The sequence below is a fragment of the Sulfitobacter mediterraneus genome (assembly GCF_016801775.1).
In the GTDB taxonomy this organism is placed as follows: Bacteria; Pseudomonadota; Alphaproteobacteria; order Rhodobacterales; family Rhodobacteraceae; genus Sulfitobacter; species Sulfitobacter mediterraneus_A.
The window spans coordinates 909796-1021714 of sequence record NZ_CP069004.1 but is presented as its reverse complement, the minus strand read 5'-3'; the positions used below and the strand labels follow the sequence as shown (position 1 = coordinate 1021714).

The window sequence follows — 111919 nt, the reverse complement described above, 5'->3', positions numbered from 1 at the left end:
CATCACGAAAATCAGGGACGGGTGTGACGTGAGCGAGGTCAAAAGAGTTATCACACAGGGGCAAAGACTGGTTTCTGATGACCCGAACCTGGCCATTTCCACTTTGCTCGGCTCCTGTGTTGCCTGTTGTTTGTGGGATCCTGTGGTGCGGGCTGGCGGTATGAACCACATGTTGATTGCGGGCCGGGTCACGGGCGAAACTCAGGCGGCTTTGGCGGGTGTGAACGAATTGGAGCTTTTGATCAATGATCTGCTGAAACTGGGGGCCATGCGCAACCGGCTAAAGGCCAAGGTGTTTGGCGGTGCACAGATGGTCAGCGGGCTGTCGGACATCGGCGCGTCAAACGCCGCCTTCACGCTGGAGTTTCTTGAGCGCGAAAATATCGAGTGTCAGGCGCAATCGCTGGGCGGTGACAGTGCCCGCAATCTGGTCTTCTGGCCCTGCACCGGCGCAGTGCGGCAGCGGATGCAACGGATGGACACCCAGCCAGAACCGATCGTCGCTCCCGCGGCTGAGGTGACCGGCAACGGATTGGAGCTTCTTTAGTAAGGGCTATTGGTGGTCTGCGCGGACTGTTTGAAAAATACAGTTGCTGGTGTTCGCTGCTGCTTTGAAAATCAAGAACGACAATCAGGCCGGTGGTGCCAGCCATCAAAGTTCAAAACAGATCGACCTCACCCTCTTCACGCGGCAAACTGCCACGCCGTGTTGGGCAGTATTGGGGGGTCAACAACGCCTTGGTCGTATCAAGGCTCAACCGATTTGCGAGTTGGTTGATTTCATTGACCGACTGCCCGCACAGATCATCGCTTTGACTGACGAAAAGAACCAGGAGCGACAGATCTTCTAATGATTGCCTCAATAGATCAAGGGTTTGCAGGCGCTGTATGGTTGCCGTTGCTTGCGGTCCGCTGGTGGAAAACTCGTCACCGATCGCATGTTCTACATGATACACTCGTGCGGCCAAATCATCGAGATGGGAGGACATGCGATGCAGGATCCCAACAAGGGGCTGCGTCGCGGGAAGAATGGGCGGCGAGAAGGGCATCACAGGCGGCCAACCACCGCCTCAATACAATTTCGCAGATCATCCGGTTGAAACGGCTTTTTCAGGTAATTGTTCATGCCCAGTTTTTTGCCGTGATCGATGATCTGTTGTTCGGCCCGCCCGGTGATCAGTACAAACCCAACCCCCTTGGTTTGCGGTGTCGCACGCAAATATTGCAGCAGCTGCAGCCCGTCCATTTCTGGCATGTTGTAATCTGAAATCACCAGATGCGCGGGTTTGCTGGCCAAGGCATGCAAGGCTTGCTTGCCATTCTCGGCCGTCGCAACATTGCGCACACCAAAGCCGTCAAGCGCCTGAGTGATGAGGCCTCTGCTGGTTGACATGTCGTCGACCACCATGATGCGGATTTGATCGCGCAGCGCCATAAGTCTTTCCTTGTCTTTTCAAAACCCAAAGGGGCGGTGTTTCACTGCGGCAATGGCCGATAGGTCGTCGGGCCAATGCATTCAAATCCAAACTTCTCCGGCTCTGCGATCCGCTCAGAGTGGCCCAGAAACAAAAGTCCGTCAGGGTGCAAAACCTGGTGAAACCTTGGCCAAAGCCGTTCCTGGGTCTGGGCATCAAAGTAGATCACCACATTCCTGCAAAAGATCACTTCGAATTTGGTGCGGATCGGCCATGGGCCCAAGAGGTTCAGCGCGTTGAACTGGATCATCTGTCTGATGGTCTGGGAAACCGGATAATGCTTCTCACCGTTTTCTTCGGCCGGTGGGCCAAAATATGTCTCGCGCATCTCGGCCGTTACACCGCGCATCAACCTTTGCGGATATCGTGCCGTACGGGCAAATCGGATGACATTCTGGTCTATGTCCGTGGCCAGAATCTTCAGGTTCAGATTGGAGATTTCAGGCGTGCGTTCCGCAAGAGTTATTGCCGCAGATACCGCTTCCTGCCCGTTGGAGCAGCCCGCCGACCATATCCGCATTTGCCCGCCCGCCCGCAATTTGGAAAGGCGGCTGTCAAACAGTGCCGCAAGTTTCTCATAGTGATGCGCCTCTCGGAAAAAATGGGAGACATTGGTGGTCAGGGCTGAAATCAGATGGCGGCGCTCTGACTGACCGGCGTCGGAATTGAGAACCGTACAATAGGCCGCAAAATCATCCAGCTTCAGAGCCCTGAGCCGATGGCGCAATCGAGACTGGATCATCGAAGTTTTCTCTTCGACAAGGGTCAGGCCGCTTTCCCGGTAAGCCAATTCGGCGATCGACCGAAAACTGTCCGGATCAAGCGTGACCTCGTTCTGTGCGGCAGTGATCATGCCGCGACGCTTTCGGTATCGTTGATGGTCGCCGCGAGATCCAGCACCCGGATCATCCGGTCATCTATCAAGGTCAGGGCGTTCACCACGCCATTTGCTGTTCCAGATGACAATTCCGGCGGCGGTTGCAGATCATCGGAGGTCAGCGCGATGATGTCAGAGACAGCATCAACCAGGAGGCCAGTCATCGTCTCTTCGTGTTTGACCACGATGATGACATTTCGATCGTTTTGTTCACGCGCCGCAAGACCCAGGCGTTGCGCCAGATCCATCACCGGCAACACCGTCCCTCGCAAATTGATGACGCCTTTCATGAATTTCGGCGCATGTGGCAGGGGAGTTGCACGGGTCCAGCCGCGGATCTCTCTGACCGACATGATGTCGAGGGAGTATTCCTGATCGGCCAATTGAAAGGTCAAAAGTTCAATGGATTGCGGGCTTTGAATGTCGGTCATGCTGGAACTCCTGCATCTGTGCCGGTTTGCGGCAAACCAGGCTTGGGAATGGCGGTGCTTATGATGTCGGAGGGATCGAGGATGAGTGCAATTTGCCCGTCCCCAAGGATGGTCGCCGCTGCGATGCCCGGTGCGCGGTAAAAGCTTTCGTCGAGGCCTTTGATCACCACCTGCCGCTGGTCGAGGATATTGTCGATCAGGAGCGCTGCATTGGTTTCGTCTTCATTGGCGATCAACAGCACGACAGACCCTTCGAAATCGTCGAGGGGCGGGCGGTAGCCAAGCGCGGCGCCCAGATCGAACAGGGGCACAAAGCCGCTGCGCACGCGCACAACATTACGGCCGGGGCGCACCATTTCCACGTCTCCGCTCTGTAGCGTCAGTGTTTCAATCACCAGATTGAGAGGGAGCACCAAGGTTTCTTCGGCAACCTCAATGACCATGCCATCCAAGACCGCGAGTGTCAGGGGCAGGGAGATGGAGAATGTCGTGCCTTGGCCGGGCTGGGAGGTCGTCGTTATGCGCCCGCCCAGAGCTTGAATAGAGGTGCGCACCACATCCATGCCGACGCCGCGCCCGGACAGGTTTGAAACCTTGTCCGCCGTGGAGAAACCGGGCAGGAACAGAAGGTTGTCAATTTCACTGTCGGAAAGCGAGCTATCAGGCGGAATCAGGCCCTTATCAATTGCCAGTTGCAGCACCTTGGGCCGGTCAATGCCTGCGCCATCATCGGCGATTTCGATCACCACACGGCCGGAGCGATGGGCGGCGCTGAGGTTGACTTTGCCTTGCGCGGGTTTGCCGGCGGCGAGGCGGGCCTCTTTGGATTCCAACCCGTGATCAACGGCATTGCGGATCATATGGGTCAAGGGATCAGCCAGCCGTTCGATCACTGTTTTATCGACCTCCGTTGCCTCACCGGTGGTGACCAGTCGCACGTCCTTTTCAACGGCGGCGGAGGCCTCTCTGACAATGCGGGACATGCGTTGAAACAGGGATTTGACAGGTTGGGCACGGATCATCATGACGCTGTCTTGGATGTCTCGTGTAAGGCGCTGGAATTCCTCCAGGCCGCTCATTGCGTCCGAATGGGGAGACAGGCCGGAATGTTCGAGGCTTTGGCTGAGCATTGCCTGGTTGATTACGAGTTCGCCAACAAGGTTCACCAGCCGCTCGATACGGTCAAGATCGACACGCACAACGGATTTTGCGGCGGTCGGCGCGCCTTGTGGGGGGGGCGCGGGGGCGGCTGCGGTCGGGCCGGGCTCTGTTTGCGTCGGCAGCGGGGCCGGGGCCGCTTCGGTGGGGGCCTTGGGCGCGGTTTCTTCGACCTTTGCGGAAGCCGGGTCAAGCGGGGGCAGATCCGGCAACGGTGGCAGCTCCGCGCTGTCCCAATCACCTTGTCGTTTTATGTCGAGTTGGCACAGCCCTTCGACAAACTCGAATATGGATGCGATTTCACTTTCTTCAACGTCGGTCTCAAGGGTGACGGTCCAGCTGAGGTGTGGCACATCCGGGCGCAATTGGTCTATGGGCGGCAACCGGCTGCTGTCGCAGACCACCTTGGCCTTGCCGAGTTGTTGCAAATTGCGCAGCAGGGTGGCCGGTTCATTACCTGTATCGAACAGATCTGCCTGGGGCGTGAAGGTTATTTCATAGACCCTTGGGGCGGCGCCAAAATCCAGCGGCGGCAATGCGTTAAGGTCGGGCAGTCCGCCATCCCCCTCTGCAGCAAGCCCCAGATCAAGGGAGACACCCATAGGCTGAAAATCAATAACCTCTTCAACGGCACTCGCGGCGGGGCTGGCGTCGCCGAGAAAGGCATCCAGGGCGGTCAGCAAAACCTCGGTTTCTTCATCGGGGAGCGGTTCGTTGTCACGGCTGATGCGCACAAGGTCCGACAGGTGATCCGCAGCCTGAAAAAACACCTTGAGCGCTTCGGTTTCAACCTGCAAACGTCCCGCGCGGACCTCATCCAGAACGGTCTCATAGCGGTGGGCAAAATGTACCAGACCTTCAAGCCCGAAGGCGCCGGCACCGCCCTTGATCGAATGCACCGCGCGGAACACCACGTTTATGGTTTCGTTGTCCGCCGCGCCATCTTCCATCAGTTGCAGGCCATCCTGCAGCGCCTCAAGCAGTTCTTCACTTTCGATAAAGAACGAGGCGCGAATTTCGGCCATTGGGTCATTGTCTACGGTCATCCCGGCCTCCTATCCCGCAACCATTTGCAGCGCTTTGACCAGTTTGGTCGGGTCAAACGGTTTGACAATCCAGCCGGTCGCACCGGCCACGCGGGCCCGTTGTTTCAGCTCCGGTGCGGCTTCTGTGGTAAGCACCAAAATAGGGGTGGATCGGTGCTTTTCCTGTCCGCGCACGGCATCGATAAAGCCGAAACCATCCATGCGTGGCATGTTGATGTCAGTGATGATCGCGTCGGGTGTGATCCCGTCCAACACTTCGATGCCGTGCACCCCGTCATCGGCCGTATGAACGGTAAAACCCGAGGGCAGCAGCGCCAGCCGGATCATATCCCGCATCGTACGGCTGTCATCCACAGCGAGAATCTCAAGGGTCATACGCATCCCTCCGCAATCTGTTCGGGCGTCATGCCCATGGCGGCCATTTGCGCCAGTACAAGATCGCTGGTGTTTGAAATCTGAAAATCATGGTGACCCTCATGGGCGCTGCGGGCCGCCGCGATCAGCGTTTGCAGACAAAGTGCGCCGATCAATGTGACGTCTGTCATGTCAATCTGCACGTCCTGATCCTTACGGTCCAAAAGCGCCGCATGCAGGCCGGGTGCCGCCGTGACGTCGAGTTTTCCATCGAGGCAAAGCGGTTCAGTCACAGCGCACCACGTCGCGAATTGACACTGCAAAAAACATAAAGGAACGCTCCACTTTGGGGTCGGGTCAAAACCTTCTAGAGGGCGGTGCGTTAATACGGGGTTACTTGACTTGCGGTTTCGCACATTTCGTTTGCTGCGCCCGGCGTGGCGGCGATCAATGCGCATCATTCGGATCGGCGACGGGGGCGGGGCCGCCTAATGTCGTTTGGCAGACGAAAGAAGGCCGATCTATGAAAACCGCTGTCACAACCCTTGCCCGTACTGCCGCTGCCATGCATTTTGCCGATCAAATGGCCCTCGTGGCAGTGCCGATACTGGCTGCCTTGGTGTTTGATGCTTCGGCGCAGACCATTGGCCTGCTGGTGGCGTGTCAATCACTTGCGCATTTGCTGGGCTCTTTGCCTTTTGGTCTTTTGGTAGACCGGCACGACCTGCGCCATCTGGCGGTTGTTTCTGTCGCGATCTCTGCGGTGGGGGCGACCGGGGCCGCTTTGGGCATCGCGTTTCAGGCGTTGGCGCTGTTTGGCATCTCGATCACCTTGGCCGGATTTGGCGTGGTTCTGTTTGGGCTGTCAGCCTTGTCCATCTTGCCACGCTCGGAGCCGGTGTCGGCACTGTCCGCTGCGAATGCGCGGATCGAATTGCCACGCGCGTTCAACGCCTTTTTGGTGCCGCTTGCGGTGGGGTTGATTGCAACAGCTGATACCGCGACATGGCTCTTCCCGGTGGTGTTCTTAGTCCTTTTGTGGGGCCTGCAACAGGTGCGAGGGTTGCCCCATTATCCGGTGCAGAAAGTTGCAAAACAGTACAATGTTATCAAGAGGTTGCGTGATGGTGTTCAGTTCGTTCTGGGGCACTCCCTGTTGCTGTCCGTTGCCCTTTGCGCAATCTTTTGGAACTTTGCCTTCGCCGCGCTTCTGGTGGCGATGGTGCCTGCGGTTCAAATCCTGTTCGCGGCGCCCGCGGCGACCTTCGGTTTTGCCATGGCGTTCTTTGGCTTGGGTGGATTTCTGGGCACATGGACATCTCGGCGCATCGGCGCTTGGGTTGCTCCGAAATATGTTCTGGTGTTCGGGCCGGGCAGTTCGGCGCTTGCCATGGGGGTGGTCTATTTCGCGGCGCAGGCGCAAGTGACGTTGCCGCTTTATGTTGCGTTCTTCTTTGTCGGCTTTGGCCCTGCGATGTGGCTGATTGCGCAAAACTCACTGCGTCAGGTGGTGGCACCAACGCCGATGCTGGGCCGGATCAACGCGGTGATCCAGACGGCGATCTATGGCGTGCGGCCGATTGGGGCTTTGGTTGCTGGCGGCGTTGTCGGCACAATGGGGCCGCAGGCCGGATTGGCGCTGGCATGGGCCGCGTTTGGTCTGTCCTTTGCCACATGTCTGTTCAGCGGCCTGCGCCGGATCAACAGCTTTACGTCATTGGCCGGTGACGCGGCATAGCTCAAACAAAAAGGCCCCCTGAGTGAACAGGGAGCCTTTTGCTATCTTCCATCAAGCCAATCAGGCGCGGCGGCGACGGCCACCTGTACGGCCTGCGCGGCCCCGGCCTTCTTGGCCGGCTTTGGGCGCCACTTTGTTGAACTCGATCCAAGCCCCGCCGTGAGGGTCACGATCGAACAAGAAGTTGGCGGCGCGGATCGCTTCCATTTCCTTGCCTGCGCGCGGCAGGGTGGACCCCATGCCAAACAGTTGCACAAAGGTCTCGTCGTCCATGCCCTCAGGCAGCACCACACCCAGAGCGGCCAGCTCGGCCTTTTTCTCTTCGATCTTCTTGGCATTCACCGGCAGCCCAACTGGATTCATGATCGCGGAGGTCATGCCCGCGCCCATCGCCATCGGCAGGAACGCGTTGTTGATGCCGTGACGGTTGGGCAGGCCAAAGCTGATGTTGGAGGCACCGCAAGTGGTGTTCACGCCCAGCTCTTCGCGCAGGCGGCGCACCAGGGTAAAGACCTGGTGTCCGGCCGTTGCCATCGCGCCGATGGGCATAACCAGTGGATCGACAACGATGTCATGGGCCGGAATGCCAAAGTCCGCGGCCCGCTGTACGATCTTCTTGGCCACGTCAAAACGCACGTCGGGGTCTTCGGAAATACCCGTGTCATCGTTTGAAATCGCAACAACCGGAACGTTGTATTTCTTGACCAGCGGCAGAACCACCTCAAGGCGCTCTTCCTCGCCGGTGACGGAGTTCAGCAAGGGACGGCCTTCACAGGCCTGCAGGCCGGCCTCAAGCGCACCGGGGACCGAGCTGTCGATGCAAATCGGCGTGTCGGTGACGGCCTGCACACGTTTGATCATTTCGGGCATCAACATCGGCTCGACAAAGTTGTTGTCGGCGTAGCGTGGATCTTCGGCCATTTTGTTGGAAAACACTGCGCCAGAGTTGACATCGAGCACCGTGGCACCGGCATTGGCCTGCGCAATCGCGTCAAATTCGACGCGGCTGAAATCACCGCGCTCCAACTCTTCTGCCAGAATTTTGCGGCCGGTCGGATTGATCCGTTCCCCGATGACGCAGAATGGCTCTTCAAAGCCGATGACGGCTGTTTTGGTTTTGGATTCGACAATCGTGCGAGTCATTGGGTTGGTCCTTTAGTCGGCGTTGGCAGGAACGGCAGAAGCGCCGCCATTGTCCTGGGCCCATGTGGCGTTGGTTTTGATCCCGCCCAGCGGGAAGAAATGCACATGAGTGATGTTGAAATCGGGGTTGGCAGCCTTGTGCGCGGCCAATGCGTTGATCACATCGGTCGGCTCATAAGGCAGCAACAGTTTGGTCACGTCCATCGCCCGCTTTTGCAGAACCTTCAGGGATGGGCCAACGCCGCAGGCAATGGCGAATTTGATCAGGGTTTGCAGCTTGGCCGGGCCAGCGATACCGATGTGAACGGGCAGGGTGATCCCTGCGTCGCGCAGGTCGTCCGCCCATTTGATGATCGGACCTGCGTCAAAGGCAAACTGGGTGGCCAGTGCCATCTCGGCATCTGTGCGGGTCTGGAAATCGTTTTTCCATTTCAGCGCGGCGTCCACATTTGTGGTGCTGCCGTCGCTGTCGATGTCGCGGTTGCCTTCGGGGTGACCCGCGACGTGCAGACGTTCAAAGCCTGCCTGATCAAACAGGCCGGTTTCCAAAAGCTGCATGGAATCGGAGAAATCACCATGGGGCTGGGCCACGCCGCCCGCCAGCAACAGTGCCTGTTTCACATCCGCTTCGCCCTGGTAGCGGGAAATCCAGTCCGCCAGTGTCGCCTTGTCCTTGATGATCCGCGCGGGGAAGTGCGGCATCACCTTGAACCCGCCTGCGTTCAGGCGTTTCGCGGTGGCGACCATATCTTCGATAGGGGTTCCCTCGATATGGGCGATATAGACGCGGGTCTCGGCAGGCAGTAGGTCGCGAAAATCCTCAACCTTTTCGGCGGTGCGCGGCATCACCTCGATCGAGTAATTCTTGAGCAGGGCCTCAACCTCAGGGGAGGCCGTGGTTGGGGCAGATGCGTCTTTGCGGCGGAAATTGAGCAGAGCCATGAGTTTATCCTTGAACATGGGAAGCCGGACCTTAGGCCCAGCCGTCGTTGTCAATCAGCGCCTTGATGCGGGCGCGGTCATATTCGCTGTCCAGCCGTGCGGCTTCGGAATCTGCAACTTCGGCATCCGTGCCTTCGACGGTAAATGGTGCAGCCTTGCGCCATTCAGCCAGATAGGCATCGGTGTCTTCGGCGCCCACTTTCATGGCGGCGCGGTCGATTGCTTGCTCAAACCGTTCTGGTAAAGCACGCTTTTCCCCGCGGCGGCCTTTTCCGACAATCACCTGCGCCGGAATATCCCGCCAATATACGATTGTGACCTCTGGCATGTGCCCGTCCCTTGTTGCGTTTCATGGCCTGTCTAACGGCAGACGTTGCTCAAACGCGGCAGAATATCGACCGAAAGCATTCCATCCGCGACGCAGTGAGGTTTATCCCGCAGCGACCTGCACCGCGAGGGGGGCGGAGCATCATAATATTCACCTTTGTTGTGAGGCGCACCACATGGACAGGCGTTCCGGGGATTGTTAGCTCTGTGCTCCATGGACCAACCCACTGCATATATCCTGTGCAGCACCCCGCGCAGCGGCACGACGCTATTGTGCGATTTGCTGGCCCAAACCGGGGTTGCGGGGTGTCCAAACTCGTTCTTTCGGCAAAAAAGCCTGCAATATTGGGCTGATGAATGGGCGCTGGGACAGGGCGCGGACTGGCAGGATGAGGATTTTACCGCGCAGTATTTTGCGGCGATGCGCCGGGCCGGGCGAGGGGGCACGGGAGTTTTTGGCTTGCGCCTGATGGGGGCGGATCTGCAGTTTGCCAGTGATTGGCTGGCGCAGCGACATCCACAGGTTTTGACAGATGCCGACAGATTCGCAGCGGCCTTTGGTCCGCTCCGCTATATATACCTGTCGCGCAGCGACAAATTGGCCGAGGCTGTGTCCTATATCCGTGCAGAGCAAACAGGGCTTTGGCATGGACGTCCTGACGGCAGCACGCTTGAGGAAATGCCGCCAACATTGCCGATGGGTTATGATGCAACCGTCATCACGGCGCGAATGGCTGAGCTGACGGCCTTTGATGACGCATGGCCGCGCTGGTTTGAGGCGCAGGGCATTGCGCCGCTGACACTCACCTACGAGGATCTCGCTGCCGATCCGAAATTCACTCTGGCCATGGTTCTGCGACATATCGGGCAGGATCCGGCGCTTGCCGCCAATACGGCACCGGGGCTGCGCAAACTTGCCGATCAGACCAGTGCCGATTGGATCAGCCGCTACAGGAACGCGCATCCAACTGCATAAGATTTGCGCAATTGCCCCACCTTCGCGCTTGCGCGTGACCGCCTGCACGACTACCTTGAGGGCAACTCGATATGAAAGGCGCAAACCATGGCGCCACAGCGTCCCAAAGGTGCGGGCGCGCTCGAAAAGGACAAAAAACCGGCTCTGAGCCCCGCGCCAGTTCCGCCCAGATCGTCTGACCTCTATGCGGCCCTTGATCTGGGTACAAATAGCTGCCGCATGTTGATCGCCCAGCCCAAGGGCAGCGGTTTTCATGTGGTTGATAGCTTTTCCAAATCTGTGCAATTGGGCGCAGGATTGGAGCGCACCGGGCGTTTGTCGCGCGGATCGATGGCGCGTACCCTCCAGGCACTCCGCATCTGCCAACAGAAACTGCGCCGTAACAAAGTGCGCCGGATGCGTCTGGTCGCGACCGAGGCGTGCCGCCGTGCGCAAAACGGCGCAGAATTCATGCGCCGCATTCAGCGTGAGACCGGACTGCGCCTTGATATCATCAAACCGGAGGAAGAGGCGCAGCTGGCGGTTATCTCTTGTGCGCCGCTGGTCAATCACAAGACCGAAAACCTGCTGGTGGTGGATATTGGCGGCGGATCGACCGAATTGGTCTGGATCGACATCTCCAAAGTGCCCAAGAAAGACCGTGCGCAATCCATCATGCGCCTGCATTCGGGGTTCATTCAGGCCAAAACCGATATTCCGGCTGCCAAGGTTGTGGATTGGATCTCGGTCCCGCTTGGCGTGGCGACCCTGCGCGACCAGTTCAGCGATGTCGATGACGATGCGGCGCGGTTTGCCTTGATGAGCTGGTTCTTTGAGGAAAATTTGCAGGACTTTACGCCCTACCACTCGGCCCAGCCGCAGGAACGGTTTCAGATTGTCGGCACTTCAGGCACCGTCACAACGGTCGCCGCCAGCCATTTGGGCCTGCGCCGTTATGACCGGACCAAGGTTGATGGGCTGCGGATGACCACCGAACAGATCGACAAGGTGATCCATTCCTATCTGGCGATGGGCCCGAACGGCCGCCGCGCCGACCCGCGTATCGGTCAGGACCGGTCGGCGCTGATCATGTCGGGGGCGGCGATTTTGCAGGCCTTGATGCGCTGTTGGCCCACGGACCGGCTTTCGGTTGCGGATCGCGGTCTGCGCGAGGGTCTGTTATATGCACAAATGAGCGCCGATGGCGTATTGGAAGAAGGGGCCTATTGAGATGGGCAAGACACCAACTGGCAAAAACACCTCCGGGCGCGGCCAACGTGACCTCAAGGTCAAGGTCAAATCCGCACGCGGGCGGACCACCAGTTCCACCCGCTGGTTGCAGCGACAGTTGAACGATCCTTATGTCAAACGGGCGCAATCCGAAGGGTATCGCGGGCGTGCGGCCTATAAGATCATGGAACTGGACGACAAATTCCGCTTTCTCGTGCCCGGTGCGCGGATCGTTGATCTGGGCGCGGCACCGGGCGGCTGGTGTCAGGTGGCCGTCAAACGCAGCAACGTGCTGGCCGAACGCGGCGGCAAGGCCGTGGGCACCATTCTGGGCATTGATCTGCAAGAGATGGAGCCGATTGCAGGCTGCGAATTGCACCAGCTGGATTTCATGGAAGATGACGCCGATCTGCAGGTCAAGGAATGGCTGGGCGGCAAGGCTGACGTGGTCATGTCGGATATGGCGGCCTCTTCATCGGGTCACAAACAGACCGACCATCTGCGCATCATCGCCCTGTGCGAGGCCGCAGCCTATTTCGCCTTTGACGTGCTGGATGAGGGTGGCACCTTTGTTGCCAAGGTTCTGGCCGGCGGCGCAGAAGGCGATTTGCAAAAGCTGCTGAAACAGCGTTTCACCAAGGTCCACAACTACAAACCCCCCGCCAGCCGGTCAGACAGTTCTGAGAAATTTGTCGTGGCACTGGGTTTCCGTGGCGAAATACCGGACCAGGGTTAACTCCACGATAACCAATTTCTCAGACACTGCAGAGCGATTCATCCCGCTTTAACATCCGTTTCCTAGGCTCAGCCGTGGTTTCTGCGTCACTTGGCGCATTGGAGTTGGGGAAATGTGATGACACGCTATGTGATGGCGGCGCTTTTGTGGATGTTGGCCGCGCCTGGATGGGCGCAGGATCGGCCGATGGCAATGCTGCACTTTATCGACCGTGATGTGATGACTTGGGCCAATGATGCGCGGCTGCTTGGCGCTTTGTCCGATCCGCCCCTGACGGTGCAATCGGGCCATCCGGCACAGCAACTCCTGCAACATCATTTGCAGGGCGCAAAGGGCCGCATTCGGGCGCTTTCGCTACGTGATCTCAATGGGATGACAATTGCCGAATATCGTGCGGGTGATGCCGTGGCAGAGTTGGTTCGAGATTGCCTGCGCCAACACTACGAAGCCGCGCCATGGCAGTTCGAAATATTCGATGCCGCGGCAAGGTCTGCTCAAAGCGGCCATGTTCAGGCGGTCTTCACCCTGACCAACCCCAGCGATGGCCGGGTTATGGGTGCTTTGATTGTAGAACTGGACGGGGCCGGGTTTTTCTAGGTTGAAAGTGCGCAAGCCGGTGAAAAACCGAAGTCCAGATGAGCGTGCCTTTTGGCGCTGCACCTGATGCGGGCCTGACACCCAGGGACGCCAAAGCCCGTGATTTCAGGCGATCCGCGTCTTTGGCCGCAAGCGCGCATTGCGGCTTGGCCCCAGCCCGCTGTGACAGCGCCGAGTGGCGCATCAATTCAAACATTTTTTCCTGAGCGGTCTGCCGCGCGGTTGGAACATTTTGCATGGGCACCCCCTTTGCGTTTCGGGGGAAAGGATGCCCATGCAATTCTGGCCGCCGTAAGACGGGGGTGCGGCCATTGCAGGGTGATCGCGTGCCGGATCAGCCGGCAGCAGGGGCGGCACCGCCGCTGGACTGTAGCTTCAGATGGCTGCCAACCCACAGCCCCAAAAGCATCATCGGCAAGAAAACCAGAACGCCCGGCGCCATCATTGGCAGCGCGGTCCAGGCCGGACCGGGGCAAAGCCCGCCGATGCCCCAGCCAATACCAAACAGCGCCGAGCCAGCCAGCAAGGGCCGGTCAATCTGCGCCGCAGTGGGCATCTGGAACACATCCGCCAATGCGGGGGCAGGGCGTTTGAGGATCAACCGGTACCCAATAAAGGTCGTTACTGATGCGCCGCCCATTACAAAGGCAAGGCTGGGATCCCAAGTGCCAGCGACATCAAGGAAATTCAACACCTTGGCGGGGTTCGACATGCCAGAGATGACAAGGCCAATACCAAAGACCAGACCGGAAAGCAGACCAAAAAGAATATGCATCTGTACGCTCCTTAAACCATGTGCCGCAGGACAAAAACGGTGACGCCCGCAGTTGCCATGAACGTGCAAACCGCGATCAGTGACCGGGGCGACAGCCGCGCCAATCCGCAGACCCCATGCCCCGACGTGCAGCCCGACCCAAGGCTGGTGCCGACACCCACGACGATCCCTGCGATGGCCATGCCAATCAGAGATGTTGGAACGGTTTGCGCCGGCATTTGCCCGGCAAAAACGCTATATAGCAGCGGCGCTGCGATCAAACCGGCGACAAAGGCCAAGCGCCAGGCCAGATCTGTCGGCGCACCGCGCATCGGCAGAAATGCGGCCATCATGCCGCTGGTGATGCCGGATATGCCCGCGATCCGTCCAAAAAGGCCCATGACCATCAAGGCGCTGATCCCGATCAGGATACCCCCCACAAGGGACAGCAGCGGTGTAAATTCTGTTGCAGTGGACAATTCCATAAGCGCAAACTCCGTTATGTTGTGGCGCTCTTGCAGCGCCTGCCTGATGTGATATAAATAAGTAATTACTAAATTAGCAATATCTAAAGTATAGAAATGTCAGAAACACTTACCTCCGGCCTTGAAGAAAAAGCCGATCTTGTCGCGGGGCAATTGACCCTTCTGGCCAACCCGCGCCGGTTGCTGATCCTGTGCAAATTGGCAGAAGGTGAATGCAGTGTCGGCACCTTGCAAGACACCCTTGATCTGGGGCAATCCGCGCTGAGCCAGCATTTGGCCAAGCTGCGGGCAGGCGGTGTGGTGGACACGCGCAGGCAGGGTCAGACGATCTTTTACCGGATTGCGGACCCCAAGATGCAGGTGCTGATGGGCACCCTTTACGACGTTTACTGCCGCGAGGATTGAACGCAGTTTCGCCAAATCCGACAATCCCCCTTGAAGCCCCTGATCTTGCCACGCATTGATGGCACAACAGGAATTCGGGGGGGCGGCGGCATGTCGGACGATTGGACACAGATACTCAAGACCCATTGGGGCATCACAGCAGAGCTTGAGCCGCTAGATGGTGAGTATGATCTTAATTTTCGCGCGGTTCATGACGACGGAAAGACCAGCATCCTCAAGGTGATGCGGGCAGGGTGCGAGACCGGCCTGATCGATATGCAGATCAAGGCGCTGGATCATGTTGCGACGCATGCCCCCGAGGTGCCGATGCCGCGGGTCATTCCCGCCAGAGATGGCAAGGCGATGGTCACGGCCCAGGACAACGCTGGGCAGGCGCGGCTGGTCTGGCTGCAATCGGCGCTTCCGGGGATCTGTTACGCCAATTTCAGCCCGCACAGCGCAGGTTTGATTGCCGATCTGGGGGCCCGAAATGGCAGGCTGACCGACGCGTTGGCAGATTTTGATCACCCTGCCTTGACGCGTGATTTCAAGTGGAACCTGATGCAAGCGGGCTGGATCAAGGGCGCGTTGACCTGCGTTACCGACCAAGACCGCCATGCGATCCTGGCCGGGATCTGCGAAGACTTCGATACGTTGCAAGACCGGCTTGCTGCGATGCCGCGGCAGGCCATCCACAATGATCTGAATGATTACAATGCCTTGGTCGATCACCGCGCGGGCAGTCCGCATATTTCTGGCGTGATAGATCTGGGCGACATGTGCCGTGCGCCGCGCATCTGCGATCTGGCAATCACGGCTGCATACGTGGTCTTGGATCACGCAGAGCCGGATCTTGCGCTGACAGCCTTGGTCAAAGGGTATCACGAGGTGCACCCGCTCACGGGGGATGAGATTGATATGCTCCTGCCACTTCTGCGGATGCGGCTGGCCAAGAGCATTGTGAATTCCACGCTCATGGCGCAGGAAAATCCGGCCGATCCCTATATAACAATATCGCAAGCACCCGCATGGAGGTTTCTGGAGGGGCCGGAGCTGAACACCGAGATGCTGAGGATGCGCCTGCGCAGTGCTTGCGGCTTGCCGATCAACGATGCGGCTGCGCGCGTGGCGCTTTGGCTGGATCAATCGCGCGGTGATTTTGCCCCGATCATCGGCCAATCTCTGGCAGCGGCCCCGATGGAGGCCTTGTCGGTTGAGGCTGCGACCTGTCCGCGCAACCCGTTCGACATCACCGATCAGGAGGCCGCGACGTTGGGCGCAGATCGTTTCGGGCCGGACGATATCTGGATGGGTTATTACAGTGAGCCGCGTCTGGTCTATACCGCGCCTGCGTTCCGCAAGGGGAAATGGAAGGCCTCAAACCGGCGTACGGTACACCTTGGCGTGGATGTGTTTGCACCCGCGGGCCAGACGCTGGCCGCGCCTTTGGCCGCCACGGTGGCCTTTGTCGAGGACCGGCGCGGACGGCTGGACTATGGCGGTATGGTGATCCTGCGCCATGAAACCCCCGAAGGGGACGCGTTTCACAGCCTTTATGGCCATCTTGATCCGGCGAGCATTGCACATCTCAAACTGGGCCAGAGCATCGAGAAAGGTGAGGTGTTCTGTCGCCTTGGCGCGGCGGATTGCAACGGTGGATGGGCGCCGCATCTGCATTTCCAACTGGCGCTGTCTCTGGCGGGCATGGGAACCGATTGGCCCGGTGTGGCCGATCCCGATGAGCTTGATCTTTGGGGCGCAATCTGCCCCAATCCGGCCGCGCTGTTGAACCTAGAGGATGCTTACGTTGCCTATCAACCTACTGATAAAGCGGCCATACTGGAAAAGCGTCAAACGCATTTTGGCGGTAATCTCAAGCTGAGTTACAGCGATCCTGTCATGTTGATGCGGGGCTGGAAGCACCATTTGTTTGATGAATGGGGACGGCCCTATCTTGATGCCTACAACAATGTGCCGCATGTGGGCCATGCGCATCCGCGCATTCAGGCGGTGGTTGCCGATCAGCTCAAGCGGATGAATTCCAACACCCGCTATCTGCATCCGGCGCAAACCGCCTTTGCCGATAAGTTGATGTCGAAACTGCCGCCGGAACTGTCAGTCTGTTTTTTCCTCAATTCCGGCACCGAGGCCAATGAACTGGCGCTGCGGCTCGCCCGCGCGGCCAGCGGGGCAAAGGGGATGATCACGCCCAATCACGGATATCATGGCAACACCACTGGCGCGATCGACATCTCGGCCTACAAGTTCAACGCCAAGGGCGGTGTCGGCCAGCCTGATTGGGTGGAACTGGTGGATATCCCAGATGACTACCGTGGTGCCTTTGGCCGTGATGACCCAGAGCGGGGGGCGAAATATGCCGCGCAAGTGGATCGGGCGGTTGCGGCATTGGCAGATCGCGGTCACAGGCCGGCGGGCTTCATCGCGGAGACCTTCCCGTCTGTTGGCGGACAGATCATTCCGCCTGATGGCTACCTCAAGGGTGTTTATGAGCGTATTCGCGCGGCGGGCGGGATATGCATTGCCGACGAAGTGCAGACCGGTTTGGGCCGGCTTGGCACGCATTACTTTGCTTTCGAGGCGCAGGGCGTTGTGCCGGACATTGTTGTGTTGGGCAAGCCCATTGGCAATGGCCATCCCTTGGGCGTGTTGATCACCACACCGGAGATTGCCGCTGCTTTTGCCAAAGGGCCGGAGTTCTTCTCGACTTTCGGCGGATCAACGCTTTCGTGCCGTGTGGGCAAAACCGTGTTGGACATTGTCGATGATGAAGGGCTGATGCAGAACGCCGCGAAGGTGGGCGAACAGTTAATCTCAGGTCTTAAGAAGCTCCAGCAACGATATGATATTATTGGAGATGTGCGCGGTATGGGTTTGTTTGTCGGGGTTGAGCTTGTGACGGATCGCGCCACAAAGTCACCCGCGACCGCACAATGCAGTTACGTCCTCAACCGGATGCGCGAAGAACGGATCTTGATGGGCCGCGAAGGGCCGGAGGACAATATCCTGAAAATCCGACCGCCGCTGAGTGTGGATGCAGAAGGCGTTGAGATGCTGTTGGACCGTCTTGATGCTGTTCTGGGCGAGACCGGTAGCAGGCCATAAGATCAGGCCGCGCCGGGGATCTGGACCCGGCGTCCGCCCTCTTGAAAGGCGTCCATGTGCATTGGCCAGACCGTGCCGGGCCAGCGGACCTCCATCTGCTGCAACCGTGGGCGGTAGACCGCAGTATAAAGCGTGCCAAAGCCAGCATCAAAAGCCGTCGAATACAGCGGCGGCCGCAGGAAGGCATTGATAAATTTGTCTTCGGGATCGCGGTGCAGGGTCAGACGCTGCAACAGGAACCTTTCGCGTTCGACCGTTGCGGTGAATCTTGCATGGCTGACCCATTCGACGCTTTCCTGATGGTTCGTCGCCACGGCGGCGTGGGTGATCACAGTCGGGCGGTCCGGTGCCATCATCGCGGTCAGGTAGTGACGTTTGGCATCCAGAACGGTGACATTATAGCTCATATGCGTGGGCACGCGGGCCAGAACCGCGCCTGCCTCTTCGGCGGTTGCACAGGTTTGCAGCACATAGCGCAGGATCAGCGGGACACCAAAGCCGGTGCCAACCACCCGCCGCCCGCCAAAGGTCAGCGAGATCGCAAGCCCGGCATCGTTCATACCATCCACCATGCCCCAAAGCCCGTCGGAGGTGCCCATGACGCGGCGACCCTGCCATCCGGTGTGCAGGATCAGGCTGTCAAAGGCATTGGGGTTATAGTCGTAGTTGCGCACCAGAACCGGCTCTTCGCCAGTCCAGATCGCTTGGGAACAGCCTGACAGATAGGGGGGCGGGCAATAAAAGCTGAGGAAGCGCGCCGCCTGATCGCCGCCGCCTGCCAGATCACACAGATTGTCATAAAGCGGGACAATCTCGGGCATGTGTTCTTTGAGAGCGCGTTTGCTTTCCAGATAGCTGGGGCGGGCGCTGTCGCCCTCCTTGAGCCACCAGCGCCGGTAATCGGGCCAGTATTCCGCAAAAAGCCCGGCCCACTTGGGGCCGGGCATGTCTTCGCTGAGTGCGCGCCAGTGCATAGGCAGTCCTTACAGGATTTTGAACGCCGGGTCTGCGAGGGCCGGACCAGCGTTGGCAACGGGCAACGGCTTGCCATCGACCGTTTTCTTGATGCCGTGTATCCATTTCTTGGCGCGTTCATTCAACTGGAAATTCTTGGTCATAGAACGACCTCGCGTCACGAGGATACCAATATCGGCCCCTTCATAGCGGTAATCACCCGGTTGCAGGATACGCAAGAAAAAGGCTTCGTTCTCGCTTTCGACGGCGCGGCGGTGATAATCAAAGCGGTCATATACCACACTTCCGTCCTCTAACATCTTGTAAATGCCGGTTTCTGGCGATGCGGTGCAGATGTCGACACTGTCATCGGTGTGTTTGATCACCATCTGTGACCAGCTGTCGATATTGGCGGAATCGGCCCAGCGGGCGTTCAGCTCATCCACGTCGAGTTGGAATTTCTTTTTGGAGAATTCAAGCAGGTGGAACAGGAACAGTGGCGCATCGGCATGGGCAAAGGCCGCATGGTTGGTCATCGAAGAGGCGCCCGTGATACGCGGGTTCAATTCACCCAGCCAGATATCACCGGTTTTCTTGTCGATCAGGAAATCCAGCTCAAAGTAGCCGCGGTAGCCTTCCTTGCGCAATTGCTCACCAAATTTGAAGGTCAGCTCGCGCGCCTTCTGACGCACTTTGGGCGGGAAGGCCGTTGAGAGGATCTCATTGCCGCACCAACCGCCGCGATAGGGGGTCAATTCATTGAACCCAACCAGTTCGGTCATCAGCGGGCCAACGATTGTGCCTTCCTTGGTGGCACAGCCTTCGATGGCCGAGCCGCGGCAATCGATCCGCTTCATGATCTTGATCTCGCCTTCGCCGACGATCTCATGTTCATGGCGGCGGAAATCAGCCTCGGATTTGATAAAGAACGTGGTATGGCCGCTGTCACCAAAGGCCGATTGCAGCACCAGATCATGCCCGATCCCGGCCTTTTCACAGGTTTTTCTCAGATCTTCGTAATCCTTAACCTCTGCCAACACATTCGGCACCGATGGCACGCCGGCCTTGTTGCCGATCCGAACGGTTTCGATCTTGTTGTCCATATTGGTGCGCAGCTTGGCCTTGGGGAACCACACATCCGCGCCCAACTCCTTGGACAGACGTTCGGTTTCCTCATCAAACATCAAGAACACAAACTTGGGCTTGCCGCCCCGGCGTTTGATGAAATCAATGACCTCTTTGTGCTGCAGCAGGTAGTTGTTGATGTCTTCAATGGACTGAAACTCCGCATGGGGCTGTTCGGAGGGGCAGAACACATTCGGATGTTTGCCGCCATAACAGTCGATGTAGCAGATGTATTTGAAATTCTTGACCCATTCGTCGAGGCCAAGAAGGTTAAAGTTGGTCGCCGAAATGAAATAGATCGGATCTTCATTGCGATGAAAGAACCGGCGGATTTCGGAAATATTCTTGAGCACTGTTGGCATCTTGTGTCCTTTTCTTATTCGGCGGCTGTTGTGATTGATTTGGCCTTGGGCAAGGCGGCCAGAGCCTCTGGTGTGAATACGCGCAGGCCAAGATCGGCGCGGTATCCGTGAATTTCGTTAACGTCGAGCGCAAGCATGAATTCGAGAATCTCGCGGCTGACAACCTGCCCTGGCACCAGGATCGGAAATCCGGGCGGGTAGGGAATGATGAAACTGGCCGAGACGACTTCTTGATCGGCTTCCAAGGCCTCTTTGAGCGATCCGTCCAATTCCAGATAGTCGCAATTTTTCTCGTCATAACTGAGGTAATAGGCGGTGCGGATGTCGCCTTCGGGCGTCAGATCATCAGGGCGGAAGGCATCGTGGAAGCGGCTGAAATCTGGCAGAGGCGGATAGTTTTCCGTCAGGTTTTTCACCCGTCTGTCAAAGGACAACCGCTCCATCTTGGAGGCGTCATCCAACAGCTCGTCCAGTTCATTGGCGATCTCGACCAGCACCTCGATCAGATAGGCCACCGAGGATCGCGTTGTGCCGATGTTTGTCATAAACAGCACGGTGTTGCGCGAGGTCTTGTTGATCTGGATGCCGTATTTATCCATCAAAATCTGTGTCTTGAACGTGTCACCGTCCCAGCCCGTGCCGCCCACGGCCAGTGTCACACGGGTGGCGTCGAGGACAAAATCATCCTGTTCCCAACAATCCCACATGTCGGTCCAGCCTTGTTCGTTATCGAAATAACTGGTGACCCCGCTTTGGCGGTATCGCTCGGGGATCATGTCGCCGGCCGTCAAGACCTTGAAATACTTTTGCAAAAGCGGATGACTGCTGACGGCTTTGCGCATCGCCATAGCCGCCTCGATCTGGCGTTGGACAAACTCGAACCCTTCCAGCTCGACCTGCCTGCGCCCTACATCAAGCGAGGCGATGATCTGGTAATTGGGCGAGGTGGAGGTGTGGGTCATATAGGCTTCGTGGAAGCTTTGTTCGACTTCGCCTTTGAAATCCTGATCGTTCACATGGATCATCGACCCTTGCCGCAGCGAGGTCAGCGTCTTGTGGGTGGATTGCGTGGCATAGACCCTGATCCGCGCCTCCGGCGGGGCAATCAAACGGGTCTCGATCAGGGTCTCGTCACTGGCGTCGACCAAGGTCTCTTGCTGGGCCTCATAGGCGCGCTTGTGGTCCTCCGTGCGCAACCTTTTGCGCAGGTTGTTGGCGGTGCGCATGCCGGTCCGCTGGCGATAGGTCGGGCTGAAGCGGGCAAAGGCAAACCACGCCTCATCCCACAGGAAGACCAGGTCTGGTTTGATGGCAAGGCATTCTTCCATCACCCGTTCAACGTTATAAACCAAACCGTCAAAGGTGCAGTTGGTCAGCAAAAGCATCCGCACGCGGTCAAGCTTGCCTGCGGCCTTAAGCGCCAGCAATTGATGCTTGATTTCCTTGAGCGGCACCGCGCCATACATCGAATATTTGTTCAGCGGATAGCTGTCGAGATAGACCACCTCGGCCCCGGCCAGAACCATGCCGTAGTGGTGCGATTTATGGCAATCACGGTCCACCAGCACGATGTCACCTGGCCGCACCAGTGCCTGCACGACGATCTTGTTACAGGTCGAGGTGCCGTTGGTGGCAAAGAAGGTCTGTTTGGACCCGAAGGCGCGGCTGGCCAGTTCCTGCGCCTCTTTGATCGGGCCTTGCGGCTCCAGCAGGCTGTCGAGACCGCCGGAGGTGGCGGATGTTTCGGCCAAAAAGATGTTGGGCCCGTAGAAAGCGCCCATATCCTGTATCCAATGAGACCGGCTGATGGATTTGCCGCGGCTGATTGGCATCGCGTGAAAAACGCCGGTGGGCTGCTTGGAATATTCCACCAGCGCCGTGAAGAACGGGGTCTTGTTACGCGCCGCCACACCGCGCAGGATGTTCAGGTGCAGCTCCATAAAGTCTTCTTGGTTGTAGAACACCCGCCGACAGATCCCCAGATCCAGCCCCGCGATATCCTCCACTGACCGATCCGTGACCAGATAAGCGTCCAATTCCGGGCGGACACGGGCGATGAGGCGGCATAGTTCCGGCCCATAGTCTTCGGGCAGCATTGCTTCGATGGCATCTGAATCGCTGGCGTTGGTGACGTATTTTGACAATATTTCATTGTCGTTCTTGGATTTCAGCACCAATCCGGGGCGCACCACAATCGCTTGAATGTTGTGATTAAACAGCACCGCAATCAGCGCGTCCTCAAGGCTGGGCACCACAACGGCCTCGTAATGAAACGGATCTTCGGGGCGGCGCATGCGGGCGACGTTGCTTTTCAGCCAGCGTTCCTGTTGATCATTGACGTTGTCGACGATCAGCACCTCGAAATAAGGGCGGGCCATGGCGCGGGCCTCGGGCGACAGCATGGCCTCGTCGTTGTGTTCGTCATCATCGGTGGTGTCCCGGTCAAGCGGGATGCTGCGCCGCCGATAGGCGCCAGTGGTCAGGGCACGGGTGACGCGGCTGATGGTAAAGGATAAATCCTCAAAATTCCCATGCTCAAAATTGCGGCGCATGTGGTCAAATGCGGCCATGCCGGGAAACGCCCAATAGGGTTCGATCAAGGCCAGAGATTCGAACAGATCCCCGATGCGCACCTTGAGTGCAGCCGCCTTTTTCGCCGCGGTCTCTCGGGACAGCGACGCGGCGGCTTCGCGCAGGGCGCTCCACCTATCAGCACGCAATTGGGTTGCGGAATAATACTCGCTGACAGAATCCATCGTTCATCCTCCTCAAAAAGGCTGAAACACGATGGGTCCGCGGTTAAGTTGCCGCAATCGGTGTGTTTCAGCCGCCTGACGTTTTGCCCAAAGCGGGCGAAATCCCGAACCCCATGTGAGGTCCGCGTTCCAGTTTCTCTGCCTCTGCGTTCGCCGGGACGTCCACATGCAACCCTGCACGAGAGCCTTGCTGTGGCACCTCAAGTGGCCCCAGAGAGCTGAGATAGCTGTCCACGCCGCTGCTGCGGTCGTAGACGGAAAAATCGGTGGATCTGTCGCGGAAGCTTTTGAGCACTTGCCCCAGACCCTTCATGCCAGTTTCGCGCTGGCGTCGCACCATGGACAGATCCACCTCGATGGGGAACATATCCTCTTGGCCCGCTGATTGGTGCAGCACCAATGATGTGGGATCGACAACCAGTGATTTGCCCACACCACCTGCGCCCAAGCCATTGACGTCAATGACATAACACTGGAATTGCGCCGCCGTGGCGCGGGCGATTGCCAGTTCGGCGTCGCGGTCGGTTGTGCCTGTCAGCACCGGATGCAACAGCACCTCAACCCCTTGCGATGTCAGTTGCCGCGTGGTTTCGGGGAACCACATATCATAACAGATCGACAGGCCAAACCGGCCCACATCAGGCACATCAAACACGCAAAAATCCGTACCCGCCGCGATGCCTGCCTCATAGGGCAGGAACGGGAACATCTTGGCGTAGCGGCGGATCACTTCGCCATCCGGGTTGATCACCAGCGATGTGTTGTAAACGCGGCCATCCTCGGGATGGGTCAGGAACATCGAGCCGGGGATCAGCCAGACCTTGTGACGCCGCGCCGCCTCGCAGAATTTGTCGATCACTTCGTTCTGTTGCGGCAGCTTGAATTTCTCAAGCGGGCCAAAAGGTGCAAGTTCGCTGAACAGCACCATCTGTGTCCAGGGAAAGCGCATCATCAGAATGTCGAGGCGATGCAACATGCCATCGACGTTGGGTTGCAGGGCGTTGACGTACATCTGTACGCCAGCAATTGCGAAAGGGGTCATAGTCTTACTGCTCCGTAAAAGCGGAGGCGTCCCGTCTGGGCCATCCATGTCTCCGCGTTACGCATCCCCTACGCCCTTGCGCCGGGAACGAAAACAGAAGAATGGCGCATTGAACAATTGATAACACGTGCAGGCAATAGCCCGCGCATCTGCAGCGCCATTTTGACCGATGTTATGGCAGGAACGCGTGGTTCTGTGTTTGCCACGTTGATCTTTCCCCTTTCGCCGCTTGATACGGACGCTTTGTTTAACGAATTCATATTATGCGCCCCCCAAAACAAGTGCGCCAAAACCCAAAGTCAACCTTTTGCCGCGAGGAGTTGCGTGTTTCCCCGGATTTCCGCGCAGTCAATCAAAGGTCGAACCGGCAGTATTTTTTATCTGTTCGCGCCGAAATCTCATTCGGATCTGTTTCGTTTTTCAGCAGATCGTCCTCAAGCATTCTGCACGGCCCAAGGGCATAACTGACTGTTTCCATTTATTCTCTAGAATGCCGCAGCCCCTCCCCAAAGGCAGCACCATTTGTTTCTCGCGATATGTCAGAACGCTCTGGCATAGCATGATTTTCCCTGCGCGCCTCCGGCAGGACCGCCAAGGGAAGCGCTGTCGTTGAGACTGACGAAGGCTTAAGAGTATTGCAACCAAATTTCTGAGTGATTTGCAGTTTCGTTTAATATTTTTAACAAAATTCAGAGAAATCTAACAAATCCGCGGCGGTGTGTGCCGGATTGAACATTGCGGGAACCGTTGGATCAGGCAATGGCGGGTTTCCAAAGTGCATAAAAAAAGGGCAGGCGCGATGGCCTGCCCTTCAGAGTAGCTCTAGTTCAAGATCAGGTGTTCTGCTCTGCGATTGCTGCGGCCAATGCCTCTTCGAAGATGGCGATGCCTTCGTCGATGATTGCGTCAGAGGCCGTCAGCGGCACCATGATCCGCAGGGCGTTGCCGTGCATGCCGCAAGCCAACAGGATCAAGCCGCGCTTGAGTGCATGTGCCACGACGGATTTGGTCAGCTCCGCGTCCGGCGTCGCGGTCTCAAAATCGGTCACGAATTCAACCGCCAGCATGGCGCCCAAACCGCGAATGTCCCACATACGGAACGGGGCCACGCGGGCACCGATTTCGGCAAAGCGGGTGCGGAAATGCTCGCCAAGCGCGGTGGAGCGGGCCAGCAGGCCTTCTTCTTCAATTGCTTCGATGGCTGCCAATGCCGCAGCGCAAGCCACGGGGTTGCCGCCGTAAGTGCCGCCCAGACCGCCCGGAATGACAGCATCCATAATCTCGGCGCGGCCAATCACACCCGCGATCGGATAACCGCCTGCCATGGATTTGGCGACGGTGATCAGATCCGGAACCACGCCGGAGTGTTCAACAGCAAACCATGTACCTGTACGGCCGAAACCAGCCTGAATTTCGTCTGCAATCAACAAGATACCGTGAGTGTCGCAGATCTCGCGCAGGGCTTGCATCATCTCGAACGGCACAGGTGTGTAGCCGCCTTCGCCCAACACGGGCTCGATGATGATCGCGGCCACGCGCTCTGGCTGGGCGTCGGTCAGGAACAGGTTCTGCAAGCCTGTCAGCGCGTCATCGACAGTGATGCCGTCACGCAGGCTTGGGAATGGTGCGCGGAAAATGTCTGACGGGAAGGGACCGACGTCTTTTTTGTACGGCGATACTTTTCCGGTCATGCCCAACGTCAGCAGCGTGCGCCCATGATACCCGCCGGTAAAGGCGATTACACCCGGACGGCCTGTGGCGGCGCGTGCGATTTTAACCGCGTTTTCAACAGCTTCTGCGCCGGTTGTCACCAGTAGGGATTTCTTGGCGTGATCGCCCGGCGCCAGCGCGTTCAGCTTTTCGGCCAGAGCGACATAGGGCTCGTAAGGGACAACCTGAAAACTGGTGTGGGTGTAGTGATCTTCTTGCGCTTTTGCAGCGGCGATCACTTTGGGGTGGCGGTGGCCGGTGTTCAGCACGGCAATGCCGCCCGCGAAATCGACATAGCGGTTGCCTTCCACGTCCCACAGCTCCGAGTTTTCGGCGCGGCTGGCATAGATCGGTGCGGCAGAGGCCACGCCGCGGGCCACGGCGGCATCGCGGCGGGATACCAATTCTGCGTTGGTCACCTTGCCTTCTTCAACCGTTGGCACGATAGAGATGTTGGCCTTGCTTTTGGCAGGCGCTTTGCGGGTCTTTTTCTTTGTTGTGGTGGTCATATCTGAGTTTCCTGTCACAAGGGGAACACGACCGAGCACTTTCGGGGGTGTTTAAAATTCTCATACGCTGTTAATTTTATCTGTCAATACGGATTGAGACAGAGGGATTTCTTGCCGCCGCACCGGGCGCAAATGATCCAAAATAACCACTGGAAATGGCTTCCAGCGGGATGCGAGTTGCATTACCTTGATCTTGCACGAGAAAAGCGGCGACAGGCAAAGGATCACCGGGGTGGATATAGGCAAAAAGCTGCAGGCATTGCGCAAGTCACATGGGTTGTCTCAGCGGGAACTTGCCGCCCGCGCGGGGCTGACCAATGGCACGGTGTCCCTGATCGAGAAAAACAAGACCAGCCCTTCGGTGGCCTCACTCAAAAGTTTGCTGGATGCGATTCCGATGAGCATTGCGGAGTTTTTCGCGACCATCGAAGAGGCCGAGCAGCCCAAGTATTTCTATGCGCCCGAAGACTTCACCGAAATCGCGCCGCAATTTGGTTCATCGCCCGTATCGCTGCGCCAGCTCGGCAATGCCAGCAGCCATACGTTGCAATTGCTGGACGAAACCTATCCACCCGGCGCAGATACCGGGCCGGAGTTTCTGTCTCATGCGGGCGAAGAGGCCGGGATTATCATGGAAGGCGAGATCGAGATCACCGTCGAGGATCAGGTGCAGGTTCTGGGAGTTGGCGAGGGCTATCTCTTTGACAGCCGCAAGCCGCACAGGTTTCGCAACACGGGCAAAAGCGTTTGCCGGATTGTCAGCGCCTGCACTCCGCCGACGTTTTAGGGCAAAACGGTCTCTGGTATTTGCTTTCATTCGCGCCTAGGTTGTTTGAGGCAGGCATTTCCTCGCTTTAGCCAAATTTCTGCCTCTTAGTTGCTGCGTTTGTGCAGCAGCGTCCGTCCAAGCACGTTTGCAAATGAGAGACCACAGCCATGCCGACCATTAACATGCCAGACATCAACGGTGCCTTTTCTCTGTCCGTGACCGCCCGTTTTGACACCGTCATTGGTGGAACGGGACAGACGGTTTTTGATTTTGGCGACGGAACGCGGCAGAACGATATTCTGCTGGCGCAAGTCAGCAACTCTGCCACCTTGGAGTTTGTCATTTTCGTTGGCGGACAACGCTTTGCCGTAGCCGCCGATGATGCGATTGTGGCGGGGGAAACCACACAGTGGACCGTGGCTGTCGATGCGGCGGGTTTAATGAGCCTAAGCAAAGGTGCCAGTCTTTTGGTACAGGGGCAGGGTGCTGTTCCCGCAGATGTGGATCGCGACACAGCGCAGGTTGGTGCGGCCAATGCCGACGACAAAGGGCCATTGAACGGTGCGGTGTCCTCGCTCGAATTTGACGGACAGGAATTTATCGCCGGGATCAATGAAGCTGGCACCGATGAAGATGATGATCTGGTGGGCGGCGATGGCGCGGACACGCTGGAAGGGCTGGACGGCAACGATTCACTGACCGGCGGATCGGGCGACGATTCCCTTGTGGGCGGCGATGGCGACGATACGTTGCGCGGTGGTCACGGCGATGACACGCTTTTGGGCGGTGCGGGCAATGACGAGATTGAAGGGCTGTATGGCGCGGATGAGATCGATGGCGGATCTGGGGATGACCATGTATTCGCCCGTGATGGCGACGATCTGGTTTATGGACGCGCGGGGCTCGATACGCTGATTGGCGGTATCGGCGCGGATACCCTTTATGGCGGCGATGGAAATGATCTGTTGGCCGGCAGCCAAGGCGATGACGAAATCCATGGCGGCGGCGGCAATGACCTTGTTTTCATTGGCAACGATGAAGATTCAGATCGCATTTTCCTGGATGGCGGCAATGACCACCTTGATGGTGTCAGCGCCAGTTCGGCGTTCTATGCCGAGGGCGGCGATGGCAATGATCTGATGACCTCTGGCATTGGCGATGACACGTTGCTGGGCGATGCGGGCAATGACACGATCTCTGGTAACGGCGGCGACGATACACTGACCGGTGGCGCGGGGAATGACCGTCTTGATGGCGGCGAAGGCACGGACACAGCGACCTTCGGTGGCGCACAAGCCAGCTATACCCTGACCGTTGCGCCTGATGGCCTGACGATCGAAGATCGGCGTGCAGGCGAGGATGGCGTCGATCAGTTGATTGACATCGAGTTTCTTGATTTTGGGACCAACATCTATGAAGTGCCCTTTGATCTGGCGCGTTTCGCCGGGCCTGCGGGTCTGTCAGAGGTCGAGCTGGAAAGCTTTGTTGAGCTTTACATCGCATACTTCAACCGGGCGCCCGATGCCGTGGGCCTGCATTTCTGGGGGACTGCCTTTGCCAATGGCTCAACGCTAGAGCAGATGGCGACCCTGTTCATTGATCAAGATGAATTTGTTGCAACCTATCCCGGTGGCACAACCAATCTTGCCTTTGCCCAATCGGTTTACAGCAATGTACTGGGCCGCACACCGGATCAGGCGGGCATTGATTTCTGGGTTGGCCTGCTGGATGAGGGCGCGGTCGCGCGCGATCAGTTCATTCTCGAGGTGTTGCGCGGCGCGCGGGCAGATCCGAAGCCGGAGCTTGGCCAGGATTTTGTGGATCAACAGGCCGCCGATCAGGCCTATTTGACCACCAAGGTTGATATCGGAGCCTATTTTGCGGTGCACAAGGGCATGTCGGATGTGGACGATGCCGTGGCCGCGATGGCACTGTTTGATGGCTCTGACGCCAGCCGCGATCAGGCGGTCGCCGCGATTGACGGGTTCTTTGCCGATGCGGTGGATGCAACCGACGGGGCCTTTCTGATGCCGCTTGTCGGTGTTCTGGATGATCCGTTCTCGGTCGCTTGATCACCCCATTTTGCGGCGCATCAGCCATTCAAACAGGGCCGGCGAGGCGCGGTTGATCAGATAGGACAGCCGCGCAATGCGGCCAACGGGGATGAAGGGTTTGCCCCGCTCAAGCCCCCGCAAGATCACCGCTGCAGCATCATCAGGGCTCATGTAATCCACACCATCGGTGGCCGATCCGGGGCGGGCGATGCCATTGTCTTGCACCTGCGCATTGCCAAGATTTGTCGCAACAAAACTTGGCGCGGCGATCACCACGCGCACGTCATGGGGCGCTTCTTCTGCCCGCAGGGATTTGAAGAACCCCTCAAGCGCATGTTTGCTGGCCGCATAGGCGGTGCGGTGCAGCAGTGGCGAAAACCCGGCTACAGAGGAAATCGCCAGGTGTGTGCCCTTGGCCTTGCGCAGGTCGGATTGCAGCTCCTGCGCCATGCGGGTTGCGGCAAAGTAATTGATGTCAAAGACTTTTCTATGTGTGTCTTCGGTCAATTCCGCACAGGGGCCGATGTGGGTCACACCGGCGTTGTAGATCACCAGATCAACCGAAGGGCTGCACCTGCGGATTTGGGCGCATAGGGCTGAAAGTTCCGCGCTTTTGGTCAGATCACAGGGCAGGGCGCGGCGGCCCTTGATCACGTCCAAGCCGTCCAAAGCCGGGCCGGGCAGATCCACCAGGATCGTTTGCCACCCCCGGCCGCGCAACGCATTGTCCAAGGCAAGGCCCAGCCCGCCTGCGCCGCCTGTGATGATCGCGGTTTTCTGTGTCATAATCCGGCCGCCTTGCGCCAAAGGTCAAAGGTCTCCGCGCTGCTGAGTTCCGGCAAGTAGCCAAATTCCGATTTCAGGGCAGTGTTGTCCAGGACAGGCCGATATTGCAAAAACCGCACCTGCTCAGGCCCGTAGCGCGACAGTTTCAGCGGCTTGGCCACCGCCAGCGCCAGTTTGAGCAAGGCAGGCGGCAGGCGCAAAACCGGCTTGCCCATCCGTTCTGCCAGATCAGAAATGCCAAGGGCACCGTCGCCCGCCACGTTGAAAATACCCGCAGGCCCGTCTGTGGCGGCCCGGTGCAAGATACGCGCCAGATCTCGTGTCCAGATGAACACAAACGGGCTGTCACTGCCCATAAGAGCCAGCAGCCGGGGTTTGTGAAACAGCGCGGTGATCTGGTTCTCCAAACCCGCGCCAAGAACCGTGCCAACCCGCAGAACCACCTGCTCCAGCGCGGGATGATCCTTGCGGGTTTGGGCCAGCATCTCCTCGACCTGCCGTTTGTGATCGGCATAGGCGAATTCGACGTTGCCGCGCAGGGCATCTGTTTCCTTGAGCCATTCGGGGTTATCGGGATGATAACCATAGGCGGCCCCCGATGAGGTCACCACCAGCCGCCGCACTCCGTATTTGAGACAGGCATTGATTACGTTCTGCGATCCCGTGACATCCACGGAATAGGCAAACTCGCGGGTTGTATGCCCGACGATGGAGGCCAGATGAATAACCACCTCGGGTCTATGGGTTTTGATGACTGTGTCTGGATCCATGCCGCGCACATCCAAGGGGCAAAATTGGATATGATCAGGCAGATGGGCAGGCGCGGTAAGGTCTGTCGCGATCACCTCATGCCCGCGATTGCCAGCAAATTCCGCCAACAGGGCGCGGCCCACGGCCCCCGCGGCGCCTGTAATTAGAATGCGCGTCATCGCGCGGCTTCGCTGCGCGACATGACCTTGGCCAAGGCAAGGCCGGAGATCGCATGCCAGATGCCCCAGAAGGCCGCGACAACGGCCATACCGCCCAGCCCCCCGAAAAAGCCAAAGATCAAGACCAGACCAAGGCCGGAGTTCTGAATGCCGGTTTCAATCGTCACGGCGCGGCGGTCGAAGGGCGACAACCCCGCCAGCGTGGCGGTGCCGTATCCGCCTGCCAAGGCCAATGCGTTGTGCACGACAACGAGGAGGGCAACGTAATGGGCATAGCCCAGAAAGAACGCCCAATTTGCAGCGAGCGCCAGCACGATAAAGGCCACAAAGATCAACATCGACAGGTTCTGCAGGGGCCGGCGAATGCGGTCGGCCAGTGCTGGCTTGTTGCGGTTCAACAGGACACCCAAAATCAGCGGCAGGATCAACATCAACGTCACCGTCAGCGCGATCTGCCATGGATCAATGGCGGTGGCCTGCAAGATGGCGCGGCTTGGTTCATAGAGATTGCCCCAGAAGGCGATGTTCAGCGGGGTCAGCAGGATCGCCCCCACCGTGGCAAAGCCCGTCATCGAGACTGACAATGCTGCATTGCCGCCCGCACGGTGCGAGATGAAGTTTGAGATATTGCCCCCCGGACAGGCCGCCACAAGGATCAGACCAAGCGCAATGGAGGCGCGCGGCTGCATGGCAAGCACCAAAAGGAATGTCAGCACCGGCAGGACCACAAACTGTGAAATCAGCCCGGTCACGACAGGCTTGGGCGTGCGCATCAAGCGTTTGAAATCGTCGCCCTTGAGATCCAGTGCGACCGAGAACATCACAATCGCCAGAATGGCGTTCAGCAAGGTCAGGCTGGCGGGGCTGAAGTTCAGCATTATGTCGTCAAGATCCGTCATTTGCTGGTGCCTCCCAATGCGCCAATCCAGTTGGTCACGGCCTTGCGATAGGTCGCCTTGTCCACGTAATAGGCCATGCGCGGCAGTTTGAGATACCTGGTGCCGCCTGTCATCCGTTTGAAACCGCTTCTCTTTTCGGCCTGAAGTGTCTTGGCGGCGGCGCGCCCCTCGCGCAGGCCCTTGATGTAGCGGACGACCATTTCGGCTTGTTCATGCCGGCCTTGCCAACCCAGACCAGAGGCCTCGACCATGCCCAGAACAAACAGATCGTCACGGTCCGGATGCATGGCGTTCAAAAATAGATGCGGCGCATCGCCCTGCCAGTTGAGCAACGCGTTGTCGATAAAGGGATAGTGCAGGCGATAGCCTGTCGCGGTCAGGATCATGTCATAATCGGCTTGGGTGCCATCGGTGAAATACACCGTTTTGCCGTCCAGATGATCAATGTCAGGCCGCACTTTCAGATCGCCGTGACCGGCATGAAACAGGATCAGCGAGTTGACCACGGGATGGCTTTCGTAAAGCGCGTAATCGGGTTTGGGAAAGCCGTATTTCTGCGGATCACCGACAAACCATTTCAGGATCATCCCGTCGACCTTGCGTTTCAGCCACATCGGCAACTTGATCATCCCGCCCATGGTATCGGCAGGTTTGCCAAAGACGTATTTGGGCACAAAGTAATAGCCGCGCCGCATCGAAATATCGCAGCTTTTGCCGTGGTGAATGGCATCCACCGCGATGTCACAGCCGGAGTTGCCCGCCCCGACAATCAGAACCCGTTTTCCGGTGAATTGATGTGGATCACGGTAGTTGGCGGCGTGGATCAACTCGCCGTCGAACTGCCCCTTGAAGGTGGGGATGTTCGGCTCGGACAGGGTGCCATTGGCGATCATGACACCGGCAAAAACTTCCGATTGCTCATTGCCCTGCGCATCGCGCCAGGTGACGCGCCAACCTGCGCCGGCCTCCCCAAGGGGTTCGGTTGAAAGAACTTCGGCGTTAAAGTGATACTTTGCGTATAGGTCGTAATGCTTTGCAAAGTCTTGAAAATACCGTTTCATTTCCGAGTGAGAAGGATATTCCGCCACATCTTCACGCATTGGGAAATCGGCAAACTCCGTCATGGTCTTGGACGAGATCAAATGCGCTGTTTCATACATGGTGGACCGGGGCGCATCGATGTCCCACAGCCCGCCCACATCAGAGTGTAGCTCGAACCCCTGAAATGGAACGCCCTGTTCCGTCATGACTTTCGCTGCGGCAAGGCCCATTGGGCCCGCGCCAATCAGCGCAAATTTTTCCGTCCCCCCAAAGGGGGATGTTTCCTGCGGCATGTGGTGCGTCCTTGCCTTGAAATTTGAATTAGATTGAACAAGCGTTCAAAATAAGGCAAGATAATTTTGAAATGAATGCATTAAACCAGCAAAAACAACGGCAAAGAGCGCCCAGTCAACGTTCGCTTGAGACCCGCGCGCGCATTTTTGACGCCGCAGAGCAGGTTTTTGCAGCGCATGGGTTTGACGCAGCAACCATCCGGGACATTGCCGCATTGGCCGAAGTGCAGGGCGCGTTGGTACATCATCATGGCGGATCAAAGGAGGCCTTGTTTGCCGCAGTCGTCGCACGGCGTGCGAAGGCTCTGTCAGATGCCAGAACCGCCGCGTTGGAGGCGTTGCAGGCCACGGGCCCGATAACACTGCGCGGGGTGATCTGTTGCTTCACCCATCCGTTTCTGGACCGTGTTCTGGGTGGTGATCCCGGATGGCTGGCTTACGGGCGGTTGATTGCTTATGTGTCCGCGGATGACCGGTGGCGGGCCATTGCCAGCCAGCATTTTGACCCCACGGCCAAGGTTTTCCTGACCGCCTTTGCGCAGGTTTTGCCCGGTGCTTCGCAGGCGCGTCTGGCGGCAGCCTTGGTCTATATGGTGTCCGGTATGCTGTCGCTTTGTGCTTCGCGCTGGCGGATAGACGATCTGTCGGGGCAGGGCGAAGACATGGTTGATCTGGTCCAGGTCTTTACAGATTTCAGCGAAGCCGGATTTCGGCAGGCGGCGCAGGGGTAGTTATCTGCCTTCTGAGTTGATCCAGATCACTGACAATCTCTGTTGGGGGGTGAATATACCGCAACAGCGATCAAAGGCATGCGCATGACCGATACCACCTCTGATACCCGTTCTTCGATGGCGGTGTTCTTTTCCCTTGGCTTCCGTCCGTTTTTTCTGGGCGCGGCGCTTTGGGCTGTGCTTGTTATGGCGCTTTGGTTGGCGCAGATGTTTGATGTTCTGACGCTTCCCCTGCGATTTGATCCGGTGTCATGGCATGCGCATGCCTTTCTGTTCGGCTATCTCAGTGCCGTTATCGCAGGGTTTCTGCTGACTGCGGTGCCCAATTGGACAGGCCGCGCGGCGCTGTCCGGTTTGCCATTGTTCTTATTGGTTTTGTTGTGGGTTCTGGGACGGCTGGCGGTGTTGACCGCGCTGTGGTGGCCTGCCGCCTTGGTGGCGACGCTTGATCTGGCCTTTCTAACAGCGATGCTGTTCTGGCTGCTGCGCGAAATTATAGCGGGAAAGAACTGGCGCAATCTGATTGTGGTCGCGATGCTGCTGGCCTTTCTCGGCGGCAATGCCGTCTTTCATCTTGAGGCGGCAGGCGGCGGTTACGCGGCGCAGGGGATCGGGTTGCGGATCGGCATCAGCGCCGCGGTGATGATGGTGGCAGTGATCGGCGGGCGGATTGTGCCGGCCTTCACCCGCAACTGGTTGGTCAAGCAAGGCAGCGACATGTTGCCCGCGCCGGTGATGGCCGGGTTTGACAAGATTGCATTGCTGGTCCTGTTGGCGGCAATGATCAGTTGGCTGGCTGCGCCGCAACTGGTGTTGTCGGGTGGGCTTTTGGTGGCGGCGGGGGCGTTGCACCTGATCCGCCTTGGCCGATGGGCTGGGCGGCATGCAATGGCGGAACCCTTGGTCGCCATTTTGCATCTCGGCTACGCATTTGTGCCGTTTGGGGCATTGGCGATCGGGCTTGGTATCCTGGGCATCGGAGATGGCGCAGCGGCGCAGCATCTTTGGATGGCCGGGGCGCTTGGGGTGATGACCCTTGCGGTGATGACCCGTGCCTCATTGGGGCATTCGGGCCGTGCTTTGATCAGTGATCCGGTGACGGTGTTGATCTATGCGGCAATCGTGATGTCCGTCCTGCTGCGGTGGGTTGCGGGCAACTGGCCAGAGCAGCAGGGGCTTTTGCATGGGATCTCGGGCGGTGCCTGGAATATTGCCTTTGGCGGGTTTGCCCTGTCCTATGGTGCCATGATGATCCGGCCTCGGGCAGATCAAGCCTGAGGATTACACACAAAAAAGGCGCCCTAACAGGCGCCTCATGATCAACGGATGTCGCTGGGGCTTAGCCGCCCCATGTCCGTACAATACCGCAATCCATATGCACAAAGTTGGATCCGGAGTAACGGCCAACGCCGCCGCCCTGACAGGCGGTTGCCGCACGGGCCATCTGGTGTACGGAGCGGGTCGACAACCGCAGATCCGCCGCCTGGCCGCGCATGTGCAGCGAATTCTTGGCCACACCCCGTGACCGGGACCGCAACATCGCGTTGGTCTTGGGGCTGCGATAGCCGGACAGCAACATATAGGGTTCGTTCACGTCCAGCAAATTGTGCGAGGCGGCCATGATATCAACGGTGCGCAGATCGATGCTTTTGACACCATCGGTGCGCCAGTCCCGCATGAAGTAGTTCACTTCTTTCACGGCATCTTTGATGTACTGGCCTTCGATCCAATAGATCATGTCGATGCGTTCGCCGGTGCGGCCGGAATACATGCGGATGCGGCGGATATCGCCTGCGCCGCGCAGAAAGCCTGCTGCATTGGAGAAAGTGGGTGCCGCGGTCAGTGTGGTTGCGGCGAAAGCGCCCAAAACGGCGCGCCGGGTCATGCCCGAAGTGCTATTGCCTGCCATAAGTCTTCTGTCCCGTCGTCTGCCTGTGGCCATGATGTTACATAGGCCGTTCATCTGTCCCCCAGATGCCTCAAGTGTATGGCATAGCGGGAATCATGAACCAAGTGCTGAATCCTTTTGGTTCCATGCCACTGCTTTTTTAGGCGAATTTCTGCCAAAAACGATCGAACACCGCTGCAAGATCCGGGAAATCGGGTGTTTTTTGAGCATCAGGTTAAGGCTTGTTTAAGTCCTTGCGGTTTTGTGAATGGACAGACGTTGGCGCATTTCCGACAAGAACAGGATGTTTATTGGTTTTTCGGGGATAATGATGATGCGCGATTCCTTTCTGCGCCGGGGTTTACTGGCAGTCACGGTGACAATCGGCCTTGGTGTCACCATGACCGCGCCGCAACCGGCTTTTGCGCAGGTGACAGCATTCAAACAGGCGGTTGCAGAAACCGCCGCCCGTGATCAGGACATTGCCAGTTTTTACCGGACCAATGGATATACACCGATCTGGACCGGCGCGGGCGAGGCGGATCGCGCCCGCCGTGCCGCGCTTTTGCACGCCATTGAAAACGCCGATGATCACGGATTGCCGGTGGCGCGTTATGATCCACAAGGGCTGATGGATCTGTTGCGGTCGGCCAAGACCCCGCGGGACCGCGGTATCGTCGAGGTCGAGCTCAGCAAATTGTTCCTGAAATATGCCCGCGATGTGCAGACCGGTATGTTGATTCCCAATCGGGTTGACAGCCGCATTGTGCGCGACATTCCCTACCGCGACCGCAGCGCCTATCTGACAGGTCTGGCCGAAGCAAAACCGGCGGCATTCTTCCGGTCTTTGCCGCCGCGCAGCATGGAATACAACGCGCTGATCAAAGAAAAGGTCACGATGGAACGGCTGTTGCAGCAGGGCGGCTGGGGGCCGCGTGTGCCGGCCAATTCGCTCAAGCCCGGCGCTTCAGGTAATGCAGTCATTGCGCTGCGCAACCGTTTGATCGCGATGGATTATCTGACTCGTTCCAACACCGTCACATATGACGACGCACTGCAGGCGGCGGTGCAGCAGTTTCAGGTGGACCACGGGTTGAACGCGGACGGTGTGGCTGGTGCGGCCACCATGCAGCAGATCAACGTTGGTGTGGAAAAACGCCTGCAATCGGTTCTGGTGGCGATGGAGCGGGAACGCTGGTTCAACACGGATCGCGGCAAGCGTCATATTCTTGTGAATATCCCCGATTTTTCCGCCAAGATTATCGACGATGGCAAGGTGACCTTCCGCACCCGGTCTGTGGTCGGCGCAGTATCCCAGGACCGCCCCACGCCGGAGTTTTCCGATGTGATGGAACATATGATCGTCAATCCAAGCTGGTATGTGCCGCGTTCGATCGTCACCAAGGAATATCTGCCGCAGCTCAAGCGCAACCCAAACGCGGTGCGCCATATCGAGATCACCGACAGCCGGGGCCGGGTGGTCAATCGCAGCGCCGCGAACTTTAGCCAATATACGGAACGGACCTTCCCCTTTGCCATGCGTCAGCCGCCGAGCCGCAGCAATGCCTTGGGTCTGGTCAAGTTCATGTTCCCCAACAAGCACAACATCTATCTGCACGACACGCCGGCCAAGAGCCTCTTTGCCCGCGATATTCGTGCCTTCAGTCACGGATGTGTGCGTCTGGCCGATCCGTTCGATTTTGCCTATGCGCTGTTGGCCAAACAATCCGACGACCCTCAAGGCACATTCAAGGCGGCGCTGAATTCCGGCAAGGAGACCAAGATCGTGTTGCAAGAGCCGGTCCCTGTGCATCTGATCTACCGCACTGCCGTGACCAATGCGCGGGGCCACACCGAATACCGCGCCGATATCTACGGGCGTGATGCGCGGATCTGGGCCGCTCTGGCCAAGGCAGGGGTGGTCTTGGGCGGCGTTCAGGGGTAATTCTGCCTGCAACATTTGCAGGGGGTGCCGAATGGCCTTCACGGTTCAACAGATCGCAGCGGCCATTGGGGCCGAGGCGGTTGGAGATACATCACTGATCATCACAGGCGCATCCGAACCGGCACAGGCCGGGACGGAACATCTGGCACTGGCGATGAGCCCGAAATACGCCGAAGGATTGGCGCAAGGTGCGGCGCAGGCCGCGATGCTTTGGCCGGATGCCGATTGGCAAGCCCTTGGTTTGAAAGCCGCCATTCTGCCGGAACGTCCGCGTTTTGCCATGTCCGGCATGACCAGGGTGCTTGATCGGGGGCAGGGTTTTGGCAACGGCGTGCATCCGACGGCGGTGGTCGACCCAACCGCGCAGCTTGGCGAGAATGTCAGCATCGGTGCGCTGGCGATCATCTCTGCCGGGTCAAGGATTGGCGCCGGATCGGTGATCGGGCCGCATTGTTTTGTCGGCCTCGATGTCGAGATCGGCAAAGACGCCTTGCTGCGCGAACAGGTCAGCATCGGCGCACGGGTAAATATCGGTGACAGGTTCATTGCCCAGCCCGGCGCACGGATCGGGGGGGACGGTTTTTCCTTTGTCACCGCAGAACCCAGTGTCGTGGAGACCGCCCGCAAAACCCTTGGGGATCAAGGGGACAGCAAGGCACAGCCCTGGATCCGCATTCATTCGCTTGGGTCGGTGACAATCGGCGATGATGTCGAGATCGGCATGGGGTCCACCATCGATTGCGGCACGATCCGAAACACCATGATCGGCAACAACACCAAACTCGATAATCAGGTGCACATGGGGCATAATGTGGTGATCGGGGAAAATTCGCTGATCTGCGGTCAGGTCGGCATCGCCGGATCTGCGGTGATCGGTGACAACGTTGTCTTGGGCGGTCAATGCGGTGTCAGCGACAATATCTTTGTCGGGGATGGTGTGATCGCCGGGGGCGGCACCAAGTTGATGTCCAACGTGCCTGCGGGCCGGACGATGCTGGGTTATCCGGCCACCCAAATGGACAAACAGGTCGAAAGTTACAAAGCCCTGCGACGATTGCCGCGTGTTCTGCGTGACATCAAGGCGTTACAAAAGGCTGTTTTCAAGACCGGCGAGGATGATTAAATCATCCTTGAGCAAGTTTTCAGGGGTGAAACCGATGAGCATCAAAGATCAGGTCATAGCCATCATTGCCGAGCAGGCAGTGTTGGAGCCCGAAGATGTGACGCTGGACAGCACTTTGGAAAGCCTTGGCATCGATAGTCTGGGGCTGGTGGAAAGCATCTTTGCCATCGAAGAGGCGTTCGACATCTCGGTGCCGTTCAACGCCAACAACCCGTCCGAGTCTGATTTTGATATTTCCAACGTGGCCAGCATCATCGCCGGGATTGAACGGTTGAAGGCCGAGCAGGGTTAGGCGCATGAAACGGGTCGTCATCACTGGCGCAGGGACCGTGAATGCCTTGGGCCATTCGGTGCCCGAGACCTTGACCGCCATGCGCGAAGGGGTCTGCGGCATCGGTCCGCTGTCGTTTCGGGATGTTGAACGCCTGTCGATCCAGATCGGCGGTCAGGTGCACGGGTTTGAGGCCGAGGGCCGCTTTAACCGGCAGCAGATGTCTCTCTATGATCGCTTCACCCAGTTCACTCTGGCCGCCGCGAAAGAGGCGATTGCCCAATCGGGGCTCAGTTTTCATGGTGAATTGTCCGCCAAATCCGGTGTGGTGCTTGGTACGGCGGGGGGCGGGGTGTCGACTTGGGATGACAACTACCGCGCGGTTTATGAAGAGGGCAAAAACCGGGTGCATCCCTTTGTGGTGCCCAAGCTGATGAACAATGCCGCCGCCAGCCACGTCAGCATGGAGTTCAACCTCAAAGGTCCATCCTTTACAGTTTCAACCGCCTGTGCCTCTTCCAATCACGCGATGGCACAGGCCTTTGCCATGGTTCGCTCCGGTATGGCGCCTGCGATGATCACGGGCGGGTCGGAAAGCATGCTGTGCTTTGGCGGGGTCAAAGCCTGGGAAGGTTTGCGCGTGATGAGCCGCGATGCCTGCCGTCCGTTTTCGGCCAACCGCAATGGCATGGTGCAGGGGGAAGGGGCAGGGATCTTTGTCTTTGAGGATTATGACCATGCCCATGCACGCGGGGCAGATATCCTGTGTGAGGTGGCGGGCTTTGCCATGTCCTCGGACGCCTCTGACATTGTGATGCCATCCAAGGCAGGCGCGGCGCGGGCCATCTCGGGGGCTTTGCAGGATGCAAAAATCAATCCCGAAGAGGTGGGCTATATCAATGCCCATGGCACCGGCACAGCGGCCAATGACAAAACCGAATGCGCCGCCGTGGCGGATGTGTTTGGGCCTCATGCGGACAATCTGATGATGTCCTCGACCAAATCCATGCATGGTCATTTGATTGGCGGTACCGGCGCGGTGGAGCTGCTGGCCTGCATCATGGCGCTGCGCGATGGGGTGGTTGCGCCCACCATCGGCTATCAGGAACCGGACCCGGAATGCGCCTTGGACGTGGTGCCCAACACCGCCCGCGAGGCCAAGGTGGACGTGGCACTCAGCAATGCATTTGCCTTTGGCGGGATGAACGCGGTGCTGGCGCTGCGGCGGGTCTGATCCCGGGTTAAGTTTTAAGAAAATCAGCGATTTCCTCCAGAACCGGCCGCCGTGATTTCGCGGCGGGCAAGGTCAGGATCAGGGCGCGGCCGGTGGGAATTGTCCCAAGGCCAAGCGGCACCAGCGCCCCGCTGTGCAACGCGGTCTCGATCAGGCACAGATGCCCCATCAGGACACCTGCGCCAGATTTGGCCTCTTCGACCGCAAGACTATACAGCGAATAGCCCGGCCCCTTGGTTGGATCATCCATGGGGGTTTGGGTGGCCGCGCACCAGTTTGGCCAATCCTGTTCCCAAGTGCGATCCTGAAGCCGCGTTGCCTCTGCCAGATCTTCCGCTTGCCGGATTGAGGCGGCAAGCGTTGGCGCGGCGACCGGTGTGATCATATCGTCGGCAAGTGGGATCGTGGTATCGCCTTCCCCCGGCTGCCCAAAGAAGAGTGTCAAATCAAAAAGATCGCGCCGCAGGCTGGGCGGTCTTTCCATCGCGGTGACGGAGAATTTCAGCTCAGGAAACTGGTTTCGGATCCTGCCCAAACGCGGCGGCAACCAAAGCTGTGCAACGCTGGGCAGGGCGGCGATGTGGATTTCGACCTGTGCGCTGAGATTGCGCAGGGCATGGGTGGCATCGGCGAGCGCATCAAAAGCGGATCGAAAGCTTGGCTGCAAGCTGCGGCCCGCCTCCGTCAGGGCGACACCTTGGGCACTGCGGTGAAACAGGGCGACACCGGCCCAGCCTTCCAAGGCCTTTATGTGTTGTGACACCGCGCCAGCGGTGACGTTTAACTCTTCGGCAGCGGCGACAAATCCGCCCAAACGCGCGGCAGCCTCAAAAGCACGCATCGCGGTCAAGGGCGGCCCCTTTGGGCGCGGGGGTCTGACGGTCATGGGGTAGCCTTAGTTTTTCTAGGGCAAGAAATAGCAAAACTGGTTTGCGCTGTCCAATGGCCGGGCGCAGAATGTGGCAAATGAAGAGGGAAATGCAGATGACTTTGGTCAAACGAAACTGGGTGCCAGCCCAATGTGAAGCGCGTGTGCAAGAGATCGCGGGTCAGACCGCTCAGTCCAGCTCCGCGACCCTGCTGTCGCGCATTGACGGGTTGGTGCAGCGCAACCAACAGATCCACGAGGCAGAGTGTTTCAATCTCAACCCTGCTACCAATGTGATGAACCCCAAGGCCGAGGCGCTATTGGCCAGCGGTCTCGGCTCGCGGCCGTCTTTGGGCTATCCGGGGGACAAATACGAGATGGGGCTTGAGGCGATTGAAGAGATCGAGGTGATTTCTGCCGCCCTATGTGCCGAGGTCTTTGATGCAAAGTTTGCAGAAATCCGGGTGCCATCGGGCGCAATTGCAAATCTTTACGGCTTCATGGCGATTTGCAAACCCGGCGATACCATCATTGTGCCGCCCGCCACCATCGGCGGTCACGTGACCCACCACCAGGCAGGCTGCGCCGGATTATATGGCTTGCGGATCCTCGAGGCGCCCGTGCTGGTGGACGGCTATACTGTCGATCTGGACGGATTGCGTGCATTGGCGTTGAAGGAGCGACCCAAGCTGATCACCGTTGGCGGCAGTCTGAACCTTTTCGAACATCCCGTCGCCGGGGTGCGGGCGATTGCGGACGAGGTTGAGGCCAAGGTGCTGTTTGATGCGGCGCACCAATGCGGGATCATTGCGGGCAAGGCATGGTCAAACCCCCTGTCCGAAGGGGCGCACTTAATGACGATGAGCACCTACAAAAGCCTTGGCGGACCGGCTGGCGGTTTGATCGTGAGCAATGATGAAGAAGTTGCCAAAGCCTTGGGTGCAATCGCTTTTCCGGGAATGACGGCAAATTTTGATGCCTCAAAATCAGCGGCGCTGGCGGTGACCATGCTCGATTGGCGTGATTACGGTCAGGCTTATGCAGCACAGATGATTGCCATGGCCAAGGCGCTTGCAATCTCCCTTCAGGGTGAAGGCCTGCCGGTCTTTACCGGTGCTGGCGGGGCCACACAATCGCATCAATTTGCGGTTCTGGCAGAGGGGTTCGGCGGGGGGCAAGCCGCATCCAAGACATTGCGGGAGGCCGGGTTTTTGGCCTGCGGGATCGGGTTGCCGGTTGCACCGGTTACGGGCGACTTGAACGGGCTGCGTATCGGCACGCCGGAGCTTGTGCGCTGGGGCATGACGGAGGCAGACGCGCCACGATTGGCCGGCTTGATCGCTGCGGGACTGCGCGGAGAGGCAATCATGCCCGAGGTGTCGCAGTGGCGGCAGACCTTTGATCAGGTGCATTTCGTGCACTGATGAGCGGAACAAAAAAGGGGCGGCCAGAACGGCAGCCCCTTCATCAGGATCCCATCAAAGGCCGGACACCGACCTCGGGTTTTTATTGTTCGATAACAGACACTTTGTCGTAACTGGCCGTGAACCCGGCGAGGGACACTTTCAATTCGACTTTCTGATCCGGCGCAAGGGCAGGGACAATCGTTACGATGGCTTCCTTGCCCTTTTTGAACGCTGCGATATCAGCCGCGGTCAAGCCCATCCGCACATAGCAACCCACCGGATTGCAGAATGCATAAGGGTAGCGCCGTGCCTTGCCGCCATCCACTGACAAGGTCAACTGCTGCGGCAGTGCGGTTTCAAGCGGCACAACGATGGTTGCGCCTGCTTCTGCCTTGCCAGATCCGGGCAGGCGGAACAGGGACACTTCGGCCACGGGCGCGCCTTCGCCGTCATCCAGAAGCTGATACATCTGGCAGGGATCGACCTCTTCCTCGGTCTTGATGCAGCGCATTTCCCAGGCGCCGATCACTTCCTTGGTGTAGGGTTTGCCCAGTTCGGGATCGGCATCGGCATCTTCACCAAGGCTCAGCTGGCTTTCGACCTGAGATGTGGTCGCCTCTGCGGGTTTCGTCTCGGTTGTGGTCTGCGCAAATGCGCCGGCTGGGGCGATCAACGCCAATGCTGCACAGAGCGGCAGTGCTTTGAAGAAATTGCTCATGATCATTCCAAGTTTGTTAAGTTGCCGCCCAATACCACGCCCGTGCGGCAATGTCAGTGGCGATTGGCCGTTCGCGGGGCAATAATCCGGCAAGAACCCGCTGATCTCAAGGCTTTGCCCTAAAATGAAAAAGAGGACGCGAAGCATCCTCTTTTTGCATTTGGTTCTCCCCGTCGGACTGGGCCGACTTATTGCCGTGACGTTACGAAAGGGGCGTGCGCGGGTCAACAGGGAAAATTGAGAATTTTGCAATGCTCTCAAACCACTACCATAGCGGGAAAAATGCCGCACCCGAAGGTGCGGCCAGTCTGACAGGGAGGATGTTCCGCTACAAAAGGACTTCGCCAGCGGAACAATTAGACAGTGGCGCAAAAAGGTTAAGTAAGTATGCTCATTGCAAACGAATGCCCATCCGGGCCTGAGGAGACAACGACGTGGCGCAAGACATCTTTATCGGCGGCGGCGGCGAGAACTACGCCACCAAACAATTCCTGAACATCGGCTATGCCAACCGTCACGGGCTGATTGCCGGGGCCACCGGGACCGGGAAAACCGTCACTTTGCAAATTCTGGCGGAAGGGTTTGCAAATCAAGGCGTGCCGGTGTTCCTCTCCGACGTCAAAGGCGATCTGTCCGGTCTCGCAAAGTCAGGCAGCGCCGCGCATAAGCTGCATGGTGCTTTCACCAGCCGGGCCGAAAAAATCGGCTTTGATGAGTACCTCTATGAGGCATTTCCAGTCACATTCTGGGATCTCTATGGCAAGCAAGGCCACCCTGTGCGCACCACTGTGTCCGAGATGGGGCCTTTGCTGTTGGCGCAGCTTCTTGGCCTGACAGAGGCGCAAGAGGGCATCCTGAACATCGCGTTCCGGGTCGCGGATGAAGACGGTTTGGCGTTGCTGGATCTGAAAGACCTGCAAGCGCTGCTGGTCTGGATTGGTGAAAATGCCAAAGACCTTGCGTTGCGCTATGGCAATGTCTCTGCCGCGTCGGTTGGCGCGATCCAGCGGCGGTTGCTGGTGCTGGAAAACCAAGGCGCGGCGGATCTGTTTGGTGAGCCGGCGCTGGCGCTGAGTGATTTGATGCGCACCGATGCAGACGGGCGCGGGGCAATCAACATCCTTGCGGCGGATCAGTTGATGGCGGCGCCCAAACTTTATGCCACTTTCCTGCTTTGGCTGTTGTCGGAATTGTTCGAGGAACTGCCAGAGGTCGGCGATCCTGACAAACCCAAACTGGTGTTCTTTTTCGACGAGGCGCATCTTCTGTTCGACGATGCGCCCAAGGCGCTGGTGGACAAGGTGGAACAGGTGGCGCGATTGATCCGGTCCAAGGGGGTCGGCGTCTATTTCATCACCCAGAACCCTGCCGATGTGCCCGATGACATTCTGGGACAGCTGGGCAACCGGGTGCAACATGCCTTGCGGGCGTTCACCGCCAAGGACCGCAAAGAGCTGCGCATGGCGGCGGAAACCTACCGCGAGAACCCACGTTTTGACACCGAAGAGGCGATCCGTGAGGTCGGCGTGGGCGAAGCGGTGACGTCTTTTCTGCAAAAGAAAGGTGTGCCGGGCATCGTGGAACGGACATTGATCCGCCCTCCGTCTTCGCAGCTTGGCCCGATTACGCCGATGGAACGGTCCGAAGTGATGGCTGCGTCGCCGATGTCCGGCAAATACGACAAACGGCTGGATCGCGAATCCGCCTTTGAGATTTTGCGCAAGCGTGCAGATGAGGCCGCAAAGGCCGCGGCCGAGGCGGAAGAAAAGGCCGAAGAGGTTGAAACGCCAGCGCTGCGCGAATTCAACAATGCCCGCCGCTATGCAGGCAAGGGTGTGACCCGTTCCACCTCCCGGCAGCCGCGCCGCAAGTCTCAAGAGGGCTTTGGCGCCGCTGTGGCACAGGTGGTGATCAAGGAGTTAAAAGGCACAACGGGACGGCGCATCGTGCGCGGCATCCTGGGTGGTCTGTTCAAGGGGCGGTAAGAATTTCGATGGAAAACCAAACGGTTGAAGTGATCTTGCGCCCCGCGCGGGAGGATGACGCACAAGGCATTTCCAATGTTTTGGTAGCCTTGAAGGCGGCTGGCAAACGGCGCACGGCGGGGGATGCGGAAGATGTCTTGGGCCATTACATCACGCACCCGGATCGCATCCAATGCACAGTGGCCGAGGTCGACGGTCAGGTGATCGGATTTCAATCCTTGCGATTGGCGACAGAAGGCAACCCCTACGGCACGCCGGTGGGGTGGGGCATCATCGGCACGCACATCCACCCTTCGGCAGCCCGCCGCGGCGTTGGCAAAATGTTGGCCGGTCAAACGATCAAAGTGGCGCTGGTCGCGGGATTGCGTCATGTGGAGGCGCGGATCGGCACGCAGAATGCTGCGGGACTGGCGTATTACGGGTCTATCGGTTTTGTCGAAAGTGATGAAGCCGGGGTGAAGGTGCTGAATCTGCCTGAGGTCTAAGCGGGTGAGCATTGAGCGATTGGGGCAGGCCCGACAGCTGCCTTCTGTATTTAATTCAATGACTTGACGATCAAATATCGAACCAGTTGATGGTTGGTCCCAAGTTGTGAACCGGTGTCGACGCGACCTTGCCATGTGACCCCCAGGCGTGATGGATATGCCCGCACAGCAGCAACTGAGGCGCGAGGTTTTCCGCTGCATCCCGGATTGAAACGCTACCTTCGTGAATGCCATTGTTTTGCAGATCAGCAGCGCCAAATGGCGGCGTATGGGTGATCAAAACCGCGTTTGGCGGACAAGTGGTTAGCATCTTTGCGGCATTGACCTCTGTCTCTGAGGCGTTCCATGGAAATGAATTTCTGGACGGGATCTCGCCACCCAATCCAAAGAATGAAATGCCGCGCAAAGTCATTCCCGCCCCGTGAAGATAATGCAGGTTTTGCGCTTGGCCACAGATGTGTTCGATCTCGGATGGTGCGTCATGATTGCCATGGACCACGACAAGCGGCACGGGGCACTGGGCGAGAATGTCTAATGTGTCTTTTGCACCTGTTCCCTTGGTCGCAAAATCGCCCGCGCCGACAACGACATCGGCACCAGAACTGGCAGACAGGATCGCAGTTGCCGCTTCCGTGTCGCGATGCAGGTCGGAGAATGCGAGGATCTTCACGTTCTTGCGTACCGCAACAGGACCGCGCCAAGCAGGGCAGAGAAGGTTGAGAAAACCTTGACCAGGTTCAGAGGCTCTTTGAGAAAAAACACACCGATCAACAGGGCAAAGACGATGCTGGTTTCGCGCAGCGCCGTGACCAAGGCAATGGGTGCCTGGGTGAAGGCCCATGTCACCAGTGCATAGGCGATGAAAGATGCACCACCTCCCAGCACCAGAATGGGCAGGCCGCTCCGGGGGATCGCACGTAGGGTTTGTGGTGATTTGACCGCGAGGTAGGCAATCATCAAAATCCCGTTGCCCAGGGACAGCCAGCAATAAAACCCCAGAGAGGTGCCTGCGATCCGCGCACCGATGCCATCCACCAAAGAGTAGGAGGCGATAAACACGCCGGTGGTCAATGCTAAGACGGCAGCGTTCTTGTTCTGTTGGCCATCACTTTGCCGGACCAATGCCAGACTGATGATGCCCAGACCAATGATCGCGATCGCAAGGAGTTCGAGCCCATTGAGGTGAACCCCAAGAACAAGCACGGAGAAAACCGCAACGATCAACGGGGCAGACCCACGTGCAATCGGGTAGACTTGGGTCAAATCACCCATCTTATACGATTGAAGCAAAAACAGCTGATACCCGAAATGAAGCACGAGCCCGCCTGCGAGATATGGCAGGCTTTCGGCGGCTGGCAGCGGAACGAAAGGCAGGGCCGCAAGCGCGATGGGCAAATGCCCGATCACCACGGCGCCCATGCTAAGGGTTTTGTCAGCCCCTCCTTTGACGAGGGCGTTCCACGCCGCATGGAGGAGAGCGGCGCCAATAACCGCCACAAAAACCAAACCACTCATATGCAAACCTTTCGATAGGGCCGGGCCACTTTTCAGCGGAGCTTAGGTCTTGGGGAAAAATATGGAAAGACAGCCGTTGCGCTGCGTGTCTTTGAAGGAAAAGCGCATGTAGATCCGGGCATCACCCCGTATCCGACAGCCAAAAGAAAAAGCCCCGCGCATTGCGGGGCCTTTGAGGTCATTTCTCCGGGATCAGACCGCGGGGGCTGAACCTGAGAACCAGGATCAGCACCAGACCCATGGTCAGCAATCGCATATGTGCGGCGCTTTCCAGCAGGTGCTCCTTGAGTGCCGATCCTTCGGCCATGCCGGAGGTCATAAGGTTCATCAACCACAGGCCCATCGGTTCGACCTGCACCCAAAGGAACCAGATCAGGAACCCGCCCAGAACCGCGCCCAGGTTGTTTCCCGAACCGCCAACGATCACCATCACCCAGATCAGGAAGGTAAAGCGCAGCGGCTGATAGGTGCCGGGGGTCAGCTGGCTGTCCATCGTGGTCATCATCGCGCCGGCAATGCCGCAGATCGCGGAGCCGAGAATGAAGACCTGCAAATGCCGTGCGGTGACATCTTTGCCCATCGCTTCGGCGGCGACCTCATTGTCGCGGATCGCTCGCAGCATCCGGCCCCATGGAGAATGCAGCGCCCGTTGGCTCAGCCACATCAGGATGATCAGAACCGTTGCAAATAGCAGGATGTACAGCACCTTGACCCAAAGCGTGGACCCTTCGACCGGATCAAAGCCAAAGGAGGCAGCCCGTTCGACAAAGCTTGCGCTGTTTTGCAAATCAATCTCGTATGGCACCGGACGCGGCACGCCGATCACGTTTTTCACACCGCGCGTCAGCCAGTCTTCGTTCTTGAGAACCGCAATGATGATCTCGGCGATGCCGAGCGTCGCAATGGCCAGATAATCGGACCGCAGACCAAGAGCGGTCTTGCCGATGATCCAAGCCGCCGCAGCCGCAAAGAGGCCGCCCACAGGCCAGGCCAGCAGCACCGGAAGGCCAAGACCACCCAGATATCCGGTTTGTGCCGGGTTGATCTCTTCGACCAGTTCCACCGCCGGGTCGAGCAGGCCGCGGAAGACAAAGAAACCGATGACCAGCAGGGCAATCACGCTGAGATTGCGCAGCCAGCCTTTTGACATTGTCTTGGCCAGGATGATCGCGGCAAAGACGGTACCGGCACCCAGAAGCAAGGCCCCAACCACGTTCCACCCACCTGCGCGCATAGCGCCTTCGGTGGGGGGCATGCCAATCAGAACGGCCGCCAGCCCGCCAAGGGCAACAAAGCCCATGACACCAACGTTAAAGAGACCGGCAAACCCCCATTGCAGGTTCACGCCCAGCGCCATGATGGATGAGATCAGACCCATCGCCACAATCAGCAGCGCCGAGTTCCAGCTTTGCACAAAGCCGACATAGATAATCAACAGTGCGATGATGCCAAACAGCATCGTGTTTTTGAGCGTCTCGTTCATGTCGATTGCCCCTTGAACAGTCCGGTGGGTTTGATCAGCAACACAATCAGCAAGATCACAAAGCTGACCGCAAATTTGTAATCCGTGCTCATCAGCTGTACGAGCCCGCTGGGCTCAAGGCTGTCAGGCATCAGATAAACAAGGATCTTTTTCCACGCATAGGTGATTGTGACCTCCGAAAAGGCGATTACAAAGCCGCCTGCGATGGCGCCGATGGGATTGCCCAGACCGCCCACAATCGCTGCAGCAAAGATCGGCAGAAGCAGTTGGAAATAGGTGAAGGGTTTGAAGGATTTATCCAGCCCGTAAAGCACGCCTGCGATGGTTGCCAGTGTGGCCACGATCATCCATGTGATCATCACAACCCGCTCGGGGTTGATCCCCGACAGCAGCGCCAGATCCTCGTTGTCCGAATAGGCCCGCATGGATTTGCCCGCGCGGGTGCGGTTCAGGAACCAGAACAGCAGCGCCACAACGATAATCGCGGTGATGATGGTGATGCCTTGGGTGGTTTTGAACGACAGACCTTCGTCCAGCCCGGTGGCTTTCTTGAACTCCCGCGCCGAGATGATGAAGCGTTGCCCGTCAAAGAAGTTCTGGTCGTCCGCCCCGATGATAAAGCGGGTCACGCCGTTGTAGATAAAGGTGATGCCAAGGCTGACGATGACCAAAATCACCGGTTTCGCCTTTTTCTCCCGGTAGAACCGATAAACGGTGCGATCCGTGAAAAGCAAAAGCAGAATGGCAAAGGCAATGCCGAAGGGCAGGGCCAGCAGGGCGGTTGGCAGCGGCCCTAGCGAAATGCCCCAGGACTGGAACAGCCATGTGACCAGCACCGTGGCCATTGCGCCCAGCGCCATGGTGTCACCATGGGCAAAGTTCGAGAACCGCAGGATGCCGTACACCAGCGTGACGCCCAATGCACCAAGTGCGAGCTGCGAGCCGTAGGCGACGCCGGGAACAAAGACGTAGTTGAGGAAAGCGACGATTGCGTTGAGAAGATCCATGGCTCAGCCCCCCAAGAACGATTTGCGGACTTCCGGATCAGCCAGAAGTTCTTTGCCGGTGCCGGTATAGGCGTTCGCACCCTGCACCAGAACATAGCCTTTGTCAGCGATTTCAAGCGCTTGCCGGGCATTCTGTTCCACCATCAGGATCGGAATGCCGGTGCGGGCCACCTCGATGATCCGGTCGAACAATTCGTCCATCACGATCGGGGACACGCCCGCCGTGGGTTCATCCAGCATCAAGACCTTGGGCTGGGTCATCAAGGCGCGGCCGACGGCGACCTGTTGACGTTGCCCGCCGGACAATTCGCCTGCTGCTTGCTTGCGCTTTTCCTTGAGGATCGGAAACAGGTCATAGACCTGCGCCATTGTATCGCTGAAGTCATCGCGGCGGATGAAGGCGCCCATCTCAAGGTTTTCCTCGACCGTCATGGAGGTGAAGATGTTGGAGGTCTGCGGGACAAAGCCCATGCCTTTGGCAACGCGGTCTTGCGGGCTGAGGTTGGTGATGTCTTCGCCGTCCAGACGTACGCTGCCGGACCGGACGTCCAGCATGCCGAACACGGCTTTCATCGCGGTGGATTTGCCGGCGCCATTGGGGCCAACGATCACGGCGATCTCGCCCTGTTCCACGGCAATGGTGCAATCGTGAAGGATGTCGGGGCCTTTGCCGTAGCCACCGGTCATCGTGTCGCCAATCAGGAAGGGACCGCCCGGCGCGGAAAAACTGGTGCCGCTGGACTTGGGGATCTGGCTGCCCATGCCTTTGGGGTTTGTAATCGAGGCGTCTTTGTTGCCGCGATCGTCGTAAGGATCACTGCTCATGCGTTTTATCCTTTTGAAAATGCGCTGAAACAAGCGGCGGTGTGGCCAGCTTGGTGAGGGGGGCAGCCAATGCTGCCATCGGGGTGGGCCGCATCATGCGCCCACCTGCGCCTTGTTCTTGAGGCCGGTGCCAAGGTAGGCTTCGATGACCTGTTCGTTGGCTTTGATCTCGGCCAGTGTCCCTTCGGCCAGCACATGTCCTTCGGCCATACAGATCACCGGATCGCAAAGGCGGCCAATGAAATCCATGTCGTGTTCAATGACCACGAAGGTATAGCCGCGTTCCTTGTTCAGGCGGATGATTGCATCGCCAATGGTGTTGAGCAGCGTGCGGTTCACGCCTGCGCCGACCTCGTCAAGGAACACGATCTTGGCATCGACCATCATCGTGCGGCCCAGCTCCAGCAGCTTTTTCTGCCCGCCAGAGATTTGACCCGCCTTGTGGTCGGCCAGATGTTCGATTGTCAGGAATTCCAGAACCTCGTCGGCCTTGGCCTTGAGGGCACGTTCCTCATCCGCGATGCGTTTGCGGCCGAACCATGTGTTCCAAAGCGTTTCGCCCGATTGCCCGCCCGGCACCATCATCAGGTTCTCGCGGCAGGACATGGAGGCAAATTCATGGGCAATCTGGAAAGTGCGCAGCAGCCCCTTGTGAAAAAGCTCGTGCGGGGGCATCCCGGTGATGTCTTCCCCATCCATGTAAACGCGGCCAGAGGTTGGTTTGAGAACCCCGGCGATCACGTTGAAAAGAGTGGTTTTTCCGGCGCCATTTGGGCCGATCAGCCCGGTGATGGAACCCTGTTCGATGGACAGGCTGGCCCCGTCCACGGCATGAAAGCCGCCGAAGTGTTTGTGCAGGTCGTCAACGACGATCATATGTTTTCCCCGTGCCGGCCTTGTTGGCCGGTCCCCTTATGAAGATACAGCCCGGATAGTCCGGGCTGCATCTCGTGTTTTTTGTGGTCGAAGAGGGCTTACTTGAAACCGATGGTTTCGTTTTTGCCGTCTTTCACTTCGATCATGCGGTAGGTGCCCGCAGATTCGCCTGGTCCGATCAGCTCAACCGCGGATGCGCCAACGTAGTCGACATCTTTGCCCGCTTTGATCAGCTCAAGCGCTTTGCCAAGCTCACCAGGATAGATCTTTTCGCCGGGCGCGTTGGCCACGTCCATGATCTTGCTCTTGTAGTCTGCCGGATCCATGGACCCTGCCGCCTGCATCGCCATCAGGAACAGCGCGGCTGCGTCATAGGCTTCTGGTGCGTAGGGGGATGTGCCGTCAAAACCTTCGGCTTCGGCCATCTTGGTGAAGGTCTCGATGCCGTTGCCCTGAGAGCCGGCGATCTGACCGTAAGACCCGTCCAGATCCGGACCAATGGTTTTTGGCAGGTTTTCACCGATCATGCCGCCTGGCAGACCAAACTGGTCCCATGCGCCGGCGTCCAGCGCCGCTTTGATGATGCCTGCGCCGCCTTGGTCAAGGTAGCCCGCAACAACCAGCAGATCACCACCAGCAGAGGCCAGCGCACCAACTTCAGCAGAGTAATCCGCTTTGCCGTCTTCGTGCGCCGCTACGATGGTCACTTCGCCGCCAACCGCTTTGAACGAGGATTCGATGGCGTCTGCCAGACCCTTGCCATAGTCGTTGTTGGTATATGTCAGAGCGATGGATTTGACGCCGCGCTCTTGCAGGATCTCTGCCATAACCTGACCTTCACGTGCATCCGATGGGGATGTCCGGAAGAACAGACCGTTGTCTTCCATGGTGGTCAGGCCGGGGGATGTCGCGGAAGGCGAGATCATGACCATGCCGTTTGGAATGGCAACGTTCTGCAAAACCGCGCCGGTCACGCCGGAACAGTCAGCACCGATGATGCCGCTCACGCCTTCGGCGATCAGACGTTCGGCAGAGGCCACAGCCAGACCGTTGTCAATACAGCCACTGTCGGCGCGGATGGAGGTGACTTTTGCACCGTCCAGCAGCATGCCGCTTTCGGTGACTTCTTTCATTGCCAGTTCGGCGCCCGCTGACATTGGGCCGGTCAGCGATTCAATCGGGCCGGTAAAGCCAAATTCAACGCCCAGTTTCACTTCTTTTGCGTGGCCGTCGGCCATTGCCGTTGTCGCCACAAGAGCCGCGGCCGTTGTGGCCAAAAGCATCTTCTTCATGAGGTATCTCCCTTGTTGGAACGTAACGTTCGGCGCAAAGGTTAGGCAAAGGCCTTGAAAAAGAAAAGCGGTTTTTACGGATTGCACATGCGGCAATGTCCTTGTCTGCACCTCAATTCACGACATTTTTTTGCTTGAAATGGGCAAAACGCGGGACAGATGTTCAAGAACGGAGGTGCACCATGCATGTCATGAAAAGATTCTTCACCAAACTGCTCTGTGCGGGATGGCTCATGTTGTGCCAATCGCCGGCATACGGGCAGGTTTCCTATCAGATTGAACCGGTTCTGGATGGTCTCGATACCCCTTGGGCGGTGGCGCCGATGCCCGGTGGCGGCGTTTTGGTGACAGAGCGCGGCGGCACCCTGATTCATCAAAAGGGGGACAGGCGTATTTCCGTTGCGGGGGTGCCAAAGGTGGCCGCGCGCGGGCAGGGCGGTCTTTTGGACATTACCCTGGCCCGCGATTTTGCCACAAGTCGCAGATTGTATCTGACCTATGCCAAGCCGCAGGGGCTAAGCGGCAGCGGCACGGCGGTTGCTTCGGCGCAATTGTCGGCGGATGGCACAAGATTGGAGAAGGTGAAAGAATTGTTCGCGATGAAGAAAGGCAGCCGCGGTGGCCGCCATTTCGGATCGCGCGTGGTAGAGGCCCGTGATGGCAGCCTGTTCCTGACCATCGGCGATCGCGGCGACCGGCCATCGGCACAGGACCTGACCCGACACAACGGTAGCGTTATTCGGATAAGTGCCAATGGATCGGTGCCTGCGAACAATCCCTTTGTCGGGCGTGAGGGCGCATTGCCAGAGATCTGGTCTTACGGGCATCGCAACCCTCAGGGCGCGGCGCTGGATCTGAAGGGCAATCTCTGGGTGGCGGAACACGGCGCGCGTGGCGGCGATGAGTTGAACGCAGTGCGTGCGGGAGCCAACTATGGTTGGCCGGTCATTTCTTACGGGCGGCATTATTCCGGGGCCAAGATTGGCGAGGGCACGGCCAAAGCAGGGATGGAACAACCTGCGTATTATTGGGATCCATCCATCGCCCCTTCGGGGTTGATGATCTATTCAGGCGCGCAATTTCCGGCGTGGCGTGGTCATTTCTTTGTGGGATCGCTGAAATTCGATCATATCGCCGTGCTGGCCGGTGATCCGCTGAAAGAGGTCGCGCAGATTAAGGGGGCGGAGACGATCCGCGTGCGTGACATTGTGGAAGGGCCGGACGGTGCAATCTGGTTTATTTCGGTCGGGCGGGGTAGCGTTTATCGCATTCGACCCAAGGATTGAGGACCGCCATGCGTGTTATACTATATTCACTGATCCTGTTCTGCCTTGCCGCCATGCCCCTTCGGGCACAGGAAACAGACAGCGTTTTTAGTGATTACGCCGCCTATGCCCGCTTTGTCGACCAGCACATCTCGACACGTGACTTTACCGAAGTGATCCTGCGTCTGGGCGGGCGTGATGAATACACCAAGGAAGAGATCGCCAATTTGCAACGGCAGTTTGACGGCATCTGGTCCGCGGATTTCCAGAACGGAACGGTGTTCAACCGTCAGGATCTGGGCGGCGGCGTGTCGCAAGAGGCGCGGATGTATTGGACAGGCAAAAGCTATTGCTACTTCTACGCGCTGTTGCACCAGCGCGAAAATGATCTGGTGGTGATCAATTTCGCGCTGAATTCAAACAGTACGCCGATCATGAACAGGTTCTGAACCTAGAACGACAACCGCGCCGCGTGGCTGCCGCGTTCGCGGTAGGGCGTGGTGTCGTAATGGGACCGGTAGCATTTCGAGAAATGCGACGGTGAGGCAAAACCGCAGGCCAGTGCCACGTTGATCACGCTCATATTGGTCTGCATCAGCAGGTTCCGCGCCTTTTGCAGGCGCAGTTCCATGTAATAGCGTTTGGGCGAGCGGTTCAGATAGCGCCGGAACAGCCGTTCGAGCTGCCGGGTGGACATGCCGACCTCTTTGGCAAGGATCGACGGGCTGATCGGCTCTTCGATATTGCTTTCCATCATCTGGATGACATTGCTCAGTTTGGGATGACGTACACCAATCCGTGTGGGCACAGACAGGCGCTGTGTGTCCTGATCGGTGCGGATCGAGGAATAGATCAACTGGTCCGCAACCGCATTGGCCAGATCTTCGCCGTGATCATCGGCAATCAGCTTGAGCATCAGGTCAATCGAGGATGTGCCGCCTGCCGTGCTGATCCGGTTGCCGTCCACGACAAAGACCGATTTGGTCAATTCCACTTCCTGGAACTCTTCGGAAAAGCTGTCCTGATTCTCCCAATGGATCGTGGCGCGTTTGCCATCCATCAGCCCGGCCTTGGCCAGCGCATAGGCGCCGGTGCAAAGCCCCCCCATGATCAGCCCTTTGCGGGCCTCACGGCGCAACCAGCCCAGAATGCGTTTGCTGGTGTAATCCTGCACATCCAGACCGCAGCAGACCATCACCCGGTCATCGCGGTTCAATTCGATCAGATCGTCATCAAGATGAAAGATTGTGCCAGCCGAACAGACAGTCTGTTCGCCGCCTTCACCGAGCAACATCCAGGAATAGAGGTTTTTGCCTGACATCCGGTTGGCAATGCGCAGGCTTTCGATGGCTGTCGCGATGGACAACATGCTGAACTGCTCAACCAATACAAAGACAAAACGCCGGGGTTTGTCTTCATTGGGAGGGATGCGGGTGGCCGAGCGCGGGTCTGACATCGCGGCGTCCTTTGTTTGGGTATTCATGAGGCTATACCACGTAATTGCGACATAACCTGACGTAATCTTTGCTCACGCGTTGCGCGCTTCGTCAAGAGGTCGAATTTGAGTTCTGGCCTCTCTGGTCAAGCTTTTGTATAGAAAGATTTCTTGATCGCGCTAACAGTGGCGCAACAGACCGGAGAAAAGACGATGACCAATTGGAGCAAATCAAGCTGGCGCGCAAAACCGCGGATCCAGATGCCTGATTATCCTGATCAGGCCGCATTGAATGCGGTTGAGGCGCAATTGGCACGATATCCCGTTCTGGTTTTTGCCGGTGAGGCCCGCCGCCTGAAAAAGAACCTGGCCGCCGCAGGGCGCGGTGAAGCGTTCTTGTTGCAGGGCGGTGATTGCGCCGAGAGCTTTGAACAGTTCAGTTCCGATGCAATCCGCGACACCTTCAAGGTCATGTTGCAGATGGCCATCGTGTTGACCCATGGTGCAAAAGTGCCGGTGATCAAATTGGGCCGTATGGCCGGGCAATTTGCCAAGCCGCGCTCGGCTCCGACAGAAGTGGTCGATGGTGTCGAGCTGCCAAGCTACCGTGGTGATATCATCAATGACCTTGATTTCACTGCAGAATCTCGAATTCCGAACCCGGAAAAGATGTTGCGGGCCTATACGCAGGCGGCAGCGACGCTGAACCTGATCCGCGCGTTTTCAACGGGTGGTTATGCGGATGTGCATCAGGTGCATGGCTGGACGCTTGGCTTTACCGACAATGAAAAGACCGAAAAGTATCGCGAGATTGCCAACCGCATTTCCGACACGCTCGACTTTATGGCAGCCGCCGGTGTGACCGCCGAGACCGCCCATACGCTGCAATCGGTGGAATTCTATACCAGCCACGAGGCGCTGCTGCTTGAGTATGAAGAGGCGCTGTGCCGTCAGGACAGCCAGACCGGCAAATGGCTTGCGGGCTCTGGTCACATGATCTGGATTGGTGATCGTACACGCCAGCCGGACGGCGCGCATGTGGAGTTTGCCAAGGGTGTGCAAAACCCGATTGGCCTGAAGTGCGGCCCGACGATGACCAGCGAAGATCTCAAACAATTGATGGCAACGCTGAACCCCGACAACGAAGAAGGGCGTTTGACCCTGATCGCGCGATTCGGTGCCGGATCGGTGGGTGAACACCTGCCGCGTCTGATCAAAACCGTGCAGGAAGAGGGCGCCAACGTGGTTTGGACCTGTGATGCGATGCATGGCAATACGATCAAGTCCTCCACGGGCTATAAAACCCGTCCGTTTGATTCCGTCCTGCGTGAAGTGCGCGAATTCTTTACCGTGCATGGGGCCGAAGGCACCGTGCCGGGCGGCGTGCATTTTGAAATGACGGGTCAGGACGTAACCGAATGCACCGGCGGCGTGCGGGCTGTGTCCGATGAAGATCTGTCGGATCGTTATCACACCGCTTGCGATCCGCGCCTGAACGCCAGCCAGTCGCTGGAACTGGCCTTCCTCGTGGCAGAAGAACTGTCGGCGCGGCGCGAAAGGCAGTCGGAGAAAGCCTCGGCCTGAGGTCTGGTTCCATGACTTAGAAAAAGGCCCGTTTGCATCGCTGCAAGCGGGCTTTTTTTGGTCAAATGGGCAGGGCCAGTGTCGCCTTTTCCGTTGAGACAACGATGGAGGTGCGGAACTTGCGCACGTTCTTGTCGGAAAAGAAAAACCTGTGGGTGAAAGCCTCGTAGTCGCGCATGTCCTTGGCCACGACCACCATCACAAAATCCGCATCCCCCGCGATGCAATAGAAATTCAGAACCTGCGCATCTAACCGCGCCTTGCGTTTGAAAGCATCAATCTGGTCCAGCCGGTCGCGCTCCAGCTCAACCGAGACAATGGCGGTCACGTCAAAGCCCAGCTTCTGTGCGTCCAGCACGGCGACTTCTTTCTTGATCACACCGCCTTCGCGCAGCATTCTGAGGCGACGCTGAACAGATGCGGTGGAGGCACCGATGCGATCCGCCATAGCTTGCACTGTTGTGCGGGCGTTGTCTTGCAGCAAGGCCAGCAGCTTGAGGTCGGATTTGTCCATGACTGACTCCTTTCACCTAATGGCAGATATTGATCGTCACGCATCACATAACCACAAAAACACAACTATCATAGATCACCGGAGCCACATAACTTGGGGCGTATGAAACACGGTGCTTTTGCAATATTGCCCTTGGCGGCGGGTGCGGCGGTCTATGGTTTTGCCTTTGGATTGCTGGCCGCGCAGGTCGGATTTCCATGGTGGGGCGTGGCGTTGATGAGCGGCTTTGTCCACGCTGGATCGTCGCAGATCGTGGCGGTTGAACAATTCGCCACCGGCGGCGCTGTGTTGGGGGCAGCTTTCGCGGGGGCGGCGCTGAACCTGCGCTATATCGGGATCATAGCGTCCTTGTCCGAGGTGCTCAGAGGCTTGCCCTTGCGGATACGTCTTATGGCGATCCACATCACTGGCGACGAGAACTGGGCGTTAACCATGGCCAAACGGGCGCAGGATCCGGGCGTTGGATTTCGGTTTCTGGTCGGGTCGGGCCTCGTGATGATCACGGTCTGGACGGTATCGACCTCACTTGGCGCTGTGATCGGCGCGGCGCTGCCGGATCTTGAGAAATTCGGCCTCGGCTTTGCCTTCACCGCTGCCTTTATCGCAATGGCACGCGGCCTGTGGCGCAGTCATGCGCAATTGCTGCCTTGGGTCACCAGCTTTGCCGTCACAGGCGCAGTGGTCCTGCTGGAGGCGCCCAAGGCCTATGCGATTGTGGCCGGGGCCATCGCCGGGCTGATCGTCTCCTACGTGATCAGGCAAGGAGGGGCGGGGCAAAGATGACCACTTCTCACTGGATATTGATCGCGGTGCTGGCCTTGGCAGCCTTTGCAATCCGGGTGATTGGCCTGTTTGCGGGCGATGCGATCCGGGCCTCGCGATACGCGTGGATTCTGGATGATCTGCCGGGGTTGATTGTGGTGTCTTTGGTGGCCTCATCACTGGCCGGTCAGCCATTGATCACTTGGCTGGCGGCCGGTGCCGCGTTGATTGCCGCGCTGCTGACCAATCATGTGATCGCAACCATGTGCATCGGCTTTGCTGCTTACGTGGCGCTGGGATGGATCGGCTTTTGAAATCAGTCGTTTGATGTGACCAGCCGCAAATGCCCGCGTGACCGGCCGGTTTGTGGCGGCGTCCCTCGCGGTTGCATCTTGGGCCGTGGCGCGGGGGCCAGTGGCGGCAACAAGGGCTTCAGCGGCGTGCCCGTCAACAGCGGTTGCATCTGATGGGTGATCACCTCAAACCGGCGCGGGGCAAGCCCGATCTCGCCTTGTGTGACCCAGCAGCCCAGAACGCGGCTGATATCTCCCAGATCGCTTTTGAGCGGCAGCAGCAGCATTCGTGCCTCAAGTGCGGGCCGGCCTGCGCTGTCTTCGGCAGCCAGACGCAGGGTGCAGACCGCCGGCATCTGGCAGACCTCTTCGATCTTTTCCGACAGGACCGACCGCGTGTCCGGGGTCAGCAGCGCCGTCAGGGGCATGCCGCGCACCTCCATGCCCATCAGGGCCCCCAGATGGCTGCCTGCGATGCGGAGGCGTGCGATGCCCGGCGCGATGCGTTCAAGAATAAAGGCGTTCTCAAGACTGGTTTCAAGCCCGCGCGGGTCCACCTCGGAGCGTTTGGGCAAAAGCCGCCCGGCGCGCAGGGCTTCCCAATAGGCTTCGACCTGGGAAATGGGCGCAAACCCCATCTCGGGCTGGTAGTCCAGAATGGACACGATTTTCGAATTCTCTTCTGGCAGATCGGTCATGGACCTACATCCCTCAACAACGAAAATACCACAGGCCACCTGTATCTGTGACAGGTGTTGCCATGGCCATTGCACCGCCCCCACGCCGCAAAACTTACCAAACTATAAATACCTCATTTTTAGTCCATTTGGTGAAATTTTCTAAACACTGGTTAACGCGGCCGGGCGGGCGGGGCTTGCCCCGCGCGGCGGTTTCGCCATATTGCAGGCGCAGCGATGGGGCAGCGAAGGGAACAATGATGATCCGATCCATGACAGGTTTTGCCTCGGCCACCGGTGCGCATCCGCCCTTCAGCTGGAGCTGGGAGCTGCGTGCGGTAAACGGCAAGGGGTTGGATCTGCGCCTGCGCGTGCCCGATTGGGTGGATGGGCTTGAGGCAGGGCTGCGCAAGACACTTGGCGCAGCGGCGGCGCGGGGCAATGTCACCTGCAATCTGCGCCTGACCCGCGAAGAGGGCGGCGGCACGCTTGTGATCAACGAAGATCAGCTGCATGTCGTTCTGAACGCCCTGCACCAGATCGAGGCGCGTGCGATGGATGCGAATGTCTCGCTTGCGCCGTCCAAGGCGACGGACATCGTGACCATGCGCGGCGTGCTGGAACAGGCCAGCCATGAAGATGACGGCGCGGCGCTTTGCAAGGTGCTGCTGGCAGATTTCTCGGCGGTTCTGAATGATTTCAACGAAATGCGATCTGCCGAAGGGGCCGCTTTGGCCGAGGTTCTGGCCGGCCAGCTGGCGGAGGTCGAGACCCTGACCAGGGACGCTGCGGAAGCCGCCGCCATCCGCGCCGTTGAGATGCAAGACACCCTGCGGCGCAATCTGGCCAAAGTGATGGACAACACCGATGGCGCTGATGCAGACCGTGTGGCGCAGGAACTGGCCCTGATCGCCGTCAAATCCGACATCACCGAAGAGATCGACCGCCTGGGCGCCCATGTGAGCGCCGCGCGGGATCTGCTGGCCGAGGGCGGACCGGTCGGACGCAAGCTGGATTTCCTGATGCAGGAATTCAACCGCGAGGCAAATACCCTGTGTTCCAAGGCCCAGAACACGGGATTGACCCGCGTGGGCCTTGCCCTCAAGGCGGTGATCGACCAGATGCGGGAACAAGTTCAAAATGTGGAGTAACCCATGAGCAGCGCCCAAAAACAGGACCGCCGCGGTCTTTTGATCATCCTCAGTTCGCCCTCGGGTGCTGGCAAATCCACATTGGCCACACGGCTGCGCAGATGGGACACGGGCTTGAGCTTCTCCGTTTCCGCCACCACCCGCCCGATGCGGGACGGGGAGCAGGATGGCGTTGATTACCACTTCATGCCTGAAAAGACCTTCAAGGATCATGTGGCAGATGATCAGATGCTGGAGCACGCCCATGTTTTTGGCAATTTCTACGGCAGCCCGCGTGCCCCCGTCGAACAGGCGATCAATGCGGGGCGTGACGTGTTGTTTGATATCGACTGGCAGGGCGCGCAGCAGATCACCAATTCCGCGCTTGGGGCGCACACGCTTTCGATCTTTTTGCTGCCACCCTCCATCGCAGAGCTGCGCACGCGGCTGGAGAAACGCAATCTCGACAGTCCAGAAGTGATTGCCCGCCGGATGGAGAAAAGCTGGGACGAGATCAGCCATTGGGGCGGCTATGACTACGTGCTGGTCAATGATGATCTGGACAAGACCGAGGCGCAATTGAAAACCATCATCGAGGCCACGCGCCTGCGCAGGTTGCAGCAACCCTGGCTGAACGACCATGTGCGGGGGCTGCAATCTGAATTTGAGGAAACATCATGACCCTTTATGCCCTTGGCGATATCCGCCCAACTGTGAATGGCGACGCGTGGGTTGCGCCAGATGCCAATGTGATTGGCAATGTGGTGCTTGAGCCCGGATCTTCGGTCTGGTTTGGCTGTACCCTGCGCGGTGACAACGAGGTGATCCATGTGGGCCAAGGCAGCAACGTGCAGGAAAACTGTGTGTTCCACACCGATCTGGGTTATCCGCTGACCATCGGGGTCAATTGCACCATCGGTCACAAAGTGATGCTGCACGGCTGCACCATTGGCGACAACAGCCTGATCGGCATGGGCGCAACCGTTCTGAACGGTGCCAAGATCGGCAAGAATTGCCTGATCGGGGCAGGGGCCTTGATCACGGAAAACAAGGTGATCCCGGATGGGTCGCTGGTGATGGGCGCACCGGGCAAAGTGGTGCGGCAATTGGACGAGACGGCCTTCAAAGGGCTGACCGCGAGCGCCGAACACTACACGGAAAACGCGGCGCGGTTCCGCCGCGATCTCAAGCCGCTTTGATCCATGCCTGACGCCCTGCTTCTGCCGGATCTGATCGGGGCTCTGCCGCTGCCGACGCTGGCGATTGATCGCAACGAACGGATCGTGGCGATGAACCCGGCGGCGCAGGATCTTCTGGGGGCGGGGCTTCAGGGGCGCAACTTTGTGACCGGCCTGCGCCAGCCCGCGCTTGTCGACGCCGTCGAGCAATGCCTGAGCGACCGCAAACCCCGCATGGCCCCTTTTCTGGCCGGTGACGCAGGGCGTAGCACGACCTTTGACGTGACACTGCGGCACATGGAAAACCACGGGTTTCTGATCCTGAGCTTTCAGGATGTCACTCAACTGGCCCAGGCCGGGCAGATGCGCCGGGATTTTGTCGCCAATGTCAGCCACGAATTGCGTACGCCGCTCACCGCTCTGATGGGGTTTATCGAAACGCTGTCCGGTCCGGCGCGGGATGACGCCAAGGCGCGGGACCGCTTTCTGGGGATCATGGCGGATGAGGCGGGGCGGATGAACCGCCTGGTGGGAGACCTGTTGTCGCTGAGCCGGGTCGAAGCCGATGAGCGGGTGCGCCCGACCGCGCAAACGGATCTGATCGAAGTGTTGCAAACGACCCTGCGCAATCTCAATCCGCTGGCGGCGGACAATGAAGTAACGCTTAGCCCTGATTTCGAGGTGGCGCCGCTGCGCATATTGGGGGACCGGGATCAATTGTTGCAGGTTTTCACCAATCTGATTGAGAACGCGATCAAATATGGCGGCTCAGGCCAAGAGGTTTCGATCAGCACCGAAACCAATTTGCGCGATCCGGCCCTGCGCGGGCCTGCAGTGCGGGTGGTGGTACAAGATCAGGGACCGGGCATTGATGCGCTGCACCTGCCGCGCCTGACCGAACGGTTCTATCGCGCCGACAGCCACCGCAGCCGCGCTCTGGGCGGCACAGGGCTGGGTCTGGCGATTGTCAAACATATCCTCAACCGCCATCGCGGGCGGCTCAGAATCGCGTCACAACTTGGGCAGGGGTCCACCTTCACCGTGATCCTGCCGCTGGATTCCGAGGGCAATTGACCCATATTTCCAAAGTCTTTGTGGAATAACCGGCCCTGTCATAAAACTGTAATGTAACTGTCACAAAAGCACAGCACCGGACTTCTAGACGGGCGCTGAGATCACCATAGGGGTGATCACCGATTTGACTGACAGGAGACATCATGTCGCTGACAAAACTCACCACATCCGCGCTGGCCATTGCTGCCGTTTCTGCCACTGCTGCTGCCGCGCGCGATCAGGTGCAGGTTGCCGGGTCATCCACCGTGCTGCCATACGCCTCCATCGTTGCCGAAGCTTTTGGCGAAAACTTTGACTTCCCGACACCTGTTGTAGAATCCGGTGGCTCTTCTGCTGGTCTCAAACGTTTCTGCGAAGGCGTTGGCGAAAACACCATCGACGTGGCCAACGCATCGCGCAAGATCAAAGAAAAAGAGATCAAAGCCTGCGCGGAAAACGGCGTGACCGACATCATCGAAGTGCGCATCGGCTATGACGGCATCGTGTTCGCCTCTGACATCAACGGCAACGGTTTCGAATTCACCCCGACTGATTGGTACAAAGCCCTGTCCGACAAGATCGTGATGGACGGCAAGGTTGTCGACAACCCCTACACCATGTGGAACGAAGTGAACGCCGACTTCCCCGCGCAGCCTATTCAGGCCTATGTGCCCGGCACCAAGCACGGCACCCGCGAAGTGTTCGAAGACAAGGTGATCCTGGCCGGCTGCGAAGCCACCGGCGATTTTGACGTCTTCCTGGCCGCCGCCACCGGCGACAGTGACAAAGCCAAGAAAAAAGCCGCCGAGAAAGCCTGCATCGCGCTGCGCACCGACGGCAAATCTGTGGACATTGACGGTGACTACACCGAAACCCTGGCCCGCATCGAAAGCAACAAGGACGGCATCGGCGTCTTTGGTCTGGCCTTCTACGAGAACAACACGGACAAGCTGCAGGTCGCAACCATGTCCGGCGTTGTGCCTTCGACCGAAAGCATCGCAACCGGCGAATATCCAGTCTCCCGCCCGTTGTTCTTCTATGTCAAGAAAGCCCACATCGGCGTGATCCCCGGCCTGAAAGAATATGCTGAGTTTTTCGTCGCGGACGAGATCGCTGGCCCAGATGGTCCATTGGCCGAATACGGTCTGGTCTCCGATCCTGAACTGGCCGAGACACAAGAAACTGTATCCGGCGAAGCGGTAATGGGCGGCGGCTCCTAAGCCCTGATCCTGATGATCCAGACCGGAGGCTACAGCACTGTGGCCTCCGGTTTTTTGACTGAATTGCAGACAGAGCAGGACCAGCACAATGACGGCCACAACTGCCACAACGTTTCTCGGAGTGCCGCTTGGCATGGCGCTTTTTGTCGCTGTGCTGGCGATTGCGCTTTTGGGCTACGTCATGGCCCGCAGCCGGGTCATGGCCCGCGCAGGCGGCGACGCGAGGGTGCTGCACTCCTTGCCGAATTATTACGGAATGACAGCGGCGATGTTTGCCGCTGTTCCTGCCTTGGGGGTTCTGCTGATCTGGCTGTTGGCACAGCCTGCGGTGGTGCAGAACGCGGTTCTGCCGTTGATCCCAGCGGACAAGATCGACAGCGTCGGCACACAAAGCCTGATCCTGTCGGATGTGCGCCGTGTGGCCGATGGCCTGGACATTGCGCTGGCGCAGGGTGCGCTGAGCAGGGCAGCCATTGCCGCGATGGCAGATGATCCATCGGCGCTGCGCGGAACGCTGGGCGAGGTCGGCGTGGCGCTGGGATCTGAGGTCGAACCCTTTATTCTGGCCGCGGCACAGAAATCACGGGAATTGAACGGGAAGGGGCGGTTCTGGATGGCGGCGGCGGTTCTGCTGATCGCGCTGGCCGGTCTGGCGCTGGCCCTGCGCGCCGCAGACCCACAATTCCGCGCCCGCAATATCGTGGAGCGCGGCGTTATGGTCTTGCTGATCGTGGCTGCCTCGCTGGCCATTCTGACCACGGTGGGCATCGTTCTGTCGATGCTTTTTGAATCGATCAATTTCTTCCGCCTGCATGACTGGAAAGACTTTTTCCTTGGCCCCAAATGGGCGCCCAATTTTCGCGGCGACAGCGATCTGTCGATCCTGCCGCTGCTGTGGGGCACGCTTTATATTTCCATCATTGCGCTACTGGTCGCGGTGCCGATTGGACTGTTTGCCGCGATCTATCTCAGCGAATACGCCGGTCCGAAACTGCGCGGGATTGCCAAGCCATTGCTTGAGATCCTCGCGGGGATTCCAACCATCGTTTATGGCCTCTTTGCCTTGCTGACTGTTGGCCCTGCCTTGGTGCGGCTGTTCGGGCGCGGCGAGGATGGGATATTGGGGGTGGAATGGATGAGCGGCGCGACATCCGTCCTGACCGCGGGTTTGGTGATGGGCATCATGTTGATCCCGTTCGTGTCCTCCCTGTCCGACGACATCATCAACGCGGTTCCGCAAAGCCTGCGTGACGGGTCATTCGGCCTTGGCGCGACCCATTCGGAAACCGTGCGGCAGGTGATCTTGCCCGCCGCCTTGCCGGGGATTGTCGGCGCGGTGCTGCTGGCCGCCAGCCGCGCTATCGGCGAGACCATGATCGTGGTGCTGGGGGCAGGGGCCATTGCCCGCGTCTCGGTCAATCCGCTGGAGGCCATGACCACCATCACCACCCGCATCGTCAGCCAGTTGACCGGTGATACCGACTTTGCCTCGCCAGAGACATTGGTCGCCTTTGCGCTGGGTCTGACACTGTTTGTTCTGACGCTGGGGCTGAATGTTCTGGCACTTTATATCGTGCGCAAATACCGGGAGCAGTACGAATGACCGATATCACCCCATCGGGTGCATCCCTGCTGGTGCAGGATGCCCGCACCCAAAAGCGCAACCGCGCCGAGGCCCGGTTCAAGATGTACGGTCTGGCCGCGATTGCCGTGGGCCTGCTGATGCTGGTGATCTTGCTGACCACCATCATCTCGCGCGGGACAGGCGCCTTTCAACAAACCTACGTCACGCTAGAAGTGCCCTTGCTGGAGGCCAAGCTGGACAAGAAAGGCAATCGCAATATCGATGACATCAAGAAAGTTTCGACCTTTGGTTATGCGCCATTGATGAAGGCGGCCTTTGAGAACAAGATCGCCGCCGCCGGTATCGAGACCAAGCTGAAATCCAAGGAGATGGCGGCGCTTCTGTCCAAGGATGCAGCGGCGACCCTTCGGGATTATGTTCTGCAAGACATTAATGTGATTGGCCAAACGATTGAGTTCGAGTTTCTGACCAACAGCCGCGTCGATGGATATCTCAAGGGCCGTGTGACCCGCGCATCTATCGCCAATGACAAAAGCATCAATGCCGCACAGCTTGATCTGGTGGATGCATTGATCGCCGATGGCAGCCTGCGCAAACGCTTCAACCTGGACTTCATCACCGGCGCGGATGCCTCTGACCAGCGGCCCGAAGCGGCGGGCATGGGCGTCGCCATGATCGGGTCGTTTTTCATGATGTTGGTGGTACTGGCGCTGGCCCTGCCCATCGGCGTTGCCGCGTCGATCTATCTTGAGGAATTTGCCCCTAAAAACTGGATCACGGATATCATCGAGGTCAACATTTCGAACCTTGCTGCAGTGCCATCCATCGTCTTTGGTATTCTTGGTCTGGCGGTGTTTATCAACTACATGCACCTGCCCAATTCCGCACCTTTGGTGGGTGGTCTGGTGCTGACGCTGATGACCTTGCCGACGATCATCATTTCAACCCGTGCCTCGCTCAAATCGGTGCCGCCATCGATCCGGGATGCGGCGTTGGGGGTCGGGGCCTCCAAGATGCAATCGGTGTTCCATCACGTGCTGCCACTGGCCGCGCCGGGCATCCTGACCGGCACCATCATCGGGCTGGCGCAGGCGCTTGGCGAAACAGCGCCACTGCTGCTGATCGGCATGGTCGGTTTTATCGCCTCCAACCCGCCCGATGGCATCACCTCTGGCCTGATGGATCCAAACTCCGCCATGCCCGCCCAAATCTATGAATGGGCCAAACGTGCCGACCCGGCATTCTATGAACGCGCCTGGGGTGGTATCATCATCCTGCTGGTGTTCCTGATCACAATGAACGCAATCGCCGTGCTGCTGCGCCGCCGGTTCGAGCGGCGTTGGTAAAAGAGGTCCGATCCCATGAGAGACACTATTATTTCGGAGAAAGACGCGATGCAGAACCAAACGGGGCATCCCGCCAAAATCGCGGCCCGCAATGTGCAGGTGTACTACGGTGACACCCACGCAATCAAAGACGTGAACGTGGATATCGAGGCCAATACCGTCACCGCCTTTATCGGCCCGTCCGGCTGTGGCAAATCGACTTTTCTGCGCTGTATCAACCGGATGAACGACACCATTGATGTGTGCCGTGTCGAAGGCGATATCCGCATTGATGGCGAGGATATATATGACCGCAAGGTTGACCCGGTGCAGCTGCGTGCCAAGGTCGGGATGGTGTTCCAAAAGCCGAACCCATTTCCCAAGTCGATCTACGACAATGTGGCATACGGACCCCGCATTCACGGGCTGGCCCGGAACAAGGCGGAACTGGACGATATCGTTGAAAAGGCGCTGCGCCGCGGGGCGATCTGGAACGAGGTGAAAGACCGCCTGCATGCCCCCGGAACCGGCCTGTCCGGCGGCCAGCAACAGCGCCTGTGCATTGCGCGCGCCGTGGCCACGGAACCCGAAGTTTTGCTGATGGATGAGCCATGTTCGGCCCTTGACCCGATTGCCACAGCGCAGGTTGAGGAACTGATTGACGAGCTGCGCCAAAGCTATTCGGTGGTGATCGTCACCCACTCGATGCAGCAGGCCGCGCGGGTCAGTCAGAAAACCGCTTTCTTCCACCTCGGCAACCTTGTTGAATTTGGCGAAACAGACAAGATTTTCACTGCGCCGGAAGATCCGCGCACCGAAAGCTACATTACCGGACGGATTGGATAATATCATGCAAGATCAACATATTGCATCCGCATTTGACCGTGACCTTGAATCCATTCAGGCGCAGATCATGAAGATGGGCGGCCTGGTGGAAGATGCCATTCGCCTGGGCGCACAATCACTTGAAACACGCGATGAGGAACTGGCCGACAAAGTGCGGGCAGGGGACCGGGCCATTGATGGGCTGGAAGAGCTGATCAATGATCAGGCGGCGCGTTTGATTGCGCTGCGTGCGCCAGCGGCGATTGATCTGCGGCTGGTGCTGAGCGTGATCAAGATCAGCGCCAATCTTGAACGCATTGGCGACTATGCCAAGAACATGGCCAAACGCACCGGGGTTCTCTCGCAGATGCCGCCGGTGAATGACAGCGCCGGTTCGATCCGCCGCATGGCCCGCACGGTAGAGGCGATGCTGAAAGATGCGCTGGATGCCTATATCCAGCGGGACGCCGAATTGGCGCTGGATATTATCGCCCGCGATGAAGATCTCGATCAGATGTACAATGCGTTGTTCCGTGAATTCCTGACCTTCATGATGGAGGATCCGCGCAACATCACCGCCTGTATGCACCTGCATTTCATCGCCAAGAACGTCGAACGTATGGGGGATCATGTGACCTCTATCGCTGAACAGGTGGTTTATCTGGTCACCGGTGTTGCCCCGGCAGATGCACGGCCAAAGGCGGATAAAACATCCGTGGCATCAAAGGCTTAAGAAAATGAGTGTGACACAACCGCAGGTCTTGCTGGTCGAGGATGAACCAGCACAGCGCGAGGTTCTGGCGTACAATCTTGAAGCTGAGGGCTTTGCTGTAACCCAGGCACAAAACGGCGAGGAAGCGATGCTTCTGGTGGCCGAGGCTGCGCCTGATCTGGTGATCCTGGATTGGATGATGCCACTGATGAGCGGGATCGAGGTCTGTCGCCAGCTCAAGACCCGCGATGACACGCGCCATATTCCGGTGATCATGCTCTCGGCCCGATCCGAAGAGGTGGACGCCGTGCGCGGGCTGGAAACCGGTGCGGATGATTACATCATCAAACCTTATTCCCTGCGCGAGTTGATGGCCCGTGTGCGCAACCAGTTGCGCCGTTCGCGGCCTGCGGCCTCAGGGGCACCTTTGTCCTATCAGGACATCGCCCTTGATACAGAAAGCCACCGTGTCAGCCGCGCGGATCAGGAGCTGAAGCTTGGGCCAACGGAATACCGTCTTTTGGTGACGTTGCTTGAAAAACCGGGGCGTGTGTTCAGCCGTGACCAACTGCTTGACCACGTTTGGGGACGCGACATCTATGTGGATACGCGCACGGTTGATGTTCATATCGCCCGGCTGCGCAAAGCGCTCACGCAGCATGGCGGCGACGATCCGATCCGAACGGTGCGCGGCGCTGGATATGCCTTGGGGTAGGGGGCGGGTGCCCCCTTTTCAATCTGTTCAAGCGTTTGAAATCACCAAATCCCGGGGCAAATCTGAGAGAATCTCAGCGCCATTTTCTCGCATAATTACAATGTCTTCCAGTCTTATTCCAAAGCGTTGCTTTAAGTAAATTCCCGGCTCAATGGAAAAGACATTCCCGACCTCCAGAACGGTGTCAGACGTGGCCGTGATATAGGGCGGCTCATGCACATCTATTCCGACACCATGGCCCAAACGGTGCAGAAATTCCTTGCCATATCCGGCCTCAGTGATGTGATCACGTGCCACTTTGTCCAGATCTGACGCTTTCATGCCGGGCCGCGCGGCATCAACGGCGGCCTGAACCGCGCCTTCAACCACTGCAGCAACCTTAAGAAATTCCGCATCCGGATCGCCAAACCAACCGCAACGGGTCATGTCTGATGGGTATCCTTGATACCGGCATCCCGTGTCGACCAAGATGGCCATATCACGCTCCAACCGGGTTTGACCGGTGTGATGATGGGGAAACGCGCCATTTGCGCCAAAGCCAACGATTGTGAACTCCGGCGCTGCGCCGTTGGCCTTGTAATAATCGCGAATGATGGTCTGAAGCTCCATCTCGGTCATGCCTTCGCGCAGGCAGCCATAGCCGTGCTGCACAGCCGCATCATTGAGCAGCGCAGAGGCCTTAAGCGCCTGATATTCTGCATCATCCTTGAGACCACGCAGATAGCCGACGGTTTGGTGCAGGAAGGTATGCTTTGGCTGGTCCAGCGCGGCAAGCAGCAACAGGGAGAAATCCGTACGCATGGTTTCATCCAAGGCAACAGTCAGACCGGGACGCTTGGCATCTACGGCGCCCAGCAGCTCATCCAAGGCCCGATCAGGGCCGTCAGCGTCGTCCCAGCAAAAGAACGGCAGATCGGTCTTTTGGCGGGCGCTGTCGGCGTTGAGACCCGGCATCAGGAAACCGGCCGCTGTTGCGCTGATCATCAACATTACGGGACGTTCATCGCCATGCGGGTTCAAACCGGTCAGCCACATCATATGGCTGCTTGGTCCGGCAACCACGAGGTCGACACCAGTGTCAGCCATGCGTTGACGCAGGCGTGTCAGTCGGGATTGGTAAAGGTCGGACATGTTTGCTCCTGTAGCCGTGTCGCGCATCTAGGGTAAAGTGCTAGGCTGTGACGTGGACGAAGGCAATTGCTGGTTTGGGATGTTGGTCCAGCGGATCGGCACACTTATGTATTTCAGTGGGTTACGGCGCGTGATTGATTGTTTAGGTGAGCCAGAGCGCATGTAATAATTACATAATACTGATTATAAGAGATAGAGAATGCCAAAACTGCAAGGCAAACTGGTGTTCAAAACCACACCGGAAAACGCCGGTTCGTCGTCATGTGCGGATATCCCCTTCTGAATCCGGCCAACTATTTTGGGTTGAAGTGCGCGCGATATTCCACCACTAGAGGTAGTGATTTGAGATTGAGCCACAGGCCTGATCTAACCAAAATGGAATACGGAATATGCCTAAGACACTTCGAAACAGATTTCAGAATTTCGCCAAAGGTTCGGCCTTGGTTGTTGGTTTGCTACTTGCGGCCTCTCAGGCGGATGCCATGTGCCGCGGTACGCCGGTGATCAAGCTGAGCGATGGCAGCGCGGGATGTGTGATCAAGAAAGAGCCGACAGAGATCACGCGCACAAGGTCTGTGGTTGGTGGTGGTCCAGCCACGACCCTTAAGTCCAAAATGAACGGTGTAGCGATTGTTGTTCAGTACCTTGACGAAGGAAACGACAAGCAAATCTCTCGTAAACGGATTGAGAAACGCGCAAAGGAAATCTGCCTGACCTTTAACAAAGAGATGCTGAAAGGCGTGAAGCGACCGGGCAATCCATTTATGGTCGTGGCGCAGACCTGGGGAAAGAAGCCGCAATTTCCCAAGTTGACATACTTTACAAAGAATTGCTGGATCAAAAGATGACGCCGTCCTTGATGCAAGAAAACCGGGGGTTTGCCCCCTCCTCTCGGTTTGCTCGCATGGTTTGTTCGCCGCGCTGAAGTGGTTACAAACATGCGGAAATGCACCACTTCTTCCGTAAGTTGCGCATCCATGCTGCGCTGCTGCTGGACAGCGCGGCATATGGGTCGTTAACTGATTGTATTGAATATGAGAGTTCTGCAATGCCATCTGTTTTGATCCTGAACGGCCCGAACCTGAACCTGCTTGGCACCCGCCAGCCCGAGGTTTATGGCGCAACCACTTTGGCAGATATTGAAAAGCTCTGTGTCGATGCCGGTGCTGCACTTGGTCTTGATGTGGCTTGTTTTCAGTCCAACCATGAAGGCGCGATGATCGATCAGATCCATGCCGCCAAGGGCACCCATGACGGGATTGTCCTGAATGCGGGCGCCTACACCCACACCTCTATTGCACTGATGGATGCGATTGCTTCGGTCGAACTGCCGGTTGTCGAAGTGCATCTGAGCAATATTCACGCCCGAGAAAGTTTCCGCCATCGGTCGTATATCGCGCCGGTGGCCATTGGGCAGATCTGCGGATTTGGGGCCAAAGGCTATGCTCTGGCACTGGATGCCCTTGCGGATGTATTTGCACGAAAATGAGCTTGCAGGAATATCTCGATGGTCTGGTCCGGTGCCCCTCTCTTGAGGCGCTGTGGGATCTGCACACCCAGAAAATGGCCGAATACGGTTTCGACCGGCTGATCTATGGATATACCCGTTACCGGACGTCAACGTCGCTTGGTGACCCCGAAGACTTTATCATTCTGACCAATCACTGCCGGTCTTATACGGACGAATTTCTGGGCGCCGGTCTCTATTACGATGCCCCTATGGTGCATTGGGCGCTGGCCAATGACGGCGCCTGCAGCTGGACCGTGATGCATGAGATGGCGCAGGCCAAAGGCATGACCCCCGCAGTGGAACGGGTGCTGGATTTCAACCGCCGTATGGGTGTTCATGCAGGCTATACCGTCAGCTTCAAATCCATTTCTGCGCGGTCCAAGGGAGCCATTGCATTGACCGCGCGGCGCGACCTTGATCAGGCGGCCATTGATGCGGTCTGGGCCGAACATGGCGACGATATCAAGGTGATGAACGATGTTGCTCATCTCAAGATTCTCACCCTGCCCCAAAACACCGCCAAACACGCCCTGACCCCGCGCCAACGCGAGGCATTGCAATGGGTGGGCGATGGCAAAACCACGCAGGATATCGCGCTCTTGATGGGGTTAACGGCGGCAACCGTGGAAAAGCACCTGCGACTGGCGCGTGAATCCATGGGCGTGGAAACCACCGCACAGGCAGTTCTGAAGGCGGCCTTCACCAACCAGATGTTTGTGATGGACGTCTGATCCGGCCCAAAGGTATGGAATCCCTTACTGGCGCGGATTGGCGTCATGACGCAAGGTAAGCCCGTCCCGTGTACGCGGCTTGGCCGTGGGACGCTGCCCAATATACCCTTTTGATTATGAGGCTCTGTTCGGGTTCCTGTTTGGTCGGGGCTTTTTTCGTTTCGGCTGACAGGGTTTTGCGCTCACAGTCCCAGCGCAACCTGGGACGAGCGTATAGGCGGGCTTTGCCTCTCGGTCAAAGTCCGCCTATCTTTGTCCCCTGCCCCATTTGACCATTTGGACCGGCCACGAAAAAGGGCGGCTCCGATACCGGAACCGCCCCAAATACTGAGTTTATTGAACGGCTTAGCCCTGTGCGGCTTTCGCAACTTCAGCAGCAAAGTCTTCTTTGACCACTTCAATGCCTTCGCCCACTTCGAGACGAACAAAACCGGTGATGGTTGCGCCGGCCTCTTTGGCGGCGTCGCCAACGGTCAGGTCAGGGTTCACAACAAACGCCTGGTTCAGCAGTGTCACTTCGGACATGTACTTTTTCATGCGGCCGACGATCATTTTCTCGATCACGGCTTCTGGCTTGCCAGATTCCCGAGCGATGTCCATCTGAACCTGCTTTTCTTTTTCGACAACCGCCGCGTCCAGATCTGCCTCGGACAGGGACGCAGGGTTCACAGCGGCGATGTGCATCGCAACCTGCTTGCCAAACGCCTCATCACCGCCGGTCATTGCAACCAGAACGCCGATTTTGCCCATGCCGGGTGCCGCGGCGTTGTGCACGTAAGACACAACTGTGTCGCCGTCGATTGCGGACATGCGGCGCACCGACATGTTTTCGCCAATCACGGCAACCGCGTCTGTCACGGTCTGCTCAACGGTTTTGCCGCCCATGTCGGACGCTTTCAGCGCGTCCAGATCAGATGCGTTCAGTGCAACCTCTGCAATGCCGCCAACCATTTTCTGGAAGTCTGCGTTTTTGCCAACAAAGTCGGTTTCGGAGTTCACTTCAACCGCGACACCGTGGCCACCATTGACCTGAACAGCCACCAGACCTTCGGCCGCCGTCCGGCCAGATTTTTTGGCCGCTTTGGCCAGACCTTTGGTGCGCAGCCAATCAACCGCGGCTTCCATGTCGCCGTTGTTTTCAGTCAGCGCCTTCTTGGCGTCCATCATGCCTGCGCCGGTGCTGTCGCGCAGTTCTTTCACCATAGATGCTGTAATCGCCATCTTTTGGTTCTCCTTTGGAATCATGGGATCTGGGGCAGGTGATCCCTGCCCCATATTTCAACGCTGTGAAACGTGCCGATCAGTTGGCTTTTTCAACAGTCTCTTGTTTGGATTCGATATCCAGCGGTGCATCTTTGGACATCGCGTCGTTTGAAACAGTCTCGGAGGACGCATTGCCAACTTCAACGCCATCGCTGAGCGCTTCTTCGACAGGTGCTTCTTCCATCGCGCCCAGATCAACGCCTGCCGCGCCCAGTTGTGCGGACATGCCGTCCAGGGCTGCGCGGGCTGCCAGATCGCAGTACAGCGCAATGGCGCGTGCCGCATCGTCGTTGCCTGGGATGATGTAGTCGATGCCATCCGGGGAGCAGTTGGTGTCAACCACCGCCACAACCGGGATGCCCAGTTTGTTGGCTTCGGCCACGGCCAGCGCTTCTTTTTTCACGTCGATGACGAAGATCAGGTCGGGACGACCGCCCATTTCGCGGATACCGCCGAGGGAGGCTTCAAGCTTGCCCTGGTCACGTTCCATGCCCAGACGCTCTTTCTTGGTCAGACCTTCAAAGCCGCGCTCGGACTGTTCGTCGATGTTTTTCAGACGGTTGATGGACTTCGACACGGTCTGCCAGTTGGTCAGTGTGCCGCCGAGCCAACGGTGGTTCATGTAATACTGTGCGCATTTTTCCGCGGCTTCTGCCACAGGCTGCGAAGCCTGACGCTTGGTGCCGACAAAAAGGATGCTGCCGCCTTTGGCGACGGTTTCACGGATCACAACCAGTGCCTGCTCCAGCAAAGGAACGGTCTGTGTCAGGTCCATGATGTGGATGCCGTTGCGCGCGCCATAGATGAACGGACCCATACGTGGGTTCCAACGCTGCGTCTGGTGGCCGAAGTGTACGCCTGCTTCAAGCAATTGGCGCATGGAGAACTCAGGAAGAGCCATGTCTTTATACCTTTCCGGTTTAGCCTCATCGGGGGTATGACAGCGGATGCTGCCAACCGGCGGACGTTTGAGGATTTCTCCCCCAAAGGCCCAACCCCGACTGCGGGTTCAAGTGCCGCGCGTATAGATCAGCATTGGGTCAAGCGCAAGGGGCCATGGGTGCAATAGTGATCTGGCCGCCCTGCCCCCGAAAATATGGACAAACGGCGCGGAGTTGCTCAGGGTATGATCATAAAAACACCATCAGGGGAACACCACATGATCAAACTGACCTCTGCGGCCTTTGCCGCATGCCTTGCAATGCCGGTCCTTGCCGCGCCGCTGACCCTCACGCCAGCCGATCCGCAACCGAATGCGGATGATCTGTCGCCAGGGTTGGCGGTGTCCTATGCCTATCCCAAAGAGGTGCGCACGCTGGAACAGGCAGACGCCGCCCTGCAAAGTGCCAAACCTGGCCCTGCGCTGGTCGGGCTGTCTTATCTGGACGGTGATGATGGGGATCTGACGCTGACCTCGACCTCGCACAAAAAGGTTGCGGCAGAGATCACCGGCTATCTGCGTTTTGACGCGGCTGGCACGTTTGAGATCGATTTTTTCAGCAATGACGGCATCCGGGTGGAGCTGGGCGGACAGCAGGTCGCGCTTTATGATGAGGTCCACGCTTGCGAATCCGCGGGCTTGCAAGAAGTCGAAGTGCCCGTGGCCGGTTGGTATGCCATCAAGGCCACCTATTTTCAGCGCAAAGGCACCGCCTGCCTGATGATGGACTGGAATGCAGACGGATCCCTCGGCCCTGTCCCGGACAGCGCCTTTGCCTATTCCAAGTGATCGTTAACTGATCGGTCGGGGCTGGACAGTTGGTGCCCTGACCGCACGACCGTTTCGCTGGCCTGTGCCAATGCCTTGCGATTTGGGTAATCGCGCACAGGCATTGGTGCGTGATAGGCCACATGTACACGCCCTTGTCGTGCGGGCGCCAATGTCGCCAAGAGATGCGATCCAAAGGACATATCCCCCCACCAGCCATAGAACCGCGGGTCGGTGCCATCTGGCGCGAAATAGGTGATTGTCACGGGTTGAACCGCGATCTCGTCCTTAAGGTTCTCTGCAAAGAAAGCCTGGAAGAGCGTTGTTTTAAAAGGAATAACCTGCATTCCATCCGTGCTGGTCCCCTCGGGAAAGAACAGCAGTTTGTGCCCGGCCAGCAGACGCGCTTCGAACACTTGGGTTTGCTCTTTGGCCTTTGCGGGGTTGCGCTCGATGAACACGGTGCCAGTGGCCCGCGCCAGCCAGCCAATGCCCGGCCAACTGGCCACTTCGGACTTTGACACGAAGTAAATCCGCTTTGCCGCGTTCAACACGAAGATATCGAGCCACGAGGAATGGTTGGCCACAACCGCCCCGCGCCCCTTCATCGGTGCGCCGGTGTTGCTGTAGCCGATCCCCAGAATGCGCAGCGCGTTCCGGCAGACAAATTGGGTGATATGGGGAGTGACCGGGCGGTGGAGCCCATAGAGCGGCTGTTCGATCAGGCGCACAATCAGAAGGATCAAAAGCCCGCCAAACACCAAAATGCCAAGGGCGACCACCCGCAGGACAACGCGCACCCAGCCCCAGAACCGGATCGGCGGAAAGGCGGGTGGCACGCCGCTGTCCCATGCGATGCTCATCGACGTTCTCCGCGATAGATTTTCGATTGGCGGGCATTCATCTGATTGGTGTCCATGATCAGGCAGACATCAACCGTGTTAAAGGCATGATCGATATAGGCGCCTTCACCCACCATGCCGCCAAGGCGCAGATAGGCCTTGATCAGACTGGGCATTTGCAACATCGCGGCTTTGCGATCCAGTTCAGCTTCGCCTAGCAAGTTCATGTTTTGAAACGATGTGTCCCGTGCTTTCACCCGCAGATCTGGCGGCGCGAGATGGCGATGGTGCAAAAAGGACAGGGGTTGCTTCAACGCCGACACATCCGTGCCGTGAAAGCTCGCCACACCAAAGAGCACTTCGATCTCATGCTGCGTGATGTAATCGGCAAGCCCTGACCACAGGTGATGCATAGCCATGCCGCCGCGATAGTCAGGATGCAGACAGGACCGCCCCAGTTCAAGAATGCGCCGCCCGCAGGTTTCTAACAGGGTCAGGTCGTATTCGCCGGAAGAATAAAAGCCCCCTGCCCGCCGCGCCATATCCTGTTGCATCAAACGGTAGACACCGACCACCGCGCCGGTGGTATCATCAAGCAACAAAAGATGGTCGAGAAAGGGATCAAACCGGTCCCGTTCGAGGCCGGCATCGTGGTCCACCATTGCACCGCCGCCGCCCAGTTCCGAGACAAAGACATCATAGCGCAGGCGCTGTGCTGCTTCCAGATCCGCGTCGGTTTGTGCCAGTCTGACATGAAACCCGCCGGTCGCCTGTTGGGTCATCGGCATGTGATACCCCTTTGATGCGTTCGAGGTCTGATAGGCAATTCCCCCCCGATGCGCAATATCGCGAAGGGACGCCTGAAAATGGCACGCGCGCGGGCCGCCATTAACTAAATCTTTCGTAAATTAACTCTTTTTCAATCAAGATGTGCCATCAAAGACCGGCATCAATGCAATTCGGAAACTGTCTATGACAATTTTACCTTCGTCCCTGAAGTTCACGGTCAACTTGCCGCCGATGTTGCTTTGGACCTGTCCGATGCCCCATTCCGGGCGATCGGGATGGCGGGCCAACATGCCGGGCGTGAAAATCGCATTCAAATCTTCCATCAGCTCGCCTTTCAAAGACAGTGGTATCGCCCATGACCCCCGCACCTAATCTTGTCGCATTGGTGGGCAGCCGGATCTGCCATGATCTGATATCCCCCATCGGCGCGATCAACAATGGGCTTGAACTGATGTCGCTGTCTGGCGCCGGTGCGGGGCCGGAAATGTCGTTGATCGGGGAAAGTGTTGGCAATGCCAGTGCCCGCATCCGGTTTTTCCGCATCGCTTTTGGGGCTGCGGGGGATCAGATGATTGGCCAGACAGAGGTATGTGCGATCCTGCGCGATCTCTATGAGGGCGGGCGTTTGACGGTGCATTGGCGGCCCACCACGCCGCAACCCAGGGCCGCTGTGCGCCTGGCATTTCTGGGGCTTCTGTGTTGCGAGACCGCAATGCCCTACGGCGGTACGCTTGACGTCACGCAGCATCAGGGCGATTGGTCCCTCAAGGCGCAGGCGGACCGGCTGAGTGTCGAAGGCGGGCTTTGGGCCATGTTGACCGACGCGGCCCTTGCGGAGGATCTTCTGCCCGCCCATGTTCAATTCGGCCTGATGCCGCAAATCGCATTGGACGAAGGGCGCAAAATCACCGTTCAGGCAGACGAGACCCGCCTGACGCTGACCTTTTGATCGCGTCGCCCTGCCCTTAGGCGCGGACTGTTCCGTCACCCGTCACCAGATATTTGAAGCTTGTCAGCTGCGCCGCGCCCACCGGGCCACGGGCATGCATCTTGCCGGTTGCGATCCCGATCTCTGCACCCATGCCAAATTCACCGCCATCGGCAAACTGGGTCGAGGCATTGTGCATAAGGATGGCGGAATCCAGCCGGTTCATAAAGGTCTGCGCCGCCTGCGCGTCTTCGGTCAGGATACAATCGGTGTGGTTCGAGCCATAGCGCCGGATGTGATCAATCGCGGCTTCCAGATCGGGCACAACCTTGGCCGCAATGATCATATCGAGGTATTCGTGTCCCCAATCATCAGCCGTGGCCGCAATGGTGCCCTCTATACCCGACAACGCCTCATCCACGCGCAGCTCCACGCCCGCGTCGATCAAGGCGCGCACAACGCCTTGCCCGATGGTGTTGGCCACATCCTGATGAATCAGCAGGCATTCCGCCGCGCCGCAAATGCCGGTGCGCCGGGTCTTGGCGTTCAGCACAACTTTCAGCGCTTTCTCAGGATCGGCGTCCTTGTCGATGTAGATATGCACGATGCCTTCGAGGTGGGCAAAAACCGGCACCCGCGCATCACGTTGCACCAGCCCGACAAGCCCCTTACCGCCGCGCGGCACGATCACATCGATGGTGTCCGTCATGGTAAGCATCTCGCCCACCGCGGCCCGGTCGCGGGTGGGCACCAGTTGCACAGCGTCCTCCGGTAAATTCGCATCGCGCAGACCCTGCTGCAAACAGGCGTGAATGGCTTGCGAGGAATGAAAGCTCTCTGACCCGCCACGCAGGATCACCGCATTCCCGGCCTTGAGGCAAAGCGCCCCTGCGTCAGCGGTCACATTTGGGCGGCTTTCGTAGATCACACCAATCACACCCAAAGGTGTGCGCACTCGCTTGATGTTGAGGCCCGTGGGCTGGTCCCATTCGGCAAGGATCTCTCCAATGGGGTCTGGCTGTTCGGCCACACTGCGCAGCCCGTCGACCATGCCTTGAATGCGCTCTTCGTTGAGCATCAGGCGGTCCATCATCGCATCGGACAGCCCCTTGTCGCGACCATAGTCGAGGTCCTTGGCGTTTGCGGCGATGATCTCGGCACGGCGTTGCCAAACGGTTTCAGCGGCGCCGATCAATGCGGCATGCTTGCGCTCGGCATTGGCGTTGGCAAGAACGGCTGAAGCAGCCTTGGCGCGGGCGCCGATATCGGCCATCAAAGCGGGGATGTTATCAATGTCTTTCATGGTCTTAGGCCTGATATCTGATCTGTTGCATTAAGGCTGTGTGTGGCATTGCCGTGGTTCAAAGTGCCATATCATCGCGATGAATCAAAGCGGCCCGTCCCGGATAGCCAAGGATCGCCTCGATCTCGTCGCTGCGGTGTCCGGCGATTTGGGCCGCTTCCTGCGAGGCGTAGCGGGTCAAACCGGTGCCGATCACATGCCCCTCGGGGCTGAGCAGCGCCACGGTGTCACCTCGGCCAAAGTCACCAGCCACGGCGGAAACCCCGGCGGGCAGTAGGGATTTGCCTCGCGACAATGCTGCGACCGCGCCCGCGTCGAGCGTGACACTGCCCTGCGGTTTCATCGCCGCGATCCAGCGTTTGCGTGCAGCCTGCGGATCAACCTGCGCGGTGAACCATGTGGCATTCGCGCCCTCTTCCAATGCGGTGAGCGGGCGAAGAACCGACCCTTCGGTGATCGCCATGGCGCAACCTGCCGCCGTTGCGGTGCGGGCCGCCATCACCTTGGTTTTCATGCCGCCCTTGCTGAGGCCCGATCCGGCATCTCCTGCCATCGCCTCAATCTCGGGCGTGATGGCGTCAATGACGTCATAACGGATCGCAGTGGGATCATCGCTGGGATTGCCACTATAGAAACCATCCACGTCAGACAGCAGGATCAACTGATCCGCGCCCACGGTGACCGCAATCTGCGCGGCAAGGCGATCATTGTCGCCAAAGCGAATCTCATCCGTCGCGACGGTGTCATTTTCATTCACAATTGGCACCACGCCCAGGCTCAGCAGCTGTTCCATCGTGGCGCGGCTGTTGAGGTAGCGGCGGCGGTCCGCGCTGTCCTCAAGGGTGACAAGCACCTGCGCTGTGGTGATGCCATGGGGGGCAAGCGCCTCTTCGTATGCGCGGGCCAGCCGGATCTGGCCGACCGCAGCTGCCGCTTGGGACTGTTCCAGCGCCAGCGTTGTGCGCGGCAGGCCCAGCACCCCCCGGCCCAAAGCGATGGAGCCGGAGGAAACCAGTACAACATCACAGCCAAGGCTCTTGAGCCAGTTCACATCCTGCGCCAGCCCCAGCAACCAGTCCGACCGCAACGCGCCTGACACCCGATCCACCAGCAAGGCGGACCCGATCTTGATCACGATACGTTTGGCGTCTTTCAGGGCTGCCACGGCGCTACATCTTCCTGGGGGCGGTGGCGCAACCGGTCCTCGTCAATCTCGCCGCGCAATGTGCGCAAGACTTCGGTCACACCCTCACGGGCCACACCTGACATAAGCATCACAGGGCCGCCGGACGCTTTTTCCAATTCAGCAGAGGCACTTGCGCGTTCTTCCTCATCCAGAGCATCAATCTTGTTGAGCACGGTCACACGCGGCTTGGCAGCAAGATCGCCGCCGTAGGCTTCCAATTCATTGATGATGGTATGGTAATCCTCTGCCACGGTTGCGGAGGTGCCATCCACCAGATGCAACAGCACCGCGCAGCGTTCCACATGGCCCAGAAACAGATCACCCAACCCGCGCCCTTCGGAGGCACCTTCGATCAGGCCGGGAATGTCGGCCACCACAAATTCAGTGTTGTCCACACCGACAACACCCAAGTTCGGATGCAGAGTGGTAAACGGATAGTCCGCGATCTTGGGGCGCGCGTTCGAGGTCGCCGCCAGAAACGTGGATTTGCCCGCATTGGGCAGGCCCAGCAACCCAACATCGGCGATCAGTTTCAGGCGCAGCCAAAGTGTGCGTTCGACGCCCTCTTGACCAGGGTTGGAGCGTCGTGGTGCCTGATTGGTGGCGGATTTGAAATGCAGGTTGCCAAAACCGCCATTGCCGCCCCGTGCCAATTGCACGCGCTGCCCCACTTCGGTCAGATCCGCGATCACTGTTTCCTGATCTTCGTCCAAAATCTCGGTGCCGACGGGGACGCGCAGCACGATGTCATCGCCATCCTTGCCAGTGCGCTGTTTGCCCATGCCGGGCTGACCGTTCTTGGCAAAGAAATGCTGTTGATAGCGAAAATCAATCAGCGTGTTCAACCCATCCACAGCCTCGGCCCAGACCGAACCGCCCGTGCCGCCGTCACCGCCATCCGGGCCGCCGTATTCGATGTATTTTTCACGCCGGAACGACACGCAGCCGCCTCCGCCCCCGCCGGAACGAATGTAGACTTTGCACAGGTCGAGAAACTTCATCGGGTGGCCTTTCGAAAGGGCTTAAAGCTTGCGGCTATAGGTCCATGTGGGTACGGCAGCGTCACGCGCCACACAATAGGTTTCCGCGTCGCCCAGATAGATAAAGCCCGCATTGGTCAGCACTTTTGCCGAGGCAGGATTGTCATGATAGACGGCCGCAAACATCGCATCATTTTGCAGCGGATTGGCGTTCACCAAGGCTTGCACGGCATCAGATGCCAAATGGGTGTTCCAGAACGCGGGCGCAACCCAATAGCCGACCTCGGATTGGTTGCGATCCAGACGGGTCAGCGAAATCAGCCCCATCACTTCGTCGCCGCCTGATTTCAGCCCGTCCATGACCCAAACGTCCTCTTCGCGTGGCTCTGCCATAGCGCGGGTGATAAAGGCCTCAATGGTGCCGGGGGGCAATGGATGCGGAATGGACGAGGTGTTCTTGGCCACGCGCGGATCGCTGGCGTACATTTCGATCAAGCCTTGATCAGAGCGCCGCAATGGGCGCAGATCAAAGCGGTCGGTCGCAATCACCTGTTGGTTCACTATTTTTTGCATTTCCATCGTCATGTCCCTCCTCCGAACAGCATGAAAAGAACAGAGGCAACGGTGAGCGCCGCCAATATCCACATCAAATAAGGTTCGCCCCGTGTCCCTGCCACGGTTTTTGCAATGCGATCACCTGCAAGTGTCCAGAGCGGATGCAGAATGATCTGGCAGGACAGCAATACCGCAGCAATTGTTGCAGTTGCGATAAGGCTGGGCGTGCCGGGGGTCACAAAGGCGGTAAAACTGCCAACAATCATCGCCCAAGCCTTAGGGTTGAGCGGATGAACGATCAAGCCTGCGGCAAAGCCCGGCGCGGTGCCGGTGTCTTTGCCCTGACCAAGGCGCAGATTGGCAACCTTCCAGGCCAGCCAAAAGATATAGGCGGCGCTGAGGTATTTGAGCGTTTCAAGAACCCATGGCGCACGGCCCGCCAGCTCCATCAAGCCAAAGCCGATGGGCCAGATGATCAATTGTTTGCCGAGGGCCACACCCACCACAAAAAGCAGTGCAGCGCGAAAACCAAAGCGGGCACCCGTGGCCATCAGCGCCATATTGGCGGGGCCAGGCGTGCCAACCTGACTTGCGGCAAAGACCGCGAGGGGCAGAACGGCGATGCTCATGCCGACGCCCCATGCCCATTGCCAAAGGTCCGGCATCCGTCCACAACATCCAATCGCGCCAGACGCGGATCAGCATCCGTCAGAATGGGCAGGTTTGCTGTGATCATGGCACCATTCCTTTCTGGCTGGTGTTGTCAGGAGGGTCTTGAGCAAAAAAGAAAAGGGACCGGCGTTTCCGCCGATCCCTAAATTTTCTCAAACCTTTTGGGTACGGCTTATTCTGCGGCCTCCGCCACCGGCAGGACAGAAATGAACGTGCGGTTTTTCAGTCCCTTGTGGAACTGAACCGCGCCGTCGACAGTTGCGAAGATCGTGTGATCTTTGCCCATGCCAACGCCTTCGGCGGGCCAAAACTTGGTGCCGCGCTGACGCACGATGATGTTGCCGGGGATGACAGCTTCGCCGCCATATTTTTTCACGCCAAGACGACGACCAGCTGAGTCGCGTCCGTTACGGGATGAGCCGCCTGCTTTTTTATGTGCCATTTGGTCTCTCCTTAGCCTTTAGTCTTTTCTTGAGCCTGTGCGATCCAGCCTTCACGCTCGATCCGGCCTTTGAAAGACAGTTTCTCGTCCATCTCGGCAACGTCCGCTTCGGTCCAGGCTGCGATCTGTGCGAAGGTTGTGACACCCGCGTCATGCAGTTTCTTTTCCAGAGCCGGGCCAACGCCGGACAGTTCTTTCAGATCATCCGCGCCAGCAGCCGCTTTGGCTTTTGGTGCAGCTTTCTTTTCTGCCTTGGGGGCAGCAGCTTTTTCAGCCTTTGGTGCCGCGGCCTTTTTGGCCTTGGCTGGCTTGGCAGGGGCGGCATCGGCGGATGCGCCAGTGATAGCAGCAACAGCAGCGGCGCTCACGGAGCCTGTACCAACAGCCGCCGCAACGCCAGACTTACCAGCGCCGGACGCCATGATCTCGGTGATCTTGACCAGTGTCAGCTTCTGACGGTGGCCCTTGGTCCGCTTGGACGAGTGCTTACGACGGCGTTTGACAAAGTTGATCACCTTGTCGCCTTTGATTTGATCGACAACTTCGGCTTGAACGCCTGCATCTTCGATCACCGGCGCACCAACCTGGGGGTTATCACCACCCAGCATCAGAACGTCGTTGAATTGAACTTTTTCGCCGGCACTTGCCGCAATACGTTCAACCCGGAGCATGTCGCCGGATTGTACCTTGTATTGCTTACCGCCAGTCTTGATGACCGCAAACATTGCGTCTTCCTTTACGTCGTTGCCGCGTTCTATGGTCCCCTTGCGGGTGTTTCCGGATGGGCCTGCTGGCCTGATCCACCTCGAACAGCGCGCCCATTCGGGCGTCATTGATAAAAAACCCGAAAGCGGGAAACCCGCCGGGATGCGGGCTTATCGGGGGAATACCTGTTTAAGTCAAGCAGCTTTCCGGGCAAATCTGCATTTATCAACCAGCGACCAAGCTGCCCCAGCGATTAAAGCTCCTGTGCCGTCATATTCAAGGCCACAGCGCGGCCCAAAGCATAGGAAATATCCTCATAGGCTTTGCCAAACCCGTCAAACAGCGCGGCGTTCAGGGATTGCCCGGCCCGCGTCTGTGCAAAGGCGACATAAGCGGCCAGTTCCGCATCGCTGAGCGGCGAATAGGCCAGCAGCATATACCCATAGAGCCATGCGGTTGTGTCTTCGGTAATCTCGTCGATCTCGCTGGCGACATCGCGTAGAATATCCTCATCAGACATCTCAAGTGCCCCGCCCGTGACCAGCCCGCGCATAAACTGGTAGTTGGCGTTCATGGCGCTGGTGACGTTACGGTTGATCATGTCGCCGCCCTCTACCATCTCGCGGATCAGGGCGAGCCTTGGGTCATCGCTGCCCGCCAGCGCGGCATAACGGTCCCTTGCCGCTGCTTCGATGTCAGGGTCTTGAATGGCGGCACGGGCGGAATTTTCCAGATCGACAATCTGGATGCCCAGATCGGTGCTGAAAAACGCAATAACCTCGCCCCGATCTGCGCCAAAAACCCCGATTTTCAGATCGCGGCGAACCATTTCCACCATCCGCTCCGGGTCATAGATCGCGGCGACCTGTTGCTGCCAGCCTGCCCCGCCTTCGCCGGCAAGCATATCATTGTTGAGATCCTCGGCGTAGCTGATCCCCTCTTCGCGCAGGATCAATGCGGCCTCGCGCAGTTTCAGAACATCGACCAGCACGGTCAGCCGTGCGTCGGCCCAAGCGGGTGCCAAGGCCAGCATGAACAGCAGCGGCGCGATCAGAACGGCACGTATCATTTACAAATCCTGACTGGGCTGCATGCCCGACAGGCGCGCCGCGACTGCCTCAAACCGGTTTGCCATAATCTCGTATTGCACGGCGTTCATCAGGGCATAGACCTCCTGCATCTTGGGATGGGCAAGGGCCTCGGCATAGATGCTGACCTCCTCATCCGAAAACGCCTGATAAGTATAGGCGGAACTGGCCAGCGCACTTTGTTTGACGGAGGCCCGCAGATCGTCTTCCTGGCTGCGCATCGCCTCGCGCAGGTCCGGCTCATCCATGCGCAGCTCAATCACCCCTGCCCCGGCAGCGGCCAGCAGAAACCGGATCTGCACCTCCTGAATGGCCCGGATGGAGCTGCCCGCCACATCGGTGGCATCGTTGAGATCACGCAGGATATCCACTCGCGGCGATCCGATTTGTTCCAATCCGGCCAGAATTGCGCCGCCCGCCTCTGATTTCAGGCCGTCCTCGTCGATCATATGAGAGATGTTCTCCGCCTGAACCAAGCGTTTGCCCAGATCGCTGGCGTAGAAATCCGCGGCATGAACCAGCAAATCATCGCTGAGCGTGGTGCCAAGGATCTCAAGAGCCATGCCATGCATCAGCTCGGTGTCAAAAACCTCGCTGACCAGCCGCGACCATTCAGAGCCAAAGGCATCCGCCTCAATGCCCAACATTTGCGGCGCGGAATCTGCTGACAGCCGGATGCTCTCCAGCGCGACGTCAAATCCGGTGACTTCCAGAAAAGCATCAAGCTTTTGTTGATCCGCCGCCTCAGCGGGCCGGTGCGACAGCAAAAGCGTCAACCCCATCATCACGGCGAATATCGGAAAGCGAAGCGCGGCAGTCATAAGGCATCCTTTGCTGGGTCTTCTTATAACTTAGGCAATCATCGGCGCGGGGCAATGAAATTTCCCGTGTGCCGCCAAAAGGCGCCTATCGCCCCTTGTCACTGCGCCCCAAGCCGACTAAATGGGCGCACCAGACCCCCGCGGAGAGGTGCCGGAGTGGTCGAACGGGGCGGTCTCGAAAACCGTTGTGGGTGCAAGCCTACCCAGGGTTCGAATCCCTGTCTCTCCGCCACTATTTTTCCGATGACCTTCGTAGATTCGCCGCGCAGTATGACTGCGGCGGGTTCAGGGGCGGTCCAGAATGAAATCCGGCTGAATGCCCGAGGTCGCAATTGGCCCATCCACATCATGGCCACCAAAAAAACCATAGCCCGATATCAAAGCGGTTTTGATCCCTGCCGCCTGCCCGCCCAGAATATCTGTGTGCAGGCTATCGCCGACCATCACAGTGCGGTTCGGATCAATCCCGCCAAGCAGGTCAAACGCCATGTCAAAGATATTGCCGAACGGCTTGCCAAAGAACTGCGGCGCGATGCCGGTTGCGTCTGCGAGATCATGGGCAAAGTGCCCCGGTTCTGTGGAAAAGCCGGTCTCACGCGGCGCGACGATGTCGGGGTTGCCCACGTAAACGGGCCTTGGATTGGCCCGCAAAGAGCTGATCAACAGGTCTTGCCGCGCCGCGGTCCAGATCGCGCTGCCAAGCAGCAAAAAGGCCTCAGCGCGGTCGTAGGGCTGCGGATCATCCATTAGATAGGTGACATCAAGCCCGTCCAGATCCGCCCGTCCAAGCGCCTTGTTCGCCATCAAGCCCCAGCGCCGCGCAGGTTCTGAGCGCAGGCCATGCAGGATGGTCTTGCGGCTGGTGATCACGTCTTCGGGCGCAAAATCATAGCCAAGGCGGGCGTATTTCGCCATCAGATCCGCATGGGGGTAGCCTGCCGCATTGGAGACAACGATCACCCGTTTGCCTGCCTTTTGAAGTCTTGCCACGCGCGCGGGCACGCCCTCGATTGCGGTCTCGCCGATGTTCAACACCCCGAACGCATCCAGAAGGAAAACATCAATCTGGTCGGCAATCGCTTCGAGATGCGCCATTCTTTGACAGGCGCCACCACGGGTCACTGCGGGCAAGCGGTGGCGCACGTTTTCGTACGCCGCAAATGCTTCGTTCATGTTCAAGGCTTGGGCTCCCTAGATGATCGCGCCGCGCACCTTGGCCGACACCCATTCAGAGATCACAACCGCCGCCAGGATCACCAGCAGGATCAGCGACACCTGGGGCCATGCCAGCACATTGAGCGAGGAGGACAGTTGCAAACCAATGCCGCCTGCGCCGACCAGGCCCAGAACCGTGCTTTCGCGGATGTTGATGTCCCAGCGGAACACCGCGATCCCGGCAAAGGCCGGCAGGATCTGCGGCACAATGCCATAGGCCATCACCTGCCAACGCGAAGCGCCGGTGGCGGTGATGGCCTCGACCTGGGTTTCGTCAATCTCTTCAATGGCTTCGTAGAGAAGCTTGGCACAAAATCCGATGGACCGGATTGCGATGGCGATGACGCCCGCAAAGACCCCCGGCCCAATGATCGCGATCAAAAGCAGCGCCCAGATCAGTGAGTTGATCGACCGGGTGGACACGATGATCAACAAGGCAATGGGCCGCACGGCAAAGCGTGACGGGGTTGTGTTGCGCGCCGCCAAAAACGCGACTGGCACCGCAAGGATCAATGCAAACAGGGTGCCCAATGTGGCAATGTTGATGGTGTCCCAGATCGGCTTGCCCAATTGCGCAATATAGTCCCATTTCGGCGGGGTGGCGCGGGTCCAGATGTCATTGGCGATGCGCGGCGCATCCCAGACAAAGAACCAGGTTGTTGATTTGGAAATCTGTTGCCAGCAATAGGCAAAGACGGCGATCCCGATCAGCCAGAGCATCCAGTGAAACAGGCTTTCCCGGCCCGTCCGGCGTTGCCAGATCTTTTGGCCTTTGAGGTCTTGTACCGGCATTATTGCACCCGTGCCCTGATCACGCCGGAGAGGTATTCCAGCCCCATGACGATCACGATGATAATCAGCAGGATCGCCGCCGCTGTGTCGTATTCATAGCGGTCAAACGCGGTATTCAACGTCGCGCCAATGCCGCCTGCACCGACAAGTCCGAGGATCGCACTTTCCCGAAAGTTGATGTCGAGACGGTACATGGAAAGACCGATAAGCCGTGGCATGACTTGCGGTTGCACGCCGTAATTGATCCATTGCGTCCAGCGTGCGCCCGAGGCCTTGATCGCTTCGGCTTGCACCTTGTCCATGCTTTCGATGTCTTCGGCCAGCAGTTTGGACAAAAAACCGATGGTGGCAAAGCTGAGCGTGAGAAAACCTGCAAGCGGCCCAAAGCCAAAGATCGCGACCAGCAGGATGGCGACGATGATCTCTTGCAAGGCGCGGCTGATGGCAATGATGCCGCGGCAGATCAGATAGACCGGCAAAGGGGCAACATTGCGGGCGGCACCCAAGGCAATCGGGATCGAGATTGCGATCCCCACCACAGAGGCGGCGACGGTCATTATGATGCTTTCCTTCATGCCTTCGTAGATGTCAGAGGACCGGGTGGTGAAGTCGGGGTTGGCAAAGGCAAGAACGAACTTTTTACCCCGTTCTAGCCCCTCATAGACTCGCGTCCAATTTACTTCGATGGTCATATATGCGGCGATCAAATAGGCGAGCGCGGCCAGCAGCAATGTCCATCGCAGCCAGGGCCGCTGAATGAAGGGCGGTTTTTTCCACGGCTTGCCAATGCGGCCCGCGACGTCAAAGGCTGTATCGCTCATAACACCGCACCTTCGGTCTCAAGCTCGTCCTCATCGACGGCCTCAATGGTCGCTTCCCAGTCTTCTTCGCCGTAAATCTCGGTCAGTTTGTCCGGCGTCAGCCCATCGGGCGGCCCGTCATAGACCATCTCGCCAAAGCGCAGGCCAATCACCCGTTGAACAAACCTCTGGGCCAAGGCGACATCATGGATGTTGATGATCGCAGCCAGCCCGCGTTCTTTGCACAGCTCACAAATCAGGCGCATGATCTGGCGGGAGGTTTTGGGATCAAGTGATGCGGTCGGTTCATCGACCAGCAGAAGCGCGGGGTTTTGGATCAAGGCGCGGCAAATGCCGACCCGTTGCCGTTGCCCGCCAGACAATTCATCCGCGCGTTTGTCCGCCATATGAGCAAGGCCGACACGGTCCAGCAGGCGAAACGCTTCGTCGACATCCGTTTGCGGGAACCGGCGCAGGAAGCTGCGCCAAAATCCGACATACCCCAAACGCCCGGACAGTACATTTTCCATCACAGAAAGCCGTTCCACCAAGGCGTATTCCTGAAAGATCATGCCCATGCGCCGGCGTTCCTTGCGCAGCATCCCCGAGGACAGGCCGGTCAATTCAACATCACCCAAATAGACATTGCCCGAGGTCGGTTCGACCAATCGGTTTATGCACCGGATCAATGTGGACTTGCCCGCCCCCGATGGGCCGATAAGCGCCAACACCTGCCCTTCCGGTATCTCCAGATCAACCGCCTTCAGCGCCTGATCCCCGGTCTTATACGTCTTCACAAGCTTCTCAAGCCGCAGCATGAAAGCCCCCCCTACCCCAAGCACATTTTTGTTGGAAAGGGCGGGCACATTGGCCCGCCCAATCAAGGATTATTCGCAAGCGTAGCTGACGCCATTTGCCGCGTCGATCTTGCGGATCACTTCCCAGAATTCCTGATAGGTCATCTCAAGGAATTGGCCCTCGTTTGATTTCTCAAACTCCGCCTGCAGCGATGTGCCTTCCCACTCAAAGTTAAAGAACGCGTTGCGGATCTTGTCCTTCAGCTCGGGCGTGAGGTTGTGTGCCGTGCCAAAACCGGTGGTGGGGAAGGTTTGCGATTTGTAGATCACCTTGACTTGATCTTCGGTGATCACGTCCCGGCTCAGCATCCGCGCCTTGACCGAATTGGCGATAGAGGCCGCCATGTAGTCTTTGTTGGCCACACCCAGGATCGAATTGTCATGCTTGCCCGAATAGACCGGTTCAAAGTCCCGCTCTGGCAGCATGTCAAAGTCGCCTTTCAAAATCGCGCTTGGCGCTTTGAAGCCTGAGTTTGACGTGGGCGAGGTAAAGGCCAATTGTTTGCCTTTGATGTCCTCAACCTTTTCGATGCCGGAACCGGGGTACGTGATGATCTCCATCTCGTAGCCGAAATTGCCGTCTTTGGACGCCATAATGGTAAAGGGGTTAAACCCGGCGCAGTTCACAGCCAAAGGGTTGGACCCGGTGTTGAAGCCCGCAATGTGCAAACGTCCCGACCGCATCGCCTCAATCTGGGCGGCGTTGTTCTGAACGGGAAAGAAGACCACAGACTTGCCGGTCTCTTTCTCCAGATGGGTCAGGAAATCAGACCATGCCTCTTTATAGACGGCGGGATCTTCGACAGGTGTATAGGCAAAGATCAGTGTATCGGGATCGACCTGATCGGCCGGATCTGTGGGCGTGTCCGCAATCAGATCCCCGTTCACATCGCAAAATCGCTTGTCCAGATCACCGCGCGGGCAATCCTCAGCGGCGGCGGGTCCGGCGATGGCCAAAGTCAGCGAAAAAGCCGCACCAGACAAAAGAGTGTTCATTAATTTCATGTAATATCCTCCCAAGCTTAGGAGGCTAGCGGTAACATTGATCTAGGAAAAGCTATTTTTGAGGATATTTTTGCCCTGCTGCGCCCAACAGGTTAGCGCAACCAGCATTTGTTAGAGCGCAAACAACTTTTGCACCTCACATTGTTATTGTCCTGCGCGGCTGTTTTTTCGTTTCAACACCTTTTGCGTAAATCAACGCAGGCGGGTCCAGTCGACGTTCACACAGGTTCCGCTGTCGCAGTTCTGGAACCGCATAATGTTTCCGCTCACCTGCATTCGCGAGGCCAGGACGCGGTTGCCTTGCGGCTCCCATATCTTGCCTTGATAGCTGCCATCTGGCTGGATCTGCATATCCAGCAGCATCCGGCGGCCGACAAAACTGGACGGTGTGTCATAGCCGAACCTGTCTTTTGTCCGCTCAATCTGGCCACAGATCGACCGGCCGCAAGGCTTGGTGCGCACATGCACGACAAGACCGGATGTGTCAGGCGGTGATTGCCACAAGCCCACAGGCCAATCTGCCGCTGCCGGACCGGCAGAGAACATGCAAAATACAAGCGGAAACAACAGTTTAGAAAACTTCATTGCATCACTCCCCAAAGCGACACGCACCGCCTTGCCCCATGCCGAATCCGGGTCATGATCAAGGCGCAGATGAGTCATTACGCCTGCACCTGAGATCAGTCAATTGTTATTGTGAAGCCCAAAAACAACGCCCTTTTCACTCAAGTTAAGGTCAATAAACCGCAGGCCAACAATCCAAGCCGGGACGCTGCCCCGCCGCTTTGACCGCATCTTGGTTGCCAGCATCCTGCAACAGCCTAAACTGCCCTTGAAACGCCGCGCCAACTGGTCGGCGTAGATCCGGTTTTGCGGACAAAAGGAGAGCTGACATGACCCAGGTTTGGCAATGGACCGCCGCCCAGACGGCCACTGCGGTCCGCAACAAGGACATTTCGGCCACCGAAGTGACGCAAGCGCATCTGGACCGCATGGCGGAGGTGAACCCCAAGATCAACGCCGTGGTGCAGCAGTTCCCCGACGAGGCATTGAGCGCGGCACAAAAGGTTGATCAGGCCATCGCGCGCGGCGTTGATCCCGGCCCGCTGTGCGGCGTGCCTGTCACCATCAAGGTCAATGTCGATCAGGCCGGGCATGCCACGACAAACGGCCTCCAGTTGCAGGAAAACCTGATCGCCGAGGCCGACAGCCCGGTGGTGTCCAACATGCGCAAGGCCGGCGCGGTCATCATCGGACGCACCAACACACCCGCCTTTTCAATGCGCTGGTTCACCAAGAACAATCTGCATGGGCTGACGTTGAATCCCCGCAACAAGGCCGTTACCCCCGGCGGGTCTTCCGGCGGTGCGGCAGCGGCGGTTGCGGCGGGCATTGGCGCGATCGGACATGGCACGGATATTGCCGGCTCCATCCGCTATCCGGCCTATGCCTGCGGATTGCAGGGGCTGCGGCCCACCCTGGGCCGGGTTCCGGCCTATAATGCATCGGCCCCCGATCGTTTGATCGGTGCGCAATTGATGGCGGTGTCCGGACCTATTGCCCGCAGTATTGCGGATATCGAGCTGTCCTTGATGGCCATGTCAGCCCCCGATCTGCGCGATCCGTGGCATGTCGCGGCACCTTTGACAGGTGGTGAGTTTCCAAAACGTGCCGCCCTCGTCATCGCGCCGGACGGCATGCCCGTTGATGATGAGGTCAAAGCGGCACTGAGACTGGCCGCCGATCAGCTCAAAGACGCAGGTTGGACGGTGGATGAGGTCCGCGGCCCGCCCATGCGCCGTGCCGCAGAAACAAACGCCTGCCTGTGGATGGCCGACACGCAACTGGCCGCAACCGCAATGATCGAAAAGGAAGGCGACGTTGAGGCGCAGTTCGTGTTTGAGCAGATGTCGAATGATGCAGGGGATGTGGGCCAAGAGGAACTGATGAGCGCCCTGCAAACCCGCGTAAGCCTGATGCGGGAATGGGACATGTTCTTGCAAGATTACCCGGTTTTGATCTGTCCGGTGTCCGGCACCCTGCCCTTTGATCAGCAACAGGATGTGCAATCTCCCGAAGGCTTTGCCGCCCTTTATGAGGCGCAGCTCACCCAAAGGGCAGTGCCGGCGATAGGCGTGCCGTCCCTCGCCGTGGTGATGGGGGAAACCGCAGGGCGGCCCAATGGTGTCCAACTGGTCGGCCCGCGTTACCGCGAGGATATACTGCTGGCGGCAGGTGCAGTGATCGAGGCGGCAAGTGGCCAGCCAAAAGCGGTGGATCCAAATTGGGGCTAGGCTGGACTATTGGGGTCGCCTCAGAGTGCGCAATCCTCAGCGGGAGAGGTTTCTGCTACGTGTAACAAATACAGGGGCGGAAAAATGGCGGACCATAGAGGTCCCGGAGTTCCCCTTCTTTCAATGACTTAGAGTGAAAGATTTCAAATAATGCTCGTTATGTTTTTCAATGGCTCACAGCGAGTTTTTGAAAACGCGACCCGCTTCGAAAGGAAATGCGGTTCATGCGGCCGCGTCGTGACCATATTCGAAACTGTTTTGCGCAATTTTTAAACGCAAGAATGCGCCTCACTTGGCATCACAAACTAGAAGCCCTCTTGAACAATCAGGGAATTGTAGTGGTCAGAATCTGGTGAACCTGTTGTCACCAAGAATGTCTCGCCTGCTTCTCGGGTTTCGCAAATATCTTTCCCGTCCAAGGCAACCTTAACAGTAGAAACGCCATTTCTTGTCCGCATGCTCTCCAAAAGAAAGATCGTCTTATCTTTGCCACCACCATCATATTCAAGTGACAGAGCCATCTCGTTACCTTTGAGGCCTAAACCAAACAGCGGACTCTCACCAAATTCAATGCAAGCGATGTAGGGTTCGTTTCGCGCGACAGCGATCACGAACTTATCGAACTCCTCAATGTATGGAACAGCATGATTTTGGCCGTTTGACGTAGGTCTGTCAATCATCTGCGCAAGCAAGAAGCCCGCGACCATCGCGATCAAGATTGGCACATAAAGCATCAAGGTCATCGCTCCTTTGTGTCGTGCCCCATCCTAGCAGTCGGTGATGCTGACTGAAACAGTCAGATGTCGACAATGAGCCCTTGGGTGCCCTTCAAGAAAGCGAGCAAATTGCCAAATCTCCGATTTGGCAGCGCCCGAACCGCCCCTACGGGGCGGGCGCTTTGCTTCCACCCCTCGGTTCGGCCGCGATGGCACTTTAAAGGCAGCTAAGTCCGCGACGCAGACCTTCGCACGATGCTTTTGGGATCGAAACAAGAGCTGACCACGTAAAACCGTGTGGCCAAGTCTTCAAAAACGGAAGTAGGTAACTGAGATGACCGTCAGAAAAAGAGTATTGGCGGACCATAGAGGATTCGAACCTCTGGCCTCTGCCTTCGGAGGGCAGCGCTCTATCCAGCTGAGCTAATGGTCCCGCAAGGGGCGGTATAGCCAGCCTGCCCCGCCCCTGCAATCGAAAATCAAACCTTAGGCAAAGAGATCATGCGCAAGTTCGAGCGCGTCCACCAATGCGTCCACTTCACCGGTGGTGTTGTACATACCAAAGGACGCGCGGCAGGTGGCGGTGACCCCCAGATGTTCCATCAACGGACCGGCGCAATGGTGGCCTGCCCGCACCGCCACGCCCTTTTTGTCGAGAATGGTTGAGATGTCATGGGCATGCGCCGCGCCGTCCAGCGTGAAGCTGAAGATCGCGCCTTTGTCCGCCGTGGTGCCCTGCACCTGCAGCCAGTTCAGCCCGCCCAGCCGCGAGACAGCATAATCGCGCAGGGCGTCTTCATGCGCGGCGATACGATCCATGCCGATCTGCATCATATAATCCAGTGCCGCGCCAAAGCCGATGGTCTGGACAATGCCCGGTGTGCCGGCTTCAAACATCATTGGGGGGTCGTTGTAGGTGACACTGTCCTTGTGCACCTCCTTGATCATGTCGCCGCCGCCAATAAACGGGCGCATCTCGGCCATGCGTTCGGATTTGATGTAAATCGCGCCCGAGCCGGACGGGCCATAAAGCTTGTGACCGGTGATCGCATAGAAATCGCAGCCGATGTCCTGCACATCCACAGGCATATGCACTGCGCCTTGCGATCCATCCACCAGAACCGCGACACCCTTGGCATGGGCCGCCTCGGTGATCGCTTTGACATCGACCTTGGTGCCCAGGACATTGGACAATTGGGTGATTGCAACCAGCTTGGTCTTGGGGCCGATGGCATCAATCACCGCCTGCGGATCAAGCGCGCCGGTGCTGTCGGTGTCGACCCATTTGAGGACCACGCCTTGCCGTTCGCGCAGGAAATGCCAAGGCACGATATTGGCATGGTGTTCCATGACACTCAGCACGATCTCGTCACCGGCTTTCATGCGCGGCATGGCCCAGCCATAGGCAACCGTATTGATCCCCTCGGTGGTGCCGGAGTTCAGCACGATCTCGTTTTCCGTCTTGGCGTTGAGGAATTTTGCAATGGTGCCGCGCACCGCCTCATATTTGTCGGTCGCCAGATTGGACAGAAAATGCAGACCGCGATGCACATTGGCATATTCCATCGAATAGGCCTGCGTGATGGCGTCGATCACCACCTGTGGTTTCTGGGCCGAAGCGCCATTGTCGAGGTAAACCAAGGGCTTGCCGTTGACCTCCCGCGACAGAATCGGAAAATCGCGGCGGATCTGCGCAACATCATACATCAGTTCAAAACTCCTTGGGCGGTCAGCCCGATCAATGCAAGAAGGATCCCAAGACCCACAACCAGCCCGATACCGGACAGGATCAAAACAAGAAACGCCTTGCCCATCGAGGGCAGATGCAGGGCGGCGACCAAAAAATGCAGCATGACCCAAAGGCTCCACCCGGTCAGCACTATGGAGGCCAGTGTGGCCATCGCGGGCATCACAAAGGAGAGCACGATCAGGCCCAGCTCCGCCACGGCCCGCATCACCTGAAGCCAAACCATAACGGCCAAAAGCCCGTCGAGCGTGCCGCTTCCCCCGGTTGCGAGGCCAGTCCAATAGGCGGCGTGGACATAGACAACCATGATCCCCGCCACCAGAACAAACAACGCCAGGGGCGAATTTGCATAGCCGGGCAGGCTCATGGCGTTTGGCGTCAGTGCAATGAGCAGTGACAGAACAAAGGTATAGAGCGCGGCGACAAGCGCCATCGCGGTCCAAAGGGTTTCGCGGCTAAGCTGCCAGCTCAGGATTGTTTCAGCGGCACGCCGTGGCTCGCGCAGGGTGGTCCGGGCCAGAGGGATCAGAACATCGGGTGTCATGGCGCACCTTTGGCCGCGCCGCGCAATCCGCCCAGCCAGAACCACAAGAACACCGCAACCCAGATCACGCCCACAGAGGTCATTTCAATGCCGGGGCCGACAAATCCGGCAGTCAGCCCCCACAGCAGCAGGATGGGAGAGGCCGCAAGCAGCGCCCAGAAAAGTGCGACCCGCGCCCCGAACCCGCTCAGCGATGCGCCAAACGCCCGCGCCACCAAATGGCTGAGCGAGGCAATCAGATACAGCAGCAGAGGCGCGATAAAGAGCCACGCCATTAAGGTGCCGCCCATTGACATGCCAAGATCAGCACCTGTCTCATGGGCCTCCCGCGCCAGGCGCGGGGTCTGGGCGACAAACACCATCAGACATCCCAGCATCAGGTAGATCAGCGCACGGTCCTCGCGCGGCCCCTGCCCGGTCAGCCGGCGCACAACCTGCCCCGGCCCCCGGTAGGTGGCCACGATATCGCGGGTTGCCGACATCAGGCGCTGCGGCGTTGCAACCAGGACGACAAACGCCCAATCAATTCTTCGCGCAGCTCTTCTTGCTCGATTTCTTCAACCGCTTCGGCCAGGAATGCCAGCGTCAGCAAATCGGTGGCCTCGGCATGGGAGATCCCACGGGCCCGCAGGTAGAACAGAGCGTCCTCATCAATCGCACCGGAGGTGGAGCCATGTGAACAGGCCACATCATCGGCATAGATCTCAAGCTCCGGCTTTGCGAGGAACTGGCTGTCTTCGTCCAGCAGCAGGGATTGGCTGATTTGATAACCGTCTGTTTTCTGGGCATCTTTCTTGACCAAAATCTTGCCCTGAAACACGCCGGTTGCCCCGTTGCGCAGCACTTTCTTGAACACCTGGCGGCTTTCGCAATTCACCGCATCATGGGTGATGAACACCGTGTCATCGTGATGGAATTCCCCATCGCCAACACAGGCGCCCGCCACATGGGCGCTGGCATCGTCACCGGTCAATTCGATCACGCAATCATTGCGGGTCAACACGCCATTGACGGTCAGCGTAAAGGATTTGAACAGGGATTCCGCCCCAAGTCGGGCAAAGATATGGGTGGCAGCGCGGCGTTCATGATCGCGCCCCTGCGCGCGCACATGATGGAACTTGGCGCCATCCGCCACATCGACTTCCATGACCTTGTTGAACCGCGCAGCGGCCGGTCCGTTTTCCAGAACTGTAAGCTCCGCCCCGGCATCAAGCTTGATGCAATGGTGCAGGATCGCATCAGAAGTCTCTGATACATGGCGGTAAATCAGGCTGACTGGCTTGGATGGCTTGCCGGTCACATGGATCAAAACACCGTCTGTGGCAAAAGCGGTGTTGAGGCTGGCCAAGGGGCGTTCCACCGGATCTTGGCCGTTCAACTCAAGTGCGCCATAAAGATCACGCGCCCAATGCAGATCGCTTGTGGCTGTCGCCAGCCGCTCGATCGTGATCCCTTCAAGGCTCAGATCATCCGAGGCATCCGCATCAAAAACGCCGTCTACAAACACCACCTTGAGGCGGTCCATGTCGTCGAACAACGGCGCTTCGTCATTGCTAAGGACCGCGGCGGGAAGTGGGCTTGGCTGGATCAGCGTGTCCGGGCGGGTAAACTTCCAATATTCATCGCGTCGTTCCGGCAGACCCATAGCCCGCAACCGTGCCAAAGCCTCTTCGCGGGCCGTTTTGGACCAACCTGCACCGGGCATTTCCAACCCGGCAATCATCGCCTCGGTGGGCGAGAGTTTTTCTGCTGCATCTGCCATGTTCAGGCCACCTCGGCGAGAATGTCAGCATAGCCGTTGTTCTCGACTTCCAGGGCCAGTTCAGGACCACCGGTTTTCACGATCCGGCCATCTGCCATGATATGCACAACGTCCGGTTTGATGTGATCCAGCAGACGCTGATAATGGGTGATCACCAGAAATCCGCGTCCTTCGCTGCGCAGGGCATTCACCCCTTCGGCAACCAGTTTCATCGCGTCTACATCAAGCCCGGAATCGGTTTCATCCAGAATGCACATCTTTGGCTCAAGCATGGCCATCTGCAGTATTTCGTTGCGCTTTTTCTCACCGCCGGAAAAGCCCATGTTGACGGGCCGTTTGAGCATATCCGCGTCGATCTTCAGGTCTTTGGCCTTGGCACGCACCACCTTGAGGAATTCGGCCGCCGACATTTCCTCTTCGCCCCGCGCCTTGCGCTGTGCATTCACCGCGGTGCGCAGAAAGGTCATGTTGCCCACACCGGGAATCTCAACCGGATATTGGAACGCCAGGAACAAGCCAGCCGCGGCGCGTTCTTCCGGCTCCAGATCCAGCAGATCTTCGCCTTCCAGCGTGGCGGAGCCTTCGGTCACTTCATAGCCGTCCTTGCCGGACAGGACATAGGACAGCGTCGATTTGCCAGAGCCGTTGGGCCCCATGATCGCATGGACCTTGCCCGCCTCAACTTCAAGATTCACACCTTTGAGGATCTGCTTGTCTTCTTCTTCGAGCTTTACGTTCAGGTTCTTGATGCTCAGCATGTTATTCTTCCTATTCCGTGCCTTACGGCCAATTCTTCATGTATCAGCCTAGGCTGACAGCTGTTCCCGAGACGGACACCATCATCATGCTGTCCGAAATAATCTCATAATCAATGTCAATGCCCACAACCGCATCTGCGCCTTTGGATCTGGCTTCGTCTTCCAGCTCTGACATCGCGGTTTCGCGCGCATCGCGCAGTTTGGTTTCATACTGGCCGGAGCGGCCACCAACGATGTCCGTGACGCGGGCAAACATATCGCGCACGATATTGGCCCCCATAATCGCCTCGCCCACGACAATGCCGCGATAGGCGGCGATGCTGCGGCCCTCGACCGAGTTGGTTGTTGTAAGGATCACGTATCACTCTCCTTGCCCTTGGCGGCAAAAGGGATCTCTCCATCTTGCTGCGCCTGAGCGTATTTCAGACGAAATTCTTCTTGTTTCAATTCGTGCAGCTGCGATTGAAGCGCTTCGCCACGCGCCTGCAAATGACGCCTGCGCCAACCTTTGATTGCGATCCAAAAAATCGCGACCACCACAGCGCCCGCCGCGCCCCAGAAACCGGGCTGCGGCAAGCCAAACCAGGCGGCGCAGAACATCCCCCCCAAACCGACCAGAACAAACAAGCTCAGCGCACCCAGAACCGGCGTTTGAGCCAGCCCCGGACCTGCATCGGCATGCAATCTGGTGTGGTTGGAAGGTTGGTCGGTCACCCCACAGACCCTTCCAGAGAGATCGCCACAAGGGCCTGCGCTTCCATTGCAAATTCCATCGGCAAGGCCTGCAACACGTCCTTGCAGAACCCGTTCACGACCAGTGCAACCGCCTCTTCCTCGTCCATCCCGCGCGAGCGGCAATAGAACATCTGGTCATCATCCACCTTGGAGGTCGTCGCCTCATGCTCAACCCGGCTGCTGTTGTTCTTGACCTCGATATAGGGCACCGTATGCGCCCCGCATTGATCGCCAATCAGCAAGCTGTCGCACTGGGTGTAGTTGCGCGAATCCTTGGCCTTGGGGTGCATGGACACCAGCCCGCGATAGGTGTTCTGCGCCTTACCAGCAGAAATGCCCTTGGACACGATCCGCGATTTGGTGCGCTTGCCCAAATGGATCATCTTGGTGCCGGTGTCGGCCTGCTGCATGTTGTTGGCGATGGCGATGGAATAAAACTCACCCTGGCTGTCGTCGCCGCGCAGAATGCAGCTTGGATACTTCCACGTCACCGCAGAGCCGGTTTCAACCTGCGTCCACATCACCTTGGCCCGATCACCCCGGCAATCGGCGCGTTTGGTGACAAAGTTATAGATGCCGCCCTTGCCGTTTTCATCACCGGGATACCAGTTCTGAACGGTGGAATATTTCACCTCGGCGTCTTCTTCGATGATGATCTCGACCACGGCAGCGTGCAGCTGGCTTTCATCGCGCTGCGGCGCGGTGCAGCCCTCAAGGTAGGACACATAGGATCCCTTGTCGGCGATGATCAGCGTGCGTTCGAACTGGCCGGTGTTTTCGGCATTGATGCGAAAATATGTCGACAGTTCCATGGGACAGCGCACACCGGGCGGCACATAGACGAAAGATCCGTCCGAGAACACTGCAGAGTTCAGCGTCGCATAAAAATTGTCAGAAACCGGAACCACTGTGCCGAGGTATTTTTTCACCAGCTCGGGGTGCTCGCGAATGGCCTCAGAGATAGAGCAGAAGATCACCCCCGCTTTCTTCAGTTCTTCCTGAAAGGTGGTGCCAACGGATACGGAATCAAACACCGCATCTACAGCAACCTTGCGGCCCTCCGCAGGCGCATCCTCGGCGCCTTCGACACCGGCAAGGATCATCTGTTCCTTCAGCGGAATGCCAAGTTTCTTGTATGTTTCCAAAAGCTTGGGATCCACATCATCCAAAGACTTCGGCTTTTCGGCCATGCTTTTGGGGCGGGCGTAATAATACTGATCCTGAAAATCGATCTCGGGATAATCCACCATCGCCCAGTCCGGCTCGGTTTTGGTCAACCAGCGCTCATAGGCCTCTAACCGCCAGTTGGTCATCCACTCCGGCTCTTCGTTTTTCTCGGAGATCAGGCGCACGATGTCGGGGGTCAGACCCTTGGGCGCATATTCCATCTCGATGTCCGTGGACCAGCCGTATTTATACTTGCCGCCCACTTCGCGCACGGCATCCACGGTCTCCTGATCGACGCCCTCTTTGACGCCATCGTTCTCGTTCAGGGTCACAGTATCCAAGGTCTTGTTCCTTTCCGAAGGCGCGTTCAGGCGGCCCGTTGCTCGTGTTTTTTCAGTTTCGCCGTCCAGCTGTCCGCAAACCGCAGCACGTCATCTTGTGTCGTCTCCAGACCCAGCGAAACGCGGATCGCGCTCGCGGCCTGAGTGTCATCAAAGCCCATCGCCCGCAAGACAGCACTTGCACGCACCTTGCCGCTGGAACAGGCCGAGCCGGCAGAGATCGCAAATCCTGACAGATCCATCTGCATGACCTGTGTTTCGCCTTTCCAGCCGGGGGTTAGCATGCATAGCGTATTGGGAAGTCGCGCCGTGTCTTTCCCGACAAAAATAGTCTTGTTTTCGCCAGCCTCAAGAGCCTGCTGTAGAATATCGCGCAATTGGGCAATTTCTTCCCAGCGACCATTGGCCACATCCCGCGCTGCGGCCTCGGCTGCTGCGCCAAATCCGGCCATGCCGATGATGTTCTCGGTGCCCGACCGCCGGCCCATTTCCTGCCCGCCGCCCTTGATCTGTGCCGGCACCTCTTGGCCGCGCCGCAACACCAATGCGCCGATGCCCTTTGGCCCGCCCAGTTTATGCGCCGAAATCAAAGCCATGCGCACAGCGGAGCCGACAAAGTCCACCGGTATCTTGCCAAAGGCCTGTGTCATGTCGCTCAGAGCAAGCCCAGCAGGCAGATCCTGTAGCACACCGGTTTCGGAATTGGCCAATTGCAGGGTCGAATGCGCGGGATCGGCGATCTGGACATGCCCATCACCGTTCACCTGCAGATCCCCGCCAAGCCAAGCCCGCACCGCGTCATGCTCAATCGCTGCGCCAGCCAATTCACGCCCGTTCATCGCCAATGCCGCCGCCTCGGTTGCGCTGGAGGTAAAGACGATATCCGCACCCTCCGCCCCCATCGCCGCAGACACCTGCGCCCGCGCCTTTTCCACCAGTGCCTTCGCCGCGCGGCCCTCGGCATGCACCGATGATGGATTGCCCACCACATCCATTGCCGCAATCATAGCCGCACGGGCCTCTGCCCGCACGGGGGTGGTGGCATTATGATCCAGATAGACCCTCATGTTTTCTTTTTGGCCTCAAATATCTCCAGGGAGTTTGAGGGACAGCGTCCCTCATTCCCTATAAAATCATGTCGCGCTTGCGCGGCCTTTTGATAACGGCTCATGGCTCGTCCACCACGGCAAACAGGTTCGGTACAGCCGGACAGGGGACCAATTCGTTGGAGATCACATCCGACAGGCGGGTTTGATGCAAGAAGACGTAAACATGGGCGCTCAAACCTTCCCAAAGACGGTTGGTCAAGGATTGTGCGCGGCTGCCTGACGACCCGCCCGATGCGCCTGCACCTTTGTGCATCGCGTCAACGGTTTCATCCACTGCGGCCAGAATATCCACCACCCGGATCTCCGATGTGGGCCGCGCCAGCCGGTAGCCCCCCCCCGGTCCGCGCACCGACGTGACCAGTTCGGCACGGCGCAGCTTCACAAACAATTGCTCAAGGTAGGGCAGCGAGACCGACTGGCGCTCGGAAATATCGCCCAGAGACACCAAAGCCCCCTCCGGCTGAAGGGCAATATCGGCAAGGGCGACCATCGCATAGCGGCCTTTTGTTGACAGCTTCATCGCTGACCCCCCAATTTGCACCCGCTTTGATTGACGCGGGCGCATGAAAATGCATAAACGCTTAGACTGGCCCGCGTGAATAGCGCTCGGGCACAAGATTAGAACCGTTCTAAGGAGCCTTAGCGAATTTGTCAACTATTCGCGGGCCGCTTTGAACCATCCAGACAGGGACGCTCATGCCAGAGGTCATTTTCCCCGGACCAGAAGGCCGCCTCGAAGGCCGCTACCACCCCCAAAAAGAACGTGACGCACCCATTGCGATCGTCCTGCATCCGCATCCGCAGTTTGGCGGAACCATGAACCACAAAGTGGTCTACAACCTGCATTATGCCTTCTACAACATGGGTTTCACCGTGTTGCGGTTTAACTTCCGCGGTGTCGGGCGCAGCCAGGGTGAATATGACCAGGGCATTGGCGAGCTGTCGGATGCGGCCTCGGCGTTGGATTACCTTCAGTCGATGAACAACAATTCCAAACATTGCTGGGTTGCCGGTTTCTCCTTTGGGGCCTGGATCGGCATGCAGCTTTTGATGCGCCGGCCCGAAATCACCGGGTTTATCTCGGTCGCGCCGCCTGCGAATATGTATGACTTCAGCTTTCTGGCGCCCTGCCCGTCTTCGGGTCTGATCATCAACGGCACCGCCGACCGCGTCGCGCCGCCACCTGATACGGTCAATCTGGTGAACAAGCTGCATGAGCAGAAGGGCATCACCATCACCCACCAGGAGGTCGAGGGCGCGGGCCACTTCTTTGAAGAGCCGCATATGGATACGTTGATCACGTCGACCACGGATTACGTCAAACGCCGCCTGACGGAGACCACACGCTGATGGCAGATCCCGTCGTCATCGAAATGGCCAACAAACTGGCCGAAGAATGCCTCGCGGTTCAAAACGAGATCGGTGAAGACCGGTTGTTTATGGAGGTGGGCACCGTGCTTGGTGCCTCCTCCCAGACCCTTGAAGAGGCATTTTTGACCGCGATCCGAACCCGGATGGCGAATGATAAAGGCCGGTCGTTTCTGGCGCAGAAACTCAAGGCGCATCGCGCCGCGGGCGGTTCGTGAAAGACGGCGGTGGCCTTTCCCGGCTGGACCGGCAGATTGCCTTCCTCAACGAGGCGGATAAGCTCAAGAACACGATCCGCGCGACCGAGCTTTGTGACAACTCGCGCTACGAAAATTCGGCGGAACATTCGTGGCATCTGACCCTTTACGCGTTGGTGCTGGCAGATCAGGCTGGCCCGGATGTTGATTTAAACTTGGTCATCAAGATGTTGATTTTGCATGATTTGGTTGAGATTGACGCAGGCGACAATCCAATTTTTGGCGATCACGACATTGCACAGATGGAAGCCTTGGAACAGGCTGCGGCTGACCGGATTTTTGGGCTGTTGCCGGACGATTTGCGCGATGAGTTGCGCGCCATCTGGGAAGAGTTCGAAGCGGCGCAAAGCCCATCTGCGCAATTTGCCAAATCTCTCGACCGGTTTCAGCCGCCTATGCAAAACCTGCAATCGGGTGGCGGTAGCTGGACCGAGTTCAACGTCACCCAAGACCAAATCGCCGAGCGCGTCGGCAGCAAGATTGCCATAGGTGCCCCGCGCTTGTGGGACTATGCCAAGCAGCGCATCGCGGTGTTTTTTGCGGCGTTGGAGAGATAACATCTGTCCCTGGTCTTTTGCCGAATGATGAATAAGATCGGTTGGATTGCGCGGTATACTAAGGTATACAGACTTCCCCTGCACGGCATTCTGGGCTATGGCCTGCCTCAAAGATACCCAATACCAAAGGAACCGATCCATGACGAAGATTAAGGTAGAAAACCCCATCGTCGAGCTTGATGGTGACGAAATGACCCGGATCATCTGGGATTTCATCAAGAAAAAGCTGATCACGCCCTATCTGGATGTGGATCTGAAGTATTATGACCTTGGCATCCAAGCCCGTGACGAGACCGAAGACCAGATCACCATTGATGCCGCCGAGGCGATCAAGAAGTATGGTGTCGGTGTCAAATGCGCGACCATCACACCCGATGAGGCTCGGGTAGAGGAATTTGGCCTCAAGAAGATGTGGCGTTCGCCCAATGGCACAATTCGCAACATTCTTGGCGGTGTGGTGTTCCGCCAGCCGATCATCTGCAAGAACGTGCCGCGCCTTGTGCCCGGTTGGACCAAGCCGATTGTCATCGGGCGCCATGCCTTTGGCGATCAATACCGCGCCTCCGACATGAAATTCCCCGGCCCCGGAAAGCTGACCATGAAATTTGTCGGTGAGGACGGTACGGTGATGGAGCAGGAGGTCTATGACGCCCCTTCTTCCGGTGTTTACATGGGGATGTACAACCTCGACAGTTCGATCATTGATTTTGCGCGTGCCTCATTGAACTACGGTTTGAATATTGGGTGGCCGGTCTATCTGTCCACCAAAAATACCATTTTGAAACAATACGATGGCCGCTTTCTTGAGTTGTTCCAGAAGGTCTATGAAGAAGAGTTCGAAGCCCAGTTCAAGGAAAAGGGCATCACCTATGAACATCGCCTGATCGACGACATGGTCGCCTGCGCGATGAAATGGAACGGCGGCTTTGTCTGGGCCTGCAAGAACTACGATGGCGATGTGCAATCGGACACCGTTGCCCAGGGCTTTGGCTCGCTTGGGTTGATGGCTTCGCAGCTGATGACACCCGATGGAAAAATCGTTGAAGCCGAGGCGGCGCATGGCACAGTGACGCGCCATTATCGCCAGCACCAAAAGGGCGAAGAAACCTCCACCAATTCCATCGCGTCGATCTACGCCTGGACCGGCGGCCTCAAGCACCGTGGCAAGCTGGACGACAACGCGGCTCTGACCAACTTTGCCGAAACGCTCGAGCGGGTGGTCGTGGACACCGTGGAAAGCGGGCAGATGACCAAGGATCTGGCCCTGCTCGTTGGTCCGGATCAGGGGTGGCTGACCACCATGGGGTTCCTAGAGAAAATCGACGAAAACCTGAGCAAGGCGTTGGCAGGGTAAGAAACAACGGGCCGCAGAGTTGCGGCCCTTATCGTTCAGACGGCACGCAGTTCCGGCGTTTGGGCCTGCGCGTAGATGGGCGCAAAAGGCTCAATCTTGACCTCTGTGGCGGTGAACCGGCAAAAGCTGCCCTTGGGCACTTCGATCCAATTGCCGAAGGCTGTGTCGTAGGGTTCTGAGACCACCGACCAGCCCTGCCAGTCATCATTCCACTGATAAAACATCGACGGGGCAAGATCGTCGGAGGCATAGCGCAGTGCGTAAAGCGTTACCCCGTCCGAGAACCCTGCCGCCATGCGCATATGTGGCCCCTGCCCTGATCGCAGGGAACGGGCCTCAAACGCGCCAACGGCGGCTTGCATGGCGGCTTTTGGGTCGTTGTCCAACCCCATGCCGCAGGCCACCAGAAACAACGCTTCGCTGTCGGTGGCGCCCTTGCGATGGGCATAAAGCGCATCAGGGATCATCATGTCGGCGTCCTTGCGAAAGCTGTCAAAGCCGCCCACTTGCCCGTTGTGCATGAAAGACCACTTGCCCTGCACAAAGGGATGGCAGTTGTTGCGGCTGGTCGCGGTTCCGGTCGAGGCGCGAACATGGGCCAGAAACAGACGCGCGCGCACTTGTTCGGCCAATGATTTCAGGTTTGCATCCGACCAGGCCGGATAGACATCCCGGTAAAGGCCGGGATTGGGATGTTGGTCATACCAGGCCAGCCCGAAACCATCCGCGTTGATCGCGGTTTTGCATTTGCTGGCCTCGCGGGACTGCTGGATCAAGGAATGATCCGGGGCGGTCAGAATTTCGCTTAGAAACAGGGGTTTGCCCTGCCACGCCGCCCATCTGCACATAGAGATCAGCCCCGGTTGCAGGTGCGCTCATAGAGCGTCTTGATGATCCCGCTGGCGGTCTTTTCACACAAGGCAGGCACAAAGGCGTGGATCAGCGCCGCACCCGCCGCAGCGAACAGCAGGCCAGAGAATTTCAGTGCGAAGAGCATATGCTCAAGGAAAGTTTCATCCACTTTGGCCGGATGGTCGAGGAAAAGACGTGCGATCATGAGGGGGCTCCACGTTGAATTTGCGTTTGCCCAATGTAACCGCAGTGGCCTGTGCATTTTTCCCAAAGTCTGCGCCAATTTTCTTGATCACGTGAAATTTTCCCGTGATACTCGGATTTATGGGATCAATTGACGACATAGACCGGAGAATACTTGCCGAATTGCAACGCGATGCGGGCAAATCACTGGAATCACTGGGTGAGGTCGTTGGCCTGTCGCGCAATGCCTGCTGGCGCCGGATCAAGGCCATGGAAGACAGCGGGCTGATCCGGTCGCGGGTGACGCTGCTCGATCCGGTGCAACTCAACCTCGGTCTGACGGTATTCATGCAAATCCGCACCAACGCCCATGCGCCCGATTGGCTGGATACCTTTTCCAAGGCCACCCTTGGCATGCCGGAGATCCTGGGTGTGTACCGGATGACCGGGGATCTGGACTATCTGATACGGGCCCGTGTGGCGGATATGGCGGATTACGATCGTCTTTATCAGGCGTTGATCCGCAAGGTGCCATTGTCCGATGTCTCGGCCAGTTTTGTGATGGAAGAGATCAAGGAAACCACGCAACTGCCCGTGCTCAGAAGGATTTGACATGCCCGTTCACTATATATGGCTGATTGTTGCCATCGTTACCGAAACCCTTGGCACCACCGCACTGCAAGCCTCTCAACAGTTTTCACGGTTCTGGCCATCGGTGGCGGTCGTGCTGTTTTACGGGCTGTCGTTCTATTTCATGGCGCTGGCGCTCAAGGTGATGCCAGTGGGCATTGTCTATGCGATCTGGTCTGGCCTCGGGATTGTCCTGATCGCGGGGATCGGCTTTGTCCTGTTTGGTCAGAAGCTGGATCTGCCCGCGATTTTGGGGCTCGGCCTGATCATCTCTGGCATCGTTGTGATCCATCTGTTTTCCGGCAGTCAAACCCACTGAACCGCGCAGGACCGTCGGGCCGCCGGGCCGCGTTGTGAAAGGCCCGTTGCGCTATGACGCTGCGGCAAGTGGATGACAGCGGGCAACAGCCCGCCGAGTGATCCGCTTTTGGGCTGGCCTTTGTCCCGCCTGCACGTTAGGGGGCAGCAACTTTGACACAAAGGCTGATCCCATGGACCTGCGCAATATCGCAATCATCGCTCACGTTGACCACGGCAAAACCACGCTGGTGGACGAGCTTCTGAAACAATCCGGTACCTACCGTGAAAACCAGGCCACCACCGAACGGGCCATGGACAGCAACGATCTGGAGCGCGAACGCGGCATCACGATCTTTGCCAAGCCGACTTCGGTCGAGTGGAAAGGCACACGTATCAACATCGTGGACACCCCCGGCCACGCCGACTTTGGCGGCGAGGTTGAGCGGATCCTGTCGATGGTGGACGGTGTTGTCCTTCTGGTGGATGCGGCTGAAGGCCCGATGCCCCAAACCAAATTTGTGACCTCCAAGGCGCTTAAGCTGGGTCTGCGGCCGATCGTTGTGATCAACAAGGTCGACAAGCCGGATGGCGAACCGGACCGGGCGCTGGACGAATGCTTTGACCTTTTTGCCAGCCTTGATGCGACAGACGAACAGCTGGATTTCCCGACGATGTACGCCTCCGGTCGCGCCGGTTGGGCCGATCACGAACTTGACGGCAAACGCGAGGGTCTGGACGATCTGTTCCAGTTGATCCTTGACCACGTCCCTGCCCCCAAGCAGATCAGCGAAACCGACAAGCCGTTTACCATGCTCGCAACAACTCTGGGCGGTGATCCGTTCCTGGGGCGGTTGCTGACGGGGCGTGTTGAAACCGGCACGTTGAAAGCTGGCCAAACGATCAAGGCGATGTCGCGTGATGGCTCTTTGATTGAAAACTTCCGTTGCACTAAAATTCTCGCGTTTCGTGGTTTGGATCAAACGGCAATTGACGTGGCCGAAGCGGGCGACATTGTTTCTATTGCGGGCATGACCAAGGCCACCGTGGCCGATACGCTGGCCGATCAATCCGTTAGCGAAGCCATCCCGGCACAGCCGATTGACCCGCCCACCATCACCGTGACCTTTGGCATCAACGACAGCCCGCTGGCGGGCCGTGACGGCAAGAAAGTGCAGTCCCGCGTGATCCGTGAACGTCTGTTGAAGGAAGCGGAATCAAACGTCGCGATCAAGATCAGCGACACGCCGGGCGGCGATGCCTTTGAGGTTGCGGGCCGCGGCGAATTGCAGATGGGCGTTCTGATCGAAAACATGCGCCGCGAAGGCTTTGAGCTGTCGATCTCGCGTCCGCAGGTTCTGTTCCGCGAAATTGATGGGGTTCGCCATGAGCCGATTGAAGAGGCCACCATCGACGTGGATGACGAATATTCCGGCGCCGTGATCGAAAAGATCACCGGCGTGCGCAAGGGTGAGCTGGTCGAGATGAAACCAGCCGGCGCCGGCAAGACCCGCATCGTGGCCCATGTGCCATCGCGTGGCTTGATCGGTTATCACGGTGAGTTTCTGACCGACACGCGCGGCACGGGCGTGATCAACCGGGTGTTCCACGAATGGGCACCGCACAAGGGGCCAATTCCGGGCCGCCGTGCAGGTGTTCTGATCTCCATGGAAAACGGCACATCGGTGGCCTTTGCCCTTTGGAACCTCGAAGAGCGCGGCAAGATGATGATCGGTGCACAGGCCGATGTGTACACCGGCATGATCATTGGCGAGCATTCGCGCGAGAACGATCTGGAAGTGAACCCACTGAAGGGTAAAAAGCTGACCAACGTGCGGGCCTCTGGCACCGATGAAGCGGTGCGCCTGACCACGCCAAAGATCCTGTCGCTGGAAGAGGCGATTGCCTATATCGACGATGATGAGCTGGTGGAAGTGACGCCAAATGCGATCCGTCTGCGGAAGCGTTACCTGGATCCCCATGAGCGCAAGCGCATGGCAAAAGCGGGCTAAATCAGGTTCCGGTCGCTTGATGCGACCGGACCGCAGCGGGGGGCCAACCCCCCGCACCCCCCGGAGTATTTAAGGCCAAAAAGGTTGGAGACAGGCGTTATTCGTTGGTCTCGATGATCATCAGCTCGCGCTCGGACGCGCCGCGGGCATGGTTCAGTGCCGCCTGATAAGCCTCTGAGTGGTAACATTTTTCTGCGGTTTCCACGTCGGGGAACCGGGCCACGACATTGCGTGGCCGTTCCTTGCCTTCAAGCTGAACGAAACGGCCGCCACGGGCGATAAACTCGCCCCCGTGTTCGGCAATGGCGACGGTCGCGCCCGCGGCGTATTTCTTGTATGCCTCTTCGTCGGTGACGGTGACATGTGCAATCCAAAGTGCGCCCATGGGTCTTATCCTTTTATTGTGTTTTCGGCAGCGGCGATGGCCGCTTGCGCGTTGTCGGCGCTTTTGCCGCCGCCTTGTGCCATATCGGGGCGGCCACCGCCGCCCTTGCCGCCCAATTCGGCCACTGCCGCCTTGACCAGATCAACGGCAGACAGATCGCCCTTGAGATCATCGGTAACGCCTGCGGCCACAGCCGCCTTGCCGCCCGCGTCGGCAATCAGCAGCACTGCGCCGGAGCCCAGCTGAGCCTTGTGTTCATCAACCAGCGCAGGAAGATCCTTGCCGGTAACACCGCTGAGCACCTGGGCGATGAATTTGACGCCATTGACCTCGCGCACGTCTGGTGCTGCGCTGCCGCCGCCGGACATCGCCAATTCGCGGCGCAGTTGCGCCACCTCGTTGGACAGCGCCTTGCGTTCATCCATCAGGGCGCGGACGCGGTCTGGCACATCTGTTGTGGCTGTTTTGAGGGTTTCCGCGACGCGGGAGAGCGCGGCCTGTTGATCGCGCAGCCAGTTCAGCGCCTCGGCCCCGGTCAGGGCTTCGATGCGGCGCACGCCGGCGCTGCTGGCGCTGTCGCCCAAGAGGACAAAGGCGCCGATATCGCCGGTCTGGCGCACATGGGTGCCGCCGCAAAGCTCCAGTGAATAGGTGGATTTGTCCGTGCCTTTGCCAGAGCCGTCTTGCCGCCCCATGGAGACCACGCGCACCTCGTCGCCGTATTTCTCACCAAAGAGCGCCTGCGCGCCGAGAGCGCGGGCATCGTCCGGTGTCATGATGCGGGTTTCCACCGGTGTGTTCTGGCGGATGTAGTCATTCACTTCGCTTTCCACGCCCGACAGCTCTTCCGGGCTGAGCGCCTTGGCATGGGAGAAGTCAAAGCGCAGCCGGTCAGCAGCATTGAGCGAGCCGCGCTGCGAGACGTGATCGCCCAATGCGCCGCGCAGGGCTTCATGCAGCAGGTGCGTGGCGGAGTGATTGGCGCGGATGGCGGTCCGGCGGCTGTGATCCACCTCGAGAACGGCGGCTTGACCTACTTCAACTTCGCCTTCTAACACCTTGCCTATATGGGAGAAAACGCCAGCGGTTTTGCGGGTATCGGTGATTTGCACCTTGCCCGTTTCGGTGCGGATTGTGCCGCTGTCACCCACCTGACCACCGGATTCTGCATAGAACGGGGTCTGGTTCAGGGCGATTTGCACGGTGTCGCCTTTGCCTGCCTTCTCGGTCAGGTCGCTGCCTTGCACAATCGCAGCGATCTGGCCCTCGGCGGTTTCGGTGTCATAGCCGAGGAAATCCGTGGTGCCGTGTTTGTCTGCCACATCGAACCAAACCGTTGCATCTGCCGCTTCGCCCGAACCAGACCATGCTGCGCGCGCCTTGGCTTTCTGCTCGGCCATTGCGGTGTCAAACCCGTCTGTGTCCACAGCGCGGCCCTGTTCGCGCAGGGCATCTTGGGTCAGATCCAGCGGGAAGCCGTAGGTGTCATACAGTTTGAACGCCGCCGCGCCCGGCAAGGCGGCGCCCTCTTCCAAGGTGCTTACCTCGTCTTCGAGCAGTTTCAAACCGCGCTCAAGGGTTTGTTTGAAGCGGGTTTCTTCGAGCATCAGGGTCTCGGTGATCAGTGCCTGCGCCTGTCCAAGCTCTGGATAGGCCGAGCCCATCTGGCTTACCAATGCGGGGACCAGTTGATACATCAGCGGGTCTTTTGCGCCGAGCAGATGCGCATGACGCATGGCGCGGCGCATGATCCGGCGGAGGACATAGCCGCGTCCGTCGTTGGAGGGCATCACGCCATCGGCAATCAGGAAGGAGGTGGATCGCAGGTGATCAGCGATCACACGGTGATGCACGTTGCCGCTGGTGAACGGATCCATGTGCAGCGCATTGCCGCTGGCCTCAATGAGGGCGCGCATGGTGTCGGTCTCGTAATTGTCGTGTTGGCCCTGTAACAATGCGCCAATCCGTTCCAGCCCCATGCCGGTGTCGATCGACTGCATCGCGAGCGGCTTCATGGAGCCGTCTTCGAATTGTTCGTTCTGCATGAAAACGATGTTCCAGATCTCGATGAACCGGTCGCCGTCTTCCTCTGGTGTGCCGGGAGGGCCGCCGGGGATGTGATCGCCGTGGTCATAGAAAATCTCGGTGCAGGGGCCGCAAGGGCCGGTTGGTCCCATACGCCAGAAGTTGTCGTCGGTGGCGATGCGGATGATCCGGTCATCGGGCAGGCCGGCGACCTTCTTCCAGATCTCGGCGGCCTCATCGTCGGTGTGGTACACCGTGACCAAAAGGCGCGAGGCGTCGATGCCAAAGTCCTTGGTCAACAATTCCCAGGCAAAGGCGATGGCCTCGGCCTTGAAATAGTCGCCAAAGCTGAAGTTGCCGAGCATTTCAAAGAAGGTGTGGTGGCGGGCGGTGTAGCCGACATTGTCCAGATCGTTGTGCTTGCCCCCTGCCCGCACACATTTTTGCGCGGTGGTGGCACGGACATAGTCGCGCGTTTCAACCCCGGTAAAGAGGTTCTTGAACTGCACCATGCCGGAGTTTGCAAACATCAATGTCGGGTCGTTGCGCGGCACCAATGGGCCGGATGGCTCAATCGCGTGGCCCTGTTTGCCG

118 protein-coding genes and 2 tRNA genes (2 of these 120 running past the window's edge) are annotated in these 111919 nt (G+C 58.2%); 49 read left to right on the top strand and 71 right to left on the bottom strand.

The genetic code is table 11. The features are described from left to right. Both JNX03_RS04975 and JNX03_RS04970 read left to right on the top strand, forming a co-directional pair. Positions 1-27, top strand: partial view of a CheB methylesterase domain-containing protein gene (locus JNX03_RS04975; protein WP_203240783.1) — the 3' portion only. It extends 1050 nt beyond the left edge of the window; the window shows 27 of its 1077 coding nt (coding positions 1051-1077); its start codon lies off the left edge, out of view; its stop codon occupies positions 25-27. Between the two features lies 1 nt (position 28). Continuing rightward, positions 29-547, top strand: a complete 519-nt coding sequence (locus JNX03_RS04970) for a chemotaxis protein CheD (RefSeq protein WP_203211316.1) — start codon at positions 29-31, stop codon at positions 545-547. Positions 548-659: 112 nt separating this feature from the next. Here the strand turns inward: JNX03_RS04970 and JNX03_RS20575 are convergent, their stop codons facing one another. From JNX03_RS20575 to JNX03_RS04935, 7 genes are read right to left on the bottom strand one after another with little or no spacing between them, the layout of a single operon-like run. Then, the gene (locus JNX03_RS20575) at positions 660-989 is read right to left on the bottom strand and encodes a hypothetical protein (protein WP_203240782.1); all 330 of its coding nucleotides are present in this window, start codon (positions 987-989) and stop codon (positions 660-662) included. Positions 990-1048: 59 nt separating this feature from the next. Continuing rightward, positions 1049-1435: a response regulator gene (locus tag JNX03_RS04960; RefSeq protein WP_037904176.1), complete on the bottom strand. Its 387-nt coding sequence runs from the start codon at positions 1433-1435 to the stop codon at positions 1049-1051. 41 nt (positions 1436-1476) lie between these two features. Continuing rightward, a complete protein-coding gene (locus JNX03_RS04955; RefSeq protein WP_203211314.1) occupies positions 1477-2328 on the bottom strand; it encodes a CheR family methyltransferase in 852 nt (283 codons plus the stop codon). Continuing rightward, positions 2325-2783 carry a chemotaxis protein CheW gene (locus JNX03_RS04950; RefSeq protein ID WP_203211313.1) on the bottom strand — a complete coding sequence of 153 codons (459 nt, stop codon included), beginning with the start codon at positions 2781-2783 and terminating at the stop codon, positions 2325-2327. The genes JNX03_RS04955 and JNX03_RS04950 overlap by 4 nt, the downstream gene beginning before the upstream one ends. After that, positions 2780-4987, bottom strand: a complete 2208-nt coding sequence (locus tag JNX03_RS04945) for a chemotaxis protein CheA (RefSeq protein WP_203211312.1) — start codon at positions 4985-4987, stop codon at positions 2780-2782. Before JNX03_RS04945 ends, JNX03_RS04950 begins: the two co-directional genes overlap by 4 nt. A gap of 9 nt (positions 4988-4996) precedes the next feature. Beyond that, the gene (locus JNX03_RS04940; RefSeq protein WP_203211311.1) at positions 4997-5362 is read right to left on the bottom strand and encodes a response regulator; all 366 of its coding nucleotides are present in this window, start codon (positions 5360-5362) and stop codon (positions 4997-4999) included. After that, the gene (locus JNX03_RS04935) at positions 5359-5634 is read right to left on the bottom strand and encodes an STAS domain-containing protein (protein WP_203211310.1); all 276 of its coding nucleotides are present in this window, start codon (positions 5632-5634) and stop codon (positions 5359-5361) included. Before JNX03_RS04935 ends, JNX03_RS04940 begins: the two co-directional genes overlap by 4 nt. A 230-nt stretch (positions 5635-5864) precedes the next feature. Between JNX03_RS04935 and JNX03_RS04930 the strand changes: the two genes are divergently transcribed. Next, positions 5865-7079: an MFS transporter gene (locus JNX03_RS04930; RefSeq protein WP_203211309.1), complete on the top strand. Its 1215-nt coding sequence runs from the start codon at positions 5865-5867 to the stop codon at positions 7077-7079. A gap of 60 nt (positions 7080-7139) precedes the next feature. Here JNX03_RS04930 and JNX03_RS04925 read toward each other — a convergent pair whose 3' ends face one another. From JNX03_RS04925 to JNX03_RS04915, 3 genes are read right to left on the bottom strand one after another with little or no spacing between them, the layout of a single operon-like run. After that, complete coding sequence (locus tag JNX03_RS04925; protein ID WP_203211308.1) at positions 7140-8222, bottom strand: methyltetrahydrofolate cobalamin methyltransferase; 1083 nt, start codon at positions 8220-8222, stop codon at positions 7140-7142. Between the two features lie 12 nt (positions 8223-8234). Then, entirely contained in the window at positions 8235-9164 is a 930-nt protein-coding gene (locus JNX03_RS04920) for a methylenetetrahydrofolate reductase (protein WP_203211307.1), read from the bottom strand. A gap of 31 nt (positions 9165-9195) precedes the next feature. After that, entirely contained in the window at positions 9196-9492 is a 297-nt protein-coding gene (locus tag JNX03_RS04915) for a virulence factor (protein WP_203211306.1), read from the bottom strand. Positions 9493-9705: 213 nt separating this feature from the next. On the opposite strand from JNX03_RS04915, the gene JNX03_RS04910 reads away from it, so the two are divergent. The 4 genes from JNX03_RS04910 to JNX03_RS04895 all read left to right on the top strand — a co-directional run bounded on the left by JNX03_RS04910 (position 9706) and on the right by JNX03_RS04895 (position 13009). Beyond that, positions 9706-10467: a Stf0 family sulfotransferase gene (locus JNX03_RS04910; RefSeq protein WP_203211305.1), complete on the top strand. Its 762-nt coding sequence runs from the start codon at positions 9706-9708 to the stop codon at positions 10465-10467. A gap of 87 nt (positions 10468-10554) precedes the next feature. Next, on the top strand, positions 10555-11676 hold the full coding sequence (locus tag JNX03_RS04905) for a Ppx/GppA phosphatase family protein (RefSeq protein WP_203211304.1): 1122 nt from the start codon (positions 10555-10557) through the stop codon (positions 11674-11676). Position 11677: 1 nt separating this feature from the next. Beyond that, a complete protein-coding gene (locus JNX03_RS04900; RefSeq protein WP_203211303.1) occupies positions 11678-12412 on the top strand; it encodes an RlmE family RNA methyltransferase in 735 nt (244 codons plus the stop codon). A 117-nt stretch (positions 12413-12529) separates the two neighbouring features. Further along, the gene (locus JNX03_RS04895; protein WP_203211302.1) at positions 12530-13009 is read left to right on the top strand and encodes a hypothetical protein; all 480 of its coding nucleotides are present in this window, start codon (positions 12530-12532) and stop codon (positions 13007-13009) included. 334 nt (positions 13010-13343) lie between these two features. On the opposite strand, the gene JNX03_RS04890 is transcribed toward JNX03_RS04895, so the two are convergent. Further along, positions 13344-13784, bottom strand: a complete 441-nt coding sequence (locus JNX03_RS04890) for a DUF6691 family protein (protein ID WP_203211301.1) — start codon at positions 13782-13784, stop codon at positions 13344-13346. A gap of 11 nt (positions 13785-13795) precedes the next feature. Continuing rightward, positions 13796-14314, bottom strand: a complete 519-nt coding sequence (locus JNX03_RS04885; protein WP_203212141.1) for a YeeE/YedE family protein — start codon at positions 14312-14314, stop codon at positions 13796-13798. Positions 14315-14344: 30 nt separating this feature from the next. Here JNX03_RS04885 and JNX03_RS04880 point away from each other — a divergent pair, with 30 nt between their 5' ends. Beyond that, complete coding sequence (locus JNX03_RS04880; RefSeq protein WP_203211300.1) at positions 14345-14653, top strand: ArsR/SmtB family transcription factor; 309 nt, start codon at positions 14345-14347, stop codon at positions 14651-14653. Positions 14654-14743: 90 nt separating this feature from the next. After that, the gene (locus JNX03_RS04875; protein WP_203211299.1) at positions 14744-17755 is read left to right on the top strand and encodes an aminotransferase class III-fold pyridoxal phosphate-dependent enzyme; all 3012 of its coding nucleotides are present in this window, start codon (positions 14744-14746) and stop codon (positions 17753-17755) included. A gap of 2 nt (positions 17756-17757) precedes the next feature. On the opposite strand, the gene JNX03_RS04870 is transcribed toward JNX03_RS04875, so the two are convergent. The 5 genes from JNX03_RS04870 to gabT all read right to left on the bottom strand — a co-directional run bounded on the left by JNX03_RS04870 (position 17758) and on the right by gabT (position 26213). Beyond that, on the bottom strand, positions 17758-18729 hold the full coding sequence (locus JNX03_RS04870; protein ID WP_203211298.1) for a C45 family autoproteolytic acyltransferase/hydolase: 972 nt from the start codon (positions 18727-18729) through the stop codon (positions 17758-17760). A 9-nt stretch (positions 18730-18738) separates the two neighbouring features. Further along, positions 18739-20196: a biotin carboxylase gene (locus JNX03_RS04865; RefSeq protein ID WP_203211297.1), complete on the bottom strand. Its 1458-nt coding sequence runs from the start codon at positions 20194-20196 to the stop codon at positions 18739-18741. A 14-nt stretch (positions 20197-20210) separates the two neighbouring features. Further along, on the bottom strand, positions 20211-22952 hold the full coding sequence (locus tag JNX03_RS04860; protein WP_203211296.1) for an aminotransferase class I/II-fold pyridoxal phosphate-dependent enzyme: 2742 nt from the start codon (positions 22950-22952) through the stop codon (positions 20211-20213). 67 nt (positions 22953-23019) lie between these two features. After that, positions 23020-23994, bottom strand: coding sequence for a carbon-nitrogen hydrolase family protein (locus JNX03_RS04855; protein WP_203211295.1), 975 nt, complete (start codon positions 23992-23994; stop codon positions 23020-23022). 833 nt (positions 23995-24827) lie between these two features. Then, on the bottom strand, positions 24828-26213 hold the full coding sequence (gene gabT / locus JNX03_RS04850) for a 4-aminobutyrate--2-oxoglutarate transaminase (RefSeq protein ID WP_203211294.1): 1386 nt from the start codon (positions 26211-26213) through the stop codon (positions 24828-24830). Between the two features lie 232 nt (positions 26214-26445). Here gabT and JNX03_RS04845 point away from each other — a divergent pair, with 232 nt between their 5' ends. Beyond that, the gene (locus JNX03_RS04845; RefSeq protein WP_203211293.1) at positions 26446-27000 is read left to right on the top strand and encodes a cupin domain-containing protein; all 555 of its coding nucleotides are present in this window, start codon (positions 26446-26448) and stop codon (positions 26998-27000) included. A gap of 149 nt (positions 27001-27149) precedes the next feature. Beyond that, positions 27150-29054 (top strand): DUF4214 domain-containing protein, encoded by a 1905-nt coding sequence (locus JNX03_RS04840; RefSeq protein WP_203211292.1) that lies wholly within the window; start codon positions 27150-27152, stop codon positions 29052-29054. Here JNX03_RS04840 and JNX03_RS04835 read toward each other — a convergent pair whose 3' ends face one another. From JNX03_RS04835 to JNX03_RS04820, 4 genes are read right to left on the bottom strand one after another with little or no spacing between them, the layout of a single operon-like run. Beyond that, a complete protein-coding gene (locus tag JNX03_RS04835; RefSeq protein WP_203211291.1) occupies positions 29055-29822 on the bottom strand; it encodes an SDR family NAD(P)-dependent oxidoreductase in 768 nt (255 codons plus the stop codon). After that, positions 29819-30751: an SDR family oxidoreductase gene (locus JNX03_RS04830; protein WP_203211290.1), complete on the bottom strand. Its 933-nt coding sequence runs from the start codon at positions 30749-30751 to the stop codon at positions 29819-29821. The genes JNX03_RS04835 and JNX03_RS04830 overlap by 4 nt, the downstream gene beginning before the upstream one ends. Continuing rightward, positions 30748-31650, bottom strand: a complete 903-nt coding sequence (locus tag JNX03_RS04825; RefSeq protein WP_203211289.1) for a bile acid:sodium symporter family protein — start codon at positions 31648-31650, stop codon at positions 30748-30750. The genes JNX03_RS04830 and JNX03_RS04825 overlap by 4 nt, the downstream gene beginning before the upstream one ends. Beyond that, entirely contained in the window at positions 31647-32984 is a 1338-nt protein-coding gene (locus tag JNX03_RS04820) for a flavin-containing monooxygenase (RefSeq protein WP_203211288.1), read from the bottom strand. The genes JNX03_RS04825 and JNX03_RS04820 overlap by 4 nt, the downstream gene beginning before the upstream one ends. 71 nt (positions 32985-33055) lie before the next feature. Between JNX03_RS04820 and JNX03_RS04815 the strand changes: the two genes are divergently transcribed. Next, positions 33056-33715, top strand: coding sequence for a TetR/AcrR family transcriptional regulator (locus JNX03_RS04815; RefSeq protein WP_203211287.1), 660 nt, complete (start codon positions 33056-33058; stop codon positions 33713-33715). A gap of 84 nt (positions 33716-33799) precedes the next feature. Further along, complete coding sequence (locus tag JNX03_RS04810) at positions 33800-34993, top strand: NnrS family protein (protein WP_231024144.1); 1194 nt, start codon at positions 33800-33802, stop codon at positions 34991-34993. 61 nt (positions 34994-35054) lie between these two features. Here JNX03_RS04810 and JNX03_RS04805 read toward each other — a convergent pair whose 3' ends face one another. After that, positions 35055-35600 carry a YcbK family protein gene (locus JNX03_RS04805; RefSeq protein ID WP_203211285.1) on the bottom strand — a complete coding sequence of 182 codons (546 nt, stop codon included), beginning with the start codon at positions 35598-35600 and terminating at the stop codon, positions 35055-35057. A 334-nt stretch (positions 35601-35934) separates the two neighbouring features. Between JNX03_RS04805 and JNX03_RS04800 the strand changes: the two genes are divergently transcribed. Genes JNX03_RS04800 through JNX03_RS04785 form a run of 4 tightly spaced genes read left to right on the top strand, consistent with a single transcriptional unit; the run spans position 35935 to position 40176 of the window. Then, on the top strand, positions 35935-37548 hold the full coding sequence (locus tag JNX03_RS04800) for a L,D-transpeptidase family protein (protein ID WP_203212140.1): 1614 nt from the start codon (positions 35935-35937) through the stop codon (positions 37546-37548). A gap of 31 nt (positions 37549-37579) precedes the next feature. Then, complete coding sequence (lpxD, locus tag JNX03_RS04795; protein WP_203211284.1) at positions 37580-38671, top strand: UDP-3-O-(3-hydroxymyristoyl)glucosamine N-acyltransferase; 1092 nt, start codon at positions 37580-37582, stop codon at positions 38669-38671. A 34-nt stretch (positions 38672-38705) separates the two neighbouring features. Continuing rightward, on the top strand, positions 38706-38963 hold the full coding sequence (locus tag JNX03_RS04790) for an acyl carrier protein (protein WP_203211283.1): 258 nt from the start codon (positions 38706-38708) through the stop codon (positions 38961-38963). 4 nt (positions 38964-38967) lie between these two features. Further along, positions 38968-40176: a beta-ketoacyl-[acyl-carrier-protein] synthase family protein gene (locus JNX03_RS04785; protein WP_203211282.1), complete on the top strand. Its 1209-nt coding sequence runs from the start codon at positions 38968-38970 to the stop codon at positions 40174-40176. A gap of 7 nt (positions 40177-40183) precedes the next feature. On the opposite strand, the gene JNX03_RS04780 is transcribed toward JNX03_RS04785, so the two are convergent. Continuing rightward, on the bottom strand, positions 40184-41062 hold the full coding sequence (locus JNX03_RS04780) for a LysR family transcriptional regulator (RefSeq protein WP_203211281.1): 879 nt from the start codon (positions 41060-41062) through the stop codon (positions 40184-40186). A 98-nt stretch (positions 41063-41160) separates the two neighbouring features. Here JNX03_RS04780 and glyA point away from each other — a divergent pair, with 98 nt between their 5' ends. Next, a complete protein-coding gene (gene glyA / locus JNX03_RS04775; RefSeq protein WP_203211280.1) occupies positions 41161-42468 on the top strand; it encodes a serine hydroxymethyltransferase in 1308 nt (435 codons plus the stop codon). Between the two features lie 82 nt (positions 42469-42550). Here the strand turns inward: glyA and JNX03_RS04770 are convergent, their stop codons facing one another. Continuing rightward, entirely contained in the window at positions 42551-43168 is a 618-nt protein-coding gene (locus tag JNX03_RS04770) for an invasion associated locus B family protein (RefSeq protein WP_203211279.1), read from the bottom strand. A 434-nt stretch (positions 43169-43602) separates the two neighbouring features. On the opposite strand from JNX03_RS04770, the gene JNX03_RS04765 reads away from it, so the two are divergent. Together JNX03_RS04765 and JNX03_RS04760 are read left to right on the top strand one after the other, a co-directional pair. After that, entirely contained in the window at positions 43603-45153 is a 1551-nt protein-coding gene (locus tag JNX03_RS04765) for a helicase HerA-like domain-containing protein (RefSeq protein ID WP_203211278.1), read from the top strand. 8 nt (positions 45154-45161) lie between these two features. Beyond that, positions 45162-45638 carry a GNAT family N-acetyltransferase gene (locus tag JNX03_RS04760; RefSeq protein ID WP_203211277.1) on the top strand — a complete coding sequence of 159 codons (477 nt, stop codon included), beginning with the start codon at positions 45162-45164 and terminating at the stop codon, positions 45636-45638. 70 nt (positions 45639-45708) lie between these two features. On the opposite strand, the gene JNX03_RS04755 is transcribed toward JNX03_RS04760, so the two are convergent. The 7 genes from JNX03_RS04755 to JNX03_RS04725 form a co-directional block, all read right to left on the bottom strand. Continuing rightward, on the bottom strand, positions 45709-46308 hold the full coding sequence (locus JNX03_RS04755) for a metallophosphoesterase family protein (protein WP_203211276.1): 600 nt from the start codon (positions 46306-46308) through the stop codon (positions 45709-45711). Continuing rightward, positions 46305-47153, bottom strand: coding sequence for a DMT family transporter (locus JNX03_RS04750; RefSeq protein WP_203211275.1), 849 nt, complete (start codon positions 47151-47153; stop codon positions 46305-46307). The genes JNX03_RS04755 and JNX03_RS04750 overlap by 4 nt, the downstream gene beginning before the upstream one ends. A gap of 178 nt (positions 47154-47331) precedes the next feature. Beyond that, positions 47332-48636 carry a branched-chain amino acid ABC transporter permease gene (locus JNX03_RS04745; RefSeq protein WP_203211274.1) on the bottom strand — a complete coding sequence of 435 codons (1305 nt, stop codon included), beginning with the start codon at positions 48634-48636 and terminating at the stop codon, positions 47332-47334. After that, a complete protein-coding gene (locus tag JNX03_RS04740) occupies positions 48633-49643 on the bottom strand; it encodes a branched-chain amino acid ABC transporter permease (protein WP_203211273.1) in 1011 nt (336 codons plus the stop codon). Before JNX03_RS04740 ends, JNX03_RS04745 begins: the two co-directional genes overlap by 4 nt. Positions 49644-49646: 3 nt before the next feature. After that, positions 49647-50468, bottom strand: a complete 822-nt coding sequence (locus tag JNX03_RS04735; RefSeq protein WP_203211272.1) for an ABC transporter ATP-binding protein — start codon at positions 50466-50468, stop codon at positions 49647-49649. 93 nt (positions 50469-50561) lie between these two features. Next, a complete protein-coding gene (locus JNX03_RS04730; RefSeq protein ID WP_037911295.1) occupies positions 50562-51344 on the bottom strand; it encodes an ABC transporter ATP-binding protein in 783 nt (260 codons plus the stop codon). A gap of 98 nt (positions 51345-51442) precedes the next feature. Then, entirely contained in the window at positions 51443-52636 is a 1194-nt protein-coding gene (locus tag JNX03_RS04725) for an ABC transporter substrate-binding protein (protein ID WP_203211271.1), read from the bottom strand. Positions 52637-52869: 233 nt separating this feature from the next. Between JNX03_RS04725 and JNX03_RS04720 the strand changes: the two genes are divergently transcribed. Continuing rightward, positions 52870-53922, top strand: a complete 1053-nt coding sequence (locus JNX03_RS04720; RefSeq protein ID WP_231024172.1) for a PQQ-dependent sugar dehydrogenase — start codon at positions 52870-52872, stop codon at positions 53920-53922. 8 nt (positions 53923-53930) lie between these two features. Continuing rightward, positions 53931-54350, top strand: coding sequence for a hypothetical protein (locus JNX03_RS04715; protein WP_203211269.1), 420 nt, complete (start codon positions 53931-53933; stop codon positions 54348-54350). Between the two features lie 2 nt (positions 54351-54352). Here the strand turns inward: JNX03_RS04715 and JNX03_RS04710 are convergent, their stop codons facing one another. Continuing rightward, entirely contained in the window at positions 54353-55357 is a 1005-nt protein-coding gene (locus JNX03_RS04710; RefSeq protein WP_203212139.1) for a GlxA family transcriptional regulator, read from the bottom strand. A 192-nt stretch (positions 55358-55549) separates the two neighbouring features. Between JNX03_RS04710 and JNX03_RS04705 the strand changes: the two genes are divergently transcribed. Further along, positions 55550-56920, top strand: coding sequence for a class II 3-deoxy-7-phosphoheptulonate synthase (locus JNX03_RS04705; protein WP_203212138.1), 1371 nt, complete (start codon positions 55550-55552; stop codon positions 56918-56920). A gap of 61 nt (positions 56921-56981) precedes the next feature. On the opposite strand, the gene JNX03_RS04700 is transcribed toward JNX03_RS04705, so the two are convergent. Next, positions 56982-57434 carry an Lrp/AsnC family transcriptional regulator gene (locus tag JNX03_RS04700; RefSeq protein WP_203211268.1) on the bottom strand — a complete coding sequence of 151 codons (453 nt, stop codon included), beginning with the start codon at positions 57432-57434 and terminating at the stop codon, positions 56982-56984. Positions 57435-57536: 102 nt separating this feature from the next. Here JNX03_RS04700 and JNX03_RS04695 point away from each other — a divergent pair, with 102 nt between their 5' ends. Together JNX03_RS04695 and JNX03_RS04690 are read left to right on the top strand one after the other, a co-directional pair. Beyond that, complete coding sequence (locus JNX03_RS04695) at positions 57537-58217, top strand: AzlC family ABC transporter permease (protein WP_203211267.1); 681 nt, start codon at positions 57537-57539, stop codon at positions 58215-58217. Then, entirely contained in the window at positions 58214-58510 is a 297-nt protein-coding gene (locus tag JNX03_RS04690) for an AzlD domain-containing protein (protein WP_203211266.1), read from the top strand. Before JNX03_RS04695 ends, JNX03_RS04690 begins: the two co-directional genes overlap by 4 nt. A 2-nt stretch (positions 58511-58512) precedes the next feature. Here JNX03_RS04690 and JNX03_RS04685 read toward each other — a convergent pair whose 3' ends face one another. Next, a complete protein-coding gene (locus JNX03_RS04685; protein WP_203211265.1) occupies positions 58513-59187 on the bottom strand; it encodes a PAS domain-containing protein in 675 nt (224 codons plus the stop codon). 251 nt (positions 59188-59438) lie between these two features. On the opposite strand from JNX03_RS04685, the gene JNX03_RS04680 reads away from it, so the two are divergent. From JNX03_RS04680 to phoB, 10 genes are all read left to right on the top strand, one after another. Continuing rightward, complete coding sequence (locus tag JNX03_RS04680; protein ID WP_244968375.1) at positions 59439-60317, top strand: YicC/YloC family endoribonuclease; 879 nt, start codon at positions 59439-59441, stop codon at positions 60315-60317. Between the two features lie 3 nt (positions 60318-60320). Further along, complete coding sequence (gmk, locus tag JNX03_RS04675; protein ID WP_203211264.1) at positions 60321-60977, top strand: guanylate kinase; 657 nt, start codon at positions 60321-60323, stop codon at positions 60975-60977. Then, positions 60974-61495, top strand: coding sequence for a gamma carbonic anhydrase family protein (locus JNX03_RS04670; protein WP_203211263.1), 522 nt, complete (start codon positions 60974-60976; stop codon positions 61493-61495). The genes gmk and JNX03_RS04670 overlap by 4 nt, the downstream gene beginning before the upstream one ends. Before the next feature lie 3 nt (positions 61496-61498). Further along, positions 61499-62548: an ATP-binding protein gene (locus tag JNX03_RS04665; protein ID WP_203211262.1), complete on the top strand. Its 1050-nt coding sequence runs from the start codon at positions 61499-61501 to the stop codon at positions 62546-62548. Positions 62549-62691: 143 nt separating this feature from the next. Then, on the top strand, positions 62692-63747 hold the full coding sequence (locus tag JNX03_RS04660) for a substrate-binding domain-containing protein (RefSeq protein ID WP_203211261.1): 1056 nt from the start codon (positions 62692-62694) through the stop codon (positions 63745-63747). An 88-nt stretch (positions 63748-63835) separates the two neighbouring features. Next, positions 63836-65350, top strand: coding sequence for a phosphate ABC transporter permease subunit PstC (gene pstC, locus JNX03_RS04655; protein ID WP_419584925.1), 1515 nt, complete (start codon positions 63836-63838; stop codon positions 65348-65350). Then, positions 65347-66678, top strand: coding sequence for a phosphate ABC transporter permease PstA (gene pstA, locus JNX03_RS04650; protein ID WP_203211260.1), 1332 nt, complete (start codon positions 65347-65349; stop codon positions 66676-66678). The genes pstC and pstA overlap by 4 nt, the downstream gene beginning before the upstream one ends. A 15-nt stretch (positions 66679-66693) precedes the next feature. Beyond that, a complete protein-coding gene (gene pstB / locus JNX03_RS04645; protein ID WP_203211259.1) occupies positions 66694-67503 on the top strand; it encodes a phosphate ABC transporter ATP-binding protein PstB in 810 nt (269 codons plus the stop codon). 4 nt (positions 67504-67507) lie between these two features. Further along, positions 67508-68215 carry a phosphate signaling complex protein PhoU gene (gene phoU, locus JNX03_RS04640; RefSeq protein WP_203211258.1) on the top strand — a complete coding sequence of 236 codons (708 nt, stop codon included), beginning with the start codon at positions 67508-67510 and terminating at the stop codon, positions 68213-68215. 4 nt (positions 68216-68219) lie between these two features. Continuing rightward, on the top strand, positions 68220-68909 hold the full coding sequence (gene phoB / locus JNX03_RS04635; protein WP_203211257.1) for a phosphate regulon transcriptional regulator PhoB: 690 nt from the start codon (positions 68220-68222) through the stop codon (positions 68907-68909). A 27-nt stretch (positions 68910-68936) separates the two neighbouring features. Here the strand turns inward: phoB and JNX03_RS04630 are convergent, their stop codons facing one another. Further along, on the bottom strand, positions 68937-70040 hold the full coding sequence (locus JNX03_RS04630; protein ID WP_203211256.1) for a M24 family metallopeptidase: 1104 nt from the start codon (positions 70038-70040) through the stop codon (positions 68937-68939). Between the two features lie 389 nt (positions 70041-70429). On the opposite strand from JNX03_RS04630, the gene JNX03_RS04625 reads away from it, so the two are divergent. From JNX03_RS04625 to JNX03_RS04615, 3 genes are all read left to right on the top strand, one after another. Continuing rightward, positions 70430-70888 (top strand): hypothetical protein, encoded by a 459-nt coding sequence (locus tag JNX03_RS04625; RefSeq protein ID WP_203211255.1) that lies wholly within the window; start codon positions 70430-70432, stop codon positions 70886-70888. Positions 70889-71088: 200 nt separating this feature from the next. After that, positions 71089-71529 carry a type II 3-dehydroquinate dehydratase gene (gene aroQ / locus JNX03_RS04620; RefSeq protein ID WP_203211254.1) on the top strand — a complete coding sequence of 147 codons (441 nt, stop codon included), beginning with the start codon at positions 71089-71091 and terminating at the stop codon, positions 71527-71529. Beyond that, the gene (locus JNX03_RS04615; RefSeq protein WP_203211253.1) at positions 71526-72281 is read left to right on the top strand and encodes a LuxR family transcriptional regulator; all 756 of its coding nucleotides are present in this window, start codon (positions 71526-71528) and stop codon (positions 72279-72281) included. The genes aroQ and JNX03_RS04615 overlap by 4 nt, the downstream gene beginning before the upstream one ends. Before the next feature lie 345 nt (positions 72282-72626). Here JNX03_RS04615 and tsf read toward each other — a convergent pair whose 3' ends face one another. Together tsf and rpsB are read right to left on the bottom strand one after the other, a co-directional pair. Continuing rightward, positions 72627-73502, bottom strand: coding sequence for a translation elongation factor Ts (tsf, locus tag JNX03_RS04610; protein WP_203211252.1), 876 nt, complete (start codon positions 73500-73502; stop codon positions 72627-72629). Between the two features lie 79 nt (positions 73503-73581). Beyond that, positions 73582-74445: a 30S ribosomal protein S2 gene (gene rpsB / locus JNX03_RS04605; RefSeq protein WP_203211251.1), complete on the bottom strand. Its 864-nt coding sequence runs from the start codon at positions 74443-74445 to the stop codon at positions 73582-73584. 258 nt (positions 74446-74703) lie between these two features. Here rpsB and JNX03_RS04600 point away from each other — a divergent pair, with 258 nt between their 5' ends. Next, positions 74704-75273, top strand: a complete 570-nt coding sequence (locus JNX03_RS04600; RefSeq protein WP_203211250.1) for a PA14 domain-containing protein — start codon at positions 74704-74706, stop codon at positions 75271-75273. Here the strand turns inward: JNX03_RS04600 and JNX03_RS04595 are convergent. The 3 genes from JNX03_RS04595 to JNX03_RS04585 form a co-directional block, all read right to left on the bottom strand. Continuing rightward, positions 75261-76115, bottom strand: coding sequence for a lysophospholipid acyltransferase family protein (locus JNX03_RS04595; protein ID WP_203211249.1), 855 nt, complete (start codon positions 76113-76115; stop codon positions 75261-75263). The two genes, JNX03_RS04600 and JNX03_RS04595, sit on opposite strands and share 13 nt — an antisense overlap. Continuing rightward, positions 76112-76876: a GNAT family N-acetyltransferase gene (locus tag JNX03_RS04590; protein ID WP_203212135.1), complete on the bottom strand. Its 765-nt coding sequence runs from the start codon at positions 76874-76876 to the stop codon at positions 76112-76114. The genes JNX03_RS04595 and JNX03_RS04590 overlap by 4 nt, the downstream gene beginning before the upstream one ends. Before the next feature lie 141 nt (positions 76877-77017). Next, complete coding sequence (locus JNX03_RS04585) at positions 77018-77206, bottom strand: DUF3553 domain-containing protein (RefSeq protein ID WP_203211248.1); 189 nt, start codon at positions 77204-77206, stop codon at positions 77018-77020. A gap of 32 nt (positions 77207-77238) precedes the next feature. Here JNX03_RS04585 and JNX03_RS04580 point away from each other — a divergent pair, with 32 nt between their 5' ends. Further along, positions 77239-77832: a histidine phosphotransferase family protein gene (locus JNX03_RS04580; protein WP_203211247.1), complete on the top strand. Its 594-nt coding sequence runs from the start codon at positions 77239-77241 to the stop codon at positions 77830-77832. A 16-nt stretch (positions 77833-77848) separates the two neighbouring features. On the opposite strand, the gene JNX03_RS04575 is transcribed toward JNX03_RS04580, so the two are convergent. From JNX03_RS04575 to JNX03_RS04535, 9 genes are all read right to left on the bottom strand, one after another. Next, positions 77849-79114, bottom strand: coding sequence for a glutamate-5-semialdehyde dehydrogenase (locus JNX03_RS04575; RefSeq protein ID WP_203211246.1), 1266 nt, complete (start codon positions 79112-79114; stop codon positions 77849-77851). A 58-nt stretch (positions 79115-79172) separates the two neighbouring features. Beyond that, complete coding sequence (proB, locus tag JNX03_RS04570) at positions 79173-80279, bottom strand: glutamate 5-kinase (RefSeq protein WP_203211245.1); 1107 nt, start codon at positions 80277-80279, stop codon at positions 79173-79175. Further along, on the bottom strand, positions 80267-81301 hold the full coding sequence (obgE, locus tag JNX03_RS04565; RefSeq protein WP_203211244.1) for a GTPase ObgE: 1035 nt from the start codon (positions 81299-81301) through the stop codon (positions 80267-80269). The genes proB and obgE overlap by 13 nt, the downstream gene beginning before the upstream one ends. A 21-nt stretch (positions 81302-81322) precedes the next feature. Then, positions 81323-81859 carry a GNAT family N-acetyltransferase gene (locus JNX03_RS04560; protein ID WP_203211243.1) on the bottom strand — a complete coding sequence of 179 codons (537 nt, stop codon included), beginning with the start codon at positions 81857-81859 and terminating at the stop codon, positions 81323-81325. A gap of 2 nt (positions 81860-81861) precedes the next feature. Then, positions 81862-82464 carry a LysE family translocator gene (locus tag JNX03_RS04555; protein ID WP_203211242.1) on the bottom strand — a complete coding sequence of 201 codons (603 nt, stop codon included), beginning with the start codon at positions 82462-82464 and terminating at the stop codon, positions 81862-81864. Between the two features lie 215 nt (positions 82465-82679). After that, positions 82680-82949 carry a 50S ribosomal protein L27 gene (rpmA, locus tag JNX03_RS04550; RefSeq protein WP_164354390.1) on the bottom strand — a complete coding sequence of 90 codons (270 nt, stop codon included), beginning with the start codon at positions 82947-82949 and terminating at the stop codon, positions 82680-82682. An 11-nt stretch (positions 82950-82960) separates the two neighbouring features. Then, positions 82961-83674: a 50S ribosomal protein L21 gene (locus tag JNX03_RS04545; RefSeq protein ID WP_037911495.1), complete on the bottom strand. Its 714-nt coding sequence runs from the start codon at positions 83672-83674 to the stop codon at positions 82961-82963. Positions 83675-83907: 233 nt separating this feature from the next. Next, positions 83908-84723, bottom strand: a complete 816-nt coding sequence (locus JNX03_RS04540; protein ID WP_231024141.1) for a hypothetical protein — start codon at positions 84721-84723, stop codon at positions 83908-83910. Further along, the gene (locus JNX03_RS04535) at positions 84724-85563 is read right to left on the bottom strand and encodes a DUF2059 domain-containing protein (RefSeq protein WP_203211241.1); all 840 of its coding nucleotides are present in this window, start codon (positions 85561-85563) and stop codon (positions 84724-84726) included. 142 nt (positions 85564-85705) lie between these two features. On the opposite strand from JNX03_RS04535, the gene JNX03_RS04530 reads away from it, so the two are divergent. Next, positions 85706-85795: transfer RNA gene (locus JNX03_RS04530), tRNA-Ser, on the top strand. A gap of 53 nt (positions 85796-85848) precedes the next feature. Here JNX03_RS04530 and JNX03_RS04525 read toward each other — a convergent pair. From JNX03_RS04525 to JNX03_RS04500, 6 genes are all read right to left on the bottom strand, one after another. Continuing rightward, positions 85849-86736, bottom strand: a complete 888-nt coding sequence (locus JNX03_RS04525) for an HAD-IIA family hydrolase (protein ID WP_203211240.1) — start codon at positions 86734-86736, stop codon at positions 85849-85851. 18 nt (positions 86737-86754) lie between these two features. Continuing rightward, positions 86755-87570 carry a phosphonate ABC transporter, permease protein PhnE gene (gene phnE, locus JNX03_RS04520; protein WP_203211239.1) on the bottom strand — a complete coding sequence of 272 codons (816 nt, stop codon included), beginning with the start codon at positions 87568-87570 and terminating at the stop codon, positions 86755-86757. After that, complete coding sequence (phnE, locus tag JNX03_RS04515; protein ID WP_203211238.1) at positions 87570-88391, bottom strand: phosphonate ABC transporter, permease protein PhnE; 822 nt, start codon at positions 88389-88391, stop codon at positions 87570-87572. The genes phnE (JNX03_RS04520) and phnE (JNX03_RS04515) overlap by 1 nt, the downstream gene beginning before the upstream one ends. Next, complete coding sequence (gene phnC / locus JNX03_RS04510) at positions 88388-89188, bottom strand: phosphonate ABC transporter ATP-binding protein (RefSeq protein WP_203211237.1); 801 nt, start codon at positions 89186-89188, stop codon at positions 88388-88390. The genes phnE (JNX03_RS04515) and phnC overlap by 4 nt, the downstream gene beginning before the upstream one ends. Positions 89189-89257: 69 nt before the next feature. After that, positions 89258-90232 carry a phosphate/phosphite/phosphonate ABC transporter substrate-binding protein gene (phnD, locus tag JNX03_RS04505; RefSeq protein WP_037911724.1) on the bottom strand — a complete coding sequence of 325 codons (975 nt, stop codon included), beginning with the start codon at positions 90230-90232 and terminating at the stop codon, positions 89258-89260. 192 nt (positions 90233-90424) lie between these two features. After that, positions 90425-90817, bottom strand: coding sequence for a DUF2147 domain-containing protein (locus JNX03_RS04500; protein ID WP_203211236.1), 393 nt, complete (start codon positions 90815-90817; stop codon positions 90425-90427). A gap of 308 nt (positions 90818-91125) precedes the next feature. Here JNX03_RS04500 and JNX03_RS04495 point away from each other — a divergent pair, with 308 nt between their 5' ends. After that, positions 91126-92526 (top strand): amidase family protein, encoded by a 1401-nt coding sequence (locus tag JNX03_RS04495; RefSeq protein WP_203211235.1) that lies wholly within the window; start codon positions 91126-91128, stop codon positions 92524-92526. 305 nt (positions 92527-92831) lie between these two features. Here JNX03_RS04495 and JNX03_RS04490 read toward each other — a convergent pair whose 3' ends face one another. From JNX03_RS04490 to JNX03_RS04435, 12 genes are all read right to left on the bottom strand, one after another. Continuing rightward, a complete protein-coding gene (locus JNX03_RS04490) occupies positions 92832-93269 on the bottom strand; it encodes a hypothetical protein (protein WP_203211234.1) in 438 nt (145 codons plus the stop codon). 329 nt (positions 93270-93598) lie between these two features. Then, a tRNA-Arg gene (locus JNX03_RS04485) sits at positions 93599-93675 on the bottom strand. A 53-nt stretch (positions 93676-93728) separates the two neighbouring features. After that, positions 93729-94949 carry a cysteine desulfurase gene (locus tag JNX03_RS04480; RefSeq protein ID WP_203211233.1) on the bottom strand — a complete coding sequence of 407 codons (1221 nt, stop codon included), beginning with the start codon at positions 94947-94949 and terminating at the stop codon, positions 93729-93731. Next, positions 94949-95533, bottom strand: a complete 585-nt coding sequence (locus tag JNX03_RS04475; RefSeq protein ID WP_203211232.1) for a Yip1 family protein — start codon at positions 95531-95533, stop codon at positions 94949-94951. The genes JNX03_RS04480 and JNX03_RS04475 overlap by 1 nt, the downstream gene beginning before the upstream one ends. Continuing rightward, positions 95530-96015 (bottom strand): YIP1 family protein, encoded by a 486-nt coding sequence (locus tag JNX03_RS04470; protein WP_203211231.1) that lies wholly within the window; start codon positions 96013-96015, stop codon positions 95530-95532. Before JNX03_RS04470 ends, JNX03_RS04475 begins: the two co-directional genes overlap by 4 nt. Beyond that, positions 96015-97295: a Fe-S cluster assembly protein SufD gene (sufD, locus tag JNX03_RS04465; protein ID WP_203211230.1), complete on the bottom strand. Its 1281-nt coding sequence runs from the start codon at positions 97293-97295 to the stop codon at positions 96015-96017. The genes JNX03_RS04470 and sufD overlap by 1 nt, the downstream gene beginning before the upstream one ends. A gap of 2 nt (positions 97296-97297) precedes the next feature. Next, a complete protein-coding gene (sufC, locus tag JNX03_RS04460) occupies positions 97298-98053 on the bottom strand; it encodes a Fe-S cluster assembly ATPase SufC (RefSeq protein WP_203211229.1) in 756 nt (251 codons plus the stop codon). A 43-nt stretch (positions 98054-98096) separates the two neighbouring features. Then, positions 98097-98411, bottom strand: a complete 315-nt coding sequence (locus tag JNX03_RS04455) for a YbjQ family protein (RefSeq protein WP_203211228.1) — start codon at positions 98409-98411, stop codon at positions 98097-98099. After that, positions 98408-98767, bottom strand: a complete 360-nt coding sequence (locus JNX03_RS04450; RefSeq protein WP_203211227.1) for a hypothetical protein — start codon at positions 98765-98767, stop codon at positions 98408-98410. The genes JNX03_RS04455 and JNX03_RS04450 overlap by 4 nt, the downstream gene beginning before the upstream one ends. Next, a complete protein-coding gene (gene sufB / locus JNX03_RS04445; protein WP_203212133.1) occupies positions 98764-100287 on the bottom strand; it encodes a Fe-S cluster assembly protein SufB in 1524 nt (507 codons plus the stop codon). Before sufB ends, JNX03_RS04450 begins: the two co-directional genes overlap by 4 nt. A gap of 35 nt (positions 100288-100322) precedes the next feature. Further along, positions 100323-101363, bottom strand: a complete 1041-nt coding sequence (locus JNX03_RS04440; protein WP_203211226.1) for a cysteine desulfurase family protein — start codon at positions 101361-101363, stop codon at positions 100323-100325. A 100-nt stretch (positions 101364-101463) separates the two neighbouring features. Next, entirely contained in the window at positions 101464-101925 is a 462-nt protein-coding gene (locus JNX03_RS04435) for an Rrf2 family transcriptional regulator (protein WP_025046268.1), read from the bottom strand. Positions 101926-102101: 176 nt separating this feature from the next. Between JNX03_RS04435 and JNX03_RS04430 the strand changes: the two genes are divergently transcribed. From JNX03_RS04430 to JNX03_RS04415, 4 genes are all read left to right on the top strand, one after another. After that, on the top strand, positions 102102-102755 hold the full coding sequence (locus JNX03_RS04430) for an alpha/beta hydrolase (RefSeq protein WP_025046267.1): 654 nt from the start codon (positions 102102-102104) through the stop codon (positions 102753-102755). Next, positions 102755-102991, top strand: a complete 237-nt coding sequence (locus JNX03_RS04425; protein WP_203211225.1) for a hypothetical protein — start codon at positions 102755-102757, stop codon at positions 102989-102991. Before JNX03_RS04430 ends, JNX03_RS04425 begins: the two co-directional genes overlap by 1 nt. Continuing rightward, positions 102988-103587, top strand: a complete 600-nt coding sequence (locus JNX03_RS04420) for an HD domain-containing protein (protein ID WP_203211224.1) — start codon at positions 102988-102990, stop codon at positions 103585-103587. Before JNX03_RS04425 ends, JNX03_RS04420 begins: the two co-directional genes overlap by 4 nt. A gap of 139 nt (positions 103588-103726) precedes the next feature. Continuing rightward, positions 103727-104941: an NADP-dependent isocitrate dehydrogenase gene (locus JNX03_RS04415; protein ID WP_203211223.1), complete on the top strand. Its 1215-nt coding sequence runs from the start codon at positions 103727-103729 to the stop codon at positions 104939-104941. 35 nt (positions 104942-104976) lie between these two features. On the opposite strand, the gene JNX03_RS04410 is transcribed toward JNX03_RS04415, so the two are convergent. Both JNX03_RS04410 and JNX03_RS04405 read right to left on the bottom strand, forming a co-directional pair. Next, the gene (locus JNX03_RS04410) at positions 104977-105789 is read right to left on the bottom strand and encodes a class II glutamine amidotransferase (protein ID WP_203211222.1); all 813 of its coding nucleotides are present in this window, start codon (positions 105787-105789) and stop codon (positions 104977-104979) included. A 5-nt stretch (positions 105790-105794) separates the two neighbouring features. Continuing rightward, entirely contained in the window at positions 105795-105998 is a 204-nt protein-coding gene (locus JNX03_RS04405; RefSeq protein ID WP_203211221.1) for a DUF6356 family protein, read from the bottom strand. Positions 105999-106117: 119 nt separating this feature from the next. On the opposite strand from JNX03_RS04405, the gene JNX03_RS04400 reads away from it, so the two are divergent. The 3 genes from JNX03_RS04400 to typA all read left to right on the top strand — a co-directional run bounded on the left by JNX03_RS04400 (position 106118) and on the right by typA (position 108915). Further along, entirely contained in the window at positions 106118-106588 is a 471-nt protein-coding gene (locus tag JNX03_RS04400) for an Lrp/AsnC family transcriptional regulator (protein WP_203211220.1), read from the top strand. A gap of 1 nt (position 106589) precedes the next feature. Beyond that, positions 106590-106925 carry a DMT family transporter gene (locus tag JNX03_RS04395; protein ID WP_203211219.1) on the top strand — a complete coding sequence of 112 codons (336 nt, stop codon included), beginning with the start codon at positions 106590-106592 and terminating at the stop codon, positions 106923-106925. Between the two features lie 172 nt (positions 106926-107097). Further along, on the top strand, positions 107098-108915 hold the full coding sequence (gene typA / locus JNX03_RS04390) for a translational GTPase TypA (protein WP_203211218.1): 1818 nt from the start codon (positions 107098-107100) through the stop codon (positions 108913-108915). A gap of 97 nt (positions 108916-109012) precedes the next feature. On the opposite strand, the gene JNX03_RS04385 is transcribed toward typA, so the two are convergent. Together JNX03_RS04385 and alaS are read right to left on the bottom strand one after the other, a co-directional pair. Then, positions 109013-109300, bottom strand: a complete 288-nt coding sequence (locus tag JNX03_RS04385) for a DUF1330 domain-containing protein (RefSeq protein ID WP_203211217.1) — start codon at positions 109298-109300, stop codon at positions 109013-109015. A 5-nt stretch (positions 109301-109305) separates the two neighbouring features. After that, a protein-coding gene (gene alaS / locus JNX03_RS04380; protein ID WP_203211216.1) for an alanine--tRNA ligase crosses the window boundary here: on the bottom strand, positions 109306-111919 show its 3' portion. Its footprint extends 44 nt past the window's final position; 2614 of the gene's 2658 nt are visible here — the last part of the coding sequence; the start codon falls outside the window, past its right edge; the stop codon is at positions 109306-109308.

Coding starts and splice junctions, on each gene's coding strand:
- JNX03_RS04600 (WP_203211250.1), top strand. CDS start 74,704: ATGATCAAACTGACCTCTGCGGCCTTTGCCGCATGCCTTGCAATGCCG.
- lpxD (WP_203211284.1), top strand. CDS start 37,580: ATGGCCTTCACGGTTCAACAGATCGCAGCGGCCATTGGGGCCGAGGCG.
- JNX03_RS04500 (WP_203211236.1), bottom strand. CDS start 90,817: ATGAAGTTTTCTAAACTGTTGTTTCCGCTTGTATTTTGCATGTTCTCT.
- JNX03_RS04925 (WP_203211308.1), bottom strand. CDS start 8,222: ATGACTCGCACGATTGTCGAATCCAAAACCAAAACAGCCGTCATCGGC.
- JNX03_RS04770 (WP_203211279.1), bottom strand. CDS start 43,168: ATGAGCAATTTCTTCAAAGCACTGCCGCTCTGTGCAGCATTGGCGTTG.
- JNX03_RS04860 (WP_203211296.1), bottom strand. CDS start 22,952: ATGGATTCTGTCAGCGAGTATTATTCCGCAACCCAATTGCGTGCTGAT.
- JNX03_RS04815 (WP_203211287.1), top strand. CDS start 33,056: ATGAATGCATTAAACCAGCAAAAACAACGGCAAAGAGCGCCCAGTCAA.
- JNX03_RS04660 (WP_203211261.1), top strand. CDS start 62,692: ATGTCGCTGACAAAACTCACCACATCCGCGCTGGCCATTGCTGCCGTT.
- JNX03_RS04630 (WP_203211256.1), bottom strand. CDS start 70,040: ATGTCCGACCTTTACCAATCCCGACTGACACGCCTGCGTCAACGCATG.
- JNX03_RS04395 (WP_203211219.1), top strand. CDS start 106,590: ATGCCCGTTCACTATATATGGCTGATTGTTGCCATCGTTACCGAAACC.
- JNX03_RS04785 (WP_203211282.1), top strand. CDS start 38,968: ATGAAACGGGTCGTCATCACTGGCGCAGGGACCGTGAATGCCTTGGGC.
- JNX03_RS04750 (WP_203211275.1), bottom strand. CDS start 47,153: ATGAGTGGTTTGGTTTTTGTGGCGGTTATTGGCGCCGCTCTCCTCCAT.
- JNX03_RS04810 (WP_231024144.1), top strand. CDS start 33,800: ATGACCGATACCACCTCTGATACCCGTTCTTCGATGGCGGTGTTCTTT.
- pstA (WP_203211260.1), top strand. CDS start 65,347: ATGACCGATATCACCCCATCGGGTGCATCCCTGCTGGTGCAGGATGCC.
- phnC (WP_203211237.1), bottom strand. CDS start 89,188: ATGCTGCGGCTTGAGAAGCTTGTGAAGACGTATAAGACCGGGGATCAG.
- JNX03_RS04875 (WP_203211299.1), top strand. CDS start 14,744: ATGTCGGACGATTGGACACAGATACTCAAGACCCATTGGGGCATCACA.
- JNX03_RS20575 (WP_203240782.1), bottom strand. CDS start 989: ATGTCCTCCCATCTCGATGATTTGGCCGCACGAGTGTATCATGTAGAA.
- JNX03_RS04830 (WP_203211290.1), bottom strand. CDS start 30,751: ATGACGCGCATTCTAATTACAGGCGCCGCGGGGGCCGTGGGCCGCGCC.
- JNX03_RS04540 (WP_231024141.1), bottom strand. CDS start 84,723: ATGATACGTGCCGTTCTGATCGCGCCGCTGCTGTTCATGCTGGCCTTG.
- JNX03_RS04760 (WP_203211277.1), top strand. CDS start 45,162: ATGGAAAACCAAACGGTTGAAGTGATCTTGCGCCCCGCGCGGGAGGAT.
- JNX03_RS04820 (WP_203211288.1), bottom strand. CDS start 32,984: ATGCCGCAGGAAACATCCCCCTTTGGGGGGACGGAAAAATTTGCGCTG.
- JNX03_RS04825 (WP_203211289.1), bottom strand. CDS start 31,650: ATGACGGATCTTGACGACATAATGCTGAACTTCAGCCCCGCCAGCCTG.
- JNX03_RS04685 (WP_203211265.1), bottom strand. CDS start 59,187: ATGACCGATCTGCCAGAAGAGAATTCGAAAATCGTGTCCATTCTGGAC.
- JNX03_RS04865 (WP_203211297.1), bottom strand. CDS start 20,196: ATGCCAACAGTGCTCAAGAATATTTCCGAAATCCGCCGGTTCTTTCAT.
- rpmA (WP_164354390.1), bottom strand. CDS start 82,949: ATGGCACATAAAAAAGCAGGCGGCTCATCCCGTAACGGACGCGACTCA.
- JNX03_RS04880 (WP_203211300.1), top strand. CDS start 14,345: ATGTCAGAAACACTTACCTCCGGCCTTGAAGAAAAAGCCGATCTTGTC.
- JNX03_RS04625 (WP_203211255.1), top strand. CDS start 70,430: ATGCCTAAGACACTTCGAAACAGATTTCAGAATTTCGCCAAAGGTTCG.
- typA (WP_203211218.1), top strand. CDS start 107,098: ATGGACCTGCGCAATATCGCAATCATCGCTCACGTTGACCACGGCAAA.
- phnD (WP_037911724.1), bottom strand. CDS start 90,232: ATGAAATTAATGAACACTCTTTTGTCTGGTGCGGCTTTTTCGCTGACT.
- JNX03_RS04440 (WP_203211226.1), bottom strand. CDS start 101,363: ATGAGGGTCTATCTGGATCATAATGCCACCACCCCCGTGCGGGCAGAG.
- obgE (WP_203211244.1), bottom strand. CDS start 81,301: ATGAAGTTTCTCGACCTGTGCAAAGTCTACATTCGTTCCGGCGGGGGC.
- sufC (WP_203211229.1), bottom strand. CDS start 98,053: ATGCTGAGCATCAAGAACCTGAACGTAAAGCTCGAAGAAGAAGACAAG.
- JNX03_RS04590 (WP_203212135.1), bottom strand. CDS start 76,876: ATGACCCAACAGGCGACCGGCGGGTTTCATGTCAGACTGGCACAAACC.
- JNX03_RS04720 (WP_231024172.1), top strand. CDS start 52,870: ATGTTGTGCCAATCGCCGGCATACGGGCAGGTTTCCTATCAGATTGAA.
- phoU (WP_203211258.1), top strand. CDS start 67,508: ATGCAAGATCAACATATTGCATCCGCATTTGACCGTGACCTTGAATCC.
- JNX03_RS04555 (WP_203211242.1), bottom strand. CDS start 82,464: ATGAGCATCGCCGTTCTGCCCCTCGCGGTCTTTGCCGCAAGTCAGGTT.
- JNX03_RS04950 (WP_203211313.1), bottom strand. CDS start 2,783: ATGACCGACATTCAAAGCCCGCAATCCATTGAACTTTTGACCTTTCAA.
- JNX03_RS04745 (WP_203211274.1), bottom strand. CDS start 48,636: ATGAACGAGACGCTCAAAAACACGATGCTGTTTGGCATCATCGCACTG.
- JNX03_RS04780 (WP_203211281.1), bottom strand. CDS start 41,062: ATGACCGTCAGACCCCCGCGCCCAAAGGGGCCGCCCTTGACCGCGATG.
- JNX03_RS04545 (WP_037911495.1), bottom strand. CDS start 83,674: ATGTTTGCGGTCATCAAGACTGGCGGTAAGCAATACAAGGTACAATCC.
- JNX03_RS04680 (WP_244968375.1), top strand. CDS start 59,439: ATGACAGGTTTTGCCTCGGCCACCGGTGCGCATCCGCCCTTCAGCTGG.
- JNX03_RS04710 (WP_203212139.1), bottom strand. CDS start 55,357: ATGTCAGACCCGCGCTCGGCCACCCGCATCCCTCCCAATGAAGACAAA.
- JNX03_RS04945 (WP_203211312.1), bottom strand. CDS start 4,987: ATGACCGTAGACAATGACCCAATGGCCGAAATTCGCGCCTCGTTCTTT.
- JNX03_RS04870 (WP_203211298.1), bottom strand. CDS start 18,729: ATGCACTGGCGCGCACTCAGCGAAGACATGCCCGGCCCCAAGTGGGCC.
- JNX03_RS04955 (WP_203211314.1), bottom strand. CDS start 2,328: ATGATCACTGCCGCACAGAACGAGGTCACGCTTGATCCGGACAGTTTT.
- JNX03_RS04725 (WP_203211271.1), bottom strand. CDS start 52,636: ATGAAGAAGATGCTTTTGGCCACAACGGCCGCGGCTCTTGTGGCGACA.
- JNX03_RS04705 (WP_203212138.1), top strand. CDS start 55,550: ATGACCAATTGGAGCAAATCAAGCTGGCGCGCAAAACCGCGGATCCAG.
- pstC (WP_419584925.1), top strand. CDS start 63,836: ATGACGGCCACAACTGCCACAACGTTTCTCGGAGTGCCGCTTGGCATG.
- JNX03_RS04835 (WP_203211291.1), bottom strand. CDS start 29,822: ATGACACAGAAAACCGCGATCATCACAGGCGGCGCAGGCGGGCTGGGC.
- JNX03_RS04900 (WP_203211303.1), top strand. CDS start 11,678: ATGGGCAAGACACCAACTGGCAAAAACACCTCCGGGCGCGGCCAACGT.
- pstB (WP_203211259.1), top strand. CDS start 66,694: ATGAGAGACACTATTATTTCGGAGAAAGACGCGATGCAGAACCAAACG.
- JNX03_RS04735 (WP_203211272.1), bottom strand. CDS start 50,468: ATGAGCAGTGATCCTTACGACGATCGCGGCAACAAAGACGCCTCGATT.
- JNX03_RS04690 (WP_203211266.1), top strand. CDS start 58,214: ATGACCACTTCTCACTGGATATTGATCGCGGTGCTGGCCTTGGCAGCC.
- JNX03_RS04535 (WP_203211241.1), bottom strand. CDS start 85,563: ATGACTGCCGCGCTTCGCTTTCCGATATTCGCCGTGATGATGGGGTTG.
- JNX03_RS04805 (WP_203211285.1), bottom strand. CDS start 35,600: ATGACCCGGCGCGCCGTTTTGGGCGCTTTCGCCGCAACCACACTGACC.
- glyA (WP_203211280.1), top strand. CDS start 41,161: ATGACTTTGGTCAAACGAAACTGGGTGCCAGCCCAATGTGAAGCGCGT.
- phnE (WP_203211239.1), bottom strand. CDS start 87,570: ATGCCGGTACAAGACCTCAAAGGCCAAAAGATCTGGCAACGCCGGACG.
- JNX03_RS04790 (WP_203211283.1), top strand. CDS start 38,706: ATGAGCATCAAAGATCAGGTCATAGCCATCATTGCCGAGCAGGCAGTG.
- JNX03_RS04715 (WP_203211269.1), top strand. CDS start 53,931: ATGCGTGTTATACTATATTCACTGATCCTGTTCTGCCTTGCCGCCATG.
- JNX03_RS04800 (WP_203212140.1), top strand. CDS start 35,935: ATGATGCGCGATTCCTTTCTGCGCCGGGGTTTACTGGCAGTCACGGTG.
- aroQ (WP_203211254.1), top strand. CDS start 71,089: ATGCCATCTGTTTTGATCCTGAACGGCCCGAACCTGAACCTGCTTGGC.
- JNX03_RS04915 (WP_203211306.1), bottom strand. CDS start 9,492: ATGCCAGAGGTCACAATCGTATATTGGCGGGATATTCCGGCGCAGGTG.
- gmk (WP_203211264.1), top strand. CDS start 60,321: ATGAGCAGCGCCCAAAAACAGGACCGCCGCGGTCTTTTGATCATCCTC.
- JNX03_RS04385 (WP_203211217.1), bottom strand. CDS start 109,300: ATGGGCGCACTTTGGATTGCACATGTCACCGTCACCGACGAAGAGGCA.
- gabT (WP_203211294.1), bottom strand. CDS start 26,213: ATGACCACCACAACAAAGAAAAAGACCCGCAAAGCGCCTGCCAAAAGC.
- JNX03_RS04430 (WP_025046267.1), top strand. CDS start 102,102: ATGCCAGAGGTCATTTTCCCCGGACCAGAAGGCCGCCTCGAAGGCCGC.
- JNX03_RS04670 (WP_203211263.1), top strand. CDS start 60,974: ATGACCCTTTATGCCCTTGGCGATATCCGCCCAACTGTGAATGGCGAC.
- JNX03_RS04575 (WP_203211246.1), bottom strand. CDS start 79,114: ATGAAAGACATTGATAACATCCCCGCTTTGATGGCCGATATCGGCGCC.
- JNX03_RS04400 (WP_203211220.1), top strand. CDS start 106,118: ATGGGATCAATTGACGACATAGACCGGAGAATACTTGCCGAATTGCAA.
- JNX03_RS04425 (WP_203211225.1), top strand. CDS start 102,755: ATGGCAGATCCCGTCGTCATCGAAATGGCCAACAAACTGGCCGAAGAA.
- JNX03_RS04890 (WP_203211301.1), bottom strand. CDS start 13,784: ATGCATATTCTTTTTGGTCTGCTTTCCGGTCTGGTCTTTGGTATTGGC.
- JNX03_RS04940 (WP_203211311.1), bottom strand. CDS start 5,362: ATGACCCTTGAGATTCTCGCTGTGGATGACAGCCGTACGATGCGGGAT.
- JNX03_RS04525 (WP_203211240.1), bottom strand. CDS start 86,736: ATGAACGAAGCATTTGCGGCGTACGAAAACGTGCGCCACCGCTTGCCC.
- JNX03_RS04700 (WP_203211268.1), bottom strand. CDS start 57,434: ATGGACAAATCCGACCTCAAGCTGCTGGCCTTGCTGCAAGACAACGCC.
- phnE (WP_203211238.1), bottom strand. CDS start 88,391: ATGAGCGATACAGCCTTTGACGTCGCGGGCCGCATTGGCAAGCCGTGG.
- JNX03_RS04895 (WP_203211302.1), top strand. CDS start 12,530: ATGACACGCTATGTGATGGCGGCGCTTTTGTGGATGTTGGCCGCGCCT.
- JNX03_RS04665 (WP_203211262.1), top strand. CDS start 61,499: ATGCCTGACGCCCTGCTTCTGCCGGATCTGATCGGGGCTCTGCCGCTG.
- JNX03_RS04480 (WP_203211233.1), bottom strand. CDS start 94,949: ATGTATGATGTTGCGCAGATCCGCCGCGATTTTCCGATTCTGTCGCGG.
- tsf (WP_203211252.1), bottom strand. CDS start 73,502: ATGGCGATTACAGCATCTATGGTGAAAGAACTGCGCGACAGCACCGGC.
- JNX03_RS04840 (WP_203211292.1), top strand. CDS start 27,150: ATGCCGACCATTAACATGCCAGACATCAACGGTGCCTTTTCTCTGTCC.
- JNX03_RS04585 (WP_203211248.1), bottom strand. CDS start 77,206: ATGGAAGATTTGAATGCGATTTTCACGCCCGGCATGTTGGCCCGCCAT.
- JNX03_RS04730 (WP_037911295.1), bottom strand. CDS start 51,344: ATGATCGTCGTTGACGACCTGCACAAACACTTCGGCGGCTTTCATGCC.
- sufD (WP_203211230.1), bottom strand. CDS start 97,295: ATGGCAGATGCAGCAGAAAAACTCTCGCCCACCGAGGCGATGATTGCC.
- JNX03_RS04495 (WP_203211235.1), top strand. CDS start 91,126: ATGACCCAGGTTTGGCAATGGACCGCCGCCCAGACGGCCACTGCGGTC.
- JNX03_RS04595 (WP_203211249.1), bottom strand. CDS start 76,115: ATGAGCATCGCATGGGACAGCGGCGTGCCACCCGCCTTTCCGCCGATC.
- JNX03_RS04415 (WP_203211223.1), top strand. CDS start 103,727: ATGACGAAGATTAAGGTAGAAAACCCCATCGTCGAGCTTGATGGTGAC.
- JNX03_RS04405 (WP_203211221.1), bottom strand. CDS start 105,998: ATGATCGCACGTCTTTTCCTCGACCATCCGGCCAAAGTGGATGAAACT.
- JNX03_RS04960 (WP_037904176.1), bottom strand. CDS start 1,435: ATGGCGCTGCGCGATCAAATCCGCATCATGGTGGTCGACGACATGTCA.
- JNX03_RS04490 (WP_203211234.1), bottom strand. CDS start 93,269: ATGACCTTGATGCTTTATGTGCCAATCTTGATCGCGATGGTCGCGGGC.
- JNX03_RS04930 (WP_203211309.1), top strand. CDS start 5,865: ATGAAAACCGCTGTCACAACCCTTGCCCGTACTGCCGCTGCCATGCAT.
- JNX03_RS04580 (WP_203211247.1), top strand. CDS start 77,239: ATGACCCCCGCACCTAATCTTGTCGCATTGGTGGGCAGCCGGATCTGC.
- JNX03_RS04695 (WP_203211267.1), top strand. CDS start 57,537: ATGAAACACGGTGCTTTTGCAATATTGCCCTTGGCGGCGGGTGCGGCG.
- JNX03_RS04740 (WP_203211273.1), bottom strand. CDS start 49,643: ATGGATCTTCTCAACGCAATCGTCGCTTTCCTCAACTACGTCTTTGTT.
- JNX03_RS04475 (WP_203211232.1), bottom strand. CDS start 95,533: ATGACACCCGATGTTCTGATCCCTCTGGCCCGGACCACCCTGCGCGAG.
- rpsB (WP_203211251.1), bottom strand. CDS start 74,445: ATGGCTCTTCCTGAGTTCTCCATGCGCCAATTGCTTGAAGCAGGCGTA.
- JNX03_RS04435 (WP_025046268.1), bottom strand. CDS start 101,925: ATGAAGCTGTCAACAAAAGGCCGCTATGCGATGGTCGCCCTTGCCGAT.
- JNX03_RS04905 (WP_203211304.1), top strand. CDS start 10,555: ATGGCGCCACAGCGTCCCAAAGGTGCGGGCGCGCTCGAAAAGGACAAA.
- JNX03_RS04910 (WP_203211305.1), top strand. CDS start 9,706: ATGGACCAACCCACTGCATATATCCTGTGCAGCACCCCGCGCAGCGGC.
- JNX03_RS04920 (WP_203211307.1), bottom strand. CDS start 9,164: ATGGCTCTGCTCAATTTCCGCCGCAAAGACGCATCTGCCCCAACCACG.
- JNX03_RS04410 (WP_203211222.1), bottom strand. CDS start 105,789: ATGTGCAGATGGGCGGCGTGGCAGGGCAAACCCCTGTTTCTAAGCGAA.
- phoB (WP_203211257.1), top strand. CDS start 68,220: ATGAGTGTGACACAACCGCAGGTCTTGCTGGTCGAGGATGAACCAGCA.
- JNX03_RS04855 (WP_203211295.1), bottom strand. CDS start 23,994: ATGACCCCTTTCGCAATTGCTGGCGTACAGATGTACGTCAACGCCCTG.
- JNX03_RS04470 (WP_203211231.1), bottom strand. CDS start 96,015: ATGTCGGCAACCCGCGATATCGTGGCCACCTACCGGGGGCCGGGGCAG.
- JNX03_RS04615 (WP_203211253.1), top strand. CDS start 71,526: ATGAGCTTGCAGGAATATCTCGATGGTCTGGTCCGGTGCCCCTCTCTT.
- JNX03_RS04560 (WP_203211243.1), bottom strand. CDS start 81,859: ATGGAAATGCAAAAAATAGTGAACCAACAGGTGATTGCGACCGACCGC.